Annotated in this window: 106 protein-coding genes, 4 tRNA genes and 1 pseudogene (2 of these 111 running past the window's edge); 52 read left to right on the forward strand and 59 right to left on the reverse strand. The window is 73.0% G+C overall.

Annotation, left to right across the window (positions count from 1 at the left end; translation table 11 throughout):
* The 3 genes from H9X71_RS11980 to H9X71_RS11990 form a co-directional block, all read left to right on the forward strand.
* On the forward strand, positions 1-923 hold the 3' portion of the coding sequence (locus H9X71_RS11980) for a YeiH family protein (protein ID WP_191147300.1). Its footprint begins 82 nt before the window's first position; the window shows 923 of its 1,005 coding nt (coding positions 83-1,005); its start codon lies off the left edge, out of view; it ends in the stop codon at positions 921-923.
* 84 nt (positions 924-1,007) lie between these two features.
* Entirely contained in the window at positions 1,008-2,303 is a 1,296-nt protein-coding gene (locus tag H9X71_RS11985) for an O-acetylhomoserine aminocarboxypropyltransferase/cysteine synthase family protein (RefSeq protein WP_191147301.1), read from the forward strand.
* Between the two features lie 236 nt (positions 2,304-2,539).
* A complete protein-coding gene (locus tag H9X71_RS11990) occupies positions 2,540-3,058 on the forward strand; it encodes a CoA-binding protein (RefSeq protein WP_244961927.1) in 519 nt (172 codons plus the stop codon).
* A gap of 39 nt (positions 3,059-3,097) precedes the next feature.
* Here H9X71_RS11990 and H9X71_RS11995 read toward each other — a convergent pair whose 3' ends face one another.
* On the reverse strand, positions 3,098-3,607 hold the full coding sequence (locus H9X71_RS11995) for a DUF427 domain-containing protein (RefSeq protein ID WP_191147302.1): 510 nt from the start codon (positions 3,605-3,607) through the stop codon (positions 3,098-3,100).
* Positions 3,608-3,791: 184 nt separating this feature from the next.
* Between H9X71_RS11995 and H9X71_RS12000 the strand changes: the two genes are divergently transcribed.
* From H9X71_RS12000 to H9X71_RS12015, 4 genes are all read left to right on the forward strand, one after another.
* Entirely contained in the window at positions 3,792-4,052 is a 261-nt protein-coding gene (locus H9X71_RS12000; protein WP_043583378.1) for a GlsB/YeaQ/YmgE family stress response membrane protein, read from the forward strand.
* A 121-nt stretch (positions 4,053-4,173) separates the two neighbouring features.
* On the forward strand, positions 4,174-4,833 hold the full coding sequence (locus H9X71_RS12005; protein ID WP_191147303.1) for a hypothetical protein: 660 nt from the start codon (positions 4,174-4,176) through the stop codon (positions 4,831-4,833).
* Positions 4,834-4,842: 9 nt separating this feature from the next.
* The gene (locus tag H9X71_RS12010) at positions 4,843-6,210 is read left to right on the forward strand and encodes an L-serine ammonia-lyase (protein ID WP_191147304.1); all 1,368 of its coding nucleotides are present in this window, start codon (positions 4,843-4,845) and stop codon (positions 6,208-6,210) included.
* 37 nt (positions 6,211-6,247) lie between these two features.
* Positions 6,248-6,619 (forward strand): SdpI family protein, encoded by a 372-nt coding sequence (locus H9X71_RS12015; RefSeq protein ID WP_191147305.1) that lies wholly within the window; start codon positions 6,248-6,250, stop codon positions 6,617-6,619.
* Here H9X71_RS12015 and H9X71_RS12020 read toward each other — a convergent pair.
* The 3 genes from H9X71_RS12020 to H9X71_RS12030 are packed head-to-tail and all read right to left on the reverse strand — an operon-like array spanning position 6,616 to position 9,340.
* A complete protein-coding gene (locus tag H9X71_RS12020) occupies positions 6,616-7,737 on the reverse strand; it encodes a hypothetical protein (RefSeq protein ID WP_191147306.1) in 1,122 nt (373 codons plus the stop codon). The genes H9X71_RS12015 and H9X71_RS12020 overlap by 4 nt on opposite strands.
* A complete protein-coding gene (locus H9X71_RS12025; protein WP_191147307.1) occupies positions 7,734-8,537 on the reverse strand; it encodes an IclR family transcriptional regulator in 804 nt (267 codons plus the stop codon). The genes H9X71_RS12020 and H9X71_RS12025 overlap by 4 nt, the downstream gene beginning before the upstream one ends.
* Positions 8,534-9,340: an NAD-dependent epimerase/dehydratase family protein gene (locus tag H9X71_RS12030; protein ID WP_191147308.1), complete on the reverse strand. Its 807-nt coding sequence runs from the start codon at positions 9,338-9,340 to the stop codon at positions 8,534-8,536. Before H9X71_RS12030 ends, H9X71_RS12025 begins: the two co-directional genes overlap by 4 nt.
* Positions 9,341-9,483: 143 nt before the next feature.
* Here H9X71_RS12030 and H9X71_RS12035 point away from each other — a divergent pair, with 143 nt between their 5' ends.
* Positions 9,484-10,458, forward strand: coding sequence for a 5-dehydro-4-deoxyglucarate dehydratase (locus H9X71_RS12035; protein WP_191147309.1), 975 nt, complete (start codon positions 9,484-9,486; stop codon positions 10,456-10,458).
* A 36-nt stretch (positions 10,459-10,494) separates the two neighbouring features.
* Here the strand turns inward: H9X71_RS12035 and H9X71_RS12040 are convergent, their stop codons facing one another.
* Genes H9X71_RS12040 through H9X71_RS12055 form a run of 4 tightly spaced genes read right to left on the reverse strand, consistent with a single transcriptional unit; the run spans position 10,495 to position 16,099 of the window.
* A complete protein-coding gene (locus tag H9X71_RS12040; protein WP_191147310.1) occupies positions 10,495-12,402 on the reverse strand; it encodes a thioredoxin domain-containing protein in 1,908 nt (635 codons plus the stop codon).
* A 40-nt stretch (positions 12,403-12,442) separates the two neighbouring features.
* The gene (locus H9X71_RS12045; RefSeq protein ID WP_191147311.1) at positions 12,443-13,609 is read right to left on the reverse strand and encodes a magnesium and cobalt transport protein CorA; all 1,167 of its coding nucleotides are present in this window, start codon (positions 13,607-13,609) and stop codon (positions 12,443-12,445) included.
* A gap of 58 nt (positions 13,610-13,667) precedes the next feature.
* On the reverse strand, positions 13,668-14,510 hold the full coding sequence (locus H9X71_RS12050; RefSeq protein WP_191147312.1) for an aldo/keto reductase: 843 nt from the start codon (positions 14,508-14,510) through the stop codon (positions 13,668-13,670).
* A complete protein-coding gene (locus H9X71_RS12055; protein ID WP_191147313.1) occupies positions 14,507-16,099 on the reverse strand; it encodes a long-chain-fatty-acid--CoA ligase in 1,593 nt (530 codons plus the stop codon). Before H9X71_RS12055 ends, H9X71_RS12050 begins: the two co-directional genes overlap by 4 nt.
* A gap of 138 nt (positions 16,100-16,237) precedes the next feature.
* Here H9X71_RS12055 and hrpA point away from each other — a divergent pair, with 138 nt between their 5' ends.
* The gene (gene hrpA, locus H9X71_RS12060) at positions 16,238-20,056 is read left to right on the forward strand and encodes an ATP-dependent RNA helicase HrpA (protein ID WP_191147314.1); all 3,819 of its coding nucleotides are present in this window, start codon (positions 16,238-16,240) and stop codon (positions 20,054-20,056) included.
* A 303-nt stretch (positions 20,057-20,359) separates the two neighbouring features.
* Here the strand turns inward: hrpA and H9X71_RS12065 are convergent, their stop codons facing one another.
* From H9X71_RS12065 to H9X71_RS12075, 3 genes are read right to left on the reverse strand one after another with little or no spacing between them, the layout of a single operon-like run.
* A complete protein-coding gene (locus tag H9X71_RS12065) occupies positions 20,360-21,121 on the reverse strand; it encodes a hypothetical protein (protein WP_191147315.1) in 762 nt (253 codons plus the stop codon).
* Between the two features lie 30 nt (positions 21,122-21,151).
* Complete coding sequence (locus H9X71_RS12070) at positions 21,152-21,328, reverse strand: hypothetical protein (protein ID WP_191147316.1); 177 nt, start codon at positions 21,326-21,328, stop codon at positions 21,152-21,154.
* Positions 21,325-21,921, reverse strand: coding sequence for a hypothetical protein (locus tag H9X71_RS12075; RefSeq protein ID WP_191147317.1), 597 nt, complete (start codon positions 21,919-21,921; stop codon positions 21,325-21,327). The genes H9X71_RS12070 and H9X71_RS12075 overlap by 4 nt, the downstream gene beginning before the upstream one ends.
* 1,124 nt (positions 21,922-23,045) lie before the next feature.
* Here H9X71_RS12075 and H9X71_RS15115 point away from each other — a divergent pair.
* Both H9X71_RS15115 and H9X71_RS12085 read left to right on the forward strand, forming a co-directional pair.
* Positions 23,046-23,282, forward strand: a pseudogene (locus H9X71_RS15115) (DUF3418 domain-containing protein); the annotation flags it as partial.
* Positions 23,283-23,439: 157 nt separating this feature from the next.
* A complete protein-coding gene (locus tag H9X71_RS12085) occupies positions 23,440-24,606 on the forward strand; it encodes a PP2C family protein-serine/threonine phosphatase (protein ID WP_191147319.1) in 1,167 nt (388 codons plus the stop codon).
* 18 nt (positions 24,607-24,624) lie between these two features.
* Here the strand turns inward: H9X71_RS12085 and H9X71_RS12090 are convergent, their stop codons facing one another.
* From H9X71_RS12090 to H9X71_RS12105, 4 genes are all read right to left on the reverse strand, one after another.
* Positions 24,625-25,473 (reverse strand): sulfurtransferase, encoded by an 849-nt coding sequence (locus H9X71_RS12090; RefSeq protein ID WP_191147320.1) that lies wholly within the window; start codon positions 25,471-25,473, stop codon positions 24,625-24,627.
* Positions 25,474-25,501: 28 nt separating this feature from the next.
* Complete coding sequence (locus H9X71_RS12095) at positions 25,502-26,038, reverse strand: GNAT family N-acetyltransferase (protein ID WP_191147321.1); 537 nt, start codon at positions 26,036-26,038, stop codon at positions 25,502-25,504.
* A gap of 150 nt (positions 26,039-26,188) precedes the next feature.
* The gene (locus H9X71_RS12100; RefSeq protein WP_012039117.1) at positions 26,189-27,184 is read right to left on the reverse strand and encodes a ribonucleotide-diphosphate reductase subunit beta; all 996 of its coding nucleotides are present in this window, start codon (positions 27,182-27,184) and stop codon (positions 26,189-26,191) included.
* Between the two features lie 162 nt (positions 27,185-27,346).
* Positions 27,347-29,848, reverse strand: a complete 2,502-nt coding sequence (locus H9X71_RS12105; protein ID WP_191147322.1) for a ribonucleoside-diphosphate reductase subunit alpha — start codon at positions 29,846-29,848, stop codon at positions 27,347-27,349.
* 363 nt (positions 29,849-30,211) lie between these two features.
* Between H9X71_RS12105 and H9X71_RS12110 the strand changes: the two genes are divergently transcribed.
* Positions 30,212-31,423 (forward strand): MFS transporter, encoded by a 1,212-nt coding sequence (locus H9X71_RS12110; RefSeq protein WP_191147323.1) that lies wholly within the window; start codon positions 30,212-30,214, stop codon positions 31,421-31,423.
* 97 nt (positions 31,424-31,520) lie between these two features.
* Positions 31,521-31,985: a hypothetical protein gene (locus tag H9X71_RS12115; RefSeq protein ID WP_191147324.1), complete on the forward strand. Its 465-nt coding sequence runs from the start codon at positions 31,521-31,523 to the stop codon at positions 31,983-31,985.
* A gap of 66 nt (positions 31,986-32,051) precedes the next feature.
* Here H9X71_RS12115 and H9X71_RS12120 read toward each other — a convergent pair whose 3' ends face one another.
* Positions 32,052-33,044 (reverse strand): aldo/keto reductase, encoded by a 993-nt coding sequence (locus H9X71_RS12120; protein ID WP_191147325.1) that lies wholly within the window; start codon positions 33,042-33,044, stop codon positions 32,052-32,054.
* A 47-nt stretch (positions 33,045-33,091) separates the two neighbouring features.
* On the reverse strand, positions 33,092-33,562 hold the full coding sequence (locus H9X71_RS12125; protein WP_244961610.1) for a hypothetical protein: 471 nt from the start codon (positions 33,560-33,562) through the stop codon (positions 33,092-33,094).
* A 130-nt stretch (positions 33,563-33,692) separates the two neighbouring features.
* On the opposite strand from H9X71_RS12125, the gene H9X71_RS12130 reads away from it, so the two are divergent.
* Complete coding sequence (locus H9X71_RS12130) at positions 33,693-35,288, forward strand: S1C family serine protease (protein ID WP_280527971.1); 1,596 nt, start codon at positions 33,693-33,695, stop codon at positions 35,286-35,288.
* A 67-nt stretch (positions 35,289-35,355) separates the two neighbouring features.
* Here H9X71_RS12130 and arfA read toward each other — a convergent pair whose 3' ends face one another.
* The 5 genes from arfA to H9X71_RS12155 form a co-directional block, all read right to left on the reverse strand.
* Positions 35,356-36,894, reverse strand: a complete 1,539-nt coding sequence (gene arfA / locus H9X71_RS12135; protein ID WP_191147327.1) for an arabinosylfuranosidase ArfA — start codon at positions 36,892-36,894, stop codon at positions 35,356-35,358.
* Between the two features lie 79 nt (positions 36,895-36,973).
* On the reverse strand, positions 36,974-37,894 hold the full coding sequence (locus H9X71_RS12140; RefSeq protein WP_191147328.1) for a carbohydrate ABC transporter permease: 921 nt from the start codon (positions 37,892-37,894) through the stop codon (positions 36,974-36,976).
* Positions 37,891-38,835 carry a carbohydrate ABC transporter permease gene (locus tag H9X71_RS12145; protein WP_191147329.1) on the reverse strand — a complete coding sequence of 315 codons (945 nt, stop codon included), beginning with the start codon at positions 38,833-38,835 and terminating at the stop codon, positions 37,891-37,893. The genes H9X71_RS12140 and H9X71_RS12145 overlap by 4 nt, the downstream gene beginning before the upstream one ends.
* 60 nt (positions 38,836-38,895) lie before the next feature.
* On the reverse strand, positions 38,896-40,245 hold the full coding sequence (locus tag H9X71_RS12150; RefSeq protein WP_191147330.1) for an extracellular solute-binding protein: 1,350 nt from the start codon (positions 40,243-40,245) through the stop codon (positions 38,896-38,898).
* Positions 40,246-40,347: 102 nt separating this feature from the next.
* Positions 40,348-41,349 carry a LacI family DNA-binding transcriptional regulator gene (locus H9X71_RS12155; protein WP_191147331.1) on the reverse strand — a complete coding sequence of 334 codons (1,002 nt, stop codon included), beginning with the start codon at positions 41,347-41,349 and terminating at the stop codon, positions 40,348-40,350.
* 118 nt (positions 41,350-41,467) lie between these two features.
* Here H9X71_RS12155 and H9X71_RS12160 point away from each other — a divergent pair, with 118 nt between their 5' ends.
* Complete coding sequence (locus H9X71_RS12160; protein WP_191147332.1) at positions 41,468-41,908, forward strand: pilus assembly protein CpaE; 441 nt, start codon at positions 41,468-41,470, stop codon at positions 41,906-41,908.
* Between the two features lie 4 nt (positions 41,909-41,912).
* Here the strand turns inward: H9X71_RS12160 and H9X71_RS12165 are convergent, their stop codons facing one another.
* The 6 genes from H9X71_RS12165 to galU form a co-directional block, all read right to left on the reverse strand.
* Complete coding sequence (locus tag H9X71_RS12165) at positions 41,913-42,308, reverse strand: DUF3054 domain-containing protein (protein WP_191147333.1); 396 nt, start codon at positions 42,306-42,308, stop codon at positions 41,913-41,915.
* 9 nt (positions 42,309-42,317) lie between these two features.
* Positions 42,318-43,937, reverse strand: a complete 1,620-nt coding sequence (locus tag H9X71_RS12170) for a DUF7059 domain-containing protein (RefSeq protein WP_191147334.1) — start codon at positions 43,935-43,937, stop codon at positions 42,318-42,320.
* A gap of 100 nt (positions 43,938-44,037) precedes the next feature.
* Positions 44,038-44,110 (reverse strand) — tRNA-Ala (locus tag H9X71_RS12175).
* Positions 44,111-44,176: 66 nt separating this feature from the next.
* The gene (locus H9X71_RS12180; protein ID WP_191147335.1) at positions 44,177-45,145 is read right to left on the reverse strand and encodes a hypothetical protein; all 969 of its coding nucleotides are present in this window, start codon (positions 45,143-45,145) and stop codon (positions 44,177-44,179) included.
* A gap of 115 nt (positions 45,146-45,260) precedes the next feature.
* A complete protein-coding gene (locus H9X71_RS12185; RefSeq protein WP_191147336.1) occupies positions 45,261-45,929 on the reverse strand; it encodes a GNAT family N-acetyltransferase in 669 nt (222 codons plus the stop codon).
* 93 nt (positions 45,930-46,022) lie between these two features.
* On the reverse strand, positions 46,023-46,919 hold the full coding sequence (gene galU, locus H9X71_RS12190; RefSeq protein ID WP_045529068.1) for a UTP--glucose-1-phosphate uridylyltransferase GalU: 897 nt from the start codon (positions 46,917-46,919) through the stop codon (positions 46,023-46,025).
* A 40-nt stretch (positions 46,920-46,959) separates the two neighbouring features.
* Here galU and H9X71_RS12195 point away from each other — a divergent pair, with 40 nt between their 5' ends.
* The 3 genes from H9X71_RS12195 to mscL are packed head-to-tail and all read left to right on the forward strand — an operon-like array spanning position 46,960 to position 48,451.
* On the forward strand, positions 46,960-47,535 hold the full coding sequence (locus H9X71_RS12195; protein WP_191147337.1) for a 5-formyltetrahydrofolate cyclo-ligase: 576 nt from the start codon (positions 46,960-46,962) through the stop codon (positions 47,533-47,535).
* Between the two features lie 6 nt (positions 47,536-47,541).
* Positions 47,542-47,940: an FmdB family zinc ribbon protein gene (locus tag H9X71_RS12200; RefSeq protein WP_191147338.1), complete on the forward strand. Its 399-nt coding sequence runs from the start codon at positions 47,542-47,544 to the stop codon at positions 47,938-47,940.
* 28 nt (positions 47,941-47,968) lie between these two features.
* A complete protein-coding gene (gene mscL / locus H9X71_RS12205; protein ID WP_191147339.1) occupies positions 47,969-48,451 on the forward strand; it encodes a large conductance mechanosensitive channel protein MscL in 483 nt (160 codons plus the stop codon).
* 50 nt (positions 48,452-48,501) lie between these two features.
* Here mscL and H9X71_RS12210 read toward each other — a convergent pair whose 3' ends face one another.
* Both H9X71_RS12210 and H9X71_RS12215 read right to left on the reverse strand, forming a co-directional pair.
* On the reverse strand, positions 48,502-48,747 hold the full coding sequence (locus H9X71_RS12210) for a hypothetical protein (RefSeq protein ID WP_191147340.1): 246 nt from the start codon (positions 48,745-48,747) through the stop codon (positions 48,502-48,504).
* Positions 48,747-52,553 (reverse strand): DUF4011 domain-containing protein, encoded by a 3,807-nt coding sequence (locus H9X71_RS12215; RefSeq protein ID WP_414759552.1) that lies wholly within the window; start codon positions 52,551-52,553, stop codon positions 48,747-48,749. The genes H9X71_RS12210 and H9X71_RS12215 overlap by 1 nt, the downstream gene beginning before the upstream one ends.
* A gap of 152 nt (positions 52,554-52,705) precedes the next feature.
* On the opposite strand from H9X71_RS12215, the gene H9X71_RS12220 reads away from it, so the two are divergent.
* Positions 52,706-52,777 (forward strand) — tRNA-Arg (locus H9X71_RS12220).
* A 21-nt stretch (positions 52,778-52,798) separates the two neighbouring features.
* On the opposite strand, the gene H9X71_RS12225 is transcribed toward H9X71_RS12220, so the two are convergent.
* Positions 52,799-53,911 carry a type I restriction endonuclease gene (locus H9X71_RS12225; protein WP_191147341.1) on the reverse strand — a complete coding sequence of 371 codons (1,113 nt, stop codon included), beginning with the start codon at positions 53,909-53,911 and terminating at the stop codon, positions 52,799-52,801.
* 141 nt (positions 53,912-54,052) lie between these two features.
* On the opposite strand from H9X71_RS12225, the gene H9X71_RS12230 reads away from it, so the two are divergent.
* From H9X71_RS12230 to H9X71_RS12255, 6 genes are all read left to right on the forward strand, one after another.
* A complete protein-coding gene (locus tag H9X71_RS12230; protein ID WP_191147342.1) occupies positions 54,053-54,373 on the forward strand; it encodes a nucleotide pyrophosphohydrolase in 321 nt (106 codons plus the stop codon).
* A 223-nt stretch (positions 54,374-54,596) separates the two neighbouring features.
* Positions 54,597-56,135, forward strand: a complete 1,539-nt coding sequence (locus tag H9X71_RS12235; protein ID WP_342355629.1) for a DNA/RNA helicase domain-containing protein — start codon at positions 54,597-54,599, stop codon at positions 56,133-56,135.
* A 241-nt stretch (positions 56,136-56,376) separates the two neighbouring features.
* Positions 56,377-57,159 (forward strand): L-threonylcarbamoyladenylate synthase, encoded by a 783-nt coding sequence (locus H9X71_RS12240; RefSeq protein WP_191147344.1) that lies wholly within the window; start codon positions 56,377-56,379, stop codon positions 57,157-57,159.
* 361 nt (positions 57,160-57,520) lie between these two features.
* Positions 57,521-57,871 carry a histone-like nucleoid-structuring protein Lsr2 gene (locus H9X71_RS12245; protein WP_191147345.1) on the forward strand — a complete coding sequence of 117 codons (351 nt, stop codon included), beginning with the start codon at positions 57,521-57,523 and terminating at the stop codon, positions 57,869-57,871.
* Positions 57,872-58,091: 220 nt separating this feature from the next.
* The gene (locus H9X71_RS12250; RefSeq protein ID WP_191147346.1) at positions 58,092-59,528 is read left to right on the forward strand and encodes a hypothetical protein; all 1,437 of its coding nucleotides are present in this window, start codon (positions 58,092-58,094) and stop codon (positions 59,526-59,528) included.
* Positions 59,529-59,774: 246 nt separating this feature from the next.
* Entirely contained in the window at positions 59,775-60,557 is a 783-nt protein-coding gene (locus H9X71_RS12255) for an AfsR/SARP family transcriptional regulator (protein ID WP_191147347.1), read from the forward strand.
* A 30-nt stretch (positions 60,558-60,587) separates the two neighbouring features.
* On the opposite strand, the gene H9X71_RS12260 is transcribed toward H9X71_RS12255, so the two are convergent.
* From H9X71_RS12260 to H9X71_RS12275, 4 genes are all read right to left on the reverse strand, one after another.
* Positions 60,588-62,651 carry a prolyl oligopeptidase family serine peptidase gene (locus H9X71_RS12260; protein WP_191147348.1) on the reverse strand — a complete coding sequence of 688 codons (2,064 nt, stop codon included), beginning with the start codon at positions 62,649-62,651 and terminating at the stop codon, positions 60,588-60,590.
* Between the two features lie 70 nt (positions 62,652-62,721).
* A complete protein-coding gene (locus tag H9X71_RS12265; protein ID WP_191147349.1) occupies positions 62,722-63,219 on the reverse strand; it encodes an HNH endonuclease in 498 nt (165 codons plus the stop codon).
* A 362-nt stretch (positions 63,220-63,581) separates the two neighbouring features.
* Positions 63,582-64,430 carry a C40 family peptidase gene (locus H9X71_RS12270; protein WP_236006354.1) on the reverse strand — a complete coding sequence of 283 codons (849 nt, stop codon included), beginning with the start codon at positions 64,428-64,430 and terminating at the stop codon, positions 63,582-63,584.
* Between the two features lie 401 nt (positions 64,431-64,831).
* Positions 64,832-65,530, reverse strand: a complete 699-nt coding sequence (locus H9X71_RS12275; protein ID WP_191147351.1) for an iron-dependent transcriptional repressor DtxR — start codon at positions 65,528-65,530, stop codon at positions 64,832-64,834.
* A gap of 120 nt (positions 65,531-65,650) precedes the next feature.
* On the opposite strand from H9X71_RS12275, the gene serC reads away from it, so the two are divergent.
* Positions 65,651-66,769, forward strand: coding sequence for a phosphoserine transaminase (gene serC, locus H9X71_RS12280; protein ID WP_191147352.1), 1,119 nt, complete (start codon positions 65,651-65,653; stop codon positions 66,767-66,769).
* 73 nt (positions 66,770-66,842) lie between these two features.
* Here serC and H9X71_RS12285 read toward each other — a convergent pair whose 3' ends face one another.
* Entirely contained in the window at positions 66,843-67,550 is a 708-nt protein-coding gene (locus tag H9X71_RS12285) for a DUF3027 domain-containing protein (protein ID WP_244961613.1), read from the reverse strand.
* A complete protein-coding gene (locus tag H9X71_RS12290; protein WP_086517722.1) occupies positions 67,543-67,926 on the reverse strand; it encodes a cold-shock protein in 384 nt (127 codons plus the stop codon). The genes H9X71_RS12285 and H9X71_RS12290 overlap by 8 nt, the downstream gene beginning before the upstream one ends.
* A 178-nt stretch (positions 67,927-68,104) precedes the next feature.
* On the opposite strand from H9X71_RS12290, the gene H9X71_RS12295 reads away from it, so the two are divergent.
* The 6 genes from H9X71_RS12295 to H9X71_RS12320 all read left to right on the forward strand — a co-directional run bounded on the left by H9X71_RS12295 (position 68,105) and on the right by H9X71_RS12320 (position 74,910).
* Positions 68,105-68,374 (forward strand): hypothetical protein, encoded by a 270-nt coding sequence (locus H9X71_RS12295; protein ID WP_191147353.1) that lies wholly within the window; start codon positions 68,105-68,107, stop codon positions 68,372-68,374.
* A gap of 10 nt (positions 68,375-68,384) precedes the next feature.
* Entirely contained in the window at positions 68,385-70,283 is a 1,899-nt protein-coding gene (locus H9X71_RS12300; RefSeq protein WP_191147354.1) for a helicase-associated domain-containing protein, read from the forward strand.
* Positions 70,284-70,303: 20 nt separating this feature from the next.
* Positions 70,304-71,947, forward strand: a complete 1,644-nt coding sequence (locus tag H9X71_RS12305) for a DNA repair helicase XPB (RefSeq protein WP_191147355.1) — start codon at positions 70,304-70,306, stop codon at positions 71,945-71,947.
* A gap of 56 nt (positions 71,948-72,003) precedes the next feature.
* On the forward strand, positions 72,004-72,696 hold the full coding sequence (locus H9X71_RS12310) for a response regulator transcription factor (RefSeq protein ID WP_012039163.1): 693 nt from the start codon (positions 72,004-72,006) through the stop codon (positions 72,694-72,696).
* Between the two features lie 116 nt (positions 72,697-72,812).
* Positions 72,813-74,573, forward strand: a complete 1,761-nt coding sequence (locus H9X71_RS12315) for a sensor histidine kinase (protein WP_191147356.1) — start codon at positions 72,813-72,815, stop codon at positions 74,571-74,573.
* A gap of 46 nt (positions 74,574-74,619) precedes the next feature.
* A complete protein-coding gene (locus tag H9X71_RS12320) occupies positions 74,620-74,910 on the forward strand; it encodes a WXG100 family type VII secretion target (protein WP_015491075.1) in 291 nt (96 codons plus the stop codon).
* 131 nt (positions 74,911-75,041) lie between these two features.
* Here H9X71_RS12320 and groL read toward each other — a convergent pair whose 3' ends face one another.
* The 4 genes from groL to H9X71_RS12340 all read right to left on the reverse strand — a co-directional run bounded on the left by groL (position 75,042) and on the right by H9X71_RS12340 (position 78,221).
* Entirely contained in the window at positions 75,042-76,661 is a 1,620-nt protein-coding gene (gene groL / locus H9X71_RS12325; protein WP_191147357.1) for a chaperonin GroEL, read from the reverse strand.
* A gap of 191 nt (positions 76,662-76,852) precedes the next feature.
* Positions 76,853-77,071 (reverse strand): cold-shock protein, encoded by a 219-nt coding sequence (locus H9X71_RS12330; RefSeq protein ID WP_191149184.1) that lies wholly within the window; start codon positions 77,069-77,071, stop codon positions 76,853-76,855.
* Between the two features lie 214 nt (positions 77,072-77,285).
* Entirely contained in the window at positions 77,286-77,858 is a 573-nt protein-coding gene (locus H9X71_RS12335; protein ID WP_191147358.1) for a LytR C-terminal domain-containing protein, read from the reverse strand.
* A 33-nt stretch (positions 77,859-77,891) separates the two neighbouring features.
* Entirely contained in the window at positions 77,892-78,221 is a 330-nt protein-coding gene (locus H9X71_RS12340) for a DUF3263 domain-containing protein (protein WP_191147359.1), read from the reverse strand.
* Positions 78,222-78,458: 237 nt separating this feature from the next.
* Between H9X71_RS12340 and msrB the strand changes: the two genes are divergently transcribed.
* On the forward strand, positions 78,459-78,860 hold the full coding sequence (gene msrB, locus H9X71_RS12345; protein ID WP_191147360.1) for a peptide-methionine (R)-S-oxide reductase MsrB: 402 nt from the start codon (positions 78,459-78,461) through the stop codon (positions 78,858-78,860).
* Between the two features lie 5 nt (positions 78,861-78,865).
* Positions 78,866-79,468: a nitroreductase family protein gene (locus tag H9X71_RS12350; RefSeq protein ID WP_191149185.1), complete on the forward strand. Its 603-nt coding sequence runs from the start codon at positions 78,866-78,868 to the stop codon at positions 79,466-79,468.
* Here H9X71_RS12350 and H9X71_RS12355 read toward each other — a convergent pair.
* Both H9X71_RS12355 and H9X71_RS12360 read right to left on the reverse strand, forming a co-directional pair.
* Positions 79,468-79,540: transfer RNA gene (locus H9X71_RS12355), tRNA-Thr, on the reverse strand. The genes H9X71_RS12350 and H9X71_RS12355 overlap by 1 nt on opposite strands.
* 41 nt (positions 79,541-79,581) lie before the next feature.
* The gene (locus H9X71_RS12360; protein ID WP_191147361.1) at positions 79,582-80,493 is read right to left on the reverse strand and encodes a DsbA family protein; all 912 of its coding nucleotides are present in this window, start codon (positions 80,491-80,493) and stop codon (positions 79,582-79,584) included.
* Between the two features lie 315 nt (positions 80,494-80,808).
* Between H9X71_RS12360 and H9X71_RS12365 the strand changes: the two genes are divergently transcribed.
* Both H9X71_RS12365 and H9X71_RS12370 read left to right on the forward strand, forming a co-directional pair.
* Positions 80,809-81,909, forward strand: a complete 1,101-nt coding sequence (locus H9X71_RS12365; protein ID WP_191147362.1) for an ABC transporter ATP-binding protein — start codon at positions 80,809-80,811, stop codon at positions 81,907-81,909.
* Positions 81,910-82,007: 98 nt separating this feature from the next.
* Complete coding sequence (locus H9X71_RS12370; RefSeq protein WP_053775166.1) at positions 82,008-83,312, forward strand: DUF4032 domain-containing protein; 1,305 nt, start codon at positions 82,008-82,010, stop codon at positions 83,310-83,312.
* Positions 83,313-83,382: 70 nt separating this feature from the next.
* On the opposite strand, the gene rlmB is transcribed toward H9X71_RS12370, so the two are convergent.
* The 4 genes from rlmB to H9X71_RS12390 all read right to left on the reverse strand — a co-directional run bounded on the left by rlmB (position 83,383) and on the right by H9X71_RS12390 (position 87,754).
* Positions 83,383-84,447 (reverse strand): 23S rRNA (guanosine(2251)-2'-O)-methyltransferase RlmB, encoded by a 1,065-nt coding sequence (rlmB, locus tag H9X71_RS12375; RefSeq protein ID WP_191147363.1) that lies wholly within the window; start codon positions 84,445-84,447, stop codon positions 83,383-83,385.
* On the reverse strand, positions 84,437-85,891 hold the full coding sequence (gene cysS, locus H9X71_RS12380) for a cysteine--tRNA ligase (protein WP_191147364.1): 1,455 nt from the start codon (positions 85,889-85,891) through the stop codon (positions 84,437-84,439). The genes rlmB and cysS overlap by 11 nt, the downstream gene beginning before the upstream one ends.
* An 83-nt stretch (positions 85,892-85,974) precedes the next feature.
* Positions 85,975-87,207, reverse strand: coding sequence for a 2-C-methyl-D-erythritol 4-phosphate cytidylyltransferase (gene ispD, locus H9X71_RS12385; RefSeq protein WP_191147365.1), 1,233 nt, complete (start codon positions 87,205-87,207; stop codon positions 85,975-85,977).
* Positions 87,208-87,271: 64 nt separating this feature from the next.
* Positions 87,272-87,754: a CarD family transcriptional regulator gene (locus H9X71_RS12390; protein ID WP_191147366.1), complete on the reverse strand. Its 483-nt coding sequence runs from the start codon at positions 87,752-87,754 to the stop codon at positions 87,272-87,274.
* 183 nt (positions 87,755-87,937) lie between these two features.
* Between H9X71_RS12390 and H9X71_RS12395 the strand changes: the two genes are divergently transcribed.
* Positions 87,938-88,504, forward strand: coding sequence for a hypothetical protein (locus H9X71_RS12395; RefSeq protein WP_191147367.1), 567 nt, complete (start codon positions 87,938-87,940; stop codon positions 88,502-88,504).
* 96 nt (positions 88,505-88,600) lie between these two features.
* Here the strand turns inward: H9X71_RS12395 and H9X71_RS12400 are convergent, their stop codons facing one another.
* Both H9X71_RS12400 and H9X71_RS12405 read right to left on the reverse strand, forming a co-directional pair.
* The gene (locus H9X71_RS12400) at positions 88,601-89,281 is read right to left on the reverse strand and encodes a response regulator transcription factor (protein WP_119434805.1); all 681 of its coding nucleotides are present in this window, start codon (positions 89,279-89,281) and stop codon (positions 88,601-88,603) included.
* Entirely contained in the window at positions 89,278-90,441 is a 1,164-nt protein-coding gene (locus tag H9X71_RS12405; RefSeq protein ID WP_191147368.1) for a sensor histidine kinase, read from the reverse strand. The genes H9X71_RS12400 and H9X71_RS12405 overlap by 4 nt, the downstream gene beginning before the upstream one ends.
* Before the next feature lie 205 nt (positions 90,442-90,646).
* Here H9X71_RS12405 and phoU point away from each other — a divergent pair, with 205 nt between their 5' ends.
* On the forward strand, positions 90,647-91,300 hold the full coding sequence (gene phoU, locus H9X71_RS12410) for a phosphate signaling complex protein PhoU (RefSeq protein ID WP_012039182.1): 654 nt from the start codon (positions 90,647-90,649) through the stop codon (positions 91,298-91,300).
* An 86-nt stretch (positions 91,301-91,386) separates the two neighbouring features.
* Here the strand turns inward: phoU and H9X71_RS12415 are convergent, their stop codons facing one another.
* Positions 91,387-92,142, reverse strand: a complete 756-nt coding sequence (locus H9X71_RS12415) for a phosphoglyceromutase (protein ID WP_191147369.1) — start codon at positions 92,140-92,142, stop codon at positions 91,387-91,389.
* Between the two features lie 35 nt (positions 92,143-92,177).
* Here H9X71_RS12415 and H9X71_RS12420 point away from each other — a divergent pair, with 35 nt between their 5' ends.
* Positions 92,178-92,990 (forward strand): class I SAM-dependent methyltransferase, encoded by an 813-nt coding sequence (locus tag H9X71_RS12420; protein WP_191147370.1) that lies wholly within the window; start codon positions 92,178-92,180, stop codon positions 92,988-92,990.
* On the opposite strand, the gene H9X71_RS12425 is transcribed toward H9X71_RS12420, so the two are convergent.
* From H9X71_RS12425 to H9X71_RS12440, 4 genes are all read right to left on the reverse strand, one after another.
* The gene (locus tag H9X71_RS12425) at positions 92,987-94,108 is read right to left on the reverse strand and encodes an FUSC family protein (protein ID WP_191147371.1); all 1,122 of its coding nucleotides are present in this window, start codon (positions 94,106-94,108) and stop codon (positions 92,987-92,989) included. The two genes, H9X71_RS12420 and H9X71_RS12425, sit on opposite strands and share 4 nt — an antisense overlap.
* Positions 94,092-95,246, reverse strand: coding sequence for a CAF17-like 4Fe-4S cluster assembly/insertion protein YgfZ (ygfZ, locus tag H9X71_RS12430; protein ID WP_191147372.1), 1,155 nt, complete (start codon positions 95,244-95,246; stop codon positions 94,092-94,094). The genes H9X71_RS12425 and ygfZ overlap by 17 nt, the downstream gene beginning before the upstream one ends.
* The gene (locus H9X71_RS12435) at positions 95,236-95,835 is read right to left on the reverse strand and encodes a heme-binding beta-barrel domain-containing protein (protein WP_191147373.1); all 600 of its coding nucleotides are present in this window, start codon (positions 95,833-95,835) and stop codon (positions 95,236-95,238) included. Before H9X71_RS12435 ends, ygfZ begins: the two co-directional genes overlap by 11 nt.
* Before the next feature lie 171 nt (positions 95,836-96,006).
* On the reverse strand, positions 96,007-96,273 hold the full coding sequence (locus tag H9X71_RS12440; protein WP_191147374.1) for a hypothetical protein: 267 nt from the start codon (positions 96,271-96,273) through the stop codon (positions 96,007-96,009).
* Between the two features lie 53 nt (positions 96,274-96,326).
* Between H9X71_RS12440 and H9X71_RS12445 the strand changes: the two genes are divergently transcribed.
* From H9X71_RS12445 to pstB, 8 genes are all read left to right on the forward strand, one after another.
* The gene (locus H9X71_RS12445) at positions 96,327-97,019 is read left to right on the forward strand and encodes a winged helix-turn-helix domain-containing protein (protein ID WP_191147375.1); all 693 of its coding nucleotides are present in this window, start codon (positions 96,327-96,329) and stop codon (positions 97,017-97,019) included.
* On the forward strand, positions 96,988-97,902 hold the full coding sequence (gene mshD, locus H9X71_RS12450; protein WP_191147376.1) for a mycothiol synthase: 915 nt from the start codon (positions 96,988-96,990) through the stop codon (positions 97,900-97,902). The genes H9X71_RS12445 and mshD overlap by 32 nt, the downstream gene beginning before the upstream one ends.
* Positions 97,903-97,995: 93 nt before the next feature.
* Complete coding sequence (locus H9X71_RS12455) at positions 97,996-100,176, forward strand: RNA degradosome polyphosphate kinase (RefSeq protein WP_191147377.1); 2,181 nt, start codon at positions 97,996-97,998, stop codon at positions 100,174-100,176.
* Positions 100,177-100,253: 77 nt separating this feature from the next.
* The gene (locus tag H9X71_RS12460; protein ID WP_191147378.1) at positions 100,254-101,204 is read left to right on the forward strand and encodes an NUDIX hydrolase; all 951 of its coding nucleotides are present in this window, start codon (positions 100,254-100,256) and stop codon (positions 101,202-101,204) included.
* A gap of 181 nt (positions 101,205-101,385) precedes the next feature.
* A complete protein-coding gene (locus H9X71_RS12465; protein WP_191147379.1) occupies positions 101,386-102,486 on the forward strand; it encodes a phosphate ABC transporter substrate-binding protein PstS in 1,101 nt (366 codons plus the stop codon).
* 102 nt (positions 102,487-102,588) lie between these two features.
* Positions 102,589-103,590: a phosphate ABC transporter permease subunit PstC gene (pstC, locus tag H9X71_RS12470; protein WP_191147380.1), complete on the forward strand. Its 1,002-nt coding sequence runs from the start codon at positions 102,589-102,591 to the stop codon at positions 103,588-103,590.
* Entirely contained in the window at positions 103,590-104,690 is a 1,101-nt protein-coding gene (gene pstA / locus H9X71_RS12475) for a phosphate ABC transporter permease PstA (protein ID WP_191147381.1), read from the forward strand. Before pstC ends, pstA begins: the two co-directional genes overlap by 1 nt.
* A 43-nt stretch (positions 104,691-104,733) precedes the next feature.
* Positions 104,734-105,513 (forward strand): phosphate ABC transporter ATP-binding protein PstB, encoded by a 780-nt coding sequence (gene pstB, locus H9X71_RS12480; protein WP_043673462.1) that lies wholly within the window; start codon positions 104,734-104,736, stop codon positions 105,511-105,513.
* A 75-nt stretch (positions 105,514-105,588) separates the two neighbouring features.
* On the opposite strand, the gene H9X71_RS12485 is transcribed toward pstB, so the two are convergent.
* The 3 genes from H9X71_RS12485 to H9X71_RS12495 form a co-directional block, all read right to left on the reverse strand.
* Positions 105,589-106,461 carry an anti-sigma factor gene (locus tag H9X71_RS12485; RefSeq protein ID WP_191147382.1) on the reverse strand — a complete coding sequence of 291 codons (873 nt, stop codon included), beginning with the start codon at positions 106,459-106,461 and terminating at the stop codon, positions 105,589-105,591.
* Entirely contained in the window at positions 106,458-107,060 is a 603-nt protein-coding gene (locus H9X71_RS12490) for a sigma-70 family RNA polymerase sigma factor (protein ID WP_191147383.1), read from the reverse strand. The genes H9X71_RS12485 and H9X71_RS12490 overlap by 4 nt, the downstream gene beginning before the upstream one ends.
* A 557-nt stretch (positions 107,061-107,617) precedes the next feature.
* Complete coding sequence (locus tag H9X71_RS12495; protein ID WP_191147384.1) at positions 107,618-108,250, reverse strand: DNA-directed RNA polymerase subunit beta; 633 nt, start codon at positions 108,248-108,250, stop codon at positions 107,618-107,620.
* Between the two features lie 72 nt (positions 108,251-108,322).
* Between H9X71_RS12495 and H9X71_RS12500 the strand changes: the two genes are divergently transcribed.
* The 4 genes from H9X71_RS12500 to H9X71_RS12515 all read left to right on the forward strand — a co-directional run bounded on the left by H9X71_RS12500 (position 108,323) and on the right by H9X71_RS12515 (position 110,226).
* Positions 108,323-108,493: a hypothetical protein gene (locus H9X71_RS12500; RefSeq protein ID WP_191147385.1), complete on the forward strand. Its 171-nt coding sequence runs from the start codon at positions 108,323-108,325 to the stop codon at positions 108,491-108,493.
* A 34-nt stretch (positions 108,494-108,527) separates the two neighbouring features.
* Positions 108,528-108,603: transfer RNA gene (locus tag H9X71_RS12505), tRNA-Lys, on the forward strand.
* 400 nt (positions 108,604-109,003) lie between these two features.
* On the forward strand, positions 109,004-109,672 hold the full coding sequence (locus H9X71_RS12510; RefSeq protein ID WP_191147386.1) for an SGNH/GDSL hydrolase family protein: 669 nt from the start codon (positions 109,004-109,006) through the stop codon (positions 109,670-109,672).
* Between the two features lie 113 nt (positions 109,673-109,785).
* Positions 109,786-110,226: an LbetaH domain-containing protein gene (locus tag H9X71_RS12515; protein WP_191147387.1), complete on the forward strand. Its 441-nt coding sequence runs from the start codon at positions 109,786-109,788 to the stop codon at positions 110,224-110,226.
* A gap of 43 nt (positions 110,227-110,269) precedes the next feature.
* Here the strand turns inward: H9X71_RS12515 and H9X71_RS12520 are convergent, their stop codons facing one another.
* Complete coding sequence (locus H9X71_RS12520) at positions 110,270-111,697, reverse strand: hypothetical protein (protein ID WP_244961615.1); 1,428 nt, start codon at positions 111,695-111,697, stop codon at positions 110,270-110,272.
* A gap of 239 nt (positions 111,698-111,936) precedes the next feature.
* Between H9X71_RS12520 and H9X71_RS12525 the strand changes: the two genes are divergently transcribed.
* Positions 111,937-112,182 carry a hypothetical protein gene (locus tag H9X71_RS12525; protein WP_244961617.1) on the forward strand — a complete coding sequence of 82 codons (246 nt, stop codon included), beginning with the start codon at positions 111,937-111,939 and terminating at the stop codon, positions 112,180-112,182.
* Positions 112,183-112,369: 187 nt separating this feature from the next.
* On the opposite strand, the gene H9X71_RS12530 is transcribed toward H9X71_RS12525, so the two are convergent.
* Positions 112,370-113,038 carry the 3' portion of an aldose 1-epimerase family protein gene (locus tag H9X71_RS12530; protein WP_191147389.1) on the reverse strand. 252 nt of this gene lie beyond the right edge of the window, so only the last 669 of its 921 coding nucleotides appear in the window; its start codon lies beyond the right edge, outside the window — the gene reads right to left on this strand; the stop codon is at positions 112,370-112,372.

Raw genomic sequence — 113,038 nt, forward strand, 5'->3', positions numbered from 1 at the left:
TGCACCTGCTCGTGCCGGCGATCCCGCTGCTCACCGTCGCGGTCGCCCTCGGCATCCTCGCGGCGCAGGTCCCGGCGGCGCGCCCCGCGCTCACCGGGCCGCTCAAGCCCGGCCTCACGCTCGCGTCGAAGCGGCTGATGCGGATCGGCGTGGTGCTCCTCGGCCTGCAGCTGGGGCTCTCCGACATCGTCGGCCTCGGCTGGCACGCCGTGCTGCTCGTGGTCGCCGTCGTGGTGCTGTCGTTCGCCGGCACCTACGCCATCGCCCGCGCGCTCCGGATGCCCGGCCAGCAGCCGCTCCTCCTCGCGACCGGCTTCTCCATCTGCGGCGCGAGCGCGATCGGCGCGATGGCCGGCGTCACACGCGCGAAGCCCGCCGACCAGGGCGCGCCCGTCGCGCTCGTCACGCTCTGCGGCACCCTGGCGATCGCCGTGCTGCCGCCGCTCGCCGGACCGCTCGGCCTCGACGACGTGGCCTTCGGGCACTGGGTCGGCGCGGGCGTGCACGACGTGGGGCAGGTCGTCGCGACCGCGCAGATCGCGGGATCCGCTGCCCTCACCATCGCGATCGCCGTGAAGCTCACGCGCGTGCTGCTGCTCGCGCCCGTCGTCGCCGTCGCGGGCGTCGTGATGCGCCGCCGCGAGGGCCGGGTCGAGGGCGCCGCGCGCCCACCGATCGTGCCGCTGTTCGTGCTCGGCTTCCTCGCCGCGGTGCTGGTGCGCACGTTCGTGCCGCTGCCGGACGGCGTGCTCGACGCCGCGCAGGTCGTGCAGACGGCGCTCCTCGCGATCGCGCTCGTGGCGCTCGGATCCGCGGTGCGCCTCCGCGAGCTCGTCGGCCAGGGCGGATCCGCGCTCGCCGCCGGCCTCCTCTCCTGGGCGCTCATCGCGGGCCTCGCGCTCGCGGCCGTGCGCCTGTCCTGATCCGCGCGACCCGGCCGTGGCCTGCATGTCGCCGCATTACGACCCGGCCGGGAGACCCCCGGGAGCCCGGGTTAGCGTGAGGCCATGGTCGATCGCGAGTACGGGTTCAAGACGAGGGCGATCCACGCGGGCAACATCCCCGACGCCACCACGGGTGCGCGCGCCCTCCCCATCTACCAGTCGAGCGCGTTCGTCTTCGACGACACCGCCGACGCCGCCGCGCGCTTCGCGCTGCAGAAGTACGGCAACGTCTACTCGCGCCTGTCGAACCCCACGGTCGCGTCCTTCGAGGAGCGCGTCGCGAGCCTCGAGGGCGGCCTCGGCGCGGTCGCCACGGCGAGCGGGCTGAGCGCGCAGTACATCACCTTCGCCTCGCTCGCGGGCGCCGGCGACCACATCGTCGCCTCCGCGAACCTCTACGGCGGATCCATCACGCAGCTCGACGTCACCCTCCGCCGCTTCGGCGTCGAGACCACGTTCGTCCAGTCGAGCGACCCGGCCGACTACGCCGCCGCGATCACCGACCGCACCAAGCTCGTCTTCGCCGAGACGGTCGCGAACCCGTCGGGCGAGATCGCCGACATCGAGGGCCTCGCGGCCGTCGCGCACGCGGCGGGCGTGCCGCTCGTCATCGACTCCACCATCGCGACCCCGTACCTCAACCGGCCCATCGAGTGGGGCGCCGACATCGTCATCCACTCGGCCACCAAGTTCCTCGGCGGGCACGGCACGACGCTCGGCGGCGTGGTCGTCGAGTCGGGCCTCTTCGACTGGGAGAGCGCGCGGTTCCCGCTCCTCGACCAGCCCGTGCCGAGCTACGGCGGCCTCAACTGGACCGGCAACTTCGGCGAGTACGCGTTCCTCACGCGCCTCCGCGCCGAGCAGCTCCGCGACATCGGGCCCGCGCTCGCGCCGCACTCCGCGTTCCTCCTCGCGCAGGGCGTCGAGACGCTGCCGTACCGGATGCAGGCGCACATCGACAACGCGCGGGCCGTCGCCGAGTGGCTCGACGCGGATCCGCGCATCACGGCCGTCAACTGGGCGGGCCTCCCCGCGCACCCGCACCACGAGCGGGCGCGCAAGTACCTGCCGACGGGACCCGGATCCGTGTTCACGTTCGAGGTCGCCGGCGGCCGCGCCGTCGGCCAGCGCTTCATCGAGTCGGTGGAGCTCGCCAGCCATCTCGCCAACATCGGCGACGCGAAGACGCTCGTCATCCACCCGGCCTCCACCACCCACGCGCAGCTCAGCGAGGCGCAGCTCGTGGACGCGGGCGTGCTGCCCGGCATCGTCCGCATCAGCGTCGGCATCGAGGACGTCGCCGACATCATCCACGACCTGGACCAGGCGCTCGCCGCCGCCACGGAGGGAGCGAAGTGAGCTTCGACACCGGCGGGGTGCCGCCCGAGCGGACCGGATCCACGCCCCACCCGGCCGCCGACGCCGCCGACATCGAACCCCTCGACCCCGCGGAGGAGGCCGCCGACCGCGCGGCCGGCGACGCCGCCGAGGCGCAGGACGCGCAGACGGAGGTGAGCGCGCCCGTCGAGCCCGTGGCGGACCCGGACGCCGAGGGCACCCAGACCACCCAGCTCCAGAATGGCCTCACCTGCGCCATCCCCCGCTCCAGCCCGCTCGCCGCGCTGCTCCGCTCCGAGCGCACGTGGACCGGCCCGAGCGCGAAGGAGCGCCAGGCGATCCTCCGCCGCGCGAAGAGCGTCGCCATCGTGGGCGCCTCGCCGAACCCGGCCCGGTCCAGCTACTTCGTCGGCACGTACCTGCAGCAGTCGAGCGACTACCGCGTGTACTTCGTCAACCCGAACGCCACCGAGATCCTCGGCGAGAAGGCGTACCCCGACCTCGCGTCGCTGCCCGAGGTGCCCGACATCGTCGACGTGTTCCGGAAGGCGAGCGACATCCCGTCGGTCGTGGACGACGTGGTCGCCGTGGGCGCGCCCGTCGTCTGGGTGCAGCTCGGCATCTGGAACCAGGAGGCGGCCGAGGACGCGGAGGCCCGCGGCCTGACCGTGGTGATGGACCGCTGCGTGAAGGTCGAGCACGCGCGCTTCCACGGCGGGCTGCACCTGCTCGGCTTCGACACCGGCGTGATCAGCGCGCGCAAGGCCGCCGTCTAGCGGACACGACCGGGCGTCCGTCGACGGCGCCCGCTCCGCTCACCAGCCGAGCGTGCCCGGCGCGCCCTTGAACGGGCCTACCACCCGCGGCGTGATCCAGCCGCCGTAGAAGTCGCCCTCCTGCGCCTCGACCGTGACCCCGTCGACGAGGCAGCGGTCCATGGCCGAGGGGTACACGGCGATCATGTCGGCCAGCGCCTCGAAGCCGCGCGTGGGTGACGGGTACCACCAGGCGGAGCGCTCGGCCGTGACGCCGCCCGCCGCGATGGTGAGGTACGACGCCTCGCCCTTGTACTCGCACCACGAGCGGCCGGCCGCCGAGGAGAGGGCGCCCGGGGCGAAGTCGCCGGAGGGGATGTAGTAGACGGGCGGGTGGCTCGTCTCGAGCACGCGGACGGCCGCGCGCGTGTCGGCGACCACCTTGCCGCCGAGCTCGATGACGACGTGCTCGCGGGTGGGATCCACGCGCGGCGGACGCGGGTAGTCCCAGACCGACTCCTGCCCCTCGCCGGGGATCTCACGGGGACGACGGGGCGAGGGGATGCGCATGCGCCGACGGTAGCGCGGTCGCCTGAGCGCCCCGGATCCGCGTCCGGCGGCCCCTCCGCGCCCCGTCCCGTAAAGACGTATCCACTAAACGTTTTTGCACGAATGGTCCTCAGGGTGCTTGACTGGGGCACGTCCACCCGCATTCGGGTGCCACACAGCACGTCATCTTTGAGGAGTAACGCACATGGGCATCATCGGTTTTCTGGTTCTGGGTCTGATCGCCGGAGCGCTCGCCAAGCTGATCCTCCCGGGCAAGCAGGGCGGCGGAATCATCGTCACGCTGATCCTGGGCGTCGTCGGCGCCTTCCTGGGCGGCTTCATCGGCAGCGCGCTGTTCAACAAGCCGGTCGACGGCTTCGACCTCGGCTCGCTCGCGCTCGCCATCGTCGGCGCGATCATCGTCCTGCTGGTCTACGGCGCGATCGTCGGCCGCAAGAAGGCCTAGTCCTTCTGCAGCTCGCGGAGCCCTCGTCGCCCATCCGGACCGGATCGGCGGCGGGGGCTCTCGTCATGTCGGGCTCCTGATCCGGGCGGGTCGCGCCGCGGGGTCTGCCTACGATGACCGCATGCCCGACGCCGTCGCCCCCGCCCGATCCCGCTCCCGCACCGCCGCCGTCCTCGTGGCCGTCGCTCTCCCGCCGCTGGCCCTCGCGGCCGCCGGGCTCTCGCACCCGAGCTCGCTGACCGGCGACACGGCGATGCACTGGCGCGACATGCACATCGCGCTCCTGCCCGTCTTCCCGCTGCTGGCCGTCGCGCCGATCCTCCTCACCCGACGCCACGACCGCCGCCTCGGGATCCTCGCCGTCGTCCTCGGGTTCGTCTACGCCGTCTGCTACCAGGCCCTCGACATCCTCGCCGGCATCGCGGCCGGGGCCCTCGAGCTCGAGGGCGGGCAGGGCGTCACCACCATGTACGCCCTCGCCGACGACATCGTCGTGGCGGGCGTCTGGTCGTACGTCGCCGTGACCGTGCTCGCGAGCGCGCTCGTGATCCGGCACGCGGGCCTCCGGGCGCTCCCGGGCGCGGCGATCGCCGTGGTCGCGGCCGTCTCGTTCGTCGACAGCCACATCTTCTTCCCGCGCGGGGTGATCACGATGCTCGGCCTCGCGGTCGGCTGGACCTGGCTCGCGCTCGCCTCGCACGGCTCCGCCCGCCGCGCCGTCCGGGGATCCGGCGCCCCGGCGAGCGCCCCCGTCGCCGACCGCGCGGAGGCCGCGGCATAGTCTGACGGGATGACAGCGTACGTCTCGGCACTCGACCTCTTCTCCATCGGGATCGGGCCGTCGAGCTCGCACACCGTGGGCCCCATGCGCGCGGCCCTGCTCTTCGCCGAGGAGTGCGCGGCGTCGGCCCGGCTCACCGCGATCGCCCGGGTGACGGTGCGGCTGTACGGCTCGCTCGGGGCCACCGGGCTCGGCCACGGCACGCCCGACGCGGTCGTCGCGGGGCTGGCCGGGCTCGCGCCCGAGACGTGCGACCCCGCCGAGGTGCGCGGCCGCTGGTCCGGGCTCGGCGAGGGCGTCGACGTGCCGCTCGCGGGGATCCACCCGGTGCGGATGGTCGGGCGCGACCTCACCTTCGAGCCGTTCACGCGCCTCCCCCGCCACCCCAACGCGATGCACCTCGCGGCCCTCGACGCCGACGGCGGCACGGTGCTCGAGAGCACGTGGTTCTCGGTCGGCGGCGGCTTCGTGCTGCGCGAGGACCAGGCGCCCTCGGCCGTGCTGCCCACCGGCCTCCCCCACTCCTTCTCCAACGCGGACGAGCTGATCGCGCTGGCCGAGTCGACCGGGCGCTCCATCGCGGACGTCGCGCGCGACACCGAGGAGTCGATCCACGGATCCCGCCGCGCTGTCGCCGGGCTGGACGCGATCTGGGGCGCCATGGCCGCGTGCGTCTCCGCGGGCCTCGACGGCCAGGGCACGCTGCCGGGCGGGCTCAACGTGCGGCGGCGGGCGGCGCGGGTCGCCTCGCAGCTCGCGACCATCGACGCCGAGGGCCAGCGCGACACCAGCCACGAGTGGCTGCACGCGTTCGCGCTCGCGGTCAACGAGGAGAACGCGTCCGGCGGGCGCGTCGTCACGGCGCCCACCAACGGCGCGGCCGGCATCATCCCCGCGGTCGGCTCCTACTACCTGCGCTTCGTGCCCGGCGCCGACCGGGACGGCATCCGCGACTTCCTGCTCACGGCCACCGCGATCGGCTCGCTCGTGAAGGCCAATGCGTCCATCTCCGGGGCCGAGGCCGGCTGCCAGGGCGAGGTCGGCACGGCGTGCGCGATGGCGGCGGGCGCGCTCTGCGCGGTGCTCGGCGGATCCCCGCGGCAGGTCGAGAACGCCGCCGAGATCGCGATGGAGCACCACCTCGGCCTCACGTGCGATCCCGTGGGCGGGCTCGTGCAGATCCCGTGCATCGAGCGGAACGCCATCGCCGCGTCGACCGCCGTCAACGCCGCGCGCATGGCGCTGCACGGCGACGGCACGCACCTCGTCTCGCTCGACACCGTGATCGAGACGATGCGGCAGACGGGCCTCGACATGTCCACCAAGTACAAGGAGACGTCCACGGGCGGGCTCGCGGTCAACGTCATCGAGTGCTGAGGGTCCCGGGCGTCTCCGGCCGTGTCAGGCTGGGCGCATGGGCATCCCCGCGCTGCTGCTCGCCGTCGCGGCGCTGCTCCTCCTCGGCACCACGCAGCTCGCGGCCTGGGGCGCCCTCAAGCGCAACGGCTGGATCGGGATCCGCACGCGCCCCCTCATGGCGAGCGACGAGGCCTGGCGCGCCGGCCACCGCGCGGCCCTGCCCGCGCTCCGCGGCACGTGCCTGCCGGTCGCCATCGGCGGCGTGATCGGCAGCGTCGCCGCGGGCGCGGGCATGAACAGCGTCGCCTCCTGGGGCGCGCTGCTGCTCGTCGCGGGCATCGCCTGGGGCACGTTCCGAGCGGGGCGCGCCGCGCGCGCCGTCACGCGCCGCGCCGACGCGGCGCGCCCGCCCCTCCGCCGCGGCTAGCGCCCGACCGCGCGGCCCGACGTCAGCGCGTCGCCGACCGCGTCGAGGCGCTCCCGGCCGAGGAGGCCGACGTGGTACGCGTACACGTCGTCCAACGCGGCGACCGCGGCCGGCCAGTCGGCGCGGATGCTCGCGGGGGTCGCGGGCGGCAGGGCCCACATCCAGCCGCCGAGCCGCGTGCCGGGGAGCCGGTCCCGGAGCGCCGCGAGCTGGGCCGCGTCCGACGCGACGGCGTCCGTCAGCACGACGCCGTCGACCGCGTCCGCCTCGTCGAGGAGCGCGGCGAAGGGGCCGGTGCCCCACGGATCCGCCTGCGCGTGCACGACGACGCGCGCGACGCCCGCCGCCCGGGCCGCGGCGACGCACGACGCGAGGAGCAGCCGGCGCGCGGCGGCCCGCACGGCGAGCACGGCGTCGAGGCCCTCGAGGCCGCCGTCCGCGTCCACCCGGTCGCGCACGAGGCAGCGGAGCGCGTCCGGATCCGCGCCCGCCGCCCGCAGCGCGTCGCCGCAGGCCGCGCAGAAGCAGATCGAGAGCAGCGCCTCCGCGTCCGCGGACCAGTCGGCGCCCGCGGTCTTCTCGTGGTGGCCCAGGTGCGCGACGCCCATCGGGCCGCACGCCTCGAGCAGCACGCCGTCGAGCGGGGCGACGGCCGCGGTCTCGGCGACCAGGGCGGTCGCGTACTCCCGCACCTCCGGCCGCGTGGGGCAGAGCGCGTACGGGTAGGACTCCCCGAACGCGTTGACCACGCAGCTGCCCGGGTGGCGGCTCCCGACGCTCGTGGAATGCGTGAGGACGATCCACGCCTCGACGCGGAGGCCGCCCGCGCGCGCGACCGCGGCGGCGCGGGCGAAGGCGTCGGGCCCGACCCAGGGCGTCCGGTCGTCGGGGCGGAGCTCGCCCCACGCGCCGTCGCGGACCGGGAGGTAGAGCGCCGCGGACCGGGCGTCGACGATCCGGTGCCGCGGATGCAGCGGGGTGGCGGCGCGCGCCGAGTGGTAGGCGGAGGCGATGGCCACGCCGTCCGCGCCCGCGCCGCGCACGCGCGCCACGACGTCCGGGTCGTCCACGAGGTCCCAGGGGTAGGCGCAGAAGGAGAGGCGCGGGGCGGCGCTCATCGCACGCCCGCCGACCGCAGGGTCTCGGCGAGGCGGCGGGCGTGCGCCTCCACGACCTCGGCAACGCGGGCGACCTCGCGGGCGCCGGCGCGCTCGACGGGGATCGAGCAGCTGAGGGCGTCGGTGGCGGGGATCCGGTAGCCGACCGCCGCGGCGACGCACGCGACGCCGGGGGTGTTCTCCTCCCGCTCGGTCGCGTGGCCGGCCGCGCGCGCCGCGTCGAGCTGGGCGTCGAGGGCGTCGCAGTCGACGACGGTCGCGGGCGTGAGGGCCGCCAGGGCGCCCGCGCCGAGCGCCCGGCGCCGCTCCTCCGGGGTGAGCTCGGCGAGGAGCGCCTTGCCGAGCGCCGTCGCGTGGGCGGGGAGCTGCCGGCCGACGCGCGAGGCCGCCCGTCGGGGCTCGGTCGTCTCGCGGGTGGCGAGGTAGAGCATCAGCCCGCCCTCGCGCCGCGCGTAGTGCGCGGTGTACCCGGTCTCGTCGCGGATCCGCTCGAGCACCGGGAGCGCCTGCGGCAGCGCCCGGTCGCGGTCGAGGTAGGCGGTGCCGACGACGAGCGCGCGGGATCCGATGGAGACGTGCGTGCCGTCGTGCAGCATCTCGATCCAGCCGCTCGCGGCCATGGTGTGCAGCAGCTGGTGGAGGCTCGAGCGCGGGTAGCCGGATGCCCGGTGCAGGTCGACGACCGCGACGGGCTCGCCCGCCTCGGCCAGCCGCTCCAGGAGGGCGAGCGTCCGCTCGGCGGACTTCACGGGCCGGAGGGCGCGGTCGGCCGGCGCCTCGGCCGCCGCCTCGGCCGTCACCACGGCTCCCCCAGCGCGTGCTGCGGGGCCGCGAACTCGCCGCCGATGAGGCCGTTCGCGTCCGGGTCGTCCCCGTCGCCGACCGCCGCGAGGACGGCGTCCGCGTGGACCTCGGAGTCGTCCCGCGGGTGGAAGCCGATCCGCTCGCCGGGCACGGGCGAGAACCACGCGCGGGTGTTGCGCGAGACGCCCCAGACGACGTGGGCGCCGGCCTCGTCGAGCACGGCCGCCGCCTCGATCAGCCGCACGACGTCGGGGAAGGAGAACCAGGTCGAGAGGGTCCGCCGGTTCACGGGCCGCTCGAGGATGCTCCCGATCCGCACGTTGACGACCGCGAGGCCGTGCCGGTCGGCGAAGACGGAGCCGAGCGCCTCCATGGCCGCCTTGCTCGCGCCGTAGTAGCCGTCGGGTCGGGGATCCAGCTCCTCGACGGGATGCGGCGGGATGGGGTGGAAGCCGACGACGTGGTTGGAGCTCGCGAGCAGGACGCGGCGCACGCCGGTGTCGCGCGCGGCCTCGAGCACGCTGCGGGTGCCCTCGACGTTCGCGTCGGCGAGGGCGGCCCAGGGGCGCTCGCGGCTGAGCCCGCCGAGGTGCACCACGAGGTCCGCGCCGGCCAGGGCCGCGCGGACGACGGCCGTGTCGGTGACCGACGCGACGACCGCGGTCTCGCCGTCCACCGGATCCGGGTCGACCAGGTCGAGGAGCGTCAGCCGGTGGCCGGCCTCCCGCAGCAGCGGGCGCACCCCGCGCGCCACCTGCCCTGCCGCGCCGGTGATCACGATGCGTCGCGCGTCGGACATGCCTGGTCTCCCTCCGGGGTCCGTCCTCGTTGACGGCGGACCCGATGCCGCCTACGGTAGCAGCCACATTCACGATGACGGAAGGCGTTCACGTAGGAGAACGCGGGGTCGTGATCCGACCACCACGACGCGACGGGGCAGCCATGACCGAGACAGCCGACCCGACGACGGACGCGCCGGCCACGAGCGCCGCGCCGGCCGGGCACCACCCGCTCCCGCCGCTCGAGGGCGTCCTCTTCTTCCCGGTCACGCCCTTCGACGCGGCCGACCGGGTCGACGAGGACGTGCTCGCGCGGCATGTCGCCGACGGGCTCGCCGCCGGGGCGGGCGCCGCGTTCGTCGCGTGCGGCACGGGCGAGTTCCACGCGCTCGACGTCGACGAGTACGCGCAGGCGGTGCGCGTGGCCGTCGCCGCCGCCGGAGGCCGCCACCTCGTGATCGCGGGAGCGGGAGGTCCCCTCGGGCACGCCCGCCGGTGCGCGCGGATCGCGGCCGACGCGGGCGCCGACGGCCTGCTGGTGCTGCCGCCGTACCTCGTGACCGGGCCGCAGGACGGCGTCGCCGCGTACGTGGAGGCGGTCGCGCGGGCGACGCCGCTGCCCGTCATCGCCTACCACCGCGGCAGCGCGACGCTCGGGGACGCCGCAGTCGAGCGCCTGCTGCGGCTGCCGACCCTCGCCGGGATCAAGGACGGCGTGGGCGACATGGCGCAGATGCAGCGCTTCGTGCTCGCGGCCCGCCGGGCGGGGCGGTCGGACGTGCGGTTCTTCAACGGGATGCTGACCGCGGAGGCGAGCCAGGCCGCCTACCGCGCGATCGGGGTGCCGCTCTACTCGTCCGCCGTGTTCGCGATGGCACCGCGGATCGCGCTCGCCTTCCACGCCGCGCTCCTGGCCGACGACGAGGACACGCAGCACCTGCTCCTCGACGGGTTCTTCACGCCGCTCGTGCGCCTCCGCGACGAGACGCCCGGGTTCGCGGTGTCGCTCGTCAAGGCGGGGCTGCGGCTGCGCGGCGTGCCGGTCGGATCCGTGCGGGCGCCGCTCGTCGACCCGTCCCCCGCGCAGCTCGCCGCGCTCGAGCGGATCCTGGCCCGCGGCGAGGAGCTGGTCGCCTGAGCGTGCGCCCGGGAGCCGGCGTCCGCGGTCCGCGGGTCAGGCGGCCGGATCCTCGGCGAGCTGCGCCCGGAGCGCATCCGCGGTCGTGACCGGGAGGCGGCAGACGAAGTCGGCGCACAGGTACGCGGTCGCGGCGGATGCCGCGGTGCGGTCCGCGAGCAGCTCGAGGCCCGCATCCGCCCACTCGCGCGCTCCGCCCTCCGAGACCACGAGCGCCACGTGCGGCGGTCGGATGCGCCCGCGCGCGACGGCGGCCAGCGGGTCGCCCGCGGGGTCGGCGCCGTCGGGCAGCACCACCACGAGCTGCAAGGCGGCCGCGTCGATCGCGACCGCCTGCTCGAGCGCGCCGCCGAACGCGATGGGCCGGGTCGCGCCGCCCGCCGCCACCGTCGCGAGCGCGGCGCGGGCCGCCCGCTCGTAGCGCGGATCCGCCGTCAGCTGCCCGAGCACGCGCGCGGCCGACGACGCGGCGGTGAGGCCCGACGGGTACGCGCCCTCGGACGGGTCGGACGCGAGGTCGAGGCCGAAGCCCGCGAGCACGGGATCCGCGCCCGTCGGCACCCGGAACCCGGCCGCGCCCGGCTGCGGGTCGGCGTCGGCCGCGGCGATCAGCGCGTCGACGATCCCGCGGGCCCGCAGCGCGTAGCCGACGTCGCCCGTGGCGAGCGCGAGCGCGAGGAGCCCGTCGGCGAGCATCCCGTGGTCCTCGAGCGTGGCGACCGCAGGCGAGATGCGGCCGTCGATGGAGGCGCGCACCAGGGATCCGTCGCCGCGCACGTGCTCCGCGAGCAGCATGTCGGCGGCGTCGCGCGCGGCCCGGATCCACGCGGGCCGGCCGAACGCGCGCCCCGCCCGGGCGAGCGCCCCGATCGCGAGCCCGTTCCAGCCGGTGAGCACCTTGCCGTCGACCGCGGGCGGCTCCTCGGCGGCGCGGCCCGCGGCGTCGAGCGCGTAGTACCCGCCCTCCACGCGCTCCCCGCCGACCGTGCTCTCGGAGTCCTGGGCCGACGCGAACCCGCCGGACGCCCGGCGGAGCGTTCCCGTGAGGAACGCGACGATGCCCGCCGCGACCTCCTCGTCGCCGGCGCGCGCGTACGCGTCGAGGAGCAGGGCGTTGTCGTAGAGCATCCGCTCGTAGTGGGGCTCGGACCAGTCGCGGCGCGTGGAGTAGCGGAAGAAGCCGCCCTCGACGGGGTCGCGGAGGTCGGATCCCGCCATCGCGTCGAGCGTGCGGCGCACGAGCGCGCCCGTCGCCTGCGCGCGCTCCGGCGCGAGGACCCCGGAGGTCGCGAGCGTGTCGAGCAGCAGCACGACGGGCGCGACCGGGAACTTGGGCGCGGATCCGAACCCGCCGTGCTCCGGGTCCTCGAACCCGGCGAGCTCGGCGGCCACGCGGTCGAGGGCGGCGGCGTCCGGCAGGGGCGAGGCGACCGCGCCGCGGGCCGAGGCCTCGCGGATCGCCGCGCGCAGCTGCCCCGCGCCCTGCTCCACCTGGTCGCGTCGCGTGGCCCACGCGTCGGCGACCGCGTCGAGCACCTGCCGGAACGACGGGTGCCCGGCGCGCGGCTCGGGCGGCGAGTAGGTGCCCGCGTGGAAGGTGCGGCCCTCCGGGGTCGTGAACACGTTGAGCGGCCAGCCCAGCTGGTCCGTGAAGGCGCCCGCCGCGGTGATGAGCGCCGCGTCCACCTCGGGGTGCTCCTCGCGGTCGACCTTGATCGCGACGAACCCCCCGTTCAGCCGCGACGCGAGCGCCGGATCGGAGAACGTCTCGCGCGCCATGACGTGGCACCAGTGGCAGGTCGCGTAGCCGACCGAGACGAGCACGGGCACGTCGCGGCGCCGGGCCTCCGCGAAGGCCTCCTCGCCCCACGGCCGCCAGTCGACCGGGTTGTCCGCGTGGCTGAGGAGGTAGGGGCTGACGGCGTCGGCGAGGCGGTTGGGCATGCCGTCCACGCTACGCGCGGGGCGCGAGGACGGGCCCGGGTCAGATCCAGTCGCGCTTGCGGAAGATGCCGAAGAGCACGCCGCTCACGCCGAGCATGAGCACCAGGGAGAAGGGGTAGCCCCAGTCCCAGTGCAGCTCGGGCATGAGGTCGAAGTTCATGCCGTAGACGCTGGAGACGAGCGTGGGCGCGAAGAGGATGGCCGCCCAGCCGGAGATCTTGCGGGTCTCCACGCTCTGCCGGTTGCTCGACTCGCTGAGCTCGCGCATCTCCTCGTTCTGGCGCTGGCCGACGAGCGTGGAGTTCACCGTGAGGATGTCGCGCAGCAGCACGCGGAACTCCTCCACGCGCTCGTTGACGACGATGACGTGGTCGGCCACGTCGCGGAGCGCCTGCTGGAGCTCCTCCCCCACGCGGTACTTGCCGGATCCGGCCTGCAGCTGCTGCAGCATGCCGGTGAGCGGGCGCACCGCGCGCTGGAAGTCGATGACCTCGCGGCTGAGCTCGTAGATGCGTCGGGACACGGCCGGGTCGCCGTCGAACACCTGGTCCTCGATCTCGTCGATGTCGTTGGCGAGGCCCGTGACGACGGGCGCGTAGCCGTCGACGACCGCGTCGAGGATCGCGTAGAGCACCGACTCGGGGCCGTTCGCGAGGAGCTCGGGCCGCTCCTGCATGCGGGTGCGGACGGCCGAGAGGTCGGGCGACTCGGCGTGCCGCACGGTGATCACGAAGTTGCGGCCGAGGAACACGTGCAGCTCGCCGAACTCCACCTCCTCGCGCTCGTCCACGTAGCGGGCGGCGCGCAGCACGGTGAAGAGCGTCGAGCTGTAGCGCTCGGTCTTGGGGCGCTGGTGGGCCTGGATCGCGTCCTCCACCGCCAGCTCGTGCAGGTCGAACTCCTCGGCGAGCGCCTGCAGCTCCTCGACCGTGGGGCGGTAGAGGCCGATCCACGCCATCGCGTCGGGCCTCTCGTCGAGCTCGCGGAACGTGTCGGCGAGGGTCGCGGGGCTCGCGACGCGGCAGCCGTCCACGTACACGCCGTTGTCGACGAGGCTCGGGCGGCGCGGGCCGCCGGGGGCGCCGTGCGCGACCCCGTCCGCATCCGACCTCGCGACGCTGCCGGCGCTCCCGCCGAGGGGCGCGACGCCCCGGGCGACCACGGACTTCAAGCGCGTGCGGATGCGGTGCTGGGACATGACGGACACCGTACCCGGCGGACATGACGCCTCCGCGCCGCCCCACGGCGGCTGGGGAGCGGCCCGCTCAGACCACCTGGTCCGGGTGGCTGCCCACGCGCCCCGCGGCCTCGAGCGCGGTGATCCCCGCCATCTCCTCGTCGGTCAGCGCGAAGTCGAAGACGTCGGCGTTCTCGATGAGACGCTCGCGTCGCGTGGTCTTGGGGAAGACGACCGTGCCGCGCTGCACGTGCCAGCGGAGCACGACCTGCGCGTCCGTCCGGTCGTGGGCGCGGGCGGCGTCGCGCACGACGTCGGCGTCCGCGACGGCCCCGCGCGCGAGCGGGCTCCAGGCCTGCACCGTGATGCCGTGCTCGGCGAGGTACGCGGTCGTCTCGCGCTGCTGGTGCCGCGGATGCAGCTCGATCTGGTCCACCGCGGGCGCAGGCAGGCCGACGGCGGCGAGCGCCTCGAGGTGCGGCACGAGGAAGTTGGAGACCCCGATCGAGCGGGTCAGGCCCTCCTCGCGCGCCTCGGCGAGCGCCTCCCACGTCTCCACGTAGAGGCCGCGCTCGGCGGCCGGCCAGTGGATGAGGTGCAGGTCGACCGCGGGCAGGTCCAGCCGGTCGAGGCTCCGGCGGATCGCGTCGCGCGCCCGGTCGCGACCGTGGTCGTCGTTCCAGACCTTTGTGGTGACGAACATCTCGTCGCGCGGGATGCCGGACGCGCGGATCGCCCGCCCGACGCCCTCCTCGTTGCCGTACATGGCGGCCGTGTCGATGTGCCGGTAGCCGACCTCGAGGGCCTCGGCGACGATCCGCTCGGCGTCCGCGTCCGACACCTTGTAGGTGCCGACGCCGAACTGCGGGATCGGGATCCCGTCGCCCATCGGCACCGACGGGATGGGCATGCGGATGGCCGGCCCGCTCATGCGCCGAACCGCTCGACGAGCTCCCGCTTGAGCACCTTGCCGCTCGGCCCGAGCGGCAGCGCCTCGACCACCTCGACCCGCCGCGGGTACTTGTAGGAGGCGATGCGCTCGCGCATGTACGCGACGACCTCCTCGGCGTCGACGGTCGCGTCCGCCTTCGCCACGATCGCCGCGACGATCTCCTGCCCGTGCTCCTCGTGCGGCACGCCGAACACGGCGCACTGCGCGACGGCGTCGTGCCGGGCGAGCACCTCCTCGACCTCGCGCGGGTACACGTTGTAGCCGTTGCGCAGGATCATGTCCTTCGTCCGGTCGACCACGCGGATGTAGCCGTCCTCGTCGATCGTGCCGAGGTCGCCCGTGCGGAACCAGCCGTCGACGACCGCGCGCGCCGTGTCCTCGGGGCGGTGCAGGTAGCCGTTCATGAGGTTGTGCCCGCGGATCACGATCTCGCCGAGCACGTCGCGCTCGACGAGCTCCACGCGGTCCTCGTGCTCGGGGTCGGCGATCTCGATCCGCACGCCCCAGATCGGCTTCCCGACGGTGCCGGGCCGCGCCTGGACGCCGACGTGGTTGAACGACGCGACGGGCGAGGTCTCGGTGAGGCCGTAGCCCTCGTGGATCTCGGCGGCGAACGCCTCCCGGAACGCGTCGATGACGGCGACGGGGATCGCGGCGCCGCCCGAGATCGCGTATCGGAGGGGCGGACGGGCGGGGTTCCGCGCGGCCGCCGCGAGGAGCGCGTGGTACATGGTCGGCACGCCCATGAACACCTGCGTCTCGTGCTCGACCATGAGCGCGAGCGCGGTGTCGCCGTCGAAGCGCGGCACCATCACGATGGTCGCGCCCGCCCGGAACGACGCGTTCATGGTGCAGGTCTGGCCGAAGGTGTGGAACAGGGGCAGGCAGCCGAGGATCCGGTCGCCGACGCGCAGGTCGAAGGTGTCGAGCAGGAGCACGTCGACCTGCATCACGAGCGCGAGGTGGCAGCCCTCGGCGCCCTTCGGCTGGCCCGTCGTGCCGGACGTGTAGAGGATGGTCGCGGTGTCGGACGGCCGGCGCGGCACGTAGGTGCGGATCGGCGTCGCGGCCTGGGCCAGCTCCTCCAGCCGGTCGGGCCCGCCCTCGGTGGCGGCCGGCACCAGCACGCTGATGACCGGCACCTCGGCGAGCGCCGCGCCCTGCGCGCCCTGCGCGAGCAGCGGCCCGGCGCAGACGAGGAGCGCGGATCCGGAGTCCCGCAGCACGAAGGCGATCTCCTCGGCCTTCAGCAGCGCGTGCACGGGCACGACGACGCCGCCGAGCGCGAGGACCGCGTAGTAGACGCGCGGGAAGTCGGCCACGTTCGGGATGAGCATCGCGACGCGCGTGCCCTCCCCCACGCCCTGGGCGGCGAGCGCGCCCGCGTACGCGCGGGTCTCGTCCCACAGCTCCCGGTAGGTGGTGGAGACGTCGCCGACGACCACGGCGACCCGGTCGGCGTGGCGCTCGGCGGACTCGGCGAGGATCGCGGCGACCGAGACCGAGGAGAACCCGGTCCCCGCCTGCTCGCGGTCGTGCTCGGGGAGGAGGGGCGTGTCGGAGGTCATGGGCGGATCCCGTCGGTCGTCGTCGACTCGGGAGGCGGTGCCGCCCGCGCGCCGGTGTGGCCGGCGCCTTCCCACGACGATATCCACCGCGACCGGCGCCGAGGCGGCCGGACGGCCCGCGGATAGGATGGAACCAGCATGGAATTCAGCATCGCGTACCCGCCGGAGCTCCCCGTCAGCCGGATGCGCGACGAGATCGCCGAGGCCATCCGCGACAACCAGGTCGTCATCGTCGCCGGCGCCACCGGCTCCGGCAAGACCACGCAGCTGCCGAAGATCTGCCTCGAGCTCGGCCGCGAGAGCATCGGCCACACGCAGCCCCGCCGGCTCGCGGCGCGCACCATCTCGGAGCGCATCGCGGAGGAGCTCGGCGGCGAGGTCGGCCAGCTCGTCGGCTACCAGGTGCGCTTCACGGACAAGGTCTCGGCCGACACCCGCATCAAGCTGATGACCGACGGCATCCTCCTCAACGAGCTGCAGCGCGACCGGCTGCTCCGCAAGTACGACACGATCATCATCGACGAGGCGCACGAGCGCAGCCTCAACATCGACTTCCTGCTCGGCTACCTCAAGCAGCTGCTGCCGCGCCGGCCCGACCTCAAGGTCATCATCACGTCGGCCACCATCGACCCGCAGAGCTTCTCGAAGCACTTCGGCGACGCCCCCATCGTCGAGGTCTCGGGGCGCACGTACCCGGTGGAGATCCGCTACCGGCCGCTCGTGGCGGAGGCCGCCGTCGCGGGCGAGGACGACGACCTCGCCGACGCGCCCCTCGAGCGCCCGGCCGACGACCGCGACTACCTCGAGGGCATCAACGCGGCGCTCGACGAGCTGGCCGGCGAGTCCTCGGGCGACGTGCTCGTGTTCCTGAGCGGCGAGAACGAGATCCGCGACGCCGAGGACGCGATCCGGAGCCGGAACCTCCCGCACACCGAGGTGCTGCCGCTCTACGGCCGGCTCTCCTCCGCCGACCAGCACCGCGTCTTCCAGCCGTCGACGCGGGCGGGCGTGCGCCGTCGCATCGTGCTCGCCACCAACGTCGCTGAGACGAGCCTCACGGTGCCCGGCATCAAGTACGTGATCGACGCGGGCACGGCCCGCATCTCCCGCTACTCGGTGCGCTCGAAGGTGCAGCGCCTGCCCATCGAGGCCGTGTCGCAGGCGTCCGCGAACCAGCGCTCCGGGCGGTCCGGCCGCACGAGCGACGGCATCGCGATCCGCCTGTACTCCGAGGAGGACTTCCTCCGGCGGCCCGAGTTCACGGAGCCGGAGATCCTCCGCACCAACCTCGCGGCCGTCATCCTGCAGATGGTGTCGCTCGGCCTCGGCGACATCGCCGCGTTCCCGTTCCTCCAGCCGCCGGACTCGCGCGGCATCAAGGACGGCGTCGACCTCCTCACCGAGCTCGGCGCGGTCGTCCGCTCCCCCGACGGCACCCCGGCGCTCACGAAGGTGGGCCGCGACCTGTCGCGCCTGCCCATCGACCCGCGGTTCGCGCGCATGGTCGTCGAGTCACGCAAGCACGGCGTCAGCCGCGAGGTGATGATCATCGTCGCCGGCCTCACCATCCAGGACGTGCGCGAGCGCCCGCTCGAGAAGCGCCCGCAGGCCGACCAGCAGCACGCGCGGTTCGTGGATCCCACGAGCGACTTCATCACGCTCCTCAACCTCTGGAACCACCTCGAGGCCAAGGAGGACGAGCTCTCCTCGAGCGCGTTCCGCCGCATGTGCAAGGCCGAGTTCCTCAACTACGTGCGCGTGCGCGAGTGGAAGGACGTGTTCCGGCAGCTGCGCCAGCTCGCCCGTCCCCTCGACCTGCAGATGAACGAGCCGAAGGCCGACCCGGACGGGATCCACAAGTCGCTCCTCGCGGGCCTCCTCTCCCACATCGGGCTGAAGGACGCGCAGAAGAAGGACTACGTGGGCGCGCGCCAGGCGCGGTTCGTGGTGTTCCCGGGGTCCGCGCTCGCGAAGAAGCAGCCCGACGCGATCATGAGCGCCGAGCTCGTGGAGACGAGCCGCCTGTTCGCGCGCACCAACGCGGCCATCGACCCCGCGTGGGCCGAGCCCATCGCGGGCGGCCTCGTGAAGCGCACGCACAGCGAGCCGCACTGGGAGAAGAAGCAGGGCGCGACCGTCGCGTGGGAGCGGGTGACGCTCTACGGCGTGCCGATCATCCTCAAGCGCCGCGTGCAGTTCTCCCGCATCGACCCGGCGTACGCGCGCGAGCTCTTCATCCGGCACGCGCTCGTCGAGGGCGACTGGGAGTCGCAGCAGGCGTTCGACCGCGCCAACCGGAGGCTCCGCGAGGAGCTCGCCGAGGTGGAGGAGCGCACGCGCCGCCGCGACATCCTCAACGACGACGAGGCCGTCTTCGAGTTCTACGACAAGCGGATCCCGCGCGACGTCGCCTCCACGCGCGCCTTCGAGGGCTGGTGGAAGAAGGCCCGGCAGGAGACGCCCGACCTCCTCACCATGACCGCCGAGGAGCTCCTCGCGGAGGACGCGGTGGACGTCGACGAGGCCGCGTTCCCGCCCACCTGGCAGCAGGGCGACCAGCGCCTCTCGCTCACCTACCGCTTCGAGCCCGGCGCGCCCGACGACGGCGTGACCGTGCAGGTGCCGCTCGCGCTCCTCGCCCGCCTCAGCCCCGCCGGGTTCGACTGGCAGGTGCCGGGCATGCGGCGCGACCTCGTCACCGCGATGATCAAGGCCCTGCCGAAGGCGCTCCGCAAGAACGTCGTGCCGGCCGCCGACTGGGCCGACCGGCTCCTCGAGGGACTGCCCGAACCGGATCCGCAGCACCCCGTCGCCTTCACCACCACCATCGCGGGCCTCATCATGCGCAAGGCGCACGTGCGCGTCGCCGACGACGACTTCGACCTCGACCGGATCCCCGCGCACCTGCGCATGGCGTTCCGCGTGGTCGACGAGCGCGGCCGCGAGGTCGCCGCCGGCCGCGACCTCACCGAGCTGCAGGCCCGGCTCTCCAGCCGCGCCCGCGACAGCGTCGCCCGGGCCACGGCCCGGCCGGTCGAGCGCGTCGCCGGGGCGACCGGATCCGCGACCCGCGGCATGGAGCGCACCGGCCTCACCACGTGGGACCTCGACGAGCTGCCCCGCTTCGTCGACACCGCGCAGGGCGGCACGGGCGACAGCCGGCACGTCATCCGCGCGTACCCGGCCCTCGTCGACGAGGGATCCACCGTCGCGATCCGCCTCATGGCGACCGCCGAGGACCAGGCGCGCGCGATGCCCGGCGGCGTGCGGCGCCTGCTCGTCCTCGCCATCGCCAACCCCTCGGCCTACGTGAAGCAGCACCTCACGAGCCAGGAGAAGCTCATGCTCGCGACGAGCCCGTACCCGAACGTGCAGGCGCTCTTCGACGACTGCCTGCTCGCCGCGATCGACCAGGTGCTCGAGCGCGTGGCCCCGGGCGGCGCGATCTACTCCAAGGAGCTCTTCGAGACCGCGCGCGACCGCGTCTCCGGCGTCGTCATGGACTCCATGTTCGACACCGTGGCGCTCGTCAACCGGATCCTCACGGGCGCGCGCGACGCCGAGCGGGCGATCAAGCAGGCCACGAGCATGCAGCTGATCGGCGCGCTCACCGACGCGCGGGAACAGCTCGCCGGTCTCGTGCACCCGGGCTTCGTCTCGGCCACCGGCCTCGCGCGCCTGCAGCGCCTGCCCGCCTACCTCTCGGGCCTCACGCACCGCGTGCAGCGCCTCCCCGACCAGCCCGCCCGCGACCGCGCGTGGATGACCGAGGTGCAGAAGGCGACCGACCTCTACCGCGAGGCCGGCGGCGTCATCCCGTCGGCGCCGCACGCGCCCGCGTCGCTCGTGCACGCGCGCTGGATGCTCGAGGAGCTGCGCCTCAGCCTCTTCGCGCAGCACCTGCCGACGGCCGAGCCGGTGTCGCTGCAGCGGATCCGGAAGGTGCTCGCGAGCTGAGGCGCGCGACCCCCGCGCGGGCGCGGCCGTGTCCGAGTGGAAGGCGTCTCCCCCGCCGCGCGCGGGGAGGCCGTGCGGGAGAGTCGGCCGGGTGTCCGCCACGTCGAGCACGGGAAGTCCTGCGTGGACGAGTCGTGGCAGCATGCGGACCCGCGCCTCGCCCTGCAGGGCGCACCCCGGCGGGAGCTCGCGGATCAGCGAGGCGCGCTGAGCGTGCGCAGCGCCCGGGGAGGACGTCGACGAGCAGGGCCTCCCGGATGCGGTGATGCTGCCGGACGGCGCCGAGCGAGACGCAGGGTGCCGTCACGGCCCGACGGCGAGGGGACTCCGACCCCGATCCTCCTCGAACGCGGGCTGGGACCAGAACAACCCGAAGGGGGCCGACAGAGGCTCGAGGACCTCGCGCGTCAGCATCACGCGGAGCAGCGGCAGGGGAAGGCGGACGAGCCGGCGGATGACGGCGTACTGCGCGATGGTCTGGGGCCGCAGGAGCGTGATCGCCAGCTGTCGCTGGTCGTCCTCGCCGAGCTTGCCGGCCAGCTCCCTGAAGTCGCGCGTGCATGCGCGCGCGAACCGGTCCAGCTCGGCCTGGGCCTCCTCCCCGCCGAGCCGCCGGCGGAGGAACAGGTACGTGTTGAACGACCCGCTCCGACGGTCCTCCTCGATCGACTGCAGGTCGTCCACGACCTCGAGGACCTCGAGCACGGGACGGAGGCAGTCCACGAGGGCGTGCTGATCCCGTCCCAGGAGGTCGAGCTGGATGCGCAGCTGGAGACGGATGTCCGCGGAGCGGAACCGGGAGAGCTCCTTCCAGACGGCGACCGGGTCGCCCTCCCCCTTCGCCGCCGCGAGCTCGAGTTCGAAGAGGCGCTCGATGCCCGCGATCTCCGACCGGTTCGCCGGGGTGTCGACGCCCAGGTCCTGGAGCAGGCCGATGAGCACGTGCGCGTACGGGGTGTGCGCGGTGTCGCGGAGGGCCGCCTTGTCGTCCTCGGCGGCCTCGTCCCACGCGTAGACGGACGACGCGACGACCAGGCCGACCGCCCGCAGGCGGCTGAGGTCCATCCGCCCGACGCCGAGGCCGATGGGGAAGTGCTAGATCGCCTGCCAGGCGCGGTTGGCCTTGACGATCGTGTGGGCCGAGGCGCGGATGCCGCTCCAGCTCGCCGGCGGCGACGTGGGTTCGGCCGGATGCGCCCCGATGCCGATGCGGGTCAGGTCGAGGACGGGCGTCCGCGCGGCCCGGGAGGCCGCCCTGCTCTGCCTGCTCATCGGGCTGCCGTCCCCTCGTCCTGGCGCACGTCGACGGCGTCGTGTCCCGCCGTCGCCTCGTCGGGCTCGGGGCCCGGCCAGATGGTCCACCCGACCGGGAAGATGGTGAGGATGGCCAGGATCATGGTCAACCTGCCGATCCACTCCTCCAGGGCGGTGGTCCGCGGAGGGTCGCCGACGTAGGCGATGGCCGCGACGAGGAGGCCGCACGAGATCGCCCAGGAGACCATCGTCATCACCCATGCCTTCCACTCCCGACGCGTCCGGGCGCGGCCGGTGCGGGGAGGCGGCGTCGGCTTCTCCCCGCCGGCGAAGCGGTACGCGAAGCGCGCGTCGAGCCACCGGACCATGGAGTGCCCGAAGACGATGGACAGCCCGAGGTACGCCGCGGCGAGGCCGTGCGTCCAGTCGGCCGTCGCCCCGTTGCGCAGGTCGATCGTCGCGGCGACCAGCAGGATCAGGTCGACCACGGGGACGCATGCGAGGAGCACGGCGCCGAGGACGCGCTGACGCAGCACGTACCGGGCGCCGAGCCCGGCCGCGAGGATGAGCCAGAAGCCGATCTCGCAGGCGATGATGATGGCGACGATCACGGTCGTACCTCCTGGGGTGCAGCGGGTGGATCGGTCACGGCCGGCGGGCGGGTGATGGGGATCTCCCCGCTCTCGCGGGGCGGCATCCCGGCGGGCGAGCGGGGGCACGTCGCACGCGGGGGCCTCGTGGTCGGGGGCGATGGTGGGGGCACGGTGCCGTCCCGCAGGCCGAGCACCCTCAGCACGGCCTCTCCTGTCTCCGGAGGACGCTCGCGGAGAGCCGAGTGGTCGGCGCGCGCAGCGGCCGCGTGGCGGCGCGATCCCGCGGTCCGCGGGCTGTCCCCCCGGCCGTCGACCCCTCCCGGAGGACGTCGCGCGCGCCGCGTCGGTGATCGGAGCCAGCAGCCCCGGCTTCCGATTCCACGGTCGAGTCGATCATCATCCCCCCGAATGATCACGCGCTGCCGGCAAAGGAATGCCATATCACGTGAATCCCCGTGATCACGTGTTCGCCCACTGTAGGTGATCCATTTTCCGTGGGCAATGGGTGACGGGCTGAAGCGGATCGCGCTGAGCGAGGTAAGGGGCCCCGGGTGTCGCGAACGCGATACCCGGGGAACCGTGCTCCTGCCGCCCTCCTGGGAGAGGAGAGCGGAGGGAGGTGAGGCAAAGAGCCGATCAACGGCGGTGGCGACCCCGGAACTGGGGCACGCCGCCCCGAGTCGCTGATGCAGGAGGAGATGCCGCGCGCTCATCTCGCATCCACCTCGACCTCCGCCCCGGCGCACGTTCGAGAAGACGCCTGGTGCCCTCGCGCGATCGGCGCGGAATGCGCTCGACGCTCGTGGCGGGATGCGCGTGCGGAAACCGATGCCCGCCCGCGCGCCGTTTCCCGGACCCGAGCACGGCCGAGAGGGGAGATAGCGAGAAGGATTCCGTGTGGATGACGGAGGATTCCCGGAGACGTCACGAACCGCCGTCCTCGGCTCCACCGGCTCGACCCCCGTGCGATGAGGATCATCGACCGACCATGCCCGCAGGCGTTCGCCCCGTCCGGCCGGGCGACGCCGTCAGACGAGCGGCTTCTCGAAGCAGACGGAGTTCGTCACCGGGATGCACGGCGGGTGCACGTCGATGGGCAGCCACCCCGCGGTCGCGTGGAGCTGGATCGCGTCGGGCCGCCGATCCTCCGTCTGCAGGATCAGCCGAAGCGCGCCGCGCTCGCGGGCCACGCGCTCCAGCCCCGCCATGAGCACGCGGGAGAGGCCGGCGGCGTCATCCCGTCGGCGCCGCACGCGCCCGAATCGCTCGTGCACGCGCGCTGGATGCTCGAGGAGCTCTGCCTCAGCCTCTTCGCGCAGCACCTGCCGACGGCCGAGCCGGTGTCGCTGCAGCGTATCCGGAAGGTGCTCGCGGGCTGAGGCGCGCCTCCGGGCGACGGCGCTCGGCGCTCGGCGCTCGGCGCTCCCTATTTCCTCAGGCGCGTAGACTGGGGCATCGCGCGTCACGGCTCCGGCCGGTCGTGCGACGCGCGGATCGGGGGATCCGCACGAGGGCGCGAGCGCACAGGGGGACCGCATGGACGCCGATCTCCGCGAGCGCCAGCGCCTCGAGACGCTCGAGTCGCTGCACGTGTTCGGCTCGCGTCCGGAGACGCGCTTCGACCGGATCACGATGATGATCGCCGAGTTCTACCGCGTGCCCATCGCGGGCATCGGCATCATCGGCGCCGACGCCATCTGGATGAAGTCGAGCCTCGGTCTGCCCGGCCCGCGCTGGGCGCGCGACGGCACCTTCACCGAGGCGGCCCTCGGCGCGGACGGCATGCTCGTCGTCGAGGACGCGCGGGACGATCCCCGGCTCGCCTCCTCCCCCAGCGCCACGGGCGCGCTCGGCATCCGCTTCTACGCGGCGCAGCAGCTGCGCGCGGCCGACGGCAACGTCCTCGGCGTCTTCTTCGTCGCCGACACCGCGCCCCGCGCCTTCGGCACGTCCGACCGCGCGCGCCTCGCCCTCATCGGCGACTTCTTCTCCGAGGAGCTCGCGCGCGAGACCGACAGCCAGCGCGCGGCCGAGGTCGCCCGCGCCCTCTCGCCGAAGGCCGCCCCGCACCTCGACGGCTACGAGATCGCGGGCACGAGCATCCCCGCGCAGGTCGTGGGCGGCGACGTGCACGACTGGTTCCTCGAGGGCGACGACCTCCGCCTCACGCTCGCCGACGTGATGGGCAAGGGCGTCGGCGCCGCGATCCTCGCCGCCGGCGTGCGGGCCAGCATCCGCCTCGCGTCGCGCACGCACGGCGTCCGCAGCACGATGGTCCGCGCCGCCGACGCGCTCGTCGACGACCTCTCCTCCGCCGGGTCCTTCAGCACGGTCTTCCACGCCCGGCTCGCCGTCGCGACCGGCGTCCTCACCTACGTCGACGCCGGGCACGGGCTGTCGCTCCTCATCCGCTCCGACGGCAGCGCCGTGCGCCTCCACGGGCGCCACCTCCCGCTCGGGCTCGAGGCGGAGGACGCGTGGCAGGAGGAGTCGGTGCGGCTGGAGCCGGGCGACAGCCTCGTGGTCTTCAGCGACGGCCTCCTCGACTTCTTCGACGACGAGGAGGCGACCTACGCGTACCTCTCGGGCCTCATGGCGCGGCACGCCTCGCCGCAGCGCTTCGTCGACGCGCTCGTCAAGCTCACGCCGGCGGGCCAGCCCGACGACTGCACGGTCATCGCCGTCCGGCGCGACCCCGCCTGACCACGCGACCTGGCCTGATCAGCGGTCGCCGGCCGGAGCCGCGCCCGTCGCCGCCGGCAGCTCCGGCCGGTTCGACCAGGCCGACCAGGATCCCGGGTACAGGGCCGCGTCGATCCCCGCGATCGCGAGCGCCGCGATCTCGTGCGCGGCCGTGACGCCGGACCCGCAGTAGACGCCCACGGGCTCCCCCGGCCGGATCCCCAGCGCCGCGTACCGCTCCCGCAGCGCGCCCGCGGGGAGGAACGCGCCCGTCGCGTCGACCGTCTCGGCGGTCGGCGCGCTCCGGGCACCGGGGATGTGGCCGGCGCGCGGATCCACCGGCTCGACCTCGCCGCGGTAGCGCTCCGCCGCGCGGGCGTCGAGGAGGACGCCCGTGCGGGCGAGGTCGGCGGCGCCGTCCTCGTCGACGGTCGGAAGCGCGCCGCGGGTGAGCGTCACGTCGCCCGGCTCGGGGGTGACGGATCCCGTCACCAGCGGCAGCGCGGCCGCGACCCAGGCGGGCAGGGCACCGTCGAGGAGCCGCACGTCGGCGATCCCGGCGTCGCGCAGCAGCCACCAGGCGCGCGCGGCCGCCATGTTGCCGCCGCCGTCGTGCACGATCACCGCGTCGCCCTGCCGGATCCCCCAGCCGCGCGCCGCGCGCTCGAGGTCCGCGGCCGCGGGCAGCGGGTGCCGGCCGTCCTCGACAGCGCCGTGCCCGGCGAGCTCCGCGTCGAGGTCGACGTAGACGGCGCCCGGGATGTGCCCGGCCTCGTGCAGCGGGCGGCCGGGCGGACCCCCGAGCGACCAGCGCACGTCGAGAACGCGCACGTCGTCGCGGGTGCGGAGGGCGTCGTCGAGCTCGGCCGGCGTGATGAGGATGTCCATCACCCCATCGTCCCAGCGTCGCCCGCCCTCAGCCCAGCGGCTTCTCGAAGCAGATCGAGTTCGTGACCGGGAGGTAGGGCGGGTACACGTCGATGGGCAGCCAGCCCGCGGTCTCGTAGAGCCGCACGGCGTCCGGCTGCCGGTCGCCCGTCTGCAGGATCAGCCGCGGCGCGCCGAGCTCCCGCCCGACCCGCTCGAGCTCCGCCATGAGCACGCGCGCGAGGCCCGTGCCGCGGTGCGCAGGATCCACGACGACCTTCTTCAGCTCCAGCTCGCCGCCCAGCCGCCGGATGACGCCGTGCGCGGCCGCCTCCCGGTCGTCGCCCTCGGCCACGAGCAGCACCACGGCCTCGACGTCCGCCGGGTCGAGCGCGAACGCGGCCGCCGCCTTCGCGGGCCAGTCGGGGTCGTCCGCGTGCCGGCCCTCGTAGCGGACGTCCATCTCGTCCTCCATGGCGCGGCGGACGCGGGCGCCCCGCGGGTCGTCCCACCCGACCACCTCGGTGCGGTACGCCCGCCCGTCGCGGGCGAGGTGACGCGGGGCGGTGTCGTGCTGCTGGTCCATGGGCCCTCTCGATGGCGGTGACGGTGATGACGCGGGTGGATGCGGGCGGTGGCCCGGGCGGGCATGACGACGCCCGCACCGGCATCCTCGTCGGATGCGCGGCGCGGGCGGCGTCGGGTCGTGCGGTGCCGCGTGGCGCGGCGGTCGGTGCTACTTGGCGCCGACCGTGGCGGACGCGTTCGACTCGTACGACGTGTTGGTCGACTCGAAGAAGTTGACGAGCTGCAGCGTGTCGTTCGCCGTGGCCATCCACTTCGCCGGGTTCGAGACCTTGTACTCGGCCTCGAAGCCGAGCTCCTCGAGCCGGCGGTCGGCCAGGTACTTCACGTACTGGTTGATGTAGTTCGCGTTGAGGCCGAGGATGCCGTTCGGCAGGAGGTCGCGGTTGTACTGCTCCTCCATCTCGACGGCGTCGAGGATCATCTGCTTGATCTCGGCGGCGAACTCCTCCGTCTGCAGGTCGGGGTTCTCCTCCAGCACCGTGAGGATGAGGTTGATCCCGAACTTGAGGTGCAGCGACTCGTCGCGCACGATCCAGTCCATGAGCGAGCCGAAGTTGCGCAGCAGGTTCCGCTGGCGGAACGACAGCGACACCATGAAGCCCGAGTAGAACCAGATGCCCTCGAGGATCACGTTGTACGCGACGAGGTTTCGGACGAAGTCCTTCTTGCCCTCAGTGGTGGTGATGTCGAGGGTCTGCTCGGTCATGCGCTTGATGAACTTGACCTCGAACTCCTCCTTGCGCGCCATCGACGGGATGTCGACGTGGGAGTTGTAGGCGGCCTCGCGGTCGATCGGGAACGTCTCGAGGACGTACTCGAACGACATGCAGTGGTTCGCCTCCTCCCACATCTGCTTCGCCAGGTAGAGGTGGCACTCCGGCGCGTTGATGTACGGGTAGACGCCGAACGCGAGCGCCTTGTTCACCAGCAGCTCGTTCGGGTTGAAGTAGCTCATGAGGAACGTGATCGCGTGGCGCTCCTCGTCCGTCATCTTCTTGAAGTCCGCGATGTCCTCACCGAGCTGGATCTCGTTGGGGAACCACGTGTTGGCGACGGCCTGGTCGTACAGGTCCATGGCCCACTGGTAGTTGACGGGCTTGAGGAGGAGGCCCTCCTGGATTCCCGTGCCGAGGATCTTCGACATCTGCTTCTTCTCTCCGGGTGACGTGCGTGGTGGTGCGGGTGGGAGCGGCCGAGTGCGCCGCGACGATGCTGCTAGGGGGTCCCGCCTACTGGCAGGAGTCGCACTGGAGCTCGTCCATGGGGTCCATGGGGACGACGTAGTCGCCGAACGTGTCGTCGTTCATCAGCGTGCACCTCCCACTCCACCGAAGCCGAAGCCCTTGCGGGGCGCGGGAGCGGCCTGCGGCGCCGGAGCGTCCGCGGTCGCGGTGGACGCGGGGGCCGACGCGGGCGCCACCGCGGGAGCGCCGCCGCCGAATCCGCCGAAGCCCTTGCGCTTGGTGCCGTCGGCGTCCTGCGACTTGTCGACCTTCACGGTCGACTGCTCGGCCGTGTGGCGCGGCTTCATGTGCAGGTAGTACGTGGTCTTGACCCCGCGCTCCCAGCCGGCGAAATAGATGTCCATCATGTCGCCGAGGTCGCGCGTCTCGAGGTACATGTTGCGGCTGATGGCCTGGTCGATCCACTTCTGCGCGCGTGCGGCGACCTCGAGGAACGCGTACGGCGAGAGCTGGAAGCTCGTGCGGTACGTGGCCTTGACGTGGTCCGGGATCGCGGCGATGCCCTGGATGTCGCCCTGGCTGCGCAGGATGTTCTCGCGCACCGTCTCCCAGATGCCGAGCTCCTGCAGGTCCTTCACCAGGTTCCGGTTGACCTCGAGGAACTTGCCCGAGGAGGTGGAGCGGCTGAAGATCTGCGAGAACTGCGGGTCGAGGCCCGGCGTGGTGCCGGCGACGAGGCCGATGGACGCGGTGGGCGCGATCGCCATGAGCGTCGCGTTGCGCATGCCGCCCTTGACCTTCGTGCGCAGCGCGTCCCAGTCGAGGCGCGTGGTGCGGTTGACCTTGACGGGCACGCCGCGGTCGGCCTCCATGAGCGCGATCGAGTCGAGCGGCACGAGGCCCTCCGACCAGCGCGAGCCCGCGAAGTTCGGGTACGCGCCGCGCTCCTGCGCCAGGTCGGCCGACTCGTCGATGGCCGCGTAGGAGACGTGCTCCATGATCTCGTCGATCAGGTCGTACGACTCCTCGGACTCGTACGAGAAGCCGAGCTTCTCGACGACGTCGGTGAAGCCCATGACGCCGAGGCCCACCGCGCGGTTCTGCTGGTTGGAGAAGTCCGCCTCCTTCACGCTGGAGCGCGTGATGTCGATGAGGTTGTCGAGCTGGCGCACCGCGAGGCGTGCGCTCTGCTCGATCTTCGCGAAGTCGATCTTCCCGTCGGAGAAGTGCTGCGACAGGTTGATGGACGCCAGGTTGCAGACGGAGACGTTGTCCTCGTCCTGCGGCAGCGTGATCTCGGTGCAGAGGTTCGAGAGGTGGATCGTGCCCGTGTTGTTGTTCAGGGCGCGGTTGTTGATCGTGTCCTTCCAGGTCAGCCACGGGTGGCTGGTGGTCTGGAGCGAGATGAGGATCGACTTGAACTGCTCGCGCGCCTTGATGCGCTTGAACATCCGGATGCGCCCGGCCTCGGCCTCGCCGACGTAGAACGCGTAGCGCTCGGAGAACGCCTTGCCGTACAGCTCGTTGAGGTCGGAGACCTCCAGCGGGTCGAAGAGGTACCAGTCCTCGTCGTTCTGGACGCGCTTCATGAACTCGTCGCTGATCCACACCGCGGTGTTCGCGGTGCGGGTGCGGCGGTACGGGTCGCCCGAGTTCTGGCGCAGGTCGAGGAACTCGGGGAAGTCGAGGTGCCAGTTCTCCATGTAGAAGCACAGCGCGCCGAACTTCTTGCCGCCGCGGCTGACCGCGCGGAGCACCGAGTCGATGGTGTGCATGAACGGGATCGGGCCCGTGGAGGTGGTGTTGTTCGAGCGGATGGGCGAGCCCTGCGCGCGGAGCTTCGAGACGGAGAGGCCGATGCCGCCCGTGCCCTTCGTGAGCCACATGACGTCGCGCGTGGTCTTCGCGATGTGCTCGATGTCGTCCTGCATCTCCATGACGAAGCAGTTCGCGAGCTGCGGGTAGATGGTGCCCGCGTTGACGAGGGTGGAGCCGGCCGCGAGGTACTCGAGCTTCGACATCTTCTCGTAGAACGCGATGGCGGTGGAGGTGGGGTCCTGCTCGTTGAGCGTGAGGCCCATCGCGATGCGCATCCAGAAGTACTGGGGCACCTCGAGGGCGTCGCCGTTGCGGCCCTTGATGCCGTAGCGGTTGTTCAGCGTGACGACGCCGATGTACTTGAGCAGCTCGTCGTGCGCGGGCTCGAGGGCCTGGGCGAGGCGCTCCAGGTCGAACAGCTGCACGAGGCGGGAGTCGAGGAGCATCTCGTCGACGCCGCGCTGGATGTTGCGGGCGAAGTGCTCCGCGTGGAGGCGCTTGAGCTCCTCGGGCGACGAGTAGTCGCCGAGGACGCGCTTGTAGATGGTCTTGAGGAGGAGGCGCGCGGCGACGGTGTCGAACGCCGGGTCGTCCTTCACGTTCTGGAGCGCGACCTGGATGACGGCCTCATCGAGCTGCTGGGTGGTGATCCCGTCGAAGAGGGTGATCTCCAGCTCGGACGCGATCTGCGTGACCCAGCCGATGTTCTCGTCGAGGCCCTGCGTGGCGTCCTCGATGGCCAGGTTGATGCGGTTCGCGTCGTACGGCTCCCGCGTGCCGTCGCGCTTCACTACGGTGATGGACACTCTGCTCCTCGTCGTCTTCGTCGTCCGCGCTGATCGGCGGCGGACTGTCCCGGGGTCGGCGGCGATGCGATGCGGGACCTGCCCGCCGCGTCCTGTGCCTCACCAGGGGAAATGCTCGGCCGGCCCCTCCGCGCCCGCTCCGTGGAGCCGGGACGACCGGGGGCCTCTGCCGTCTCCATCACTATATATGCGGGCCCCCGGCCAGGACCAACCCCATATGTAGTGGGCGTGTCGTCCACAGGTGTGGACAACTCGGCGGACTTATCCACATGTTCCACAGGCTACGGAGCCCTCCCGACATCGCTGTCCGGTGGCGCCCGGGGCTGCAGGAGGGGGCCGGCCGGACGGTAGGATCTGACCCTCGTGAGCACGTACGGAAGCCTCCTCAAGACCCGCGGCGTGGGCCGGATCATCGCCGCCCAGCTGGTCGCGCGCTTCCCCGGCGGGATGCTCTCGCTGGCCTTCCTCATGCACGTCGAGCGGATCCACGAGTCGTACGGCGCGGCCGGCCTCGTGCTCGCCGCGACGAGCATCGGCCAGGCCGTGGCCGGCCCCCTCACGAGCCGGTGGATGGGCGTGTGGGGCATGCGCCCGGTCCTCATCCTCACGTCGGCCGTGTGCACGGTCGCCGTGGTGGCCGTGGCCCTCGGCGACGCGAGCACGTCGGTCCCCGCGTTCATGGGGCTCGGCCTCCTCGCCGGGCTCGCGAACCCGCCGGTGCAGCCGGCCGTCCGCACCATCTACCCGAAGATGGTCAACTCCAAGCAGCTCACCCCGCTCTTCTCGCTCGACGCGTCGGCCCAGGAGATCATCTGGGTGCTCGGGCCGGTCATCGCCACGTTCCTCGCCATCCAGGTCGACACGAGCGCGGGCATCCTCGTCGCCGCGGCCTTCCTCGTGGGCGGCGGCGCGTGGTTCATCTCCTCCCCCGAGCTCGGCCGCGTGCGCATCCCCCGCAGCAAGCGCCGGTTCGGCGTGGTCCTCGGACGCCCGCCGGTGCTCCTCAGCACGGTCGTCGGCTTCCTCCTCATCGCGGCCTGCGCGGCCATCGAGGCGGGCGTCGTCGCGGTCTACGGCCACGGCGGCCCGGAGGCGGGCTTCGTCCTCGCGATCTTCGCGGTCGGCTCGCTCATCGGCGGCCTCGCGCTCGGCCACATCCCCATCAGCCCGTGGGCCATGGCCCGGCGCATGACGATCATCCTCGTCGGCACCGCGCTGGCGGCCGCGTGGATGCAGTTCGCCTGGCTCTCCGTCTTCCTCTTCATCGCCGGCGTCGGCATCGCCCCAGCGCTCGCGGTGCTCTTCGCGGTGGTGTCCTCCTCCGTGCGCTTCAGCGACACCGCGGAGGCCTACGGCTGGGTCGGCACGGGGCAGCTCATCGGAGCGGCGCTCGGATCGGCGGCCGCCGGCTTCGTGATCGACGCGCAGGGGGCGCAGGGCGCGTTCGTCGTGGCAGCGGCGCTGCTCGCCGCGGGCGCCGCGATCGCCGCGGTCTTCCACCGGCACAGCCCCGACCTCCGCGGCCGCGACGCTGGCCCCATCCCGGACACGGAGCCCGTCCCCGTCATGACCTGACGGCCGCGCCGGTCGCGGCCGGCGGTCGCGCGCGTCCGCGCCCCCGAGTCTCCGCCCCCGGAGAAACCCGCCCGGCCGCCGTGGATAGTGTGAGGGCATGACCTCTCCGCACAGCCCCCTGCTCACGCGTCGACTCCGCGCCGGCATCGCCGGCCTGGGCCTCGTCCTCGGCCTCACGCTCGCCGGCTGCAGCTCGCCCGCCGCGGACGACGCCGCGACGCCCACGCCCTCCGCCTCCGCGCCCGCCGAGGCCGCGACCCCCACGCCCGAGGCGACCGCCGAGGGCGACGGCGGATCCGCCGCCGGCGGCACGGACGCGGCGACGCTCGCGAAGGTCCGCGACTTCACGTGCGGGCTCAAGGACAAGGACGCCATCGAGGAGTCGGACGTCCAGGCGTACCGCGACCTCGCCACCGAGGCCCAGAACAGCGGCGTGCCGAACGCCGACCAGTACGGGCAGCAGATCAACGCCGGGGCGGACCAGATGGCCGCGCTGGTCGGCAAGCCGCTGCCCGACGAGCTCCGCACCAGCCTCTCGAGCGCCTGCGACTCGCTCCAGTAGCGGATCCGCACGCGGGACGGCCCCGGTCAGCATCGCTGACCGGGGCCGTCGTCCGTCCGGGTGGGGCTACCAGCGCGGGTGCACCACCGCGCGGAAGCGCCGGTCGTAGATGTCGGCGACCTGGCGCTCGAAGACGTCGCCGAGCGCGGGGGCGTCGCCGGCCTGCGCGTTGGCGCGCGCCTGCTCCGCGTTGCGCGCACCGGGGATCACCGAGGAGACGCCCTCGCGCTGCACGATCCACGCCAGCGCGACCTGGGCCGACGTGAGGTCCGGCGCGGCCTCGTGCGCGGCGGCGGCGAACTCGCGGGCACCGGCCACGCCCTCCTCGTAGTCGACGCCGGAGAACGTCTCCCCCACGTCGAACGCCTCGCCCTGGCGGTTGTAGTTGCGGTGGTCGGTCTCCGCGAAGGTCGTGTCCGCCGAGTAGCGGCCGCTGAGGAGGCCGGACGCGAGCGGGACGCGCGCGATGATGCCGACGCCCGCGTCCGCGGCGGCCGGCAGCACGCGGTCGAGCGGCTTGAGGCGGAAGGCGTTGAGGATGATCTGCACGCTCGCGACGCCGGGGCGCGCGATCGCGAGGAGGGCCTCGTCCGTCGTCTCGACGCTCACGCCGTAGGACGCGATGGCGCCGTCGGCCACCAGCTCGTCGAGGGCGTCGTAGACGCGGTCGCTGGAGAAGACGGGCGTGGGCGGGCAGTGCAGCTGGACGAGGTCGAGGGTGTCGACGCCGAGGTTCCGCCGCGAGCGGTCGGTCCACTCGCGGAAGCGGTCGAGGGTGAAGTTCGCGGGATCCTGCGCGTCACGGCGGCCCATCTTGGTGGCGACGGTGACGCCGGAGTCGGGGTGGGCGCGGAGCCAGGATCCGATGATCGTCTCGCTGCGGCCGTCGCCGTACACGTCGGCCGTGTCGAAGAGGGTGATGCCCGCGTCGGCCGCGGCGTCGAGCACCGCGAGCGCGTCGTCCTCGGCGACGTCACCCCAGTCCCCGCCGAGCTGCCAGGTCCCGAGTCCGATGACCGAGACGTTCCGATGGGTCCTGCCGAGGCTTCTCTGCTCCATGGGCCGAGCCTACGCGGGCCGGGACCGCGGCCGACCGACCCGGGGGCTCAGCGGCGACGGAGGGCGTGCACGGCCAGCGCCGCGATCACGGCCACGGGTCCGCCCGCGACGATCCCCGGGGCGAGGGCCACGAGCAGGGGCGCGAGGTCGAGCAGCCAGCGGTCGCCGAGCGGCGCGCCGAAGCTGGAGTACTCCGTGGACGTCGCGATCCGCGCGGCGATGGCGCGGACGCCGAGGCCCGCGGCCGGGAACGCGACGGCGAGGACCCAGAGGACCGGCGCGAGCCAGCGGGCGACGACGACGCGGCCGGGACCGCGGCGCGGCGGCGGCGGCTGCGGCTCTAGCTGCGGCGGCGGCGGCGCCTGCCGCCCGGCCGGCGCCTGCCCGTGCGCGGCCACCGCGGCCACCGGAGGATCCTCGGGCCGAGGCGCACCGGCATCCGCCGCCCGCTGGAACTCGGGGTCGTACCGGGGATCCACCGCGGGCGGCTCGCCGTCGTCGTCCGACCTCCGCGTCATGCCGGCAACGCTACGCCCGGCCGGCTGGGATGCATGGCGGACGCTCGTGCTCGTCATGGGGTGCTCATAGGGATGCCCGGTGGGATCTCCTCATGCCCCCACCGGGCACCCGAGACACGAAGGACCCGTCATGAACGAGACACCCCAGGAGCCGACCGGACGTCCGGACGAGGCCCCCACCGACGACATCCGCTCGACCGGCTCCGACGCCCCCGCGCCCGCCGACGCCCCCGCCGCGACGCCGACCTCGGCCGGCGCCGCGCCCGCCGCTCCCGCCGCACGCGACGCCTGGCCCGCCCCCGCCGGTCCGGCGGTCGACGGCCCGACCGCTCCCGCCGCACCGGCCGCCGCCGCGTGGACCGCCCCGACCGACGCGCACGCCACCGCCGGCCCCGCGGTCGGCGCCGGCGCCCCCACCGCCGCGCAGCCGACCGCCGCCCACGCCGGCGCCCCGGCCGGATCCCCCTGGCCCGCCCCCGCGACCGACCCCTTCGGCCGCCCGCTCGCGGTCGACGCCGCGGGGAACCCCGTCCCGGCGAAGCGCATGGGCAGGGGCCTGCGCACGGGCCTCATCGCCGGCGCCTCCGCCCTCGCGCTCCTCCTCTCCTTCGGCAGCGGGACCGCGGTCGGCTTCCTGGCCGACTTCGGCCGATCCGCCGCCCCCTCCGGCGACACCCGCGTCCTCGACCCGGGCTCGTTCACGCCAGGCCAGGGCTTCGGCCGCGGCGGCTCCGGGCAGGGATCGGGCGCTGAGCAAGGCCCCGGATCCGGCCGGCAGTCGGGCGACGGCACGGGCGCCGGCACCTCGGCCACCTCCCCCGCGGCGGACGCGGCCCAGACCGCCGGGGTCGTCACCATCGACTCCGCGCTGACGTACCAGAACGCAGCGGGCGCCGGCACGGGCATCATCCTGTCGTCCGACGGCACGATCCTCACCAACAACCACGTGGTCAGCGGCGCGACGAGCATCCGCGTCACGGTGGAGTCGACCGGCAAGGAGTACGTCGGGAAGGTCGTCGGCACCGACGCCACGAACGACGTCGCCGTGCTGAAGCTGGAGGGGGCCTCGGGCCTCACCCCGGCGAAGCTCGACGCGGACGGCGTGCAGGTCGGCGAGGCCGTCACGGGCGTCGGCAACGCGGGCGGCACCGGGACGCTCACGGCGGCCGCCGGGAAGGTGACCGCGCTCGGCCAGACCGTCACGACGAAGTCCGAGGGGACGGCCGCGGGCGAGACGCTCACCGACCTCATCCAGACGGACGCGCCCATCGTCTCCGGCGACTCCGGCGGGCCCCTGGTCGACGCGGAGGGCGAGGTCGTCGGCATCGACACGGCCGCGTCCTCCGGCTCCGCGCAGATCTCGGGCTTCGCGATCCCCATCGACACGGCCATGGGCATCGCGAAGCAGATCGAGAGCGGCGTCGAGTCGGGCACCGTGAAGATCGGCTACCCGGCGTTCCTCGGCGTGCTGCTGGCCGACGAGGCGGCGAAGGTCCCGGGGGCGCCCGTGCAGGGCGTGGTCGACGGATCCGGCGCCGCGAAGGCCGGCCTCGCCCAGGGCGACGTCGTCACCTCGGTCGACGGGAAGGCCGTCACCTCAGCGTCCGACCTCAGCGCCGCGATCTCCGCGCACGAGCCGGGCGACTCGGTCAGCCTCGGCTGGACCACCGCGGCCGGTGCCGCGAAGACCGGCACGGTCGCCCTCACCGAGGGCCCCGTGAGCTGATCCGCTCCCCGCGCGACGACGACGGCCCGCCCTGCTCCGTGCAGGGCGGGCCGTCGTCGTGCGGGCGTCAGCTGCGCGTGACGTCCAGCACCACGACCGCCCAGGAGAGCGCCGGCAGCGTGAGCGTCAGGCGCCCGCCCTCGGCGTGCACGCCCTCGAGCGGCACGAGGCCGACCTGCTCGCCCGACTCGACCGTGTTGCTCGAGTGGCGGTCGCCACTCTCGGGCACGCGAAGGACCTCGGCCCGGAGGATCCGTCCGGCGTCGAGCCCGCGGAGGGCCACCTCCGTCGCCGCGTCCTCCTCGAGGCCGCGGTTCGCGAGGAACAGGGACACGGTGCCGGCCTCGTCGTCCCACGTCGCGCTGACGTCGACCACGTCGGCCGTGCCGAAGCGGTCGTTGTCGTAGCGGTCGCTGTCCACCTCGACCTGGAGGATGCGCCCCGTCGCGAGCTGCGCCATCCGCGCGAACGGCCAGAAGATCGACTGGCGCCACGCGGGCCCCGCCTCCTCGCTGCGGATCGGCGCGATCACGTTCACGAGCTGCGCCTGGTTCGCGATCTTCACCCGGTCGCCGTGCCGCAGCAGCGAGTTGAGGAGCGTGCCCACGACGACCGCGTCGGTCACGCTGTACTCGTCCTCGATGACCCGCGGGTGCTCGCGCCAGCCGGCCTTCTCGATGCGGTGCGGCTGGTCCTCGCCGTCGAGGCCGCGCTGGTACCAGACGTTCCACTCGTCGAAGGAGAGGTCGATGCGCTTGCGGTTCTTCAGGCGCGCGCCGGTGGCGTCCGCGGTCGCGACGACGGACTCGATGAAGAAGTCCATGTCGACGCTGCTCGCGAGGAAGCTCCGCACGTCGCCCTCCTGCTCCTGGTAGTAGGCGTGCAGCGAGACGTAGTCGACGACGTCGTAGGTGTGGCCGAGCACGGTCTGCTCCCACTGCCCGAACGTGGGCATGCCCGAGTTGGAGCTGCCGCACGCGACCAGCTCGATGCTCGGATCCACCAGCCGCATCGCCTTGCCCGCCTCCTGCGCGAGCCGGCCGTACTCGTCGGGCGTCTTGTGCCCGATCTGCCACGGCCCGTCGAGCTCGTTGCCGAGGCACCACAGCTTGATGTCGAAGGGCTCCTCGGCGCCGTTCGCGCGGCGCATGTCGGAGTACTTGGATCCGCCCGGGTGGTTCGCGTACTCGACGAGCGAGCGCGCGGCGTCGACGCCGCGCGTGCCGAGGTTGATGGCCTCCATCACCTCGACGCCCGCGGCCTTCGACCAGCCCATGAACTCGTGCAGGCCGAACGCGTTCGTCTCCACGGTGTGCCAGGCGCCGTCGAGGCGGCGGGGCCGGTCCTCGACGGGGCCGACGCCGTCCTCCCAGTCGTAGCCGGAGACGAAGTTGCCGCCGGGGTAGCGCACGATCGTGGCGCCGAGCTCCTTCGTGAGGTCGAGCACGTCCTGCCGGTAGCCCTCGGGCGTGGCCGTCGGGTGGCCGGGCTCGTAGATGCCGGTGTACACGCAGCGGCCCATGTGCTCGACGAACGACCCGAAGAGCCGTCGCGGCACGTCGCCGATGGTGAAGTCGCGGTCGATGGTGATGCGGGCGCGGGTCATGGGGCGTCCTCCTGGACGTCGGGCCCGGGCGCGTGCGTCCCGGGCGGGGTGGGTGGGGCGGTCGCGGGCGCGGGGCGGATCACTGCCCGCCGAACCCGGTGGTCGAGATGCCCTTGATGATCTGGCGCTGGAAGAAGAGGAACACCAGGATCAGCGGCAGCGCGGCGAGCACGGCGGAGGCCATGTTCTGCGCGTACTGGATCCCGTAGGCGTTCTTCACCGTCTGCAGGCCGACCGGCAGGGTCATGAGCGACGAGTCGTTCGTGGCGATGAAGGGCCACAGGAAGTTGTTCCACGCGCCGATGAACACGAAGATCGCGACCGCCGAGAGGATGGGGCGCGACAGCGGCATCACGATCTGCAGGAACACGCGCACGCGTCCGGCGCCGTCGACGCGGGCGGCGTCCTCGAGCTCGATCGGGATCTGGTCGAAGAACGCCTTCAGGATGAACACCATGGCCGGCTGCACGATCTGCGGCAGGATCACGGCCCAGAGGGTGTCCACCAGGTCGAACGACAGCATCTGGTAGAAGAGCGGGACGATGAGGATCTGCGGCGGGATGATGATCGACGCCACGATCGCCCCCATCAGCACCTTGCGGCCGCGGAAGTCGATGCGGCTGAGCGCGTAGCCGGCGAGCGCGGAGAACACGACCGCGACGACCGTGATCACCGTGCTGGTGAGCAGGCTGTTCCACGTCCAGAGCGGGATGGTCCCGCCGTTCAGCACCGACGCGTACGCGTCGAGCGTGAAGCCGCCGGCCGGGAACAGCGTCACCGGGAACGCGGCCGCGTCCGTCTCCGACTTGAACGACGTGAGCACCGCCCAGAGGAACGGCAGCAGCCACGCGGCGGCGAGCACGATGAGGATCACCAGCGCGGCGATGCGCGAGGGCGCGAACCGTGGCGTGCCGGTGCGGCCCTGGCGCGCCGCGGCGCCGACGGCGGGCTTCCGGGCGAGCGTGCCGGAGGAGAAGGCGGGACGGGTGGCGGTGGTCATGGCTTCCTCCGGGTCGCGGTGAACTGGATGACCGAGATCACGACGATCAGGGCGAAGAAGATGTAGGAGATGGCGGCCGAGTAGCCGAAGCGGAAGCCGGTGAACCCGGTCTCGAAGACGTACTGCACGATGGGCCGGGTCGCGCCGCCGGGGCCGCCCGCGGTCATCTGGTAGATCTGGTCGAAGACCTTCAGCGACGCGAGCACCTGCAGGATCGCGAGGAGCGCGGTGGTCGGCGCGAGCTGCGGGATCGTGATGGAGAACAGCTGCCGCCACTTGCCGGCGCCGTCGAGCGCGGCCGCCTCGTACTGCTGGTCGGGGATGTTCTGCAGCGCCGCCAGGTAGATGAGGAAGTTGAAGCCGACCGTCCACCACACCGTGGTGATCACGACGCTCGTCATGGCCAGGTTCGAGTCCTGCAGCCACGCGGGCTGCGGGAGGCCGACCGCGCCGGCGATCGCGTTCACGACGCCGAGCTGCGGGTTGTACATCCAGAGCCAGAACAGCGACACGACGGTCGACGCCAGCAGGAACGGGAGGAAGAAGGCGAGCCGCCAGAGCCACTGGCCGGGCAGGCCGAGGTTCACGAGGAGCGCGAGCACGAGGCCCACGACCAGGAGCGGCACCGTGCTCGCGATCGTGAACACCACGGTGTTGCCGAGCGAGCGCCACATCTGGGAGTCGCCGAAGGCCTCGAGGTAGTTGGCGAACCCGATGAGCTCGCCGTTGGCGCCCGTGAGGCTCTGCCCGGTGAGGCTCTGGTAGAAGCCGTAGAGGACCGGCCACACCAGGAACACCAGGAAGGTGAGGAGGAACGGGGCGATGAAGAGCATGCCCTGGGCCTGCTCCTTCGCGCGGGTGCGGGGCTTGCCCACGGCGGGCCGCGGGGATCCGGGCCCGGCCGCGGGCGCGACCGGGGTGGGTGGTGCTGCTGTCGTCACGAGTGGACTCCTTCGTCGTGTCGCTGGGAGAGGGGGCGGTGCCGCGCGCGGCGGCGGCCGCTACAGGGGGTTGGGCTTGGCGAGCAGCGCGTCGATGCGCGCGATGAAGGCGTCGAGGCCGTCGGCGGCCTCCTGCCGCCCGAGGAACACGTTCTGCACGTTCTCCGCGAAGAACGTCTGGAAGTCGGAGCCGGATCCGGTGAAGTACGCCACCGGGTCGTACTCGATCTGCGCGGCCGCGTTCGCATAGTGCGCCTGCGGCAGGAGGTCGGCGTACTCGGGGCTGTCGATGATGGGCTTGTACGCGGGGATGTGCCCGGCGCCCGCCCACTGCAGCGAGTTCTTCAGCAGGTCGGCGACGAAGGCGTACGTCCTCTCGCGCTTCACCGGATCCGGCGAGCTCTGGTGCGGCAGCACGAACGCGTGCGAGTCGGCGAAGGACGCCGGGGTGCCGTAGAGCGTGGGGATCGGCATCGCGTCGAACGGGAGCTCGGCGGCCTGGAACGTCGGCAGCTCCCAGACGCCCGTGAAGATCGCGCCGCTCTTGCCGCCCGCGAACTCGGCGATGGCGGTGCCGGCGTCGCCGCTCGCGGTGGCGATGGTGCCGTCGAGGAGCGTCCTGATGTACTCGAGGCTCGCGAGCGCCTTGTCGCGGTCGTAGACGACCTGGCCGCCCGTGGGCAGCTCCATGTCGCCGCCCATCTGCTTGTAGAACGTGTAGAAGAGGCGCCACATCTGCGTGCCGTCGCCGAGGTAGCCGTAGCTGAGGCCGTGGACCCCGGTCACCTCCTGCATCGCGCGCATCGCGTCGGCGAAGGCCTCGGGCGTGGTGATCGGCGCGAGCTGCCCGTCGTCCCCGAGGAGGCCGGCCTGGCCCGCGACGTCGGTGTTGTACATCATCACGAACGGGTGGCTGTCGAGCGCGATCGAGTACAGCTTCCCGTCGACGACGCCCTTGTCCCACACGCGGGGCTCGAAGTCCTGCTGCGTGAGGCCGAGCTCGGCCAGCCGGTCGGTGTCCCACGGGTCGAGCAGGCCGCCGGGCGCGAAGCCGGGCACCCGCGCCGCGTGCATCACGGCGACGTCCGGGGCGCGGCCGCCGACCGACGCCATGGCGAGTTTCGTGTAGTAGGGCTGGCCCCACGCGAGGACCGTGGCCCGGACGTCGAAGCCGCCGCCCGAGTCGTTCGCCTCGCGCACCATCTCCGTCATGCGGATGCCGTCGCCGCCGGACAGCAGGTGCCAGTACTTCAGGTCGACGATGCCGCCGGCCGCCGCCACCTGGGGCGCGCAGCCGGAGAGACCCCCGACGAGGAACGCGCCGCCCAGCGCGGCCGCGCCGCCCATGAGGATCTGACGCCTCGACCATGCCGAGGACTGTCCCCCGGCCTTTCCCTGAACAGGATCCATTGACCACTCCTTCGTGATGCAGAGATCATTACATCGTTGTAACGCCGAGCGCAACGTTTCGTCGCAGGATCTTCAGCGGCCGCCGCCGCGGGGTGGGCCGGGTCAGGCGACGGGGCGGGTGCTGCCGCGCACGACGATGCGGTGCGGGATCACGAGCTCGACCGCCGGGCCCTCGCGCTCCTCGATGCGGCGCACCAGCTGGGCGACCGCCGCCTCCGCGTAGGCGCGCAGGTCGAAGTGCACGGTGGTGAGCGTGGGGATCGAGAAGCGCGACTGGTCGACGTCGTCGAAGCCGGCGACCTGGATGTCCTCGGGCACGCGCAGGCCGTGGTCCGCGAGCGCGCGCAGGGCGCCGAAGGCGAGTCCGTCGGTGAAGCAGAAGAGGGCGTCGGGCGCGGGGTTGCCGCCGGCGAGCCACGAGTCGACGGCCTCGGCGCCCGAGGCGCTGTTCCAGCCCGTGCGGTCGATCTCGATGGGCGCCTCGCCCGCCTCCTCCATCGCGCGCCGGTAGCCGATGCGGCGGAGGTCCCCCGCGGCCGACTCCTCGCGCGTGGCCGTCCCGACGGCGGCGATGCGGCGGGCGCCGGTGTCGAGGAGGTGCCGCGTCATGTCGTAGGCGGCCCGGACGCTGTCGACGCCCACCCGGTCGGCGATCTCCTGCTCGACCTCGCCGATGATCACGACGGGCGGCAGCGACTCGGCGCGCGCGATCGCGCTCTGCGAGAGGAGGACGGGGTTGAGGATCAGGCCGTCGACGAGGTGCTCGCGCGCCCGCGACATGAGGTCGCGCTCGCGGTCGGGCCGCGACCCCGTCTCCTCGATCTGGATGCTGTAGCCGGCCTCGTGCGCGACCTCCACGAGGTGGTGGGCGAGCTCCGCGGAGTACGCCGTGCCGAGGTCGGGCAGGGCCACCGCGATGACGCCCGTGCGGCCGTTGCGGAGGCCGCGGGCCGAGAGGTTGGGCACGTAGTCGAGCTCGTCGACCGCGCGCTCGACGCGCTCGCGGGTGGCGGGGCTCACGACGACGCGGCCGGTGATCACGTTGGAGACGGTCTTCGGCGAGACGCCGGCACGCGCGGCGACGTCCTTCACTGTCGCGCGCATGGTCCTCCCCGGGCCGGCCGGCCGCGGGATGCGCCGCGGGCGGTGCCCCCGAATCTAACGCACACGGATTCCCCCGCCCGCGGAGACGACGCCCGGGAGCGCCGGGCATACTGCACGGATGATCTCCACCGCGCACGCCACGACCCTGCTGGAGCTCGGCCTCGAGTGGAGCCCCGAGCCCGGCGACCGGTTCCGGATCCGCGGCCAGGGCTTCGAGTCCGACGTCTTCACCATCAGCGAGCTCACCATCGAGGCGCACGAGCACGCGACCGGGACCGTGCTCGGCTTCAACGGCACGACCGAGTGGGCGCTCGACTCCGTCGCGCTCGAGGACAGCCTGTGGCTGCCGCGCGAGGACCAGCTGCGGGCGCTGCTCGGCGGCGCGTTCCGGTCGCTGCGGCGCGAGATCGGCGGGGCGGAGGACGGCGCGCACGTGGTGCTCGTCGTGATCGACGGGGAGGAGGTCGAGCACCGCGACCTCGAGGCCGAGGAGGCCTATGCGAAGGCGCTCATCGCGGTGATGGAGGCGGCGGCACCCACGGTGCCGCCCGCGGTCTAGCGGCTCAGGCCCGCGCGCGCCGGCGGACGACCAGGGCCGCGATCGCGCGCCAGCCCAGCATGAGGATCGCGAGGATGATCGCGGTGGTGATGACGAACGGCACCACCACGCCCTCGCCGGTGAGCGCGCGGAGGACCACGCCGACGACGACCGTCACGGCCCAGACCACGAGCCCCGTGGGGACGACGCGGGAGGGGCTCCGCCATGCGCGCGCGACGATCCAGCCCACGAGGCCGCCGGCGAGGAACGGCCACGCGGTGCCGAGGACGCCCGACGGCGCGAGGTCCTCGCCGTGGCTCGCCCGGCCCACGAGGGCGAAGACGACGATGAGCGCGGCGTCGAGCACGACGGCGCGGACGATCTCGGGTCGGGCGGCAGGACGGGAGGAGCGGCGGGTCACCCCGTGATCCTAGGCGTCGCGGGCTGGGCGCTCGGCGACCGTCTCCCCGTCGCCCATACCCGGCAGCAGCAGGAACCCGTCGGCGACGAGGCCCCGGATCCGTGGGAGCAGCTCGGCGCGCAACGCGTCGGCGTCCACCGAGGTCAGCTGCGCGACCGCGTCGACGATGGCGCCGACCGCCAGCTCGCCGTCGCACGCGCCGACGAGCGCCGCGAGCCCCGTGTCGAGCGGCACCTCGCGGCCGAAGCCCGCGCCCTGGCGCAGCGTCATGACCGTGGGATCCTCGGCGCCCGGCCAGTAGTGCCGCTCCTCCGTCACGTCGCCCGCCACCACGAGCGCGAGTGCCGCGAGCGCGCGGTCGTCGATCCCGGCCAGCGCGTCGTGCGCGGCGAGGGATGCACGCAGGTGGTCCCCGAGCCCGGTCGGGTTGTGGCCGAGGCCGCCGGGCAGGCGCTCGAGGCGACGCAGGGTCGGCGCGCCCGCGGTGGGCCGGCGGAGGGTGAGGTAGCCGAACCCGACGCCGTCGACGCCGCGCGCGGCGAAGTCGTCGAGCCAGGCGTCGACGAGCGCCTCGGACTCGGGCGTGCCCGCGCGGGTGCCGCCGTCGCGGATCCACGTCTCGGCGTACAGCGCGGCGTCCTGCACCTCGCGCTCGACGACCCAGGCGTCGAGGCCGGATCCGGTGCGCGCGGCTGCGCGGTCGAGCCAGCCCGCGACCCGCTCGAGGCCCGGCTCCCCCGCGCGGTGCTCCCAGTTGCCGAGGAGCTGCGCGACGCCGCCGGGCGTGAGGTGGTCGGCGAGGTCCGCGACCACGCCCTCCACGAGGGCATCGCCGACGAGCCCGGCGTCGCGGTACTCGTACGCGGGCACGCCCTCGGCCCGGGGTGTGATGACGAAGGGCGGGTTGGAGACGACGTGGTCGAACCGCTCCCCCGCGACCGGCTCGAAGAGGCTGCCGAGGCGCAGCTCGATGGTCGTGACGCCGTTGAGCGCGGCGTTGAGGGCCGCGAAGGCGAGGGCGCGCGCCGAGATGTCCGTCGCGACGACGCGGTCGGCGTGCCGGGACGCGTGCAGCGCCTGGATGCCGCAGCCGGTCCCGAGGTCGAGCGCGGACCCGACGGGGGCGGAGATCATGAGGCCGCTGAGCGTCGCGGACGCGCCGCCCACGCCGAGCACGTGGTCCTCGTCGAGGGCGCCGCCGGTGGCGAGCTCCCCGAGGTCGGACGCGATCCACCACTCGCCCACGCCGTGCGCGTCGATGAAGCCGTAGGGGCGGAGGTCGACGGCCGGGCGCACCCGGTCGCCGTCGAGCTCGACGAGGCCCAGGCGCGCGGCGCCGTCGAGGCCGAGCGCGGGGAGGGCCCGGCGGAGGTCGGCGGCGTCCACCGGATCGCCGAGCACGAAGAGGGCCGCGAGCGCGGCGGGGGCCGGGAGGCCGTCGGCGGTGCGCGCGGCGGCGACGGCGCGGCGGGCCGGGATCCGGTTCCCGCGGTGCAGGGCCTGCCCGGCCGCGTCGCCCCAGACGTCGAGGGCCGACGCGAGCGTGAAGGGCGCCGTCTCGAGGTCGGCCCGGAGCGCCTGGACCTCCGGGGTCGCGACGGTCACGGGCGGGATCACGGGGCGGGGCACTGACCGATCTTAACCGCGGGCGGCCGAGACGACGCGCCGCCGCTGCCTCTCGCCGAGGCCCCCGGGGGAAAGCAAAAACCCCGCCGGAGCGGGGTTCTTGTGGACCTAAGGAGATTCGAACTCCTGACCTCCTCGATGCGAACGAGGCGCGCTACCAACTGCGCCATAGGCCCTGACAACTCCACGAGACTACCACGTCCCGAGGGGCCCGCCGAACCGCGGGATCCGTTCAGGCCGGCTCAGCCGACGGCGCGACGGCGGCGGAGGACCTCGTCCAGGTCGCCCATGCCGGGCTCCGCGTCGTCGACGATCCCCATGCGCGAGAAGCGGCTCGGCGGCGTCGTGCGCGCGGCCGGGGCGGGGACGGCGGCCGGCGCGGGGCGCTCCGCGGTCCCGTCCTCGGCGGACAGGCGGGCGACCTCGGGCTCGAGGTGCGCCCGACGCAGCGTCTCCTCGGACGCGGCGGCGGCGCGGCGCATCTCCTCGACCGGCGAGAGCGGCGTGCGCGGCGCGCTGCCGGCGCCGGGGCGCGGGCCGGGCGCCTGCGTGCGCGAGAGGTACAGCGGCTTGGGCACGGGGACGGGGGTCCAGGACTCCCCCTCCTCGCGCTCGGCGATCGGCTCGGCGACCGGCTCGGCCGCCTCGTGGAAGTCGGTGAAGCCGGTGCGCGGACGCGGCCGGGCCTCCGGCGCCTGGAGACGACGGGCGGCGGCGATCTGGGACATGCGCTGCAGGGTCGCGAGCGAGGCGAAGGTGGCGAGGGAGGAGATCACGAGCAGCGTCCAGGCGCCGCCCCCGGCGACCTGGGTGAGGCCCACGACGGCGCCGACGAGGGCGAGCGCGAGGATCGCGGTGGCGACGAGCCGGGTGCGGCGGAGGCGCGTGGCGGCGGAGGGCGACGTTGCGGACACGGGGGCCACTTTCGGTAGGGCGCGCTGGGCGGCGGCGTCTCGCGCACGCGCGGCGGCTTCGGCTTCTTCGGCGGCCCGGCGGAGGGCGCGCTGCTGCTCGACGACGCTGCGGGCGCTGGTCTCCGCCCGCACCGCGTCGGGGACCTCGGCCGTCTCGGCCAGGATCCGCAGGGTCTGCTGCAGCCGCACGGCGTTGCGCTCGGTCGCCATGTACTGGCGCCGGTGCAGCCACGTGGGCAGGAGGTAGGCGAGCCAGAGCACCGCGGAGAGCGCGATGATGATGCCGCCGGATTGCATGATCCCGAGGCTAGGAGGTCCGGCGGGCGAGGCGCGGGAAGCGCGCCGCGTGTCCATGGCCGGACCGGCGCATCCGCAGGTCCGCGTGAGGCGGGCGCCGGATCCGCGAGGCGCGTCAGATGCGGCGCTGCACCGCGAGCGGCGACGCGGCCGCCTCGACGTCGGCCTCGGGCACGCGCGACCACTCGGGGTCCACCCCGCCCTCCTTCCAGCGCGCGAGCACGCTGGTGGAGAGCTCCTCGACGACGAGGCCGAAGCAGAAGTGGTCGCGCCAGTCGCCGTTGATGTGGATGTACCGGCGGCGCAGCCCCTCGTACCGGAAGCCGAGCTTCTGCACGACGCGGAGGCTGGGCGCGTTCTCCGGGCGGATGCAGATCTCCATCCGGTGGAGCCCGAGGGTGGTGAAGCAGTGGTCGGTCGCGAGCGCGACGGCCGTGGGCGTCACGTTGCGCCCGGCGAACTCCTGGCCGACCCAGTAGCCGATGGTGGCGCTCGAGAGCGAGCCGTAGGCGATGGAGGACACGTTGAGCTGCCCGGCGAACTCGTCGTCGTACTCGATCACGAGCGGCACGCCGAGGCCGGCGCGGGCGTTGGCCTGCAGCGACCGGATGCTCGCCCGGGTGTCGAAGGCCATCGGCGCATAGGGGCTCGTCGCCTCCCACTTCCGCAGCCAGGAGCGGTTGTCGAGGAGGGAGCGCTCGAGGGCCCGCGAGTCGCGGAGCCGGATGGGCCGGACGGAGATGCGCCCGTCCCGCATGGTGGGTACGGTCTGCGGCACGTCCATGAGCCTAGGCCTCCGCGGGCGCCGCGATGCGACCCCGCGACGAGGCCGCGGTGCGCGGCTCGTCGGGCGTCGTCCGCGCGCCGCGGACCCGGATCAGCGCTCGAGCGTCTTGACGAACTCCGGCAGCCACTCGCGCAGGCCCTCGCCGAGGTCCTCGTGGTCGACGCCGAGCTGGACGATGGCCTTGAGGTAGTCGAGCCGGTCGCCCGTGTCGTAGCGGCGGCCGCGGAAGACGACGCCGTAGACGCCGCCGGTCCACTCGGGCGCGGCGGCCATCTTCTCGAGCGCGTCGGTGAGCTGGATCTCGCCGCCCTTGCCGGGCTCCGTCTTGTGCAGCACGTCGAAGACCTCGGGGCGCAGCACGTAGCGGCCGATGATGGCGAGGTTGGAGGGCGCGGTGCCCGCGGCCGGCTTCTCGACCATGCCGGTGATGCGGACGACGTCGTCGTCGTCCGTCGCCTCGACGGTGGCGACGCCGTAGAGGTGCGTCTGCGAGGGGTCCACCTCGAGGAGCGCGACCACCGAGCAGCCGCGCTGCAGCTGGACCTCGATCATGCGGGAGAGGAGCACGTCGCGCTTGTCGATGATGTCGTCGCCGAGGAGCACGGCGAACGGCTCGCGACCCACGTGCATCTCCGCGCGGAGCACCGCGTGGCCGAGGCCCTTGGGGTCGCCCTGGCGGACGTAGTGCATGTCGGCGAGGTCGGTGGACTCGTTGACCTTGCGGAGCTTGGCGTCGTCGCCCTTGAGCTGGAGGGTGGCCTCGAGCTCGGCGTTGCGGTCGAAGTGGTTCTCGAGGGCCGTCTTGTTGCGGCCCGTGATCATGAGGACGTCGTGCAGGCCGGCGCCGACGGCCTCCTCCACCACGTACTGGATGGCCGGGCGGTCCACGACCGGCAGCATCTCCTTCGGCATCGCCTTCGTCGCGGGCAGGAATCGTGTTCCGAGTCCCGCGGCGGGGATGACGGCCTTCGTGATGTGGGTGACCATGCGATCGAGCGTAGCGGTCGGGGATACCTAGAATCGACCCATGCCGAGCGATGTCGGGAACGAGAAGAGGGCCCTGCGCGCCCAGCTGCGGGAGCGTCGTCGGCAGATGACCTCGACCGAGCGGGACGACGCGGCCCACGGCCTGACCAGCCGATTGACCGAGCTCGTGGCGAACCACGACGCCCGGCGCGTGGCCTGCTACCTCTCCACGGTCGACGAGCCGACCACGCGCCCCTTCCTCGAGTGGCTGCACGCGAACGGGCACGAGGTGCTGCTGCCGGTGTCGCGCAACGACGGCCTGCTCGACTGGGTCGTGAGCGACGGCACCGAGACGGAAGGGCTGTTCGGCCTGCCGGAGCCGGTGGGCGAGCTGCTCGGGCCCATCGCCATCAACGACGTCGACCTCATCGTCGTCCCCGCGGCGGCGGTCGACCAGGGCGGCATGCGGATGGGCTGGGGTCGCGGCTACTTCGACAAGACCCTCGGCTCGATGGAGGCCTGCCCCCCGGTCTACGCTGTGGTGTTCGACGCCGAGTTCGTCGACGAGCTCCCGCGGGAGAAGCACGACATGCCGGTCGACGGCATCGTGACCCCCACCCTCATCCACTCCTTCTAGGGACACATGCCCACGTACTCCTACCGCTGCACGGTGTGCGGCAACGCCTTCGACATCGTGCAGGCGTTCACCGATGACTCCCTCACCGAGTGCCCGGTCTGCGGCGGCAAGCTGCGGAAGCTGTTCGCCGCGGTCGGCGTGAGCTTCACCGGCAGTGGCTTCTACCGCAACGACTCGCGCACCGAGGACGCGGCCAAGCGGTCGCGGTCGTCGTCCTCGTCGGGGAAGTCGGGCGATGCGTCGTCGTCTTCCTCGTCGGACTCGTCCTCCTCGTCATCCGGCTCGTCGGACTCGTCCGGGTCCTCGGGCTCCGGCACGATCGGCCAGGGCTCCGGTACCGTGACCCCGAGCACCCCCTCCGGTCCGGCGTCCTCCGGCTCCGGCACGTCCTCGCCGTCCACCTGATCGGACGGCCCGTCCGACAGGAGCACCCGTGAAGGGCTTCAAGGAGTTCATCCTCCGCGGCAACGTCATCGATCTCGCGGTCGCGGTCGTCATCGGCGCGGCGTTCACCGCGATCGTGACGGCCATCGTCACGTCCGTCTTCAACCCGCTCATCGCGGCGCTCTTCAACGCGTCGACGCTCGCGGAAGCAGGCAAGGTCAGCATCCCGACGGCATCCGGCGGCACCGCCGACCTCCTGTTCGGCGCGGTGCTGGCGGCGATCATCAACTTCCTCATCGTCGCCGCGGTCGTCTACTTCGCGCTCGTGCTGCCGGTGAACCACCTCAAGAAGGTCGCGTTCGCGAAGCAGAAGGCCGAGGAGGAGGCGACGCCGAAGGACGTCCCGCCGACGGAGACCGAGCTGCTCATCGAGATCCGCGACCTGCTCGCGGGGCGGCCGTCGCCCGAGGGCGCGCACGGCATCCCGTCGTCGACCGGCCAGCACGTGGCCGAGCCGGGGAAGCCCGCCTAGCGCGCGAACCGCGTCGCGCGCACGACCCGACCGCCTCCGGCGTCGACCCGTCAGCCCCAGTGGGGCGGGCGGTCGAGCCGGAGGCGGTCGTCGTTCGCATCCGATGCGGCGGGGGCGTCGCCCCAGCCCTGCGGGGCGTCCTCGGCGGCGGGCACCGCGGGCGCGCGGCCGGCGGACTGCGGCGTGGGGTCGGATCCGGGGACGGGCGCGGTCGACGCGCGGCGCGAACGGCGGGCGGGGCGGCGCTCCCCCGCGGGCGCCGCGTCGCCCGCGTCCGCCGCGTCGCGCTCCGGCATCACTCCGCCCGGTGCGCGCCGGCCTGCACCTGCACGGGCGAGGTCACGGGGTGCGCGTCCGAGATCGCACCGAGCGCCGTGGCGATGCGGCGGGCGACGGCGTCCGGATCCGCGAACAGCTCGAAGGAGTGCACGCGCAGGTAGTGCCAGCCGAGGCGCTTCAGCATCTCCGGGCGCAAGCGCAGCGACTCGCGGAGGCTCGTCTGGTTGACCACCGGATCCGTCTCGATCGCGATGGCCCGGCCGCCGTAGGAGGCGACGAGCCCGAGCTTGTCGCGGTGCCCGAGGGCGGGGGCGAGGCCGAGGCCCTCGAGGCGCCGGGCGAGGTCCACCAGCATGGCGTCGCCGTCGTCCGGGATCGGGTCCTCCTTGAAGCGGGCCTCCGCCTCCGAGAGGATCTGGGCGAGCGCGACGATGCCGTGCTTCATCCGGTCCTGGTCGATGTCGGAGGGCTGGAAGCAGGAGACGACCACCATCGAGCGGCGGGCGCGCGTCATCGCGACGGCGAGCAGGCGCTCCCCGCCGGGCGCCGCGAGGGCGCCGAAGTTCGACAGCACGCGACCGTGCGGGGTGCGGCCGTAGCCGACCGAGAAGATCACGCGGTCGCGGCTCTGCGCGACGCACTGCTCGAGGGTCGCGACCATGAACGGCTCCGCGCGGTCGCCGATGAAGAACTCGGTGACGTCGCTGCGCTTGGCGGCCGCATGGAGGACGGCCTGCTGCACGCGCACGGCGTGCCGGGCGCTCGCGGTGATGACCATGAGGGACTCGCGCGGGCGGTGGCTCGCGTGGTCGAGGACCAGCTCCACCACGCGGATCACCTCGGCGTCGACGCTCTCGACGGCGCCGGTGTCCTCGTCCGGCATGCCGTGGCCGTCGGCCACGAAGTCGAGCGAGAGGCTGCCGTGGCCGAGGAACGTGCCCGCCCACGGGAGGGACTGGATCCGGCCGCCGTAGAAGCGGCGGTTCACGAGCTCCGCGAGGTCCTCGCCGCCGGCGCGGTAGCTGCGCGTGAGGGAGAGGGCCGGCAGGAGCTCGCTCAGGCGCGCGAGCGCGGAGTCCGCGTGCCGCTCCTCGAGCGTCGAGTCGTCGTCCGCGAGCTGCGGCGTGGAGCGCTCCGACTGCGGGACGACCGCGATGGTGAACGGCGACGGCGTCTGCGTGACGGGATCCCCGAACACGACGGTCTGCTTGCCGCGGCGGATGCCGCCGAGGGCCTCCGCGAGCGTCATGGCGCCGGCGTCCACCAGGAACACGGCGTCGAACGGCATCTCGTCGGTGATGGTCGGCACCTCGTACGGCGACGCGAGCCAGACCGGCGCGATCGTGCGGGAGAGGTGGGGTGCGGAGTGGTGGAGGGCCGCGGCGTCGACGGGGGCGGATCCGCCGAGCAGCTGGCGCAGGTGGTGCGCCTCCTCGGGCCAGTCCACGACGCCGATCTTCCACGTCTCCGCGAGCTGCCAGGCGAGCAGGCCAGCGCTCGCGGTCGCGTGCGCCTCGTCGACGAGGCGGAAGTCGGACTCGAGCCGGTCGAGCACGCTCGTGTTCGCGTTGAGGAGCGCCTTGTCGCCCGCGAGCATCTGCTCGAGGACCGACTGCCACCAGGCGAGCTCGAGCTCGGCGGCGACGGCCTCCTGCGGCACGTGCCGGTCGGAGAGGTCGTGCAGCAGCGGGTCGAGGTCGAGGCGGCGGAGGTCGGCGAGGAGGGAGGTGCGCTCCTGCAGGTTCTGGAGCACCTCGCTGTCCTCGGCGAGCTGGGCGACCTTCTCGCGCAGCTCGTCGACGGGCAGCTCGCCGAGCGGGGTCGGCCGGGTGAGCATGCTCAGCGGCTCGTCGAGCACCTTGAGGTCGGCGGCGACCTCCTGGTACCGCACGTGCACGTCGGAGATGCCGCGCGGGACCTCGGGGGTCGAGCCGACGGCGACGTAGCGCTGCCACAGGATCCGCTGCTTCTGTATCGCCTTGAGGCTCTCGTGCATGTCGGAGATGTGGACGCCCGGGCGCACGTACTCGCGCGCGAGCTTGCGGAGGCGACGGCGGGTGATGCTCGTCATCTCCGGGGCGTCGCGGCGCGAACCGGTGGCCGCGATGATCTCGCTGAGCGACCGGTCGAACACCACGGGCTGGAACTTGTCGAGGGTCTCGCGGACGTCGAGGAGGAGGCGGAGGTAGACGCCCAGCTCGTCGATGGAGCGGTAGGCGCGCATCCGCGTCTGGCCGACGAGCTCGTCGGCGCGCTCGAGGAGGCGCGGCAGGCCCTCCGCGGAGAGGGACTTCGCGAGGTCGTGCGCGTGGGTCGCGGCGGCGCTCGTGGGGAAGGTGGCGCCGTACCAGGGCGAGTCGCCCGGACCGTAGCGGAACTCGCCGAGGCTCGCGGCCTTGACGAGCGAGGCGGCGGCGCTCGCGCGGTCGTGCGCGATGGCCGTCACGGCCCCGCGGGTGAGGCGCGCGGTGGTGGCCGGCGGGCTCGGCAGGAGCGCGAGGCGGGAGAGCTCGCCGAGCGCGTCGAGCACGGAGACGCCGAGGTCCTTGTCGGGACGGCCGAGCGCGAAGCGGTAGTCGAGCAGCACGTGGCGCAGGCGGACGAGCGCGTCGTCGACCTCGGCGGTCTGCGCGGGCGCGGCCTTCTCGTTGCGGACGATGGACTGCACCACGTCGCGCTTGAGCGACTTCGGCGCGACCGCGAGGCCGGGCAGCCCGACGTCGGCGAGGCGCTGTCCGATGCCCTTGAGGGAGGACGCGCGCGGGCTGACCACGAGCACGCGCTTGTTCTGCGCGACCAGGCAGCCGATGGAGTTGACGATGGTCTGCGTGCCGCCGGTGCCCGGCAGCGTCGTCACCACGAGCGAGTTGCCCGCGTTGATCTGCGCGATGACGTACTCCTGCTCGGGATCCGCGTCGAGCAGCAGGGTGTCGGTGACGGGCGGGCGCTGGTCCTGCGGGATCGGATCCACCGGCGCGTAGGCCTCGCCCACGCCCCACTTGGCCGTCGGGTTGCCGGCGATGGCGTCGATGACGAGGTGCTCCAGGTGCTCCGCGTCCTCGGCGAGCGCACGGCCCACCTCGGCGAACGAGGAGACGACCAGGCGCGGCTGCACGGCGAACGCCGGCAGGTGCGAGGTGAGGCCGCGCAGGCGGTCGATGACCGGCTGCGGCTTGAAGGCGCCGTTCTGCACGGCGAGCGCGACGAAGGACTCGGCGTCGAGCGTGATCTGGAACTGCTCCTCGAGCGCTCGCGCGAGCGCTGGGTTGAGGAACGGCTGGCCCTTGAGGCGCACCTCGTAGTCGCTGCCGTGGCGGCGGATCGCGAGCGGGCGCAGGAGAACCGGCGCGCGGAACTGCTCGTCGGCGAAGCGCCACTCCGCGAGGCCGATGGCCAGGTGGATCGACTCGATGCCGCGGGCCGAGACCAGCTCGATGCCCTTCTGGGTGATGCGGTTCGCGGCCTTGCGGGCGCTGCGGAGCGCGAGCTCGTCGCGGATGAGGGACGACAGCAGCGTCGTCTTGCCCGTGATGAACTGCGCGAGGCCGCCCGGGTGCGTGGTGCTCAGCTCGATCCGGGAGCCCGGCGCGTCGACGAAGTGCAGGAGCGGCGAGGGGCCGCCGATGCCGGCGAGCTGCTCGCGCCACTCCCTCCAGCGGGGCTCGGCCACGTTGCCGCTCCCCAGGTGCACGTCGCCGACCCGGAGGTCGTGAGGGGAGGTGCTGTTGTGGGAAGCATTCACGTGGGGGTCCTCAAGAGGCTCGGCGGCGAACCCGGAGAGCAGGTCGTCGTCGTCGTCGGATCGTTCATTGGCACGCCACACCCGGCAACAGTACGACGCGTCGGGTGGGGAAACCGGCAGGCGACGCCGTGCGGACGCGGATCCGGGGGCTCGACGAGCCGGCGCGCCCTCCGCGTCCCGGCTCCGACGCGCCTCGGCCGGTCGCGCTCCCCTCCGCTACCATGGGCCGGTCAGCCTCTGTAGCTCAATGGAAGAGCAGTTCCGTCCTAAGGAAAGGGTTGGGGGTTCGAGTCCCTCCAGGGGCACCCGCATCCCGCCGCCAGCGTCTACGCGCCGACCGCCTCCCCCGCGTGCGCCCGGATCGCCGCGCGGATCTCGTCCGCGTGCGCGTAGATCTCATCCAGCGACCCGATCGGGTGCCGCGTCTCGACCTTGTGCGCGTCGAAGAGGCCCAGGTACTTCTGCTTCTTGCCGTTGAAGTGCAGGCGCGCGATGGGCTTGCGGTTGTTGTCGTCGAGCAGGACGGCCAGGTACGACTTCGCGTCGCGGTGCACCACGCGCTGCGGCTTCACCTCGCTGCAGGCGATCGCCTTGACGATCTGGTACCCCTCGAGCTCCTCGAGCGTCGTCTCGATCTCGGTGTCGCGGTCGAGGTCCGCTACGACCGCGTCCTCGCTGGTGATCACGTCGGGCGACGCGGTGGCGGGCGCCGAGGGGAATGCGGGCGCACCGAGCGCCGTCTTCAGGCGGTCGTTCACCTGCTCGTTCAGGTACTGCTTCGACGCCTTCCCGACGAGTGTCGTGAACTGCTCGCGCACCTTCTCCGTGAACATCCCGTCGTACACGCGGCGAGTGAGGAGCTTCACCCATTCCGGCGTCGGCTCGCGGAACTCCGCGGCGATCGCGCGCTTCAACGCACCGACGTACTTGAGCTCGCCTGCGGCGCTGATGATCGAGTCGAGATCGAACACGTCCTTCGTGAGCTTCATGAGCTCCGGCAGCAGCGTCTCGTCGATGTCCGCGAGGTCGAGCACGAGGAACGGCTTCTCGTCCATGCGGTTCGGCGCGTCGAGGTCCGTGTAGAAGTGGTAGACCTCGCCGTTCGTGAGCACGGCGATGCGCGCGTTCGTCACGGCGAAGTAGCGGAAGAGCTGCGATGCGTGCTCGATCTTGAGCGGCTCCGTCGACTTCTTGCACTCGATGAGGATCTGCACCTCGCCGTCGCGCATGATCGCGTAGTCGATCTTCTCGCCCTTCTTGAGGCCGAGGTCCGCCGTGAACTCGGGCACCACCTCGAGGGGGTTGAAGACGTCGTATCCGAGGATCGTGGAGATGAACGGCATGATGAACGCGTTCTTCGTCGCCTCCTCCGTCTGGATGGCGTCGCGCTGGTTGCGGACCTTCAGGGCCAGGGCGGCCAGTCGTTCGGCGAATTCCACGGGGACTCCCTCGTCTCGGTGATCCCGACGATACGGATCTCGATGCGCGCTCATGGAGATGCGGTTGCCCCCATTTCGGGAGGAGGAGCCACGGGCTCCTCGGACCGCGGGGAACCCGCAGGCGCCTGCTACCGTGACCGCATGCCCAGCCCCGACGTGCGCGCCGAGCTCGCCGCATTCGTGGCCGAACGGGATTGGGCGCAGTTCCACACGCCGGAGAACCTCGCGAAGAGCGTCGCGATCGAAGCCGGCGAGCTGCTCGAATGCTTCCAGTGGGACGCCGACGGCGACCCCGAGCACGTGCAGGCCGAGCTCGCCGACGTGCTGACCTACTGCCTGCTCCTCGCCGAGCGGCTGGGGGTGGACCCGGACCGGATCGTGCTCGACAAGCTGGCGGTCACGCGCGCCAAGTACCCGGTCGAGAAGGCGCGCGGCCGCAGCGACCGCTATGACGCTCTCTGAGGTCCGTCGAGTGGACCTCTCGCGCGCGGGTCTCGCCGCGTGGGGCCCCGAGGATCCTCGTCACTCCAACTGGCCCGTCGTCTACGTCCTGGACGGCCCTCCCCAGACGAGGTCGGCCGGCACGCGCATGGACGAGGTCTACGTGGGCGAGTCCCTCAATGCAGCTGGGCGCCTGCGTCAGCATCTCGATTCGGAGCAGCGTGGGCACCTCGCGACAGCCCGTGTGATCGTCGGGGACACGTTCAACAAGTCGGTGTGCCTCGACTTCGAGTCGCGACTCATCAAGCTCTTCTCGGGCGACGGCGCCTACGAGGTCCTCAACCGCAACATCGGCATCACGAACGCCGAGTACTTCGACCGCGTCGCCTACACAGCCCAGTTCGAGACGGTCTTCGAACAGCTGCGCGAAGACGGTCTCTTCCACCGGTCCATCGACGAGATCCAGAACACCGACCTCTTCAAGCTGTCGCCGTTCAAGGCCCTGACGCGCGACCAGGAGCTGGCGATCGAGGGCGTCCTCGAAGCCCTGGTGCACGACCTGCGCGGTGGCGCGGCCAGCACCACCGTCATCCAGGGCGAGCCGGGCACCGGCAAGACCGTCGTGGCCATCTACCTCCTCAAGCTCATCGCGGACGTCGACCGGCTCGAGCCGGAGGACGTGGTCGACAGCGACTCCCTCTTCGTCGAGTACTTCCTCGGCGAGCACCGGGAGGCCCTCTCGGGGCTGCGCACGGGGCTGGTCATCCCGCAGCAGTCGTTGCGCCGCTCCGTCGAGCGCGTCTTCGCCAGCACGCCCGGGCTGCACGGCGTCGCCGTGCTGTCCCCCTTCGACGTCGGCGACGGCGAGGAGCACTTCGACCTCCTGGTCGTGGACGAGGCGCATCGACTCAACCAGCGCGCCAACCAGGCCTCCGGTCCGCTCAACACCAATTTCCGGGAGATCACCACGCGCCTGTACGGCGTGGACGACACGACGAAGACGCAGCTCGACTGGATCCGCTCGAGGAGCACGCACCAGATCCTCCTGATCGTTCCCGCGCAGAGCGTGCGGCCGTCTGACCTCCCGGCGACCACGGTGACGCGCCTGCTCGATGACGCGCGTCGATCCGAGCGGCTGCATCCGCTCATGTCGCAGATGCGCGTGGCAGCGGGTTCCGACTACGTCGGTCACGTGCGCCGTCTCCTCGGTGCCACGTCCAGCGCCCTGCCGGAGCAGCCGTCGTCGGCGGAGTCGCTGGGTGAGTACGAGTTCCGGATGTTCGACGACGTGGCCGCGATGCACGACGCGATCCGCGACCGCGACCGCCGACACGGCCTGTCGCGCATGGTCGCGGGGTACGCATGGAGATGGGTGTCCAAGAAGGACGCCGCGGCCTTCGACATCCGGTTGGGCGACTACCGGGCACGCTGGAACAGCACGTCGCGCGACTGGATCTCATCACCAGGCGCGCTGGAGGAGGTCGGCTCCATACACACCGTGCAGGGGTACGACCTCAACTACGCCGGCGTGATCATCGGACCGGACCTCCGGTACGACGTGGAGCGCGGCCGCCTCACCATGGATCGCGCGTCCTACTTCGACAAGAAGGGACGGGAGAACAACCCCACGCTCGGGATCACCTACAGCGACGAGGACCTGCGGCTCCTGATCAGCAACGTCTACGCGGTCCTCCTGACGCGCGGGATCCGCGGGACCTTCGTCCACGTCGTCGATCCCGCCTTGCGCGACCACCTGCGCCGCTTCATCCCCGCGGCCGAGTAGACGGGCCCATCGGGCCGCATCCCGGCGCGGGGGCGCTTCCTCGTCGACCCCGGCCAGCGGATGCGTCGGGCCCGGCCACCGCATCCGGCGATGCCCCCTGTGGACGCTCACCCGCCCCGCCGCTCCCCCGCGCCTACCGTCGTCCCACCGCCCGATCGCCGCACGCGCGGCCCGACGCACCCCGGCCCGACGCAGGTGCGCCCGGCGGACCCATCCCGACACGCACGAGAGGCACGCGCCCATGACCGACACCACCCGCACGATCCCCTGGGACGGGACGCTCGACCCGCGCGCCGCCGCGGCCGTCGAGGCGCCCGGCGGACTCGTCGTCGCCGCCACCAAGGTCGGCTACATCCTCATGACCACCGACGGCGCCGGCCTCGAGCGCAAGTTCGACGCCAAGCAGCGCAACCGCGACAAGCCCGGCGTGGTGCTCTGCACGAGCATCGAGCAGCTGCAGCAGCTCGCGGTGCTGAACGACGAGATCCTCGCGTTCTACCAGGAGCACTGGGACGCCGACGTGCTGCTCGGCTGCATCCTCCCGTGGCGCGAGGACGCGAAGCACCTCCTCCCCGACGAGACCGCCGCCCAGCTCGCGATGGACCGCCGGGGCACGAGCTGCTTCGTGATCCGGTTCGGCCGCCCCGCCGAGCAGCTCGCCGAGCACCTGTGGGCGGAGGGCCGCCTGGCGTTCGCGAGCTCCGCCAACCCGTCCGGCCAGGGCAACCGCGGACGCGTCGAGGGGATCGGCGAGCGCATCGAGCAGCAGGCCGACGTCATCGTCGCGGCCGACGACTACGTGGCCTCCATCCAGCCGGGGCTCGACGAGACGAGCCGCCACGAGCAGGGCGTCATGGTCTCCATGGTCGACGCGTCGGGCGCGCTCATCCCCGAGCAGCGCGGGGAGCGCTCCGTCACGCCGAACCCCACGCTCATCCGCCGCGGCCTCGCGGTCGACGCCATCATGTCGGCGCTCGCCCGCTCCTTCCCGTCGTGGGACTACCGCCACGGCGAGTACTACTGATCCCGTCCGAACCAGCACCCCGAGGGCCCGCGGAGCACGTCTCCGCGGGCCCTCGCTCGTGCGCACGCGGTGTTCGTCGGGGAGCGCAACGAATTCCACCCCTGAGGAGATTCTCGGAGACGCCCTCGGGGAATGCGCCCTCATGCCGGCTCGGATCACCCGCAATTCACCCGGGAATGGTCGAAGGACCCGTCCGCAATGCGCATCCGCGCAGAGTGCATCGCTTGTCCGGCGACGCCGCATGGGCATTCACCGCGTTTATCGGCCCGATTCGCACACGATGTCGGAATTCACGCGGAGAACGGGTATCGTGTCGAACGTCGCATCATCTGATGCACCATCTGCAAGGAGAGGAACAGACGTGGCTCGCAAGGTTGTCACCACGCTCGTCGACGACATCGACGGCGTCGTCATCGAAGAGGGAAAGGGCGAGACCGTCCCCTTCGCCCTCGACGGCGTGAATTACGAGATCGATCTGAGCGACGCCAACGCCGCGAAGCTCCGCGAGGCGCTGGACACCTACGTCGACCGCGCCCGCCGCGTCGGCCGCGCCTCCACCGGCCGTTCCTCCAGCCCGCGCCGCTCGTCCTCGAGCGCCCCCAAGGAGGACCTCGGCGCCGCGCGCGAATGGCTGCGCGAGCACGGCCACAAGGTCTCCGAGCGCGGCCGCATCTCCGCGGACCTGCTCGAGGAGTACCGCGCCAGCAAGTAGCGACATCGCGCGCACGCACCGCGCGCGGCACGACGAAGAGGGCCGATCCGCCGTGGATCGGCCCTCTTCGTCATGTGGCGGGCCCGTCGTAATGAATTCCCATCGCGCCGGAATGGCGGGGATCCCGGGTGCAGCCTCGCCGGGCGTCACGCGCGCGTCACGCCCGGGTCGCATGCCGGTCGCGGCACGGCGAGGACGCTCGCCGTGAAGAAGGAGCACCGTGCCGAAACACCTCGCATCACCCGGGAACACCTCGCCCGCCACCCGCCGCCGCCCGATGCGCGCGCGGTTCACCGCAGCCGCCGGAGCCGCGCTCATCGCCCTGGTCGCCGTGGTGGGGATGAGCAGCCAGGTGCAGTCCGCATCCGCCGCCGTCTCCCCGACGACCACGACCCAGTGCAACGACACCCCCAACGGCGGTGGCGACCAGGTCGAATGCGACGTGACGGTCGTCAACGAGCTGAACGTGGCGACGCAGACCGGTTCCTCGACGGTCACCACCCGCGTCTGCGCCGGCGCCGCCGGTGCCGCCCCGCTCTGCACCACGACGGTGTCGCAGCGCGACGGGATCATCATCACCGCGGTCGACCAGTGCAACGGCGTCGCTAACGGCGGCGGCAGCAACGTGATCTGCACCGTGGACATCACCAACAACATCGTCGGTGAGAGCACGACCACCGCCGCGACAGTGAACCAGTGCGTCGGCTCCGCCACCGACGGCGCCGCGGGCGGCACGGCCTGCGCCCCGGTCTCCAACACCACGAACGCCGACGTCACCCAGTGCAACGGCTCCGGCAACGGCGGCGGCGCGGCGGGTCGCGTCACCTGCACCGTCCCGACGTCCACCGTCACCTCCGCGCTCCTCGTCCAGGTGGACCAGTGCAACGACTCCGGCAACGGAGGCGGCGCGACCGTGACCTGCAGCACCGACATCACCAACTTCGTGACCGCGGTGGTCGAGCCGACCGTCGAGCCCACGGTCGAACCGACCGTCGAGCCCACGGTCGAGCCGACCGTCGAACCGACCGTCGAGCCCACGGTCGAGCCGACCGTCGAACCGACCGTCGAGCCCACGGTCGAGCCGACCGTCGAACCGACTGTCGAGCCGACGGTCACCCCCACGGTGGAGCCCACCGTGACCCCGACGGTCGAGCCCACGGCGCCCGTGCCCACGCCGACGGCCACGACGCCGATCCCGACGCCCACCGTCCCGGTCCCCACCCCCACCGCGCCGGTCCCGACGCCCACGGTCCCGGTCCCCACGCCCACGGCGCCGACCCCGACCGCCACGGTCCCGATCCCGACGCCCACCGCGCCGACCCCGACCGCCACGGTCCCGACCCCGACGCCCACCGCGCCGACCCCGACCCCCACGGCGCCGACGCCCACCGCGACCGCGCCCGTCCCGACCCCCACGGTCCCGACGCCCACCGCGACCGCACCGACGCCCACCCCGGGCACGCCGGCCCCGTCCGCCACCCCGACGCCGACGCGCACCCCCGTGGTGCCGATCGTCCCGGGCGGCACGACGCCCGGCGGATACCTGCCGGTCACCGGCTACGACCCGACGCCCACGATCGGCTGGGGCCTCGCCGCCCTGGTCCTCGGTGCGCTGGGTCTCGGCATCCACGCCCGTCGCCGCACCTCGCAGCGCTAGCAGCACGACCCGGCGCGGCACGACGCGCAGGGCGGATCGCCCCTCGACCCGGTCGAGGGGCGATCCGTCGTCCGTAGCCCCAAAACCACCCCGATGTGGGGGATCCGTCGCCCAGCGGTTACGTTGGCGGCGACGGAGGTGCACCATGCATCAGCAGGCGAAGGCCGGGGGCCTGCGCTCGACGCGCCGCCCGCGTCCCGACCGGCTCGCCCTCCACCCCGGCGCGCAGGCCGGCGGGGTCCGTCCGTGATCCGCGTCGACGTGCTCGGCGGCTTCCGCGTCTCCGGCCTCGGGGCCGATCCGTCGCTCACGCGCCCCGGCGGCTCCGATCCCGACGGCGCCACCCTGTCCGACGGCACGCGCCGCCTCATCGCGGCCCTCGCCATCCGCTCGCGCCCTGCCGACCGCGGCACCCTGGCGGCCCAGCTCTGGCCCGAGTCGCTCGACGGCCGGGCCGCGTCCAGCCTCCGGTCCGCCATCGCGCGCCTGGGCGACGGCGGCCGCGAGATCGTCGCCCCGACCCCGTCCGGGCTCGTGCTGCACACCGCGGTCGCCGTCGACCTCCGCGCGGCGCAGGCGATCGCCGCCCGGCTGCTCGCGCCACGGCACCCGGACGCGGACACGGACGACGCGGAGGATGCGGACCTGACTCCGGCCGCCGTCGGCCTGTTCAGCGCCGACCTGCTGCCCGACTGGTTCGACGCCTGGCTCGAGCCGGCCGCCGAGGAGTGGCGCCACCTGCGGGTCAACGCCCTCGAGGCGCAGTCCGACGCGCTCCGGGCACGGGGCCGGCTGCACGAGGCCGCGTCGGCCGCGCGCCGGGCCATCGACGTGGATCCGCTCCGCGAGACCTCGCAGCGCTGCCTCATCTCCGTCCACGTCGCCGCCGGCAACCAGTCCGACGCCCTGCGCGCCTATGCCGCCTACCGCGCCCGCCTCGACCGCGAGGTGGGCCTGGAGCCGACGGCGATGCTGTCCGACCTCATGGCCGGCCTCCGCCCCCGCGCGGGATCCGCCCACCGCGGCTGAGCGACCGACGGATCCCGCCGGCCGGCGCCGCTACCGACCGGCGCCCAGCCGCTCCCACAGGAACGCGTGGACGAGCGACTGCAGCCGCGCCGTCGCCGGGTTGTCCGCGGATCCGCCGTGCCCGCCCGCCGTGTTCTCGAAGTACCAGGCGTCCTCGACGCCGGTCTCGTGCAGCAGCGCGACCATCTTCCGCGCCTGCACCGGCCCGACCCGGTCGTCGCTCGTGGCCGCGTAGACGAGCGTCGGCGGGTAGGAGACCCCCTCCCGGACGTTGTGGTACGGCGAGAAGGTGCGGATGAACTCCCAGTCGGCCGGCACGTCCGGGTCGCCGTACTCCGCGATCCACGACGCCCCCGCCGACAGCCGGGTGTACCGCCGCATGTCGAGCAGCGGCACCCCGCAGACCACGGCGCCGAACAGCTCCGGGTACGTCGTGAGCATGTTGCCGACGAGCAGCCCGCCGTTGCTGCGGCCCTCGCAGCCGAGCCGCGCGGGCACGGTGACGCCGCGGGCCACGAGGTCGCGCGCGACGGCGGCGAAGTCCTCGTAGGCGCGGTGCCGGTCCTGCCGGAGCGCGGCCCGGTGCCACGCCGGCCCGTACTCGCCGCCGCCGCGGATGTTGGCGAGCACGTACACGCCGCCGCGCGCGAGCCAGCCGCGCCCCACGATGCCGCTGTAGGAGGGCAGGCGGCTGTTCTCGAAGCCGCCGTAGCCGGAGAGCAGCGTGGGCGCGGATCCGTCGAGCGGCAGGTCGCGCGGCCCCACCTGGAAGTAGGGCACGCGCGTCCCGTCGTCCGAGACGGCGAAGTGCTGGGCGACCTCGAGGCCCTCGGCGTCGAACGACGCGGGCTGGTCCTTGACGGGTCGGGGCGCGCCCTCGCCGACCACCCCGCGCAGCAGCGTCGGCGGGGTGAGGAACCCCGTCACCGCGAGCCAGTACTCGTCGGTGTCGCGGTCGGTCGCGACCACGGAGACGGACGCGAGCGGCGTCCCCACGCGCACGTCCTCCACGTGCCAGCCGGCCGAGCCGTGCGCGGTCGGCGGGGTGAGCACGCGGATCCGGCTCGCCACGTCCGCCAGCAGCGTCACGACCAGGTGCCCCGCCGTCCAGGCCCAGTCCTCGAGGCTCCGCGACGAGGTCGGGGCGAACAGCACCGCCAGCTCGCGGGATCCCGCGAGGAAGTCGTCGAGGCGCGCCGCCAGCAGCGAGCCGCCCGCGTGCACGACCCCGCCGATCTCCGTGTCGGTGCGCGGCCGCAGCACGAGCCACTCGCGGTGCAGGTCGACGTCGACGTCCTCGGGCACGTCGATCCGCACCGTCCCGTCGTCGGTCAGGAGCAGCGTCCGTGAGGTGAAGAAGTCCGGAACCTCCCGCACGACGTCGCGCTCGAAGCCGGGCGTCGGGTCGTGCGTGACGTGGACGAGCATGTCGGTCGGGGCGACCGCGTGCACCTCGGGCGCGTCCGCGAGGGCCTCGCCGCGGCTCCAGCGCCGGGCCGTGCGGGCGTAGGAGCTCTCGGTGAGGCTGCCCGGCCCGAAGTCGGTGCCCACGAAGACCGTGTCGCGGTCGATCCACGACACCATCGTCTTCGCCACGGGCACCGCGAAGCCGTCCTTCACGAACCGGCCGGTGCCGAGGTCCAGCTCGCGGACGGCCACCGCGTCACCGCCGTCGGGCGAGAGCGACACGAGCGCCCGGTCGCGCGTCGGCGACAGCAGCTGCGCGCGCGCGAACTGCCACGGGATCCCCTCGGCCGCGCCCAGCGCGTCGAGGTCGAGCAGCACCTCCCACTCCGGCGCGGGCGCCTCGTACTCGTCGAGCGTCGTGCGGCGCCAGAGGCCCTGCACGTGGTCGGCGTCGCGCCACAGGTCGTACAGGTGATCGCCGTGCCGGGTGACGTACGGGATCCGCTCGTCCGACTCGAGCACCTCGAGCAGCTCGCCCGTGAGCCGCGCGCGCGACGCCTCCGACGACCGGGCGAGCGTCCGCTCGTTCTCCGCGCGGACCCAGGCGAGCGCCCGGTCGCCGTGGATCTCCTCCAGCCAGAGGAACGGGTCGTCGGGGGTCGGGGTGTCGCGAGCGTCGGCGGTCATCGCCCCAGCCTACGGACGGGGCAGGCGGCCGATCCGTGCAATCACCCGGGAGCCCGCCCCGCGATCGCGTTCAGGCCGCGGGCGCCAGGAACTCGTCCCAGCCGGGGGCCGGGCGCTCCATGCCGCTGACGACCCAGCCGCTCCCCTGCGGCGCGCGCGGCGACGTGCGCAGCGTCCAGCCCATCTCCTCCGGCGTGCGGTCGCTCTTGCGGTTGTTGCACGAGAGGCAGCACGCGACGAGGTTCTCCCACGTGTCCTTCCCGCCGCGCGAGCGCGGGAGCACGTGGTCGATGGTGGTGGCGTTCCGCGCGCAGTACGCGCACCGGCCGCCGTCGCGCCGGAGGACCCCGCGGCGCGAGACGGGCACGCGCCGGGCGTGCGGGATCCGCACGTACCGGGTGAGCAGGATGACCGACGGACGCCCCCAGGCCCCGCCGTTCCCCCGGATGGGGTTCCCCTCGTCCTGGGCGAGCATGGTGGCCTTGCCGCTCAGCACGAGCACCAGGGCCCGCTTGAACGACACGACGGCGAGCGGCTCGAAGCCCGCGTTGAGTACCAGTGTGCGCACGACATCCCTCTCAGACCGGCCTGGACGGCTTCCAGGCATCCGAACGAGGCGTCCCGCCCCCGGGAACACGCGAAGGCACCGCCGAGTGCTCGGCGATGCCTTCTAGGTGAGCGGGCGACCGCTCCGGTGGACCTGGTGGATGCCCACCCGGGGATGGTGCCGATGGCCGTGGCGCACGTGAGCATCCATGGTGCGGATGTCGCGTGCGGTGGTCATCGGGGCTCCCGGGCGGGTCGAGGGACGTCTCACCGCACAGGGTAGCCCAGGGGCCCGCGTTTGTCCCGGGGAATGCAGGAGGCCGGCGGGGCATCCGCGAGGGATGCGTCCCGCCGGCCTCCTGGAGGTCGATCCGGTGCCGGTCGTCAGCCGAGGAGGCGGACGAAGTGCACGTTGGTGCTCCAGATCGGGCGCTCCTTGACGTGATCGCCGGGCTTCGGCGCGTCGATGAAGATGCCGTTGCCGGTGTAGATGCCGTCGTGGCTGAAGTCGTTCCACACCACGATGTCACCGGGGCGGGCGTCCTCGCGGGAGACGACGGTGCCGGCGTTGTGCTGCGCGCGGACCGAGTGCGGCAGGTTGAGGCCGAACTGGGCGAAGACGTACTTCACGAGGCCCGAGCAGTCGAAGCCGGCGGGGGTCTCGCCGCCGAAGACGTAGGGGACGCCGAGGTACTGGCGCGCGACCGAGGCGACGCCGCCGGCGCTGGAGGACGACCCCTGGTAGATCGGGTTCTGGGCGATCTGCGTGGCGGAGGCGCCCGTGTAGCTGGTCGCGGTCGACGCGAGCTGCGTGCGACGCTGCTCGGCGAGCGCCGCCTGCGCGGCGGCGGCCTTCTGCGCGTTCAGCTCGGCGACGGAGGTGGCCGTGAAGCCCTCCTCGACCGGCGCGGAGGTCGCGTCGTCGGCGTTGACCACCTGCGCGTTGGCGGCGGTGTAGTCCTGGAGGGACGTGCCGGCGACGTTCGCGGTCGGGTGCCCGAGCGACGCGGTGGACGCGTAGGCGGGGAGCGCCATGACGCCGATGACGCCCGTGACGAAGGTCATGACGACCGCGTTGGCGGCCTTGGTGCGACGCGAGCGCCCGGCGGCGGGCGCCGGGGTCATGCGGGGAGCGGGGGTCGCGAGCGTGCGGGACGCGGAGTCGCGACGGGGGCGGACGGCCTTCGCGTTCTCGGCGGCGCGGAGCTCGCGACGAGTGGGGAGGCGATCCATCCCGGGTGCGGGCGGTCGAGTCGGGTCGGACGGGTTCCCGACGGAACCGCTGATGTCACCATGGGCCAAGTTGTCAACCTCCTGCGTCTCGACGCCGGGCATGCTGGCGCCCCGTCCCTCCAAGGTCGTCGAGGGGTACACGCGCAGGGGACGGGTGTCGAGACGCCCTGCACCGGGCCCGGAACCTCTGTGGTGGTCGGTCGGGCCTGTTCGAGAGTAAGGGACCGGCCCCCGTTTGTCATCCTGAGGGACCATATTTCTAACGAATCCATAACGGCAGACGTCATCCTGACGGCGGATGCGGACCAGAAGCCCCGGTGGGACCGGCCTGTCGTCCGCGTGTGCCCAGTCCGGGGGTGGTCCTGCGGATCCGCCCGGTCGCGCGCCGTCGCGCGTGCGGGTCAGCGCTCGATGAAGATGTGGCCCGCGACCTCTAGCGGGAGCTCCAGCCCCGCCCCCGCGCCGTCCACGCGCACGAGCACGTAGGCGCCGTCGCGGGAGAAGGAGCCGGTGGCACCCGGCAGCACGCCGGCCTGCTTGAGCTGCGAGAGGAGCTCCGGGTCGAACTGCACCGGCTCGCCGAGCCGGCGGATCACGCCGCGGGCCGGCGCGTCCTCCGTGGTGCCGAGCGACGCCTCGACGACGCTCACCATGCCGGCCATGAACGCGACGGCGGGCGAGTCGCCCAGCTCGTCGAGCCCCGGGATGGGGTTGCCGTACGGCGACTCGGTGGGGTGTCCCAGGAGGTCGAGGATCTTGCGCTCCACCTGCTCGCTCATCACGTGCTCCCAGCGGCAGGCCTCGTCGTGGACGAACTCCCACTCGAGGCCGATGACGTCGCTGAGGAGCCGCTCGGCGAGGCGGTGCTTGCGCATCACGTGGACGGCCTTGCTGCGCCCCTCGGGGGTGAGCTCGAGGTGGCGGTCGCCGCTCACGATCACGAGCCCGTCGCGCTCCATGCGGGCGACGGTCTGCGAGACGGTGGGGCCCGAGTGCCCGAGGCGCTCGGAGATGCGCGCCCTCAGGGGGACGATGGCCTCCTCCTCGAGGTCGAGGATGGTGCGGAGGTACATCTCCGTCGTGTCCACGAGATCAGTCATCGGGGCCTCCCTTGCGCCATCGACCAGCCTACTTCCCCGGGTGCGGGATGACCGGCGCGGGGGCGCCCGTCGGGATCCGCCGCCCCGGATCGGGCGGGGGCGGTCCCCTAGCATTGCCGCATGCCGACCACGACGATCCCCACCGAGCTCCTGCCCCTCGACGGACGATTCGGCTGCGGCCCGTCCAAGGTGCGGCAGGCGCAGCTCGACCACCTCGCGCTCGCGGGCGCGCAGATCCTGGGCACGTCCCACCGCCAGGCGCCCGTCAAGGAGATGGTCGGCCGCGTGCGCGCCGGGCTCTCCCGCCTCTTCCGGCTGCCCGACGGCTACGAGGTCGTGCTGGGCAACGGCGGGTCCACCGCGTTCTGGGACGCCGCCGCCTTCTCCCTCATCGAGCGCCGCAGCCAGAACCTCGTCTTCGGCGAGTTCGGCGGGAAGTTCGCCAAGGCCGCCGCGGCGCCCTTCCTCGAGGCGCCCGACGTCATCAGCGCCGCGCCCGGCAGCCGCGCGTCGGCGAACCCGGTCGAGGGCGTGGACGTCTACGCCTGGCCGCACAACGAGACCTCGACGGGCGTCATGGCGCCGGTCACCCGCGTGCACGGCGACGACGGCGCGCTCACGGTCGTCGACGCCACGAGCGCGGCCGGCGGCGTGGACTTCGACGCCGCCCAGGCCGACGTCTACTACTTCGCACCGCAGAAGAACCTCGCGAGCGACGGCGGCGTCTGGCTCGCGCTGTTCTCCCCCGCCGCCCTCGAGCGCGTCGAGCGCATCGCGGCGTCGGGCCGGTGGATCCCCGAGTTCCTCAGCCTCAAGAACGCGGTCGACAACTCGCGGCTCGACCAGACGCTCAACACGCCGGCCCTCGCCACGCTCCTCATGCTCGAGGACCAGCTCGACTGGATCGAGCGCGCCGGCGGCCTCGCCTGGGCCGACGCCCGGACGCGCGAGTCGTCGTCGGTCCTCTACGACTGGGCGGAGCGCGTCGACTACGCGCGGCCGTTCGTCACGGATCCGGCGCACCGCTCGCAGGTCGTCGTGACGATGGACTTCGACGACGCCGTGGACGCATCCGCCGTCGCGAGGACCCTCCGCGCGAACGGGATCGTCGACACCGAGCCCTACCGGAAGCTCGGGCGCAACCAGCTGCGGGTCGCCACCTTCACGGCCATCGAGCCGGACGACGTGCGGGCGCTCGTGCGCTGCATCGAGTTCGTGGTGGAGCAGGGCGCGGGCTGATCCCGTCCCTCCCCCGCATGACGACGGCGGCGGTCCCCGAGGGGACCGCCGCCGTCGTCATGCGGGGTGCGGATCAGCGATCGGCGCCGTCGAAGCTCGTGTCGTCGTCATCGTCGTCGTCATCGTCGTCGTCGTCGTCGTCGTCGTCATCGTCGCCGTGCGCGGCTGGCACGCCCTCGAAGTCGACGCCGTCGAGGACGTCGTCGGCGTCCTCCGCGTCCTCCGCGGTGTCGTCGTCCTCGTCGTCCGACTCGTCGTCGTCGTCATCATCGTCCGACTCCGATGCGACGCGCTCCGCCTCCTCGTCGGCCTCGATCCCGGCCAGCCGGTCCGACCACGGCAGCCACTCCGGCGAGAGCAGCGCGCCGTCGCCCGGGAGGAGCGCGGCCTCGAGCACGGTCGGCGCGGCCTCCTCGACGCGGGCGAGCGTCACGGTCCAGTACCAGCCCGGGTAGCCGGCCATCGTGTTGTGGAAGAGCAGGGAGAGCACCCGGTCCCCCTCGACGGTGGATCCGGCCGGCTCGCCGACCGTGTCGGCCGGGGTGATCTCGAGCAGCGCCGCGCGGGCGAGGTCCACGGCCGCGAGCAGCTCGGCATCCGGCTCGGCGGGGACGGGTGCCGGCTCCTCGCCGGCGGTCGCCTCGCCGTCGACGGGAGCGCCGGTGGCGGCCGCATCCTCGTCGGGGGCCGTGGTCGCCATCGGGTCGACGGCCGTCGGCTCCGCCGGGGCGGCTCCCGTCGCGTCCTCGGGCGTCGTGTCGTCGTCCAGGCGATCAGGCATCGAGCTCCTCCGCGACCCGGCGCAGGAGCGCCGCGATCTTCCGGCTGTGGGCGTCGTCCGGGTACCGGCCGCGCTTGAGGTTGGTGCCGATCCCGTCGAGCACCTTCACGAGGTCCTCGACGATGACGGCCATGTCGTCGGCGGGCTTGCGGGACATGCGGACGAGCGAGGGCGGGGCGTCGAGGATCCGCGCCGAGAGCGCCTGGGCGCCGCGCTTGCCGTCGGCGATGCCGAACTCGAGCCGGGTGCCGGCCTTCACGCCGGCGACGCCCGAGGGCAGGGCCGACGCGTGCAGGAAGACCTCCTGGCCGTCGTCCGAGCTGATGAACCCGAACCCCTTGTCCTCGTCGTAGAACTTCACCTTGCCGGTGGGCATGCGATCCTCTTCCCTCGCCCCGGGCAGGGGCTCCTCGCCCCGGGCGGGGCTCGATGTGCTGGTGGGCGGTCCAGTCTATTCGCCCGGGCTCCGGGCGGCCGGGGCGACGGCGGTCCGCTCGCCGCCCGGGCGCCTCGCGCGACGCGCCCGGGCGCGTCCCACGGCGTAGTCTGAGCGGATGGCATCCGAGACCGCACCGAGCGAGGGACGGGCCGAGCGCATCCTCGCGTACATGCTCGCCGGCATCCTCCTCATCGCCGTGCTGAGCATCCTCGCGATCCTGCTGGCGCCGCTCATCGCCGTCGACGCGTCGCAGTACAGCACGCCGCTCTGGCAGGTCATCCTCCTGCTGCCGGCCGTCGGGATCCCCCTCGCCGCGCTCCTCTTCATCGCGATCCTCGTGATCAGCGTCCGTCGCCGACGTCGCATGGACGGCACGTCCCGCTAGCGGGACGACCATGACCGACGCCCTCGAGCTCGCGTCCCGCCTGCGCGCGCTGGACGACGACGCCCTGGTCGGCCTGGTGCGCGATCGCGGCGTGGACGCCGGGCGCGTCGTCGACCTCTTCGACCTCGCGGACGCGCTGCTCGCCCCGGAGGCCGTCGCGCGCGCCCTCGAGCAGCTCGACCGCGCGGCCCTCGCCGTCGTCGCGGTGGCCGCGGCGGAGGGCGCCACGGCCCGCCGGATACCGCTCGCCTCGGTCCGGGACGTGATCGCCCGACGCTCGGGCGAGGACCCGACCGACCCGCGCGAGCTCGCGGATGCGGCGGAGCGCGCGGCGGCGACGCTCCTCGCCGACGTCGACGACGACGGCGTCACCACGCACCCGGAGGTCGCCGCGGCCCTCGCCTCCTGGCCCGACGAGGGACGCCCGGGCACCGACGAGCTCGCCCGGCTGGCCCCGCCCGCGTCGCTCGCCGCGGTGCCGGACGTGGACGCGGACGAGGTCGACCGCCGGGCCGGCGAGAGCGCCTTCCGCTCCGTGGTCGCCGTCGCCGCGCTGGTCGACGAGCTGACCCGGAGCCCCGCCCGCGAGCTCAGCCGCGGCGGCATGTCCCTGCCCGACGCCCGCCGCCTCGCCTCCGCGCTGGGCGCCGACCTCGACGACGTCCCCGTCGTCCTCTCCATCGCCGACCGCGCGGGTCTGGTCGTCCACGCGGGCCGCTCGTGGCATCCGGCCGACGCCGCGGGCGCCTGGTCCGGGCGCCCGACGGCCGACCGGTGGGAGGCACTGGCCGGATCGTGGCTCGCGGCCCTGGCGCCCGCGACCCAGGCGATCCTCGGCGAGCGCGCCGGCACCTCGTGGGGCGCGGGCCTCGTCGAGAGCGTCCTCTGGCGCTTCCCCGGCGGATCCGCGTGGATCGGCGAGCGCATCACCGTCTTCACGCGGGACGCAGGCCTCCTCGGGATCACGACGGGCGACGTCCCGAGCTCCGCGGGCCGCGCGCTCCTCACCGCGGGCCCGGCCGCGGCGGCCGCCGCCCTCGCCCCGCACCTGCCCGCCGAGGTCGACCGGGTCTACCTGCAGCACGACCTGACCGTCGTCTCGCCGGGCCCCCTCGATCCCGCGGTCGAGTCGCGCCTCCTCGAGGTGGCCGACGTCGAGGGGCGCGGCCTCGCGGCCAGCTACCGGATCTCCGCCGAGTCCGTGACGCGGGCGCTCGCGTCCGGCGCCACGGCCGAGGGGATCCGCGCCTTCCTCGCCGAGGTGTCGCTCACCGGCGTCCCGCAGCCGCTCGACTACCTGCTCGCGGAGACGGCGGGCCGCTTCGGCCGGCTCCGCGTGCGCCCCGCCTCGCCCGACGACGCGGACGCCGGGTCCGCGCCCGAGGCCCGGACGGCCGTGGTGTCGGACGACGCCGCGCTGCTCGCGACCCTCCTCGTGGACCGCGACCTCGCTCCCCTGCGGCTCGCGCGCGCCGCGGACGGGATCCTCACCAGCGCCGCCCCGCCCGAGGCCGTCGAGCGCGCGCTCGCCGCCGCCCGGCTCGCGCCCGTCCGGGAGGACGCCGAGGGCCGCCGCGTCGCCCCCGCTCCCCGGGCCGCCGGCGCGTCCGGGCCGTCGGCCGATCCCGAGCCCGACGCGGCGGACGCGCTGGTGGCGCGCATCCGCGCCGCGAGCGGCCCCGACGACGGCGCCGCGTGGACCAGCCGGCAGCTCGAGGTCGCGATCCGCGCCAAGGCCGTCCTCCGCGTCCGCGTCCGCATGCCCGACGGCCGCGAGGTCGACCACGTGCTCGAGCCCGCGAGCGTCGCCGGCGGCCGCCTGCGCGCCCGCGACCGCGTCGCCGACGTGGAGCGCACGCTCCCGCTGTCGAGCATCGTCTCCCTCTCCCCCGGGCCGACCGCCGGATGAGCGCGCCTAGGCTGGCGGGCATGTCCGACGGCCCCCTCATCGTCCAGAGCGACCGCACCGTCCTCCTCGAGGTGGCCCACGCGGACGCCGAGGACGCCCGCCACGACCTCGCGGTCTTCGCGGAGCTGGAGCGCGCGCCGGAGCACATCCACACCTACCGGATCACCCGGCTGGGCCTCTGGAACGCCCGCGCAGCCGGCCACACGGCCGAGGACATGCTCGCCACGCTCGAGCGCTACTCCCGCTTCCCCGTGCCGCAGTCGGTGACCGTCGACGTCACGGACACCGTCGGACGCTACGGCCGGCTCGTCATCGGCCGAGATGCCGAGGGCGAGCTGCAGGTCTCGAGCACCGAGTCCGCCGTCCTCTCCGAGGTCGCGAGCTCGCGCCGCATCGCGCCGCTGCTCACGGAGCGCGTCGACGCCACGACCTACCGGGTGCAGGCGTGGGCGCGCGGCCAGCTCAAGCAGGAGCTCGTGAAGATCGGCTGGCCGGCGGAGGACCTCGCCGGGTACACGCCGGGCACGCCCCACGACATGGCGCTCGTGCAGGACGGCTGGTCGCTCCGCGGCTACCAGGAGGACGCGGTCGACCACTTCCTCGACGGTGGATCCGGCGTGGTCGTGCTCCCCTGCGGCGCAGGCAAGACGCTCGTGGGCGCTGCGGCGATGGCCAGGGCCAAGACGACGACGCTGATCCTCGTCACCAACACGGTCTCGGCCCGGCAGTGGCGCACCGAGCTGCTGAAGCGCACGACGCTCACCGAGGACGAGATCGGCGAGTACTCGGGCCAGTCGCGCGAGGTGAAGCCCGTCACCATCGCGACCTACCAGATCCTCACCGCCAAGAGGAAGGGCGAGTACGCCCACCTCGCGCTCCTCGACGCGCTCGACTGGGGCCTCGTGGTCTACGACGAGGTCCACCTGCTCCCCGCGCCGGTGTTCAAGCTCACCGCCGACCTCCAGGCGCGCCGCCGCCTCGGCCTCACCGCGACGCTGGTCCGGGAGGACGGCCGCGAGGGCGACGTGTTCAGCCTCATCGGCCCCAAGCGGTTCGACGCGCCGTGGAAGGAGATCGAGGCCCAGGGCTTCATCTCCCCCGCCGAGTGCTTCGAGGTGCGCATCGACCTCCCCGACGACGAGCGCCTCGTCTACGCCGCCGCGGCCGACGACGAGCGCTACCGGCTCGCCGCCACCGCGCCCGCCAAGCTCGACGTGACGCGCGCGCTGGTGGAGCGGCACCGCGGCGAGAGCATCCTCGTGATCGGCCAGTACCTCGAGCAGATCGACGAGCTCGCCGAGGCGCTCGGCGCGCCGAAGCTCACGGGCCAGACGCCCGTCGCCGAGCGCGAGCGCCTCTACCAGGCGTTCCGCGACGGCACCGAGCGCGTGCTCGTCGTGAGCAAGGTCGCCAACTTCTCGGTCGACCTCCCGGACGCCACGGTCGCGATCCAGGTGTCCGGCTCGTTCGGGTCGCGCCAGGAGGAGGCCCAGCGGCTCGGCCGCCTGCTCCGCCCCGAGGCGTCCGGCATGTCCGCGAGCTTCTACACGCTCGTCTCCCGCGACACCGTCGACCAGGACTTCGCGCAGAACCGCCAGCGCTTCCTCGCCGAGCAGGGCTACGCCTACACGATCCTCGACGCCGCGGGGATCGCCGCGGGCTAGCGAGCTCCTCCACAGCATCCAGCCGGCTCCCAGCGAGCGCGCAGATACTTCAACGCATGAGCGATGGCCCGAAGATCCTTATCGTCGATGACGAGCCCAACATCCGCGACCTGCTGACCACGAGCCTCCGGTTCGCCGGGTTCGCGGTCCGCGCCGTCGGCAACGGCGCCCAGGCCATCTCGGCCGTCCTCGAGGAGGAGCCCGACCTCATCATCCTCGACGTGATGCTGCCGGACATGAACGGCTTCGGCGTCACCAAGCGGCTCCGCGCCGCCGGCTACACGGCGCCCATCCTCTTCCTCACGGCGAAGGACGACACCGAGGACAAGATCACGGGCCTCACGGTCGGCGGCGACGACTACGTCACCAAGCCGTTCAGCCTCGACGAGATCGTGGCCCGCATCAAGGCCATCCTCCGCCGCACGATGCACGCCGACGAGGACGCCATCATCCGCGCGGGCGAGCTCACCATGGACCAGGACACGCACGAGGTCCTGGTCGGCGAGGAACCCATCGAGCTGAGCCCCACCGAGTTCAAGCTGCTGCGCTACCTCATGCTCAACCCGAACCGCGTGCTGTCGAAGGCGCAGATCCTCGACCACGTGTGGGAGTACGACTTCAACGGCGACGCCGGCATCGTGGAGTCCTACATCTCCTACCTGCGCCGCAAGCTCGACCAGCACTCCTCGGAGCCGGTCATCCAGACCAAGCGCGGCTTCGGCTACATGCTGAAGGCCGCCAAGTCCTGATCCCCGGGGCGCGCGCCCGCACCACCTGATCGGCCGGATGCCCACGGGCACCCGGCCGATCGCACATCCGGCGTCGCCTATCCTCGTGTCACGGTCACCATGACGAGGAACACGGGGTGCGGCCAGTGCACGACTACGTCTCGGAGAAGTGGAACAACGTCTCCCTGCGCACGAAGATCACGGGCGTCACGGTCCTGCTCCTCCTGCTAGGCCTCCTCGTCTCGGGCGCCGGCACCATGTACCTGCTGCGGCAGCAGATGGTCAGCCAGCTCGACGCGCAGCTCGCCATCGCGGTGACGCAGCTGCCCAAGGTGCTCGGCACCGAGGCGTCCTCGCCGGACACGTTCACGCAGGAGGACGTCGAAACGGCCGACCCCGCCTGGTTCGTGCTCCTCCTCGACGCGCAGGGCGACGTCCTCGCCGACAACTGGAGCGGCGACTCGGCCGACCACCCTCGCGTCTTCGGCCTCGACCTCGCCCGCGCGTCCCAGGTCAACGGCGGCGTCGTGACGTTCTCCGACAACTCCGGCAACAAGTCCTGGCACGGCATCGTCCGCGTCTCGCAGAACGCCGACCCCGACGCCACCGAGTACTCCACCCTCATCGTCGGCAAGCCGCTCGAGGAGGTCGACAAGCTCGTCGCCACCTACATCGTGATCTTCGCGAGCTTCGGCCTCGCCGTCGTCGTGCTCGGCGCCGCGGTCACGCGGATGCTCGTCACGAGCACCTTCGGCCCCCTCCGCGAGGTGGAGCGCACGGCCGCCGCCATCGCCGACGGCGACTTCGGCCAGCGGCTCGGCGGCGCGACGCCGAACACCGAGGTCGGGCGCCTCAACCGCTCGCTCAACACCATGCTCAGCCGGATCGACCGGGCCTTCGCCGACCGCGCCAAGACCATCGACCAGATGCGACGCTTCGTCGGCGACGCGAGCCACGAGCTGCGCACGCCGCTCGTGTCCGTGCGCGGCTACGCCGAGCTGTACCGCATGGGCGCGCTCCAGACGCCCGAGGACGTGTCGCAGGCCATGGAGCGCATCGAGAAGGAGGCGATCCGCATGGGCGGCCTCGTCGAGGACCTGCTCGAGCTCGCGCGCCTCGACGAGACGAAGCCGCTGCAGCTCGCGCCCGTCGACCTCTACCCCATCGCCCGCGACGCCGCGCTCGACGCCATGGCCTCCTCGCAGAGCCGCACCGTCACCGCCCTCCCGCCCGTGATCGTGAACCCCGTCGGACCGGTCCTCGACGCCGACGGCCTGGAGCCGACGCAGGAGATGTCGCCCGAGGCCCTGCGCGGCGCCGGCGCCACCACGGGCAGCGACGTCACCGGACCGATCGCCTTCGCCGGCGCGACGCTCTCCCGCTTCCGGGCGCGCCGCTCGCGTCGACCCGGCGACACCGCGCCCGACGCCCTCGCGCCGGTCCGCGCCGACGACCAGGATGCGCCCGTCCCCGCCGAGGGCCTCGCCATGGTCTCGGCGGAGGAGAACAAGATCCGGCAGGTCGTGACCAACCTCATCGGCAACGCCGTCCGCTTCACCCCCGCCGGCAGCCCCATCGAGCTCGCGACAGTCATCGACGAGTCCGCGCGCGAGGCCCGCATCGAGGTGCGGGACCACGGCGACGGCGTCCCCCCGCAGATCCGGGAGAAGATCTTCCAGCGCTTCTGGCGCGCCGACACCTCCCGCACCCGCGAGACCGGCGGCAGCGGCCTCGGGCTCGCCATCGTCTCCGCCATCGTCGCCGCTCACCGCGGCCGGGTCGACGTCGTGGAGACCGAGGGAGGCGGCGCCACCTTCCGCGTGATCCTCCCCCTCCTCCCCAGCTCCGACTCGCCGGCCGCCTCCACCCCCTCGGCCCCCGCGGCGCCCGCCTCCTGACCACCCCGTAGCCTCCGCTCGTCCGTCGACGAGAAGGAGGAGAAGCATGACGAGGTACCAGGTGGACAGCGAGGCCGTCCTGTCGGCCACCGCCGCGGTCCAGGGCAGCATCGGCCGCATCCAGGCGGAGGTGGCGGGGCTGCACGGCCAGCTCGCCGACCTGCAGGGTTCATGGTCCGGCAGCGCCGCAACCGCCTTCCAGGGCGTCGTCGCGGAGTGGAAGGGCACGCAGCAGCGCGTCGAGGAGGCGCTCGCGAGCATCAACCAGGCGCTGAGCTCCGCCGCCCGCCAGTACGCGGAGGTGGAGGAGGGCAACGCGCGCATGTTCGCGCACTGACGCCAGGCGCCCTCCTCGCCGCGTGCGGGAGCCGGCAGCACGACGAAGCGGGCGGCCCCCGGAGGGACCGCCCGCTTCGTCGTGCTGGTCGTGCTGGTGGGCGGGAGCGCTGACGCTCCCGCCCGGTCGGACTAGAAGTCCATGCCACCCGTGGGGTCGCCGGCCGGGGCCGGGTTCTTCTCGGGCTTGTCGGCGACGACCGCCTCGGTCGTGAGGAACAGACCGGCGATGGACGCGGCGTTCAGCAGCGCCGAGCGCGTGACCTTCACCGGGTCGTTGATGCCCGCGGCGAGCATGTCGACGTACTCGCCCGTGGCGGCGTTGAGGCCGTGACCCGAGGGGAGGTTGCGGACGCGCTCGGCCACGACGCCGGGCTCGAGGCCCGCGTTGAGGGCGATCTGCTTGAGCGGAGCGTCGACCGCGACGCGGACGATGTTCGCGCCCGTCGCCTCGTCGCCCTCGAGCTGGAGCTTCTCGAACGCGAGCTTGCCGGCCTGGATGAGGGCGACGCCACCACCGGCGACGATGCCCTCCTCGACGGCTGCCTTCGCGTTGCGGACGGCGTCCTCGATGCGGTGCTTGCGCTCCTTGAGCTCGACCTCGGTCGCCGCGCCGGCCTTGATGACCGCCACGCCGCCCGCGAGCTTCGCGAGGCGCTCCTGGAGCTTCTCGCGGTCGTAGTCGCTGTCGGTGTTGGAGATCTCGTTGCGGATCTGCTGCACGCGGGCCGCGATCTCGGTGGCGTCGCCGCCGCCGTCGACGATCGTGGTCTCGTCCTTGGTGATGACGACCTTGCGGGCCGTGCCGAGCAGGTCGAGGGTGACGTTCTCGAGCTTGAGGCCGACCTCCTCGGCGATGACCTGGCCACCCGAGAGGATGGCGATGTCCTGCAGCTGCGCCTTGCGGCGGTCGCCGAAGCCGGGGGCCTTGACGGCGACCGACTTGAAGATGCCGCGGATCTTGTTCACGACGAGCGTGGCCAGGGCCTCGCCGTCGACGTCCTCGGCGATGATGAGGAGCTGCTTGCCCGACTGGATGACCTTGTCGACGATCGGCAGCAGGTCCTTGATGTTCGAGATCTTCGAGTTGACGATCAGGATGTACGCGTCCTCGAACACGGCCTCCTGGCGCTCGGGGTCGGTGACGAAGTACTGCGACAGGTAGCCCTTGTCGAAGCGCATGCCCTCGGTGAGCTCGAGCTCGGTGCCGAAGGTGTTCGACTCCTCGACGGTGACGACGCCCTCCTTGCCGACCTTGTCGATCGCCTCGGCGATGATGGCGCCGATGGTGGAGTCGCCGGCGGAGATGGACGCGGTGGCGGCGATCTCCTCCTTGGTCTCGATCTCCTTCGCGGCGGCCTTGAGCTCCTCCGTGACGGCCGCGACGGCCTTCTCGATGCCGCGCTTGAGGCTGATGGGGTCGGCGCCCGCGGCGACGTTGCGGAGGCCCTCGCGGACCAGCGCCTGGGCGAGGACGGTCGCGGTGGTGGTGCCGTCGCCGGCGACGTCGTCGGTCTTCTTGGCGACCTCCTTGACGAGCTCCGCGCCGATCTTCTCGAACGGGTCGTCGAGCTCGATCTCCTTGGCGATGGACACGCCGTCGTTCGTGATGGTGGGGGCGCCCCACTTCTTCTCCAGGACGACGTTGCGGCCACGCGGGCCGAGGGTCACGCGGACCGCGTCGGCCAGGATGTTCAGGCCGCGCTCGAGGCCGCGGCGGGCTTCTTCGTCAAAAGCGATGATCTTAGCCATGTGTATCTCTCGTCCCTCCCGGACGTCAGGAAAAAGGCAGTCGTCTAGCACTCCCCGTGAGGGAGTGCCAGGGACGATTCTGGCACTCGCCATGAGGGAGTGCAAGCGAGCCGCCCACAGGCGCGGCGGTCCGACGGGGAACGGCACGACGCCGCCGCCCGGTCGGGCGACGGCGTCGTGGACGGGCGGGGTCAGGCGAGCGTGACGTTCTCCGCCTGCAGCCCCTTGGACCCCTGGCCGATCTCGAACGCGACGCGCTGCCCCTCCTCGAGGACCTTGTAGCCGGACATCTCGATCGCCGAGTAGTGGACGAAGACGTCCTGCGGGGCGGTTCCCCCGTCGACCGGGTCCACGGTGATGAACCCGAACCCCTTCTCCCCGTTGAACCACTTCACGGTGCCGTTGGCCATGTGCTTCTCCATGTGCGACTGCGCGATGTCGGGAGCGCGGTGCCGCCACCCCCGGGTCGGCCGCGGAGCCCTGCATCGACCCCGCGCCACGCCCCCGTGGCGTACGGCGTGCAGCACCGGGTACGCGACGGGCGTGCGACCAGGCAGCACGATATCCAGGGCGGGCGATCACCGGTCCGGTTCGTCCACGGACGCGCCCCGGGCGGCGCGGAGGTCAGCCGCGAGCGGCGTAGTCGGATCCGAGCACCGCCGTGAGCCGCGGGGCCGTGGCGGCCGGCGTGCCCTCCGCGGGGCGGAACTGATCGGACTGCTGCACGTCGCCCACCCCCAGCGACGCGACGAGGCCGCGTGCGGCGCCCTCGTCCGCGTCGTCGTAGTAGTAGACGGTCGTGGCCGTGATGTCGGACGTGCTGGCGTTGACGCGCGATCCGACCTTCCAGCCGGCCTTCTCGAGGAGGGTCGACGCGCGGGCCGAGAGGCCGGAGGTCTTCGTGCCGTTGAGGACCGTCACGACCATGCCGGGGACCGTGGTCGGCGCGGCGGTCGGCGCCTCGACGGGAGCGGCCTCCTCGGAGGCGGCGTCGCTCGGCAGGATGTCGGTGAACGAGACGCGGTCGTCGATGACGAAGAGGCCGACGACCCCGAGGGCGACGAGCAGGCCCGTCGCGAGCGCCGCCCACGCGAAGGCGCGGAAGCGATGGTGGCGAGGGCGCGGCGCGCGGTGCGCGCCCACGCGGCTCAGGTCGCCGGGGACGTCGTCGAAGCGGTCGGGAGCGTGGGAGGGCATGGCGGTCTCGTGTCTCCTCGGTGGGGCGCGGGGTCAGCGCGCGGTCGGACGGTGCGGGAGACCGGAGGGCAGGGCGCGCGCCGCACGGGCGGCGGCGCGGGTCTCGCGGAGGCGCAGGAGGCGCCCCACGAGCAGGGGATCGTATGCGAGGGCCTCGCGCGTCTCGAGCAGGGCGCCGAGCAGCTGGTAGTAGCGCGTCGCCGAGAGGCCGAAGGCCTGGCGGATCGCCTCCTCCTTCGCGCCCGCGTGCCGGGTCCAGTCTCGCTCGAAGTCGAGGACGGCGCGGGCCCGCTCGTCGAGCTCGGCGGTCGCCTGCCGATCCGCCGCGGGGGCGGCGGCGGAGCGCGTCTCGCGGTGGTCCACGGCATGCTCCTTCCCCGACATCCCCCACATACTAGGTGCGGCTCGCTGGACGCCCGCGCACCATCACGGGGTGTCATGCGCCGGCGCCCGTCCACCGGCCGCGCCGCCCTCCCGCCCGTCGTCGCGCGGCCACGTCTTCCCCGTGTGGAGGAATCCGCGGGGCGTCCCGGCGGTTGCCCCAGGGAGGCGCGCTGGGACGCCGCCCCTAGGATCGACCAGCGAGAAAGGACCCGCACCATGGCCTACGAGATCGAGAAGACCGACGAGGAGTGGCGCCAGGAGCTCTCCCCCGAGGAGTACGCGGTGCTGCGCCAGCAGGCCACCGAGCGCCCCTGGACCGGCGAGCTGCTGGACGAGGAGCGCACCGGCGTCTACGGCTGCAAGGCCTGCGGCGCGGAGCTGTTCACGAGCGACACCAAGTTCGACTCCCACTGCGGATGGCCGAGCTTCTACGCGCCCAAGGAGAGCGACGCGGTCAAGCTGTACACGGACACGAGCCTCGGCATGAAGCGCGTCGAGGTCGTCTGCGCGCGATGCGGCTCGCACCTCGGCCATGTCTTCGACGACGCGCCGCAGACCCCCACCGGCGACCGGTTCTGCATGAACTCGGTCTCCATGTCGTTCCGCACCGCGGAGTGACCGACGTGCCGCGGCATCGGGCGGGCGGCGCCCCCGACCCGTCCGAGCCCGGCACGGCTCCCCGGGGCGGCCCGGTGCTCGCGGCGCTCCGCGGCCGGCGCTCCCGCTCCTCCGTGGGCGAGGGCGCACCGACGCACGAGGACCTCGTCCCGCTCGTCGAGGCCGCCTCGCGCCTCGCGGACCACGGCAGCCTCCGCCCGTGGCGCGTCATCGAGATCCGCGGCGCGGCCCGCGATCGGCTGGCCGCCGCGATGGACGAGGCCGCGGGCGATCCCGCATCCGGCAAGCACCGGAGGAAGACGCATCGCGCAAGCCTGCTGGTGGCCGTCGTCGCCTGCCGCGCCCCGAGCCGCAAGGTGCCGGACTGGGAGCAGGACGCCGTCGCGGCGGGCGTCGCGCACGCGCTCACGCTGCTCCTCGAGGAGCAGGGCTGGGGCGTCTTCTGGCGCACCGGCGGACTGACCCGGAGCGACGCCGTACGGCGGATGCACGACCTCGGCCCCGGCGAGGAGCTGCTCGGCTGGCTGTACGTCGGCGACGTCGAACCCGACGGCAAGGGCCCCCGCCCGACCGTCGACGGCGAGCGGATGATCACGCTCCTCGACTGAGCCGGCCACGGGACTCGAACCCGTAACCGCCGCATTACAAGTGCGGTGCGCTACCAATTGCGCCAGGCCGGCCGACGGGCCTCGCGGACCGTCGATCCATCATACGAGCCGCGCTACGGGGCGGTGGTCGGCTCCTCCGACGGAGCGGGCGTGGGCGTGGCCGTCGCGTCCTGGCCGGCGGCCTGGAGCACGAAGGCGGCGAAGGCCTTGGCGTCGTCGGGCTGCCCGGTGTACTGGCGATCGCCCACCACGATGACCGGCGCGCCCACGACCTTCTCGACGTTCGAGTCCGGGATCTCGCCGTCGAGCACGCGGTCGGTCGCGGCGTTGACCCACGACTGGAAGCGCTGGTCGGAGATGCACGACGCGACGTCGGACGACGAGGCGCCCGCCTTCCCGGCGAGCTCGGCGATGCGCTCGTCGCTGAGGCCCGTGCTCTGCTCGGCGGGCTGCTCCTGGAAGAGGGCGGAGTTGAAGGCCCAGAAGTCGTCCGGCGAGGAGTCGGCGACGCACGCGGCGGCGTTGGCCGCACGCAGCGAGTACGCCTGCGACTTGCTGGTGAGGATGGCGACGGGGTGGATCTCCACCGTGGCGGCGCCCGACTGCAGCCACCCCTCCATCTGCGCGCCGTTCGTGTCCTGGAACTCCTTGCACGCGGTGCAGAGGTAGTCGACGTAGACGCGGATGTGCGCCACGCCCTGGGCCTCGGTCTGGGTGGGGACCGGATCCTGCTCGGGGTCGAGGGCCTGCGTGGGCGCGGCCGCGAGGTCCTTGCCGATGAGGATGCCGTCGCTCGCCATGTTCTGGGGGCCGGGGCCGGCGGGCCGCGCGCCCTGCAGGACGACGAGGCCCACGACGACGACGACCGCGACGAGGGCGACCGCGATGCCGCCGCGGACGAGGCCGCGTGCCGCCACGTCGCGACGGCGCTGCTTCATCCTGTTGAGCCGCGCCTTCTCGCGCGCGGCCTCCCGGCGTCGTCGGTGACCGCCGTGCGGTTCGTGCGCGGGCGGCGTGCTGCTCATGGATCCTCGCTCCGGGGATGGGGGAGTCGGGCGCGGGCGGGCTCCCGGACGACCTCAGGACTCTAGGCGGCCAGTCTGGGAAAGCGCCAACGCGGCGGGCGCGGGTACGGCGCCCCCTCGACGATACAGGCCCGGGGCGCTGCTTCCCCAGGTGGGGAATGGCCGCCGATCCGCACCACGGCGGGCTTCCCGACCACGGGGCCCCGTGCAATACTCATCGGGTGGTCATCGTCGCCCACAGCGATGAGCCATGAGCATCACATCCATCACCACGGATCGTCGGGCACGTACCTGCCCGTGAAGGAGAACACCGAAATGGCATCTGTAACTTTCGACAAGGCCACGCGCCTCTACCCGGGCTCGACGCGCCCCGCGGTCGACCAGATCGACCTCGAGGTCGCCGACGGCGAGTTCCTCGTCCTCGTCGGCCCGTCCGGCTGCGGCAAGTCGACCACCCTCCGCATGCTCGCGGGCCTCGAGGAGGTCAACGACGGCAACATCTTCATCGGCGACCGCAACGTCACGGACGTGCCGCCGAAGGACCGCGACATCGCGATGGTGTTCCAGAACTACGCGCTGTACCCCCACATGACGGTCGCCGAGAACATGGGCTTCGCGCTCAAGATCGCGGGCGTCGGCAAGGACGAGCGCGCCACCCGCGTCCTCGAGGCGGCCAAGCTCCTCGACCTCGAGCCCTACCTGAGCCGCAAGCCGAAGGCGCTCTCCGGCGGCCAGCGCCAGCGCGTGGCCATGGGCCGCGCCATCGTGCGCCAGCCGCAGGTGTTCCTCATGGACGAGCCGCTGTCGAACCTCGACGCCAAGCTGCGCGTCCAGACGCGCACGCAGATCGCGTCGCTCCAGCGCCGCCTCGGCGTCACCACCGTCTACGTCACGCACGACCAGACCGAGGCCCTCACCATGGGCGACCGCATCGCGGTCCTCAAGGACGGCGTCCTCCAGCAGGTCGGCACCCCTCGCGACCTGTACGAGAAGCCGCAGAACGTCTTCGTCGCCGGCTTCATCGGCTCCCCCGCGATGAACCTGTTCACCGCGAACGTCGTCGACGGCGGCGTGCAGTTCGGCTCCGCGGTCGTGCCGGTCGAGCGCGACGTGCTCACGCACGCCACGGGCGGCTCGGTCACCATCGGCGTGCGTCCCGAGGACGTCGTCGTCAGCACCACGCAGGGCCAGGGCCTCTCGGTCACGGTCGACCTCGTCGAGGAGCTCGGCGCGGACGGCTACCTCTACGGCCACACCGACATCGAGGGCAAGCGCACCGACCTCGTCGCGCGCGTCGACGGCCGCCTGCACCCGAACGCCGGCGACACCGTCTTCATCACGCCGCAGCCGGGTCACCTCCACGCCTTCGACGCCGAGAGCGGCCTCCGCCTCAACGCGCCGGTCGCCGCGGGCTGATCCAGCGCACCACCGCACGTCCGCTGCCGCGGTCCCTCGCTCGTCTCGAGCGCGGGGGCCGCGGCAGCTCCTTTTCCCCGTTCGGGTAAGGTCGCACCATGGCCGGATCCCTGAACATCACCTCGGCGACGGTCGATCCCGCGCTCCTCGACCTGCCCTGGCAGCTGCCGCTCGACGAGTGGCCCTCCTCCGCGATCGCGACGCTGCCGAAGGGCATCTCCCGGCACCTCGTGCGCTTCGCCAACCTGTCCGGATACGTCATCGCCATCAAGGAGACGACGGACGAGATGGCGCGCGGCGAGTACGACATGCTGCGGACGCTGCAGCGGCTCGAGATCCCGTGCGTGGAGCCCGTCGCCGTGATCACGAACCGCACGGACGAGGACGGCGACCCGCTGAAGTCGGTCCTCGTCACGCGGCACCTCAAGTTCTCGCTCCCCTACCGCGCGCTCTTCTCGCAGCAGCTGCGGCCCGACACCGCCACGCGGCTCGTCGACGCCCTCGCCGTCCTCCTGGTGCGGCTGCACATGATCGGCTTCTTCTGGGGCGACGTGTCGCTCTCGAACACCCTCTTCCGCCGCGACGCCGGCGCCTTCGCCGCGTACCTGGTGGACGCCGAGACCGGGAAGCTCTTCAACGGCGGCCTCTCCAACGGGCAGCGCGAGAACGACCTCGAGATCGCCCGCGTCAACATCGCCGGCGAGCTCATGGACCTCGAGGCCGGCGGCCGGATCGAGGAGGGGCTCGACCCGCTCGAGACGAGCACGCGCATCGTCGCCCAGTACCGCACGCTCTGGAAGGAGCTCACCGGTCGCGAGGAGTTCCCCACGTCGGAGCGCTGGCGCATCAACGAGCGCGTCGACCGGCTCAACGACCTCGGGTTCGACATCGAGGAGCTCGCGATCCGCACGACCGCGGAGGGCTCGCAGGTGCGGATCCAGCCCAAGGTCGTCGACGCCGGGCACCACCAGCGCCGCCTCCTGCGCCTCACGGGCGTGGACGCGCAGGAGAACCAGGCCCGCCGTCTCCTCAACGACCTCGACTCGTACACGGCGACGTTCGACAAGCAGGACCTCGACGAGGAGATGGTCGCGCACGAGTGGCTCGCGCGCGTCTTCGAGCCCGTCGTGCGCGCGATCCCCCGCGACCTGCGCGGCAAGCTGGAGCCCGCCGAGGTGTTCCACCAGCTGCTCGAGCACCGCTGGTACATGTCGCAGAAGCTGAGCCGGGACATCCCGCTCGCCGAGGCCGTCACCGCGTACGTGCAGGACATCCTCCGTCACCGCCGCGACGAGGCGACCGTGATCGACCCGCCGACCGAGTCGATCGGCGTGATCGAGGACGAGTCGGACGTGCCCATCACCGAGGCCGAGGCCGCGGAGGACTGGCGCACGAAGGTCTGAGCACGGGGCGCGTTCCCCGAGACGACGACGAGCCGGGACCCGAGGGTCCCGGCTCGTCGTCGTGCGGGCGCTACTTGCGGCGGGCCGCCGCGCGCAGCTTGCCGATCTCGTAGAGCGTGACGCTCGCCGCGATGCCGGCGTTGAGCGACTCGGTCGAGGCGCCGATCGGGATGGAGACGATCGTGTCGCAGGTCTCGGTGACGAGGCGCGACAGGCCCTTGCCCTCGGATCCGACGACGACCACGATCGGCCGGTCGGCGAGCGTGAACTCGTGCAGCGACATGTCGCCGCCGCCGTCGAGGCCGACCACGAAGACGCCGCGCTGCTTGAGCGCCTTGAGCGTCTGCGTGAGGTTCGACGCCATGGCGACGGGCGTGCGCGCCGCGGCACCGGCCGACGTCTTCCACGCGCTGGCGGTGAGGCCGACCGAGCGTCGCTGCGGCACGATCACGCCGTGCCCGCCGAACGCGGCGACCGAGCGGATGATGGCGCCGAGGTTCCGCGGGTCGGTGATGCCGTCGAGCGCGACCATCAGCGGCACCTGGCCGCGGGAGATGGTCTTGTCGAGCAGCTCGATCGCGTCCGCGTACTCGTACGGCGGCACCTTGAGCGCGAGGCCCTGGTGGACGGCGTCGTGGCCGGCGATGCGGTCGAGCTCGGGGCGCATGACCTCGAGGACGGGGATCCCGCGCCCGGTGGCGAGCGACAGCACCTCCTTGACGCGGTCGTCGTACTCGATGCGCGAGGCGATGTAGAGCGCGGTCGCGGGGATCTTCGCGCGGAGCGCCTCGACCACCGAGTTGCGTCCGGTGACGACCTCGGACTCGTCCTGCTGCTTGGCGCGGCGGGCGCGCGGGGCGTCCGCTCCGGCGGGGCGGTCGGTCGCGCGGGCGCGCGGCGGGGCGGAGCGCTCGGGGCGCTCGTCGCGGTCGCGGCCGCGGCTGGCGCCCGCGGACGCCGCCTCGTAGCGGTCCTTCGCGGCCTTGCGCTTGCCGGCGGGGTGGTACGGGCGGTCCTCGGCCTTCGGCGTGGGCTTCTTGCCCTCGAGGGCCTGCCGGCCCTGCCCGCCGGAGCCCTTGAGCGGGCCCTTCTTGGTCTTGCGTACCGCGCCTGATCGGCTGGGCTTATTCGCCATCGATGCTCCAATGCGACCCGCCGGGCGAGTCCTCTATCGTGATGCCGGCCTCGGCCAGCTCCTGTCTGATGCGGTCGGCGAGGGCGAAGTCCCTGGCCTCCCGCGCGGTCTGTCGCTCGGCGATCCGCTGCTCGACCAGCGCCTGCAGCGCACGGCGCGCGGGCTGGTCGGACGCGGTGCGCCACTCGTCGGCGAGCGGGTCGATGCCGAGCACGGCCACCATGGCGGAGACGTCCGCGCGCTGCGAGGCGGCCTCCTGCAGGTCGCCGGCGTCGAGGGCGGCGTTGCCGGCGCGGACGGCGTCGTGCAGCACGGCGAGCGCCTGCGGGACGCTCAGGTCGTCGTCCATCGCCTCAGCGAAGGCCTCGGGCACGGGGGCTGGAGCGCCGTCCGCCGCGGCCGCGGCGGCCTGGAAGCGCGTGCCCGCGAGGCGGCGGGCGCTGCGGTCGAGGAAGGTCTCGATGCGGTCGAGGGCGGCCTCGGCCTCGGCGAGCGCGCCGTCGTGGAACTCGAGGGTGGAGCGGTAGTGCGCGGATCCGAGGAAGTAGCGCACCACGACGGGGCGCGCGGAGGCGAGCAGGTCGGCCGCGAACAGCGAGTTGCCGAGCGACTTGCTCATCTTCTGGCCGGCCACGGCGACGAGCCCGTTGTGCAGCCAGTAGCGGGCGAACGGATCCCCCGCGGCCCGCGACTGCGCGAGCTCGTTCTCGTGGTGCGGGAAGCGCAGGTCGAGGCCGCCGCCGTGGATGTCGAACTCGGCGCCGAGGTAGCGCGTGGACATGGCGGAGCACTCGATGTGCCAGCCGGGACGGCCGGCGCCCCACGGCGACGGCCACGACGCGCTCGCGGGCTCGCCGGGCTTGGCGCCCTTCCAGAGGGCGAAGTCGCGGACGTCGCGCTTGGCCCGCGGATCCGCGTCAGCGGCGGCCTCCATGTCGGCGGCGCGCTGGCGCGTGAGCTCGCCGTACTCGGGCCAGGACGCGGTGTCGAAGTAGACGTCGCCGGATGCGTCGTCGGCCGGGTACGCGTGGCCGCGCTCGACGAGGCGCTGGATGATGGCCTGCATCTCGCCGATGCTCGCGGTGGCGCGGGGCTCGTAGCTGGGCGGGAGGATGCCCAGGGCGGCGTAGGCGCGGGAGAACTCGAGCTCGACGCGGTACGCGAGCGCCCACCACTCCTCGGTGCCGCCGGCCTCCTGGCCGCGCCGGGCGTTGTCGATGACCTTGTCGTCGATGTCGGTGACGTTGCGCACGAGGGTCACGTCGAGGCCGCGGTGAGTGAGCCATCGGCGGAGCTGGTCGTACGCGAGGGCGCTGCGGAGGTGGCCGATGTGCGGCGCCGACTGGACCGTCGGACCGCAGACGTAGATGCCGACCCTGCCGTCGACGAGGGGCACGAAGTCCCGGAGGGACTGCGTCCGGGAGTCATGGAGGCGCAGGGTCACAGAGAGATCCTAGTCAGCGCGCCTCCGCGCCCCCGCCGGATGACGGGCGGCGCGGCCGGCCCGGCGGCCGCGGGACGACGCGGTCAGAGGCGCTCGACGAGGGCCGTGGCGACCGCGGCGACGCCGTCGCCGCGTCCCGTGAAGCCGAGGCCGTCGGTCGTGGTGCCGGCGAGCGAGACGGGCGCGCCGACCGCGGCCGCGAGGATCCGCTCGGCCTCGGCCCGACGCGGCGACAGCTTCGGGCGCACGGCCATGACCTGCACGGCGACGTTGACGATCGAGTACCCCGCCTCCCGGACGAGCTCCGCGGTGCGCCGGAGGAAGACCTCGCCGTGCGCGCCGTCGAGCTCGGGGTCCGCGGTGCCGAAGATCCCGCCGATGTCGCCGAGGCCGGCGGCGGACAGGAGCGCGTCGCACATGGCGTGGCTCACCGCGTCGCCGTCGCTGTGCCCGGCGAGGCCCGGCTCGCCCGGCCAGTGCAGGCCCGCGAGCCAGAGCGGCTGGCCCGCGTCGACCGCGTGGACGTCCGTGCCGATGCCCGAGCGGAGGCGCGAGGCGGCCGATCCGCTCCCCGCGTCGCGTGCGACGAGCTCCTCCGCGCGCCGCAGGTCCCACGCGGTGGTGACCTTGAAGGCGAGCGCGTCGCCCGGGATCACGCGGACCTCGCCGCCCGCGGCCTGGAAGAGCGCCGCGTCGTCGGTGTGCTCCGCGGCGGCCTCGGCGTAGGCGGCCTCGAGCGCCCGGCGCGGGAAGCCCTGCGGGGTCTGGACGCCCACGAGGTCGCTCCGGTCGACCGTGCCGAGGCACTCCCCCGACGCGTCGACGCGCTTGACGGTGTCGGTGACGGGCAGGCCCGGCACGATGCCCGCGCCCCGGTCGCGGACGGCCTGCGCGACGGCGGCGAAGAGCGCGGAGGGGGTGAGGGCGCGGGCGGCGTCGTGCACGAGGACGACGTCGACGGACGCGGCGAGCGCCGCGAGCCCCGCGGCGACGGATCCCTGCCGGGTCGCGCCCCCGACGACGACCGCGAACGACGCGCGGGCCGCCCCGGCCACCGCCTCGACCACGGCGGTCGTCTCGTCGAGGTGCGTGGCCGGAGCGACCACGACGACGTGCGCCTCCTCCGGGAGCCCGAGGATCGCGCGGAGCGAGCGGCCGAGCAACGTGGCGCCGCCGACCTCGACGAGCGCCTTGGGGATCCCCGCGCCGAGGCGGGTGCCGCTGCCGGCCGCGACGACGACGACGCCGAGACGGGGTCCGTCCGGGTGCCCGTCGCCGGTCGTGCGGGCGGAGGGGGCGGCGGCGTCCTGGCTCATGCGGTCAGGCTACCGGCGGGCGGCGGCGCGACCGCCGGCGGGGCGGGCGCGCGCAGCCCCGGGGTCAGGAGGCGAGGACTTCGTCGAGCAGCGTCGACGCGTGCTCCTCGTCGGTCTTCTCGGCCAGGGCCAGCTCGCCCACCAGGATGCCGCGCGCCTTCTGCAGCATGCTCTTCTCGCCCGCGGACAGGCCGCGGTCCTGGTTGCGGCGCCACAGGTCGCGGACGACCTCGGCCACCTTGAGCACGTCGCCGGATGCGAGCTTCTCGACGTTCGCCTTGTACCGCCTCGACCAGTTGGTGGGCTCCTCGGTGAACTCGGCGCGCAGCACCGCGAACACCCGCTCCACGCCCTCGCGGCCGATGACGTCGCGCACGCCGACCATGTCGACGTTCTCCGCGGGGACCTCGATCCGCAGCCCGCCCTGGTTCACGTCGAGCTTGAGGTACAGCTTCTCCTCGCCGCGGATGACGCGCTTCTTGACCTCGATGATGGTCGCCGCCCCGTGATGCGGGTACACGACGGTCTCGCCGACCTCGAAGATCATGGGTTCCCCGTTCTGTGGACTGCCGCCCAGGGTACCAGCCGGGTCGGCCGAGCCCGCGGGGACCCGTGCCGCCGCGGGCGGTCGCCGGGCACCGCATCCCGTAGGCTGGGCGGGTCAGCTGATCCACGCGCGGACGCCCCCGGACGCCCCGGCGCCGGCCCCGTGCAACAACCGGAGGGTCCCGTGAGAGCGCGTACCGCATCGTCCATCGTCCTCGCGGCCCTGATCGCGGTCGGCACGTCGTCCTGCACGTTCATCACGCCCCAGGCCACGCAGATCTCCTACTTCCCGAGCGACGGCTTCGACGCCACGGTCGGCGACCTCGAGGTGCGCAACGCCATCCTCCTGAGCGACGGCGACTCCGCGAGCGGCGCGAGCCTCGTGGTCACGCTCGTCAACAACTCCGGCGACAGCCAGCGCGTCGCGTTCCAGCACGAGCTGAGCGCCGGCAGCGCCGACCGGGAGACCCGCACCGTCACGGCGGCGCCCGGCCTCACCAAGTTCGGCGCCGAGGACTCGCAGCGCATCGTCTTCGACTCGGTCGACCCGACGCCGGGATCGCTCACCAAGATCTACATCCAGTACGGCGACGCCGAGGGCGTCGAGATGGACGTGCCCGTGCTCAACGGCGACCAGGAGACGTACACGAACCTGGTGCCCGGCGAGACCGGCTCCACGCCCGACACCACCGTCACCACGACGCCCGTCTCCCCCGAGGGCGACGAGGGCCTCGGCGACGACCAGAACTGATCCCGTCCCGGCTCGCCGGGAGGACGCACGACGAAGGCCCCGTCCCCTGAGGGACGGGGCCTTCGTCGTCGCCGGCCGACCGGCGACGACGGTCCCCTACGCCTCGAAGCGGTAGCCGAGCCCGCGCACGGTGACGAGCAGCACGGGGTCGGACGGCTCGCGCTCGATCTTGGAGCGGATCCGCTTGATGTGCACGTCGAGCGTCTTGGTGTCGCCGAAGTAGTCGGATCCCCAGACGCGGTCGATGAGCTGGCCGCGCGTGAGCACGCGCCCGGCGTTGCGCAGCAGCAGCTCGAGCAGCTCGAACTCCTTGAGCGGCATCGCGATCTCACGGCCGTCGACCTCGACCGTGTGGCGCTCGACGTCCATGCGCACGGCGCCGACCTCGAGCACGTTGAGCGGCTCGTCGTCGACCTCGACGCGGCGGCGGAGGACCGCGCGGATGCGCGCCAGCAGCTCCCGGGTCGAGTACGGCTTGGTGACGTAGTCGTCGGCGCCGAGCTCGAGCCCGACCACGATGTCCACCTCCGAGTCCTTGGCGGTCAGCATGATGATCGGCACGGCCGAGCGCGTGCGGATCTCGCGGCACACCTCGGTGCCGGGGAGGCCGGGGAGCATGAGGTCGAGCAGGATGAGGTCCGCGCCGTCCCGGTCGAACGCCGCCACGGCCGCGGGGCCGTCCTCGACGACGTCGACCTCGTAGCCCTCGCGCTGGAGCAGGAAGGCGAGCGGCTCGCTGAGCGACGCCTCGTCCTCGACGAGCATGATGCGTGTCACGTGGGTTCTCCGATGTCCGTACCGGCGAGCGCCGGGGTCTGCGATGCCTCGGGGAGGCGGATGGTGAAGGTGCTGCCGCGGCCGGGCCTCGACCAGACGCGCACGTCGCCGCCATGATTCTGCACGACGTGCTTGACGATGCTGAGCCCGAGCCCCGTGCCCCCGGTGTCGCGGGCGCGGGCCTGGTCGACGCGGAAGAACCGCTCGAAGATCCGGCCCTGCTCGTCCTCGGGGATCCCGATGCCCTGGTCGGTGACGACGATCTCGACGGCCCCGTCGTCGACCATGACGCCGATGCCGACGCGCGATCCGTCGGGCGAGTAGTTGACGGCGTTGCTCAGCAGGTTGTGCACCGCGACCACGAGGAGTGCCTCGTCGCCGTAGACGGTGCTGCGCGAGCGCTTCCCGCGGGCCAGCTCGATGCCGCGCAGCTCCGCGCCGAGGTGCACCTGGTCGAGCGCGACGCTGATCACGTGGTCGACGTCGACGGGCTCCGCCTTCTCGAGCGCGTTCGAGGCCTCGAGCCGGGACAGCTCGATGATCTCCTGCGTGATCCGCGCGAGCCGCGCCGACTCCGTGGTCAGCCGCGCGGCGAAGCGCCGCACCTGCACCGCGTCGTCCGCGCACGAGTCGAGCGCCTCCGCGAGCAGGCCGACCGCGCCGATGGGCGTCTTCAACTCGTGGCTGATGTTCGCCACGAAGTCGCGCCGCACCTGGTCGAGCCGGTACGACTCCGTGCGGTCCTGCGCGAGGAGGAGGACGTAGCGCGTGCCCAGCCGGGCGACGCGCACGTGCATCTGGAACTCGGCCGCGCCGAACGGGCCGCGGGCGAGCGAGACCTCCTCGGCCATCGGCTCGCCGGATCGCCGCACCCGGTCGACCATCGCGACGAGCTCCGGGTGCACGAGGGCCTGGTGGAAGACGAGGCCGGACGAGATCGCGCCGGGCGACGCCTTCATCACGTTGTTGGACGGGTCGAGCACGATGCCGGCGGACTCCAGCGCCTCGAGCACCTGGTCGACGCCGTCGGGGACGACCGGGTTGGTGATCTCGACGGCACGGTCGCCGCGGTCCGCCGCGTGGTGCAGCAGCCACACGAATCCCGCGCCGACCGCCAGTCCGATGAGGAGGCAGACGAGCACCAACGCACCGGTGTCCATGCGCCCACCCTAGGAGACCGGGTCGGGCCGCCCCGGCCGGGCGGGCGCCGCTCCCCCGCCGCGCGGCGCGAATTCAGCTCGTCGGCACCGTGCGTTAACCTGCGAGGACGAGAGTCGCATGACGTGGACCCGGCACCCGGGGTCCGCCCTGCCCGAGAACCACCCGCCCCTCCTGCAGCAGGGCGGCCTGAAAGGACGTCCCCCCATGCGCGAAGTGTTCCAGCAGGAGCTCCACGAGGTCCAGGAGCGTCTCATCGAGATCTCCGCGCTCGTCGCCATCTCCATCGAGAACGCCACCCGGGCGTTCAACGAGTCGAACGTGAGCCTCGCCGAGACCGTCATCGAGCAGGACCGTCGCATCGACGAGCTCGCCACGAGCCTCGACGAGCTCGCGATCAACATCCTCGCCCGCCAGCAGCCGGTCGCCCGCGACCTCCGCATCGTCGTGAGCGCCCTCCGCATCAGCGCGTCGCTCGAGCGCATGGGCGACCTCGCCGAGCACATCGCGCAGCTCTCGCGCTACCGCTTCCCGGACAAGGTGGTGCCGAAGTCGCTCCGCCCCACGTTCCTCGAGCTCGGCCAGCTCGACGTCGCCATCGCCCGCAAGCTCACGGACCTCCTCACCACGGAGGACCCGAAGCTCGCCGAGGAGATCCGCAACGACGACGACCGCATCGACGAGCTGCACCTCAGCGTCTTCGACAAGGTGCTCGGCGAGACCTGGAAGGGCGCGGCCGTCGACACGGTCGACTCCACCCTCGCCAGCCGCTACCACGAGCGCTTCGCCGACCACGCGGTCTCCATCGCCAAGACCGTGCAGTACCTCGCCACCGGCGACTGGGTGCAGGCCGACGCCTGATCCCCGCCCGCCGGCCCCGCGCCGGCCGACATGACGAGAGCCCGACCGGATGATCCGGTCGGGCTCTCGTCGTGCTGCGGGCGGTCCTACTCCTTGGTGCCCTGCGCGGCCACGGCCGCGGCTCCCGCGGCGGCCGCCTCGGGGTCGAGGTACTCGCCGCCGGGGACGATCGGGCGGAAGTCCTCGTCGAGGCGGTACACGAGCGGGATGCCGGTGGGGATGTTGAGCTCGGCGATGTCCGAGTCCGAGATGCCGTCGAGGTGCTTGACGAGCGCGCGCAGCGAGTTGCCGTGCGCCGTGACGAGCACGGTGCGGCCGGAGGCGAGGTCGGGCTGGATGTCCGACTCCCAGTAGGGCAGCATCCGCTCGATGACGTCCTTGAGGCACTCGGTGCGAGGCAGGTCGTCGCCGAGGTCGGCGTAGCGCGGGTCGCCCGACTGCGAGAACTCGTCGTCGTCGGCGATGGGGGGCGGCGGCACGTCGAAGGAGCGGCGCCAGGTGGCGAACTGCTCGGGGCCGTACTCGGCGAGGGTCTGCGCCTTGTCCTTGCCCTGGAGCGCGCCGTAGTGGCGCTCGTTGAGGCGCCAGGTGCGCTGGACGGGGATCCACGACCGGCCCGCGCGCTTGAGCGCGATGTTGGCGGTGTCGATGGCGCGGATGAGGACGGAGGTGTGCAGCACGTCGGGGAGGATGCCGGACTCGGCGAGGAGCTCGCCGGCGCGCTGGCCCTCCGCGACGCCCTGCTCGCTCAGCTCGACGTCCACCCATCCGGTGAACAGGTTCTTCTGGTTCCAGTCGCTGTTGCCGTGACGCAGCAGGACGAGGGTGCGGGAGTCAGCCATGCCGCCAGCCTACCGAGCGATGGGAGACTGATCCCATGCCGGGCGCCGCCTCCCCCGTCGGCTCCGTGACCCGCGGGACGACGAACACCAACCGCCTCCGGCGCGTGGACCGGTGGATCGCGACCCTCGACTCCCTGCGCACGGCCGCGGATCCGCTCGTGGTCGACCTCGGCTACGGCGCCAGCGGGATCACGGCGCTCGAGATGCACCGGCGGCTGCGCGCGACGCGGCCGGACGTGCGCGTCGTGGGCATCGAGATCGAGCCGGGGCGGGTGGCCCGCGCGCGGGAGCAGCTCGCGGCGTGGCCCGACCCGGACGCCCGCGAGCGCGTGTCCTTCGTGCGCGGCGGCTTCGAGGTGCCGCTGCCGGGCGGCGAGCGGGCGACCGTGATCCGCGCGTTCAACGTGCTGCGGCAGTACGACGAGTCGGAGGTGCCGGCCGCCTGGGACCGCATGGCCGCGCGGCTGGTGCCCGGCGGATCCGTGGTCGAGGGCACGTGCGACGAGATCGGCCGGGTGTCCAGCTGGGTCGACGTGCGCGCCGACGGGCCCCGCAGCCTCACGATCTCGCTGCGGCTGGCCGGCCTCGAGCTCCCGTCGATCGTCGCCGAGCGGCTGCCGAAGGCGCTCATCCACCGCAACGTCCCGGGCGAGCGCGTGCACGAGGTGCTCGCGCTGCTCGACCGCTGCTGGATCCTCAGCGCCCCGCTCGGCGTGTACGGCCCGCGGCAGCAGTGGCTCGGCGCGGTCGAGCGGATGCGCGATGCCGGCGTCCCCGTCGAGGGCGGGCACGCCCGCTGGCGACTCGGCGAGCTCACCGTCCCGTGGTCGGCGGTCGCTCCGGCCTAGACCTCCGGCAGCGCCGCGCGCGCGTCCCGGGCGTCGACGCCGGCGGCCACCTGCAGGTCGACGAGCAGCGGGCGCAGGAGCATCACGAGCATCACCTCGCCGACGGGCGCGCCGGGGATGAGCTCGCGCGGGTCCAGCCGCACGGCGACCAGCACGAGGTTCTGCTGGGCGAGCGGCGCCGCCGACGGGTCGGACAGGCTCTGGCCGAGCAGGTTCACCCCGTTCGACACGGTGGCGAGCAGCTCGGCGAGGACGGGGCGCCTCACCCCGTCGACGACGAGGAAGTCGATGCGCCGGGAGATCACCCGGAGGTTCCGCACCGCGAGGTCCATGCCGTCGAGCACGCGCCGCTGGCCGCGGAGCTCCGGTAGGTGCCGGCGGAGGAACGGGGAGATGCGGGCGATCGAGAGGGCCGAGTCGGCCGCGGCGCTCCACGCGTCGATGAGCGGCTGCGTGCGGCGGAGCCGGTCGAGCGCGCGGTCGGCGGCCGTCGCGTCCCCGAGCCGCAGCGCGGTGACGAGCGACGTCAGCGCGTAGGAGCACTCGGAGAACACGCGGCGGGCCTCGCGGAGGGCCTGGCGCCGCGGATCGCGGGGGATGAGCGCCGTCGCGAGCAGCGCCACCGCGCCGCCCACGAGTCCGTCGACGCTCCGGACGAAGACGCCGCCCGGCGGCGCGGGCAGCAGCGCGACGAGCACCGCCTGGACGCCCGCGGCGACCGCGAACGCGGCGTTCGACGACAGCAGCCGCGCCACGAGCAGCGTGGCCAGGATGATCACGAACAGCTGCCACGCGCCGCGGCCGATCCCGAGCAGCAGCACCTCGCTCAGCGTGATGCCCACGGTCATGCCGATGGCGGTCTCGAGCACGCGCACGGGCCGTGCGTCGCGCACGAAGCCGAGGCTCGTGATGGTGACGGTGGTCGCGAGCAGCGGGGTGTCGTGGCCCAGGACGTGATGCGCGAAGGCCCAGCCGCCCGTGGCCGCGATGGCGATCTGCAGGGCGGCTGGCGCGGATCCCCAGAGGCGGAGGAGCGCGGCGCGGGGATCCGCCCGGTGCCTCAGGGTGCGGGCGGCACGGGCCGACCGCTCCCGCGCGCGCTCAGCGGCGGACCGCACCGAGCCGGGGCAGGCGGGGGACGTCGGCGGAGCGGCCGGCGTCGGTGGGCACGATCACGTCCTGCATGGCCTGCACGCGCACGTCGTCGGCGATGACCTCGAGCTGCGCGGCGGGATCCACGTTGCGGCGGACCACGGCGAGCGCGATCGGCCCCAGCTCGTGGTGCAGCGCGGAGGAGGTGACGGCTCCGACGACCTCGCCGGGGGCGCCGTCGGCGTCGGCGGGGAGCCGCACCTCGGATCCGGCGCCGGGCAGGACGGCCTCCGACCCGTCGAGCTGCAGCAGCACGACGCGGCGCGGCGGACGGCCGAGGTTGTGCACCTTGGCGACCGTCTCCTGCCCGCGGTAGCAGCCCTTGCTGAGGTGGACGGCGCTCCGCAGCCAGTCGAGCTCGTGCGGGATGGTGCGGTCGTCGACCTCGGTGGCGAAGCGCGGGCGCCACGCGGCGATCCGCAGGGCCTCGGCGGCGAGGGTGCCCGCGACGGGCAGCCCGCCCGACGCGGCCCGGGCGACGAGCGCCGGCAGCTCCTCGCGCGGGACGAGCCGCTCGCTCCACGTCCACGACGCGGACGGGTGCGAGGGAGCGGTCGCGTACTGGTGGCCGCCGGGCACGACGTGGATCCACGGGTCGCGCCACACGAGCGGCACGCCGGCGGGTGCCGCGACGGGGAGGTCGGGCTCGCCCAGCGTGCCGATCACGGCGAGCTCGGCCGTGCGGTCGGCGGGCTCGACGCGCAGCATGAAGCGCATCCGCTGCAGGTAGGCGAGGAGGGCGGGCGCGTCCGCGGCGTCGAGCAGGAGCCAGGCGGAGACGCCGTCGTCGATGACGCCGACCGCGTGCTCGAGCCGGCCGTTCTGGTCGAGGAACAGGGTCTCGGCGGAGTCGCCGGGCGCGAGCCCGCGGAGCGACTGGCTCGTGATGGAGTCGAGCCAGGTCAGCCGGTCCTCCCCCGTGACGGAGAGCACGGCGCGGTGCGAGAGGTCGACGACCGCGGTGCCCGCGGCGAGCGCGCGCTGCTCCTGGACGAGCGATCCGTGGTGGGCGGGCACGCCCGCGTCCGGCCCGTCGCCCGCGACCGCGCCGGGCAGGTCGAGGAACGGCGAACGGGCGGCCGCGGGATCCGGCTCAGTCGACATGCGCCACCCGCCCGGAGGCGTGCGTGCGCAGCGGCTGGCCGAGCGCCGCGATGTCCCAGGCCCAGAGCAGGTCGCGCTCGACCAGGCCGTAGAGGCGCGTGGCGCCCGTGTACTCCTTGGCGCCCTCGGTGCGCATGACCGCGTCGGTCGCGAGGTCGATCCGCGCGCTCTTCACCTGGCCGACGTAGAGCTCGCTCACGCCGCCCGGGTGCACGAGCGCGACCTCGACGTCGAAGCCGCCGTCCGCGTTGCGCAGCGTCTCGACCTGCTCGGCGGTCGTGTAGGACGGCTCGCCGGTGGGAGGCAGCATCGCCGGGCCGGGATCGCCGTCGGTGACGCGACGGCGCAGGCGCCAGTAGCCGGTCTCCGTGACGAAGGGGACGGGGCCGTCATCGCCCTCGACCCACGCGTAGGAGGAGTAGTTGAGGTGCGGCAGCCCGTCGTGGCTGAAGCTGATGCGCTGCCCGAACTCGCGGCGGACGACCTCGTCGCCGACGGCGTACTCGACGACGCCCGAGCCCTCCCAGACCCCGAGGAGCCAGGACAGCGGGACGAGCTCGGCCGGGAGGCCGGTGGGGATCTCGATCATGCGGCCCGCGGTCAGCGCTGGCCGCGGAAGAGGTTGTACACCACGACGAGCGACACCCAGCCGATGGAGAGGCTCGCCAGGACCAGCAGTCCGGTGAAGAAGAGTTCCAGAGCAAGCAGCGACGACATGGTCTCAATCTACCCCACGGTCGGGCCCGCCGGACCGGCCGGGTCAGGCCGATGCGGGCAGGAGCAGCACGACGGCGGTGGCCGCGGCCAGCACGAGCACGGCGCCGACGACGCTGCCGGTGGCGCGGTCCACGAAGCCGGTCTTGCGGGGCAGCGCCAGCTGGATCACGAAGGTCGCGACGACGCACACGGCGAGCACGAGCGGGAACCAGCGCGGCGCCGCGTCGGGCCCGACCGCGACGGCCACCACGACCGCGCCGACGGCGGCGGCCAGCCAGACGGGGACGAGGCTGCGCAGGGGGGAGGTCACCCCGCAATCCTGCCCCACGTATCATGGGGTCAATTCATCCATGGAGGATCCCTGTGGCCCAGCTGTTGATCCTGACCTCGTCCGCGGACACCGACGTCCTGCCGGCTCTCGGGCTCCTCAGCCACCGGACCCGCCACGTCCAGGCCGACGCGGCCAGCCTCGTCAACGCCCCCGCGGCCGACCTCGTGCTGGTCGACGCCCGCCGCGACCTCGCCAGCGCCAAGTCGCTCTGCAAGATCCTCACCACCACGGGCGGCGGCACGCCCCTCATCCTCGTGCTCACGGAGGGCGGGCTCACCGCGGTCAGCGCCGACTGGGGCGCCACCGACGTGATCCTCGACTCCGCGGGTCCCGCCGAGGTCGACGCCCGCATCCGCCTCGTCATCGGGCGGGCCGCGCAGGAGCAGACGGGCAGCAAGATCCAGGCCTCCGGCGTCGTCATCGACGAGGCCAGCTACTCGGCCAAGGTGCACGGCAAGCCGCTCGACCTGACCTTCAAGGAGTTCGAGCTGCTCCGCTTCTTCGCGAGCCACCCGTCGCGGGTCTTCACGCGCGAGCAGCTGCTCAGCGAGGTGTGGGGCTACGACTACTTCGGCGGCACGCGCACGGTCGACGTGCACGTGCGGCGCCTCCGGGCCAAGCTCGGCGACCTCGAGTCGCTCATCGGCACGGTGCGCAACGTCGGCTACCGCTTCAACGTGTACGAGGAGGACAGTGAGCGCGTTCCCGCCCCCGTCGGATCCTGACGCCGTCCGCGTCGAGCGCGTCCGCCCGACGCCCGACGCGGTCCGCGGGATCCTCGCGCTCGCCGACCGCGCCCGCGCGGCCGACGGCGTCGCCCCCTACAACGAGCAGACGCGCCTGACGCTCGGCGCCGACGACGGCCCCGACGCGCTCGTCGTGCGCGGCGCGGCCGACGAGGTGCGCGGCGCGGCCGTCGTGGCCCGCGGCGACGTCGGCGCGGAGGCCGAGCTCGTCGTGGATCCGGCGCACCGCCGCCGCGGGATCGGCCGCGCCCTGCTCCACGCCGTGCTCGAGGGCGCCGGCGCGTCCCCCGTGTCCGTCTGGGCGCACGGCGACCACCCCGCGGCACGCGCGCTCGCCGCGGCGACCGGCCTCGACCGGGCACGCGAGCTGCTGCAGCTGCGCGCGTCCGTCGCCGAGGCGCGCGCGGCCCTCGGCGCGCGCCCGATGCCCGATGGCCTGGCCCTCTCCTCCTTCACGGCGGACGACGCCGACGACTGGGTCGCGCTCAACGCGCGCGCCTTCGCCGGCCACCCCGAGCAGGGCCGCATGACGCGCCGCGACCTCGACGACCGCGCCGCCGAGCCCTGGTTCGACCCGTCGGCCCTGCTCCTCGCCCGCGACGCGGACGGCCGCCTCGCGGGCTTCCACTGGCTCAAGGTCGAGGACGGCCAGGCGGAGGTCTACGTGCTGGGCGTGGACCCCGACCGCGCAGCCCGCGGGCTCGGATCCGCCCTCCTCGCCGCCGGCCTCGAGCTGCTCGCCGACCGGCGCCACGAGGAGGTCGACCTGTACGTCGAGGCGGACAACGCGCCCGCCCTCGCGCTCTACCGCCGGGCCGCGTTCCGCGACGCCGCGGTCGACGTCCAGTACCGCCGCGCCTGATCCCCGTCCCTCCCACGGCGCGCCCCCGAGGCGGTTCACCGTGCGTTCACCTCCCGGAGGGCGCAGCGCACACCGCGATGCCATGATGGGCGGATGGACAGCGAGACGTACATCGGCGACGCGAAGGCGGTCGCCGAATCCCTGGACGACTTCGACGAGGACGAGATCCTCGAGGACGACGGGACCCTCCCCGAGGGCCGCTTCCTCGACCGCGAGCTGAGCTGGCTGGCCTTCAACCGCCGCGTGCTGGAGCTCGCCGAGGACCCGCAGCTGCCGGTCCTCGAGCGCGCCAACTTCCTCGCCATCTTCGCGAGCAACCTCGACGAGTTCTTCATGGTCCGCGTGGCCGGCCTCAAGCGCCGCATCGCCACCGGCCTCGCCGTCCCCACGAACATCGGCCGCACGCCCGCCGAGGTGCTGTCCGCCATCAACGAGACCGCGTACCGCCTGCAGGTCCGCCACGCGGCCGCCTTCAACGACAGCGTGCGCCCGGCGCTCGAGGAGCACGGCATCCGCATCGTCCGCTGGGACTCGCTCGACGAGGCCCAGCAGGACCGCCTGCACGAGCTGTTCTCCGAGCGGGTGTTCCCGGTGCTCATGCCCCTCGCGGTGGATCCGGCCCACCCGTTCCCCTACATCTCCGGCCTGTCGCTCAACCTCTCGGTGCGCATCCGCAACCCGAAGACGAACCGCCAGGAGTTCGCGCGCATCAAGGTGCCGCAGATGCTGCCGCGCTTCATGCCGCTCACGCCCGACACGCGCTCCGGCCCCATCGACTTCATCGCGCTCGAGGACCTCATCGCGAACCAGCTCGAGACGCTGTTCCCGGGCATGGAGATCGTCGAGCACCACGTGTTCCGCGTCACCCGCAACGAGGACGTCCAGATCGAGGAGGACGAGACCGAGAACCTCATCCAGGCCCTCGAGAAGGAGCTGCTGCGGCGCCGGTTCGGCCCGCCCATCCGCCTCGAGATATCGGACGACATGGACGCGGTCACGCTCGACCTCCTCATGCGCGAGCTCGACATCACCGAGCAGGAGGTGTTCACGCTCCCCTCCCCGCTCGACCTGGGCGGCCTGTTCGACCTCGCCAAGCTCGACCGGCCGGCGCTGCACTACCCGAACAACGTGCCGACGACCGCCGTGGCGCTGAAGCCCGCCGAGGACAACTCGCGCGCCGACATCTTCCGCTCCATCGCGCAGCAGGACATCCTGCTGCACCACCCCTACGAGTCCTTCACCACGAGCGTGCAGGCGTTCCTCGAGCAGGCGGCGGCGGATCCGCACGTGCTCGCCATCAAGCAGACCCTCTACCGCACGAGCGGCGACAGCCCCATCGTCGAGGCGCTCATCGACGCGGCCGAGGCGGGCAAGCAGGTCCTCGCGCTCGTGGAGATCAAGGCGCGCTTCGACGAGCAGGCCAACATCACGTGGGCGCGCAAGCTCGAGAAGGCCGGCGTCCACGTGGTCTACGGCGTCGCCGGGCTCAAGACCCACTGCAAGCTCGCGCTCGTCATCCGCCAGGAGAAGGGCGGCGTGCTCCGGCACTACAGCCACATCGGCACGGGCAACTACAACCCCAAGACGAGCCGCATCTACGAGGACCTCGGGCTCCTCACGGCGGACGACGTGGTGGGCAAGGACCTCACGCGCCTGTTCAACGAGCTGTCCGGCTACGGCATCGAGAAGAAGTTCAAGCGCCTGCTCGTCGCCCCGCTGCACCTGCGCAAGGGCCTGCTCAAGCGCATCGCCGTGGAGACGCAGAACGCGCTCGACGGCAAGCCGAGCGGCATCCGCATCAAGGTCAACTCCATCGTCGACGAGAAGATCATCGACGCCCTCTACCGGGCCAGCAACGCGGGCGTGCCCGTGCAGGTCTGGGTGCGCGGCATCTGCTCGCTCATGCCGGGCAAGCCGGGCCTCAGCGAGAACATCGAGGTGCGCTCGATCCTCGGCCGCTACCTCGAGCACTCGCGGGTCTTCTCGTTCGTGAACGACGGCGACCAGGCCACGTACATCGGCAGCGCCGACATGATGCACCGCAACCTCGACCGCCGCGTCGAGGCGCTCGTGCGGCTCGTGCACCCCGCGCACCTGCAGGAGATCGAGGACCTCTTCGACCGCGCCATGGCCGACACCACGTCGGCGTGGATCCTCGACGCCGACGGCGAGTGGACGCGCCGCAACGAGGACGCCGACGGCAACATCCTCGAGGACCTCCAGACGGCGGTCATGGGCATCGTGTCCAAGCGCAAGCGGCGCGTGCTCCGCTGAGGGGGACTCCGCTGAAGGGCACGCCGCCGGGCGGCGCACCCGCGACGCGATCACGGGCGGCCGCCGACCCGGCTAGCGTGGGGGACGTGCCACCCGCCCCCTCCGTGTTCGCCGCCGGCGCCGTGGTCTGGCGCGTCGTCGAGGGTCGGATCCGGGTGCTCATCATCCACCGCACCCGCCGCCGCGACACGTCGCTGCCCAAGGGCAAGGTGGATCCGGGCGAGACGCTGCCGCAGACCGCCGTCCGTGAGGTGCACGAGGAGACCGGCCTGCGGGTCGCGCTCGGCGTGCCCCTCGGCGCCATCGAGTACGGCATCTCGGGTGGGCGACGCAAGTCGGTGCACTACTGGTCCGCCGAGGCGACGGACGCCATGGTCGCCGCGGGTCGGTTCGAGCCGGACGACGAGGTGGAGAGCGTGGAGTGGGTGTCGATCCCCAACGCCCGCAAGCGCCTCGACTACCCCGGCGAGATCGACATCCTCGACCTGTTCGCGGGGCTGGTGGAGACGGGGTCGCACCGGTCGTTCGCCCTCATCGCGCTGCGCCACGGGCACGCCGTCCAGCCGTACGAGTGGGACGGGCGCGACGCCGGCCGACCGCTGAGCGAGCGCGGCCGCCGTGAGGCCGCGTCCATCGTGGCGACGCTCGCGGCGTTCGGCCCCCGCGTCATCACGAGCAGCACCGCCGAGCGCTGCCTGCAGACCGTCGCGCCCCTCGCGGAGGCGCTGGGCCGCCGGGTCAAGGAGGACGCCGGCATCAGCCAGGACGCGTACGAGACCGACGGCGGATCCGTGCGGGAGACCGTCGCGAAGCGCGTCCGTAAGGCCCGCAGCGCCGTGCTCTGCAGCCACAGCCCGGTGCTGCCCGAGATCCTGCACGAGATCGCCCTCGCGACCGGGACGCCCGACGCGAGCCGCATGCCGCGCGCGGGGATGCTGTCGCCGGCCGAGTTCTCCGTGGTGCACCTGTCGGCGTCGGATCCCGAGGCGGGGATCCTCGCGGTGGAGACGTACGGCCCCTCGGCCTGAGCCCGGGCGCACGCCCGACCGACCACTGTGCCCCCGCCCGGCTGAGCCCGTGCCGATCCGCGCGGTCTGTTCACCTCCCGTTCACCGGAATCGGCCGAGCCGGTCAAGAGCCCGACATAGCTTCTCCGAGGGGCTCGCACCGGCCCCGCCACAGCACGAATCACCCGGAAGGCCCCACCACGTGAAGATCTCGCGTCTCAGCAGCGCAGCAGCCCTCGCTGCCGTCACCGCTCTCGCCCTGTCCTCCTGCGCATCGAACGAGGCGGCCGCCCCTGCCGCCGACGGCGCCACCGCGTCCACGCTCGAGGGCACGCTCAACGGCATCGGCGCCTCGTCGCAGGGCTCCGCCCAGGAGGCCTGGATCCAGGGCTTCCAGACCGCGAACACCGGCGTCACCATCAACTACTCGCCCGACGGATCGGGCGCCGGCCGCGAGGCCTTCATGGCCGGCGGCCAGAACGCCAACTTCGCCGGCTCCGACCGCGCGCTGAAGACCGACGAGCTCACCGGCACCTTCGGCCAGTGCGCCGACGGCACGAAGCCGATCGACATCCCGGCCTACATCTCCCCCATCGCCATGATCTTCAAGATCGACGGCGTCAAGGAGCTCCACCTCGACCCGGCCACCGCCGCGGGCATCTTCAAGGGCACCATCACGAAGTGGAACGACCCGGCCATCGTCGCGCTCAACCCCGAGGCCACGATGCCCGACGCCGCCATCACGGCCGTGCACCGCTCGGACGACTCGGGCACCACCGAGAACTTCGCGAAGTACCTCAACACCACGGCCAAGGCCGTCTGGGACGCCGAGCCCAAGGGCGTCTGGCCCTACGAGGGCGGCGAGGCGGCCCAGGGCACCTCGGGCGTCGTCGACGCCGTGTCCGGCGGCACCAACGTCATCGGCTACGCCGACGCGTCGCGCGCCGGAGACCTCGGCACCGCGAAGATCAAGGTCGGCGACGAGTTCGTCGGCTTCTCGCCCGAGGCCGCGGCGGCCGTCGTCGACGCCTCCCCCGAGGCCGAGGGCCGCGAGGACAACGACGTGGTCTTCGACCTCGACTACTCGACCACCGAGGCCGGCGTCTACCCGATCGTCCTGGTCAGCTACCTCATCTCCTGCCAGGAGTACAAGGACCCCGCCGTCGGCGAGCTCGTCAAGGCGTACCTCGGCTACGTGACCAGCGCCGAGGGCCAGAAGGTCGCCGCCGACAGCGCCGGCGCCGCCCCGCTCTCCGAGACGGTCGCCGCCCAGGTGAAGACCGCGGTCGACTCCATCAAGTAGCACCCGCTGTCCGCCCCCGGTCCGCTCGCGCGGACCGGGGGCGCTCCCACGGGCGGCCCGCCGCCCACTGCCCCACCATCTCGACCGTAGGGAACCCGACCCATGACGACCGCCGCCCCGCAGCCTCCTGAGGCTCCCGAGTCCGATCGGCCGCGCGACACCGCGGCCGCCGTCCGCAGCAGCCAGGGCGTCAAGGCCAAGGCCCGCCTCGCCGACCGCGTGTTCTCCGGGCTCGCGTCCGGATCCGGCACGCTCATCCTGGTGATCCTCGCGGCCGTCGCGCTGTTCCTCGTGGTGCAGAGCCTCCCGGCCCTCACCGCCCCGCCCGCCGACGTCTCCGGCGGCGCCGGGTTCTGGGGCTTCGTCGGCCCGCTCATGTTCGGCACCGTCTACGCGGCCGCGCTCGCCATGCTCATGGCCGTCCCCGTCGCCATCGGCATCGCGCTCTTCATCTCGCACTACGCGCCCCGCCGCCTGGCGCAGGGCCTCGGCTACATCATCGACCTGCTCGCCGCCGTGCCCTCCGTGGTCTTCGGACTCTGGGGCATCACGGTGCTCGCCCGGTTCCTGCAGCCGTTCTACTCGTTCCTCACCGACTCGTTCGGCTGGTTCCCGCTCTTCGCCGGGCCCGTCTCCGGTACCGGCCGCACCATCTTCACGGTCGCGGTCGTCCTCGCGGTGATGATCCTGCCGATCGTCACCGCGCTCTGCCGCGAGGTGTTCCTGCAGACGCCGAAGCTGCACGAGGAGGCCGCGCTCGCCCTCGGCGCCACGCGCTGGGAGATGATCCAGACCGCGGTGCTCCCCTTCGGCCGCCCGGGCATCATCTCGGCCTCCATGCTCGGCCTCGGCCGGGCGCTCGGCGAGACCATGGCGGTCGCCATCGTCCTCTCCCCCGCGGCGGTCGTGAACTTCGCGTGGTTCCAGTCGACGAACTCGAACACCGTGGCCGCGAACATCGCGCTGAGCTTCCCCGAGGCGTACGGCCTCAAGATCAACGAGCTGATCGCCTCGGGCCTCATGCTCTTCATCATCACGCTGGCCGTGAACATGCTGGCCCGCTACATCATCAGCCGCCGCAAGGCATTCTCCGGAGCGAACTAATGGCGACGACAGCCCCCTCCCGCACGCGGCCCGTCGCGAGCACGCTGCCCAACTCCCTCACCGCCGGGAAGCTCCACCGCTTCACGGCCCCGGCGATCTTCCTCGCGTCGTGGATCGTGATGGCCGTCATCTTCCTGGTGCTCCGCGTCTCGGGAGCCTCCGAGGACTTCAACTACGTGGGGACGGCCGTCTTCGGCACGCTCCTGTTCGGCGTGGCGCTGTTCTGCATCTCGCTCGCCGTGGAGGGCGAGCGGAAGGCGAAGGACCGGGTCATCACGATCCTCGTCACGGTCGCGTTCGTGCTCGCCCTCATCCCGCTGGTCTCGCTCGTGTTCACGGCCATCACCAACGGGTCCGGCCGGTTCGACCCGCTGTTCTTCAACTCGAGCCTCCGCAACGTGGTGGGCGCGGGCGGCGGCGGACTGCACGCCATCATGGGCACGCTGATCATCACGGCCATCGCCGCGGTCATCTCCATCCCCGTGGGCCTGCTGTCGGCCATCTACCTCGTCGAGTACGGCCGCGGCCGTCTCGCCCGGGCCATCACGTTCTTCGTCGACGTGATGACGGGCATCCCCTCCATCGTCGCCGGCCTCTTCGCCTACGCGCTGCTCGTGCTGTTCCTCGGCCCGGGCGTCCGCATGGGCTTCGGGGGCGCGATCGCCCTCTCGGTGCTGATGATCCCCGTGGTCGTCCGCAGCGCCGAGGAGATGCTGAAGCTCGTCCCCAACGAGCTCCGCGAGGCGTCGTACGCGCTCGGCGTGCCGAAGTGGCTGACGGTCGTCAAGATCGTGCTGCCGACGTCGCTGGCCGGCATCGTGACGGGCGTCATGCTCGCCATCGCCCGCGTCATCGGCGAGACGGCGCCGCTGCTCATCGTCGCCGGGTTCACGCAGGGCATGAACTACAACCCCTTCAAGGACCAGATGATGACCCTGCCGGTGTTCGTCTTCCGGCAGTACGCCGACCAGGGGGCGGACGCGGCGGCGTACGTCGACCGCGCGTGGACGGGCGCGCTCGTGCTCATCCTCATCGTCATGGCGCTGAACATCATCGCCCGCCTCATCGCCCGCCTCTTCGCCCCCAAGCTCGGCCGCTAGCGCCCGCTCCCCCGGCCACGAACCCGAACGGTTAGGAACCCCCTTGTCCAAGAGCATCGAAGTCAACGACCTGAACGTCTACTACGGCAAGTTCAAGGCGGTCGAGGACGTCAACCTGCGGATCGAGCCGCGCACCGTCACCGCCTTCATCGGCCCGTCCGGCTGCGGCAAGTCGACCTTCCTCCGCACGCTCAACCGCATGCACGAGGTCATCCCCGGCGCGTACGTGGAGGGCGAGGTCCTCGTCGACGGCAACGACCTCTACGGCCCGGGCGTCGACCCGGTGCTCGTGCGCCGCCAGGTCGGCATGGTCTTCCAGCGGCCGAACCCGTTCCCCACGATGTCGATCCGCGACAACGTGCTCGCGGGCGTCAAGCTCAACAACCGCAAGATCTCCAAGAGCGACGCCGACGCGCTCGTCGAGCAGTCGCTCATGGGCGCCAACCTCTGGAACGAGGTGAAGGACCGCCTGGCACTGCCCGGATCCGGCCTCTCGGGCGGCCAGCAGCAGCGCCTCTGCATCGCCCGCGCCATCGCGGTGCAGCCCGACGTGGTGCTCATGGACGAGCCGTGCTCCGCGCTCGACCCGATCTCCACGCTCGCCATCGAGGACCTCATCGAGGAGCTCAAGGCGCAGTACACGATCGTGATCGTGACGCACAACATGCAGCAGGCCAGCCGCGTCTCCGACCGCACCGCGTTCTTCAACATCGCGGGCACCGGCAAGCCGGGCAAGCTCATCGAGTACGACGACACCACCACGATGTTCTCGAAGCCCAGCGTGCAGGCCACCGAGGACTACGTCAGCGGCCGCTTCGGCTGATCCCGACACCGCATGACGACGGCCCCGCATCCTCTTCAGGATGCGGGGCCGTCGTCATGCGTGCCGGGCGGGCGATCAGGTCGCGGTGACCGCCACGATGGGCTCGGTGGTGGGCTGCTCGGATCCGCCCTCGGGCTCGACCGTGATGGCCACGGTGTCGCCGGAGTGGTACGTGCCGTCGAGCACCGCGCGGCCGGCGCCGTCCTCGGCGGGCATGACGCCCGCGGAGACCGCACCCGACGTGGTGACGTACCAGAGCTGGAGGACGCGCCCCTCGGGGAGCGGCCCGGCGTCGTCCATCTCGACGGCCGTCTTCGCCTGGGAGGCGGAGAAGTAGACGGTGGCCGTGCCGCCGCCGACGACGTCGCGGGTGTCGACGACCACGTCGGACGCGGAGGTCACCTGCTCGTACGCGGAGGCCTGGGGCGACTGCGAGCTGTCGGGGCCGCCCGTGCTCGTGCCGACGACCACGCCGCCGACGACGAGCACGACGGCCGCCGCCGCGACGCCGAGGAGGGCGCCGGGCTTGCGGAACCATCGCTGGTCGGCGCGGGAGGACGCGGATCCGAGACGCTCACGGGGAGCGGACGCGGAAGGCGCGACCGGGGTCGCGGCCGACGGGCCGGTCGCGGTGCCCGCGGCGGGGCGCAGCTGGGTCACGGGAGCCGGTCGGCGGTCGTCCTCCGTCACCGCGGACGGCGCCGGGAGGGGCGGCAGCTGCGGGGTCGCGTCGAGCATCGCCATGATGTCGGCCTTCAGGCGCGGCCCGGGATCCACCGGCTGGGTGGTCCAGGCGAGGTCGGCCGCCGTGGCGCGCAGCTCCTCGACCTCGGCGCGCAGGGCGGGGTCGCGCTCGAGGAGCGCCTCGAACTCGGCCGCCTCGGCGGCGTCGACCGCGCCGAGGGCGTAGGCCGCGGTGAGCGTGCGGAGGTCGTCGTCGGTGGTCATGATGCGACCCCCATCTCGTCGCGCAGGCGGATCATGCCGTCGCGCAGACGCGTCTTCACGGTGCCGATCGGGACGTCGAGCATGGAGGCGACCTCGCTGTGGCTGTAGCCGCCGTAGTACGCGAGGGAGACGGCTTGGCGCTGGATCTCGGTGAGCTTCGTCATCGCCTTCTTCACCCTCTCGTGCTCGATGCTGATCTCGACGGTCTCCGACACCTGGTCGTAGCCGTTCTCGTGGTCGCGGATGCCGATGCGGACATCGCGGTCACGGCTGGACTGGGAGGCGCGCACGCGGTCGACCGCGCGGCGGTGGGCCATGGTGAGCACCCACGTGGTCGCTGCGCCCTTGGCCGGGTCGAAGCGGGAAGCGGACTGCCAGATCTCGAGGAAGATCTCCTGCGTGACCTCCTCCGACTGCGCGTGGTCGACGAGCAGGCGGCGGACGAGGCCGAGGACGCGGGGGGCGAGCTGGTCGTAGAGCTCCGAGAAGGCGCGCTTGTCGCCCTGGGCGACGCGGCCGAGGAGGGCCTCCTTCGACTCGGGGTCCGCCGGCCCTGGCAGGTCGGGACGCTCGATCGATGAAGGCACGAGCCCCAGCATCCCAGACTGGCCTGCGTTCCGCATGCAGGCAGGGCGGGGCCCGGCGAGCTGGGGTGGTGCCGTGGGGAGGTCATGTGGGGCTTCCGGTCGTGGTTCGGGTGGATGGGGCTCGGTGCTGCGGGACGCCGCATCGGCCGGATCCCGCGGTGCGCGGCATCTGGGATGGCCGGTCGGCCTGCCGCACGCCAGGATCCGACCGATGCGGGTCGCACCCTCGCGGGTGCCGCATGCGAGGCGGGTGAACGCCTCACGATGACTCTTCGGCGCGGCGGACGGCGCGGATTGGTCACAGCGGGCAGGTCGTCGCGCGGATCGACGGCACGGACGGATCGGCCGCTCACGAGGGGGCCGGACCCACGTCCGAGCGGACGGAGTGCGGGAGATGAGGAGCCGGGCCGCAGAACGCCTCTCGGCGCGAGGCCGCTCGGAGCGGCGAATATTGGAGCCCGGGGTTACTGCGGCCCGACCTCGTCCACTGTAACCGAGTCGGGACGAGCTGTCGTCCTGCGGGTCGCGCTCACAGCGAACGGAGCGGATCCGGGAGGCGGCCCCGCGGATCAGTCGAGCCGCTCGCTCCGCCAGAGCCGGGCGCACTGCACGAGGTCGGCGGCCATCTGCGAGAGGCGCAGGGCGCGCGTGGTCAGGTCGCCCGCGCGCTCCGGGGACGCCGTGGCGTCGAGGTCGTCGGCGACGCTCGTGGCGCCCAGCGCGGCGAGCCGACTGAACGCGCCAGCACGGTCGAGGGCCACCGCGAAGTCGCCGGTGAAGAGGCCGCGGAGGATGCTGTCGGCGAGCTCCACGATCTCCGCGGGTCCCGTCGGCGCGGTGGCGCCGGCGACGACGGGGTCGATGCTCGTCGCCACGTCGGTGCCGCGCTGGTAGAGCAGGCTGACGCCGTCGGGATCCTGCCGGATGAGCGCGCGCATCAGGTACAGCCGCCAGAGCGCGCCCGGCAGGCTGCGCGGGCTCGCGCGCGACCACAGCTCGGCGACCGCGTCGATCCCGTGCTCGTCGGTGTAGGAGATGAGGCGGTCGACGACCGCGGGGTCGGGATCCGCCCGCACGCGCGCCAGCAGCGCCGACGCGGTCTCGTGGGCCACGCGGCTGATCGTGGCGGGGTCCTCGCCGCCGAGCATGCTCTCGAACTTGGACCCGGAGAACTTGGTGGGCTTGTGGTAATCGCCGGACATCCCGGCAAGCGTACGCCGCGGGCGGCAGCGGTCGTCCGGCGCGCGTCCGGGACGCGCACGTAGGCTGGACCCATGCGCTTCGTCTACGGCCTAGTGGCCCTGTGGCTCGTCCTGGTCGTCCTCGGCTTCGTCGTGAAGGCGCTCGCCTGGCTCGTCGGCGTCGGGGTCTTCCTCGTGGTCGTCACGGTCGTCGCGGGCGCGGTCGTGCGCCGCGGCTCCTCGCGCGACGTCGACCGGCTCTGACCGGGCACCCGCCGTCCCGTAGCATCGGGGGCACGGGCCTCTAGCTCAGTTGGTAGAGCAAGGGACTTTTAATCCCTGGGTCGTCGGTTCGAGCCCGACGGGGCCCACCACCAGGACGCCCGATCCTTCGGACGAACGCGGCAGGCCCTCCGCCGTGCAGGACACGGGATCGGACAAGGGGAAGTCGCTTCCGTGCGACGCCCCGGCGGGTGGCGACCGGCCGTAGCAGGTGCCCGCGACGCTCACATGCGAAGGCGGCGCGCACACTCAGGCGCCCGATGACCAGGTGATCGCGATCCCCGCCGAAGGGCGATGCTGCCCATGCACAGCGAAGAGGTGCACGGCGGCGACGGGCCGGGGACATCGTGGCGTCGCGCCGATTCAAGACCTGACCGCCGGACATCGATGACGCGCTGACCGCCTACGATTCGACACATGGGGAATAGGCGGCGACGCGGTGGCAGCAGGGCTTGGGGCATCGGCGGGGTGGTGCTGGTCGGTTTAGCCGTCGTGGGACTCTCGCTGGCGGCACTCGGACAGGTCGGCAAGCCGTCGGCGGACGCGGGATCCGTACCGACGGGGTCCTCCGCCTCGGCGGCGCCGACGACCGAGCGCCTCACGGCTGTGTACCTCGGTGACTCCTACACGGCTGGTGCCGGAAGCACGAAGCCGTCCGAGATGTTCGCGACGGTCGTCTCCGCGCGTGAGCAGTGGACCACGGTCAACCTCGGCCGGGGCGGGACCGGCTACGGCGCCACCGCCGGCAAGGAGGCGTGCGGCCTCGACTACTGCCCCACATACCGGGAGATGATCCCCGAGGCCGTGGCTGCGGATCCTGACGTGGTCATCGTCTCCGGCGGCCGCAACGATCGCGACGTCGACGCCGCTCTACTCGAGCAAGTCGAGGCGACCTACGCCGACCTCCGCTCCGCACTCCCGGATGCGCGCATCGTCGCGACCTCTCCACTATGGGATGACGACCCGACCGTGCCCGCCGACTTCGATCGCCTCGGTGACACCATCCGCGCGGCGGCCGAGCGTGCCGGCGGCGTGTACCTCGACATCGGGCAGCCCCTCCTCGGGCACCCCGAGCTGCTGTCGCCGGACGGCGTGCATCCGAACGATGCCGGGCACAGGGCGATCGGGGAGAGCATCGACGCAGCTCTCCCGGCGCAGTGACGAGAGAGCATGCGCGCAGATCCGCTCGTCAGGCGAGGTCGCGGGCTTCGTCCGACGCGCCATGACGCCGATCTTGGTTCCACTCGTCGGCAGCTGGGGAATACGCTCGCCGCATGGGGATAGTGGACAAGATGGTGCGTTTCCGGCACGTGCGACTGGTGCGGGAGGCCCTGCTCCTCATGGGGGTCGAGGTGCACGCGCAGACGACCATCGGGCCGGGCCTCGTGTTGCACCACCGGGGCAACGGCGTCGTGATCACGCCGGCGACGAGGATCGGGTCGTCGGTGGCCATCTACCAGCAGGTCACGATCGGGCGCAGCGGCGTCGACACGACCGATGAGGAGCAGGGCTTCGAGGGCGTGGAGATCGGCGACCACGCGGTCCTCTGCGCCGGCGCCAAGGTGCTCGGGGGCCGGGGCACCCTGCGGGTCGGCACGGGCACGGTCGTCGCCGCGAACGCGGTGCTGACCCGGTCCACCGGCGACTGGGAGGTGTGGGCGGGAGTCCCCGCCGTCAAGGTCTCCGACCGCAAGCGGGGGCGCCCGCCCGTGTGACGCTCCCCCGCGATCGCGATCCGCGTGCGCCGCCGCTCGCCGATCAGGCGGTCGGGGTGGGCGTGGGGGTCGGAGTCGGCGTAGGAGTCGGCGTAGGAGTCGGCGTCGGCGCAGGCGCCTGCACGACCGTGAGCGGGCGGCCGAAGCCGTCGATGCTGCGCACGCCGCCGTCGGTGATGACGGAGGCGAACGCGGCATCCGGGTTGTTGGGCAGCGACGGGCGCTCGACGCGGGTGTCGCGGGCGTACTTGCCCACCACCACGACGCGCTGCGCCGGGTACTTGGTCGGGGTCATGAACATGGTGCCGCGGCCGATGGAGGTGTCCTGCGCGAACCGCGTGCCCTGGTCCACCAGGCCCACGCCGATGCCGTGGGCGCCGAGGTCGCCGCCCGTCACGATGTTGTAGCCGACGACCGTGGCACCCACGCCCGCGCCGATCTCCAGCTGGTAGCCGCCCGCGCCCGAGTTGCCCTCGAGGCGCATGCCGTTGATGCCGAGCTCGGAGACCATGGACGCCGTGTTGCTCGTGGGGATCGCGAGGAACCCGCGCGCCGCCTTGTTGCCGGCGCCGCAGCCGATGATGCGCGTGTTCTCGAAGCGCGCGTTGGTGGGGGCGATGCGGATCCCGCCCGCGACGCAGTTCACGATCTCGGTGTCGCGCATGACGATGTCGATGGCGTTGACGCCGTCGCAGTCGACGCCCCACGTGCCGGCCGTGATGACGCGGAGCCCCTCGATGACGTTGGCGTACGAGTACTCGTCGTTCGCCGCGGTGAAGTTCGTGCGCGCGAAGTAGACGCCCGCGCCGCCGGTCGCGTTGAGCTCGATGTCGGTGATCCGGCAGTGCAGCAGCGACCGCAGGTACAGCCCGTGCCGTCCGGTGCGCGTGCCGGTGATGCTGAAGCCGGTGAGGGTCACGGTGGCCTTGTTGTTCGCGGCCGGGCCGGAGTCGGCGCCGATCTTGCCCTGCACCTTGAAGACGTCGCCGGTGGATCCCGCGATCTGGCGGATGGTCGTCACGCGCCGCCCGTAGCCCTCGATGGAGATGGCCGGATAGCCGTACGGCGCCCCGGAGAGGGGCTGCTTGGGCCAGATGGCGCTCGAGTAGTCGATGCCGGTGGAGGTGACGCGGATCTCGCCGGGTGGCAGGATCCCCCGGCCGCCGGTCTTCTGCAGGGCGGCGAAGAAGGCGTTCATGGCCTTGGTGTGGTCGGCCGCCGACGGGACGAAGCCGAACTGCTCGGGGTAGTAGACGCGCGACTGGTCGCCCACGACGGCCGCGGAGGCGGGAGGCGCCACGACGGGCGCGGCGACGGAGGCGGCACCGGCGGTCACGCCGACGGCGGCGAGGAAGACGGCCCGGCGGCCGACGAGCGGCGGACGCTCGGCCGGCATCGGGGCGTCCTGGGCGAGTGCATGCGCGGGCAGGTCGGAGCTGGGGGCGTGCGCATCCGCGCGGGGGTGGGACAAGGGGAGCCTTCCGGGTGGGCCGTGCTGACGGGTGCAGTCGGGCCGCGCCGATCCGCTCCCCCGAGCACCGGACGCCCCACGCTGGATAGGGCAAGGGTGGGTCCTGGTGCCGCCGGAGCGTATCCCCAGTTCGGGGCGGCACGAGGCGCGCTCTCCACCGGCAGCTCGGGCGGGCAGGGGCACGGCACCTCGTCGGCGTCCGCGGCGGACGCGGCGACGGCGGTGGGATGCTGGAGCGCATGAGCATGCAGGCCGACGAACTCGTGATCGCGATGCTGACCGCCGAGGAGACCGGCGAGCGCTACGACCTGCTGAAGACCGCGCTCGAGGAGCACGACGACCGGGGCGTGCAGTACCTGTCGGGCGTCGTCGGGCGGCTGCTCGCCTACATCGACGGGTTGCGCGAGCCCGAGGAGAACCGGATCGCGCTGGAGCAGTACACGCAGCGGGTCGCGCTGCAGTGGGCGCAGGAGGACCGGGGCTAGCGGCGGTCGCGGCGTCCCCGGACGGCCGCGACCGGCGCCCCCGCGGTGAGGACCGCGCCCGCCGACCAGCAGGGTGCGGCGAGGCCCGGCGCGAGATGCGCGGCGAGGGGCACGGCCGCCGCCAGCAGGATCATCGCGACGACGGATCCCCGCGGAGGCGCGGACGTCGTCGCGGGCGGGCGCGGGATCAGAAGCCGGTTGCGCGGATGCCCCAGCTGAGGGTCCACTCCTCGCCGGGCTCGAGGCGGCGGACGCCGACGCCCGAGTTGAACGCGTCCGCAGGCGCGGTCATGGGCTCGATGGCGACGGCCTGGCTCCCATGGGTCGGGAACTCGCGCGGCGTGTAGACCTGCAGGAAGCGGAAGGACGCGTCGGCCCACAGCTCGACGCCGCGGCCGTCGGGCGCGGTGAGGCCGTGGCGGCTCGTGCCGTCCTCCACGTGCACGTCGCCGTAGCCGGTGTTGAGGTCGAGCTCGCCGACGACGCGGCCCTCACGGAGGTCCTCGTCGGCGCCGCCGACGGGGTGGTCGGCGACCGGGATCAGCGCGTCGTCGACCTCGGACCACGTGTCGGCGCGGACGGTGAGCGTGAGCTCGGAGGAGGGGATGCCGCCGATGGCGAGGTAGGGGTGCGCGCCGACCGCGACGGGCGCGGCCGCCTCGGAGTCGTTGCGGATCCGGTGGGTGACGACGAGACCGTCGTCGGTGAGCCGGTACGTGACGGACGTGTCGAGGAGGAACGGGTAGCCGTGCTGCGGGAAGACGGTCGCCGAGAGGGTCACGCGGTCGTCGGCCCGGTCGGACGCGGTGTAGCCGGTGTTGCGGAGGAGCCCGTGCGAGGCGTTGCCGAGCGAGGG

Origin of the sequence: Clavibacter zhangzhiyongii (assembly GCF_014775655.1) — a bacterium.
Lineage (GTDB): Bacteria > Actinomycetota > Actinomycetes > Actinomycetales > Microbacteriaceae > Clavibacter > Clavibacter zhangzhiyongii.

Coding starts and splice junctions, on each gene's coding strand:
- hrpA (WP_191147314.1), top strand. CDS start 16,238: ATGGAATTCAGCATCGCGTACCCGCCGGAGCTCCCCGTCAGCCGGATG.
- H9X71_RS12065 (WP_191147315.1), bottom strand. CDS start 21,121: ATGGACCTCAGCCGCCTGCGGGCGGTCGGCCTGGTCGTCGCGTCGTCC.
- H9X71_RS12435 (WP_191147373.1), bottom strand. CDS start 95,835: ATGATCGAGATCCCCACCGGCCTCCCGGCCGAGCTCGTCCCGCTGTCC.
- H9X71_RS12320 (WP_015491075.1), top strand. CDS start 74,620: ATGACGAGGTACCAGGTGGACAGCGAGGCCGTCCTGTCGGCCACCGCC.
- H9X71_RS12240 (WP_191147344.1), top strand. CDS start 56,377: ATGACCGACACCACCCGCACGATCCCCTGGGACGGGACGCTCGACCCG.
- H9X71_RS12035 (WP_191147309.1), top strand. CDS start 9,484: ATGACCGAGACAGCCGACCCGACGACGGACGCGCCGGCCACGAGCGCC.
- H9X71_RS12270 (WP_236006354.1), bottom strand. CDS start 64,430: ATGGATCGCCTCCCCACTCGTCGCGAGCTCCGCGCCGCCGAGAACGCG.
- H9X71_RS12085 (WP_191147319.1), top strand. CDS start 23,440: ATGGACGCCGATCTCCGCGAGCGCCAGCGCCTCGAGACGCTCGAGTCG.
- H9X71_RS12185 (WP_191147336.1), bottom strand. CDS start 45,929: ATGGACGTGCCGCAGACCGTACCCACCATGCGGGACGGGCGCATCTCC.
- H9X71_RS12200 (WP_191147338.1), top strand. CDS start 47,542: ATGCCCACGTACTCCTACCGCTGCACGGTGTGCGGCAACGCCTTCGAC.
- H9X71_RS12130 (WP_280527971.1), top strand. CDS start 33,693: ATGAACGAGACACCCCAGGAGCCGACCGGACGTCCGGACGAGGCCCCC.
- ispD (WP_191147365.1), bottom strand. CDS start 87,207: ATGAGCCAGGACGCCGCCGCCCCCTCCGCCCGCACGACCGGCGACGGG.
- H9X71_RS11995 (WP_191147302.1), bottom strand. CDS start 3,607: ATGCGCATCCCCTCGCCCCGTCGTCCCCGTGAGATCCCCGGCGAGGGG.
- H9X71_RS12230 (WP_191147342.1), top strand. CDS start 54,053: ATGCCCAGCCCCGACGTGCGCGCCGAGCTCGCCGCATTCGTGGCCGAA.
- H9X71_RS12365 (WP_191147362.1), top strand. CDS start 80,809: ATGGCATCTGTAACTTTCGACAAGGCCACGCGCCTCTACCCGGGCTCG.
- H9X71_RS12500 (WP_191147385.1), top strand. CDS start 108,323: ATGCGCTTCGTCTACGGCCTAGTGGCCCTGTGGCTCGTCCTGGTCGTC.
- H9X71_RS12305 (WP_191147355.1), top strand. CDS start 70,304: ATGTCCGACGGCCCCCTCATCGTCCAGAGCGACCGCACCGTCCTCCTC.
- H9X71_RS12490 (WP_191147383.1), bottom strand. CDS start 107,060: ATGCTGGGGCTCGTGCCTTCATCGATCGAGCGTCCCGACCTGCCAGGG.
- H9X71_RS12095 (WP_191147321.1), bottom strand. CDS start 26,038: ATGGACCAGCAGCACGACACCGCCCCGCGTCACCTCGCCCGCGACGGG.
- H9X71_RS12150 (WP_191147330.1), bottom strand. CDS start 40,245: ATGGATCCTGTTCAGGGAAAGGCCGGGGGACAGTCCTCGGCATGGTCG.
- H9X71_RS12055 (WP_191147313.1), bottom strand. CDS start 16,099: ATGACCTCCGACACGCCCCTCCTCCCCGAGCACGACCGCGAGCAGGCG.
- H9X71_RS12180 (WP_191147335.1), bottom strand. CDS start 45,145: ATGCAATCCGGCGGCATCATCATCGCGCTCTCCGCGGTGCTCTGGCTC.
- H9X71_RS12070 (WP_191147316.1), bottom strand. CDS start 21,328: ATGAGCAGGCAGAGCAGGGCGGCCTCCCGGGCCGCGCGGACGCCCGTC.
- H9X71_RS12050 (WP_191147312.1), bottom strand. CDS start 14,510: ATGAGCGGGCCGGCCATCCGCATGCCCATCCCGTCGGTGCCGATGGGC.
- H9X71_RS12020 (WP_191147306.1), bottom strand. CDS start 7,737: ATGAGCGCCGCCCCGCGCCTCTCCTTCTGCGCCTACCCCTGGGACCTC.
- H9X71_RS12210 (WP_191147340.1), bottom strand. CDS start 48,747: ATGCCGGAGCGCGACGCGGCGGACGCGGGCGACGCGGCGCCCGCGGGG.
- H9X71_RS12310 (WP_012039163.1), top strand. CDS start 72,004: ATGAGCGATGGCCCGAAGATCCTTATCGTCGATGACGAGCCCAACATC.
- H9X71_RS12140 (WP_191147328.1), bottom strand. CDS start 37,894: ATGACCACCGCCACCCGTCCCGCCTTCTCCTCCGGCACGCTCGCCCGG.
- pstC (WP_191147380.1), top strand. CDS start 102,589: ATGACGACCGCCGCCCCGCAGCCTCCTGAGGCTCCCGAGTCCGATCGG.
- H9X71_RS12030 (WP_191147308.1), bottom strand. CDS start 9,340: ATGTCCGACGCGCGACGCATCGTGATCACCGGCGCGGCAGGGCAGGTG.
- H9X71_RS12115 (WP_191147324.1), top strand. CDS start 31,521: ATGACCTCTCCGCACAGCCCCCTGCTCACGCGTCGACTCCGCGCCGGC.
- phoU (WP_012039182.1), top strand. CDS start 90,647: ATGCGCGAAGTGTTCCAGCAGGAGCTCCACGAGGTCCAGGAGCGTCTC.
- galU (WP_045529068.1), bottom strand. CDS start 46,919: ATGGTCACCCACATCACGAAGGCCGTCATCCCCGCCGCGGGACTCGGA.
- serC (WP_191147352.1), top strand. CDS start 65,651: ATGCCGACCACGACGATCCCCACCGAGCTCCTGCCCCTCGACGGACGA.
- H9X71_RS12370 (WP_053775166.1), top strand. CDS start 82,008: ATGGCCGGATCCCTGAACATCACCTCGGCGACGGTCGATCCCGCGCTC.
- H9X71_RS12390 (WP_191147366.1), bottom strand. CDS start 87,754: ATGATCTTCGAGGTCGGCGAGACCGTCGTGTACCCGCATCACGGGGCG.
- H9X71_RS12405 (WP_191147368.1), bottom strand. CDS start 90,441: ATGGACACCGGTGCGTTGGTGCTCGTCTGCCTCCTCATCGGACTGGCG.
- groL (WP_191147357.1), bottom strand. CDS start 76,661: ATGGCTAAGATCATCGCTTTTGACGAAGAAGCCCGCCGCGGCCTCGAG.
- H9X71_RS12090 (WP_191147320.1), bottom strand. CDS start 25,473: ATGGACATCCTCATCACGCCGGCCGAGCTCGACGACGCCCTCCGCACC.
- H9X71_RS12495 (WP_191147384.1), bottom strand. CDS start 108,250: ATGTCCGGCGATTACCACAAGCCCACCAAGTTCTCCGGGTCCAAGTTC.
- H9X71_RS12010 (WP_191147304.1), top strand. CDS start 4,843: ATGACAGCGTACGTCTCGGCACTCGACCTCTTCTCCATCGGGATCGGG.
- H9X71_RS12260 (WP_191147348.1), bottom strand. CDS start 62,651: ATGACCGCCGACGCTCGCGACACCCCGACCCCCGACGACCCGTTCCTC.
- H9X71_RS12015 (WP_191147305.1), top strand. CDS start 6,248: ATGGGCATCCCCGCGCTGCTGCTCGCCGTCGCGGCGCTGCTCCTCCTC.
- H9X71_RS12000 (WP_043583378.1), top strand. CDS start 3,792: ATGGGCATCATCGGTTTTCTGGTTCTGGGTCTGATCGCCGGAGCGCTC.
- H9X71_RS12420 (WP_191147370.1), top strand. CDS start 92,178: ATGCCGGGCGCCGCCTCCCCCGTCGGCTCCGTGACCCGCGGGACGACG.
- H9X71_RS12295 (WP_191147353.1), top strand. CDS start 68,105: ATGGCATCCGAGACCGCACCGAGCGAGGGACGGGCCGAGCGCATCCTC.
- H9X71_RS12120 (WP_191147325.1), bottom strand. CDS start 33,044: ATGGAGCAGAGAAGCCTCGGCAGGACCCATCGGAACGTCTCGGTCATC.
- ygfZ (WP_191147372.1), bottom strand. CDS start 95,246: ATGTCGACTGAGCCGGATCCCGCGGCCGCCCGTTCGCCGTTCCTCGAC.
- H9X71_RS12040 (WP_191147310.1), bottom strand. CDS start 12,402: ATGCCCAACCGCCTCGCCGACGCCGTCAGCCCCTACCTCCTCAGCCAC.
- H9X71_RS12330 (WP_191149184.1), bottom strand. CDS start 77,071: ATGGCCAACGGCACCGTGAAGTGGTTCAACGGGGAGAAGGGGTTCGGG.
- H9X71_RS12300 (WP_191147354.1), top strand. CDS start 68,385: ATGACCGACGCCCTCGAGCTCGCGTCCCGCCTGCGCGCGCTGGACGAC.
- H9X71_RS12455 (WP_191147377.1), top strand. CDS start 97,996: ATGGACAGCGAGACGTACATCGGCGACGCGAAGGCGGTCGCCGAATCC.
- H9X71_RS12275 (WP_191147351.1), bottom strand. CDS start 65,530: ATGACTGATCTCGTGGACACGACGGAGATGTACCTCCGCACCATCCTC.
- H9X71_RS12195 (WP_191147337.1), top strand. CDS start 46,960: ATGCCGAGCGATGTCGGGAACGAGAAGAGGGCCCTGCGCGCCCAGCTG.
- rlmB (WP_191147363.1), bottom strand. CDS start 84,447: ATGGCGAATAAGCCCAGCCGATCAGGCGCGGTACGCAAGACCAAGAAG.
- H9X71_RS12155 (WP_191147331.1), bottom strand. CDS start 41,349: ATGCGCGCGACAGTGAAGGACGTCGCCGCGCGTGCCGGCGTCTCGCCG.
- H9X71_RS12525 (WP_244961617.1), top strand. CDS start 111,937: ATGAGCATGCAGGCCGACGAACTCGTGATCGCGATGCTGACCGCCGAG.
- msrB (WP_191147360.1), top strand. CDS start 78,459: ATGGCCTACGAGATCGAGAAGACCGACGAGGAGTGGCGCCAGGAGCTC.
- H9X71_RS12285 (WP_244961613.1), bottom strand. CDS start 67,550: ATGCCTGATCGCCTGGACGACGACACGACGCCCGAGGACGCGACGGGA.
- H9X71_RS12415 (WP_191147369.1), bottom strand. CDS start 92,142: ATGGCTGACTCCCGCACCCTCGTCCTGCTGCGTCACGGCAACAGCGAC.
- H9X71_RS12290 (WP_086517722.1), bottom strand. CDS start 67,926: ATGCCCACCGGCAAGGTGAAGTTCTACGACGAGGACAAGGGGTTCGGG.
- H9X71_RS12360 (WP_191147361.1), bottom strand. CDS start 80,493: ATGAGCAGCACGCCGCCCGCGCACGAACCGCACGGCGGTCACCGACGA.
- H9X71_RS12160 (WP_191147332.1), top strand. CDS start 41,468: ATGATCTCCACCGCGCACGCCACGACCCTGCTGGAGCTCGGCCTCGAG.
- H9X71_RS12335 (WP_191147358.1), bottom strand. CDS start 77,858: ATGCCCTCCCACGCTCCCGACCGCTTCGACGACGTCCCCGGCGACCTG.
- pstA (WP_191147381.1), top strand. CDS start 103,590: ATGGCGACGACAGCCCCCTCCCGCACGCGGCCCGTCGCGAGCACGCTG.
- H9X71_RS12125 (WP_244961610.1), bottom strand. CDS start 33,562: ATGACGCGGAGGTCGGACGACGACGGCGAGCCGCCCGCGGTGGATCCC.
- H9X71_RS11985 (WP_191147301.1), top strand. CDS start 1,008: ATGGTCGATCGCGAGTACGGGTTCAAGACGAGGGCGATCCACGCGGGC.
- H9X71_RS12005 (WP_191147303.1), top strand. CDS start 4,174: ATGCCCGACGCCGTCGCCCCCGCCCGATCCCGCTCCCGCACCGCCGCC.
- H9X71_RS12100 (WP_012039117.1), bottom strand. CDS start 27,184: ATGTCGAAGATCCTCGGCACGGGAATCCAGGAGGGCCTCCTCCTCAAG.
- H9X71_RS12515 (WP_191147387.1), top strand. CDS start 109,786: ATGGGGATAGTGGACAAGATGGTGCGTTTCCGGCACGTGCGACTGGTG.
- arfA (WP_191147327.1), bottom strand. CDS start 36,894: ATGACCCGCGCCCGCATCACCATCGACCGCGACTTCACCATCGGCGAC.
- H9X71_RS12485 (WP_191147382.1), bottom strand. CDS start 106,461: ATGACCACCGACGACGACCTCCGCACGCTCACCGCGGCCTACGCCCTC.